We start from the raw sequence: 115343 nt of genomic DNA, 5'->3' as shown, positions 1-115343 counted from the left end.
AGTTGGGCCGCCCGCCCCCCATGGCGACTTCGAGCCCGTCGCCATAAGGAAAGTCGATGAGCTGGCTGGCGATATCGCGGCAACCCAACTCATAGGCGCCGTTGGGAAGATTGACGTCGCGCTCCCAGTCGCGGTCGGGCACATGGGCGTAGGTCGCCGCCGGGGTTGCATGGGTGAGGCGCGCTGTCGAAACAACGCCGGTCGCCATGCCCGCCATTTCCGCCCGCTCGACAAAGGTCGTCGCATGGGCGCCCAAGCTGGCGGCGCAATCGCCGCGCGGGGATTCTTTTGTTACGCCGATAAGGCCGGCGCGAGTTTTAAAGCCGGTGGTCATCGCGGTCATCGTGCCCGCCGAGTCCGGTGTTTGCGCATCGGTGTTGTAGGTCTTCGACATGGCGAGATAGGGGAAGCGTTCGAAAGAGAGGAGATTTTCCTCGCCTTCTTCGCCGCGGGTCTGACCGTCAAAAATGCGCGCGGCGGTGATGGTGGTCGGGTCCATGCCGTCAGCGACAAAGAGAATAACGTTTTTCGCCTTGCCTTTGTTCGCCGTCACCGTTTTGCGCTGGGACAGCGCCGCCTGCGCGCCGTCGAACCAGGCGTCGCCCACAGGCGCCTGCGCGCGGCCGGATTGGGCGAGGTCAGAGGTGCACGCGGCCAGGGGCAGGGCGCATAGCATCAGGGCGAGGCGATATTTCATGAGTGTCGTTCCTGTTGTGGTCTTTAATCGTTACATGCACGAGCTGTTTGACAGTCTTGTGTCAGCAGCCGCCTTCGGGCGAGCAGGCGCCGCCGCCGGGATTGCGGTCATCGGTATATCCATAGATCCAGCCATCGCTGATCATGACCGTCTGCGGGGTCGGATGCCAGTCATAGGGCTCAAGCGTGTGACCTTTCGCCTCCAGCAGACGGATCGTATCGGCGCTGAGGCCGGGTTCGTAGAGGATCCTGTCCGGCAGCCATTGATGATGAATGCGCGGATGGTCGGTGGCGTCGCCGATATTCATCTCCCGGTCGATGACATTGACGATGAGCTGCAGCACCGAGGTAATGATCCGCGCGCCGCCTTGCGCGCCGGTCGCCATGAAGGGCTCGCCATTTTTGAAGACCAGCGTCGGGGTCATTGAGGAGAGCGGTCGTTTGCCGGGCGCGATGGCGTTTTTCTCGCCGCCCACAAGACCGTAATAATTCGGCACGCCCGGCGCGGCGGAGAAATCATCCATCTCATTGTTCATGAGAATCCCCGTGCCGGGAATGACGATGCCGGAACCAAAACTCGCATTCAGCGTATAGGTGTTGGCGACCATATTGCCGTCTTTGTCGATGATCGAATAATGTGTCGTGTCCGGGCTTTCATAAGGGTAGGGATCGCCTGCGCCGATCTCTGCGGATAACATGGCCTTTTTCGGATTGATCTTTGCGGCGAGCGCGCGGGCGTACTCTTTCGAGATCAGCCCTTCGACCGGCACTGACACAAAATCGGGATCGCCCAGATGGACGGCGCGATCCGCATAGGCGAGGCGCATGGTTTCGGCCAGGAAGTGCAGGCTCTCCGCATCGTCGCTCTGACCGGGCGTGGGGTCGCGGGTTTCCAGCATGTTGAGCATTTCGATCACATGCACGCCGCCGGAACTTGGCGGCGGCATGGAGACAATGTCGTAGCCGCGAAATGTGCCGCGCACCGGTTCGCGTTCCACCACCTTGTAAGCATCGAGATCAGCCTGGGTGATCAACCCGCCATGGGCAGGCATTTCCGCGATCAGGGCTTGCGCCACCCGGCCTTTATAGAAGCCGTCTGCGCCTTTTTTCGAGATTTCCTTGAGCGTTCTGGCAAGGTCCGGGCGCTTGAAGGTTTCGCCGGGAAGATAAGCCGAGCCGTCAGGTTTGAAGAACTCCGCAAAGGCGGCGGCGTTGTCGCTCAGCAGCGCCCGCTCGGCTTCGACCATGGCGGTGTTGAAATAGGAGAGGGCGTAGCCTTTTTCCGCCAGCCGGATCGCGGGCGCCATCACATCCTGACGGGATAGCTTGCCGTAATGCTCCTGCGCATAGAGAAGGCCCGCCACGGTGCCGGGCACGCCGGCGCCCTTTAGCGTGCGCAAAATGTCTTCGCCGACAACTTCGCCATCGGCGCCTAGATACATGTCGCGCGACGCACCCATCGGCGCCATTTCACGATAGTCGATCGCCAGCGTTCGATCCTCATCCGCCAGATAGACAAGCATGAAGCCGCCGCCGCCAATATTGCCAGCCGCCGGATAGGTGACCGCCAGCGCGAAAGCCGTCGCGACCGCCGCATCCACTGCGTTGCCGCCCTTGGCCAGCATGGCAGCGCCCGCTTGCGCCGCGCGTTCTTCTTCCGCCGCAACCATGCCGCCTTGTCCCGCATTCGGATGATGCATCGCTGCGGGCAGCGGCGGCACCTGCGCAAAGGCCGGGGCAAACGCGGCGGCGATGGCGGCGCAAAGGGCGGCTATTTTGTGATGCATGTTCTTTCCTTCCGGCATGGGCGTCGCGCGGCGGGCGCAGAGGCTGCGTTATAGGCTGGTTCCGGGGGTGAAAACCATGGCAATATCACGCCTTCCGGCATAAGACCGGATGTCTGATATGGGGCGGATCATGTTGAAATTTCTGCGATTTGGCGCATTGGCCGTGCTCGCTTTGCTGGCGGCGGCGGCGTTATATCTCAGAACACCGGCGCTGACTGAGTTCGATCCCGAGACCGCGATCGCGGCGGCGAAAGACTATGATGCGCGCATCATTCGTGACGCTTACGGCGTGCCGCATATTTATGGCGAGCGCGACGCCGATGTGGCTTTCGGTCTCGCCTACGCCCATGCGGAAGACGACTGGGAAACCATCGAGGAAGTCATTTTATTTTCACGCGGCGATCTTGCGCGACGCGACGGCAAGGATGCGGCGATTACGGACTATCTGATCCGCGCCATGGGATCGGCGGATTCAATCGCGGCACATTATGAAGACAATCTGAGTGAACAAACGCGCGCCGTGGCGGAAGCCTATGCGGTCGGGATCAATTTCTTCTGCGCCGAAGACAAGTCGCGGTGTTTACCCGATGCGCTGCCGGTGACCGGCGAAGATGTGGTCGCGGGCTTTGCATCGCGCACGCCGTTTTTCTACGGCCTCGAAGAACAACTCACCAAACTTTTTGAGGGCGATGTGGTGATGCAGGAGCGCGCCGAAAATGCCCGCGAAGCATTGCTCAATGTGCCGAAGGAATTCGAACTTGGGTCGAACGCGGTCGCCGTGGCGCCCGTGCGCTCCGCCGACGGCCATACCCGCCTTATGGTGAACTCCCATCAGCCCTATACGGGGCCTGTCGCATGGTATGAAGCGCGGGTGAAATCCCGCGAGGGGTGGGACATGATCGGCGGCATCTTTCCCGGCGCGCCGGTGATCCTGCATGGTGCGGGGCCTGATCTCGGCTGGGCTTTCACAGTCAACAAGCCGGATCTGGTGGATATCTACGCGCTTGAGGTCGACAATGCGAAGAAGCCGAAAAGATATCGCTTTGACGGCGGCTGGCGCAATTTCAATGCGAAAAGCGTCAGTTTCCGTGTGCATTTATGGGGGCCGTTCAGCCTGCCGGTGACGCGCCGGGCGCTTTCCTCTGTCCACGGACCGGTTTTTGAAACTGATAAAGGGTGGTTCGCGGTTTCCTATGCAGGCAATGGCGAAATTCGCGTGCTCGAACAATATTACCGCATGAACCGCGCGACCAACTACACCGAATGGCGCTCGGCGATGGAGATGCTGGCGATCCCCAGCCTCAACGCGGTCTATGCGGATGGGGACGGCGTGATCGCCTATTACTACAACGCGGCGATACCTTTGCGCGCTGCGGGACCGGATTGGTCGAAAGTGCAGGACGGGTCCGACCCGGGGCTGGTCTGGCGCGGCAAACGGACATTGAACGACGTGCCGCAAGTGGTGATGCCCCTATCGGGCTATGTGGTGAACGCCAACCATCCGCCCTTCAAGGCGTCCGGAGCGGGCGACAATCCCAAAGTAAAAGACTTTCCGGCCCATTTCGGCATCGACCAGCGCACCACCAATCGCGGCCTGCGCATACAGGCGCTGTATGGCGGCGACAAATCGATCACTGCGAAGGAATTCGTCGCCTATAAATTCGACCACGCTTATGCGCAGGACTCCCGCGTGATGGAGCTTGTGCGCGCGCTGGCGGCGGAGGGCGGCGAGGGGCTTGATGCAGAGCGCGCGGTGCTCGCCGCATGGGATGGGTCGGTCGCCAGGGAAAACCGCTCGGCGGCGCTGGCGATCCTCACCGCGCAAAAGGCTCGGGGCTATCTCCTCAATGATGAAGGCGTGCAAACCGCCGATTATGAGACAGCATTGCGTGAAACGTCCGCTGATTTGACCGCGCGTTTCGGGCGGATCGATCCGGAATGGGGCGAGGCGGTGCGCCTGATGCGCGGTGATTTATCGCTCCCCTTGAATGGCGGGCCGGACACCTTGCGGGCGGTCTATCCGGCGGCTGAGGGCCCGGGCGCGCTCAAATCCGTCGCCGGCGACACCTATATTCTGTATGCGGACTGGGCCGGCGCGGGCGATGTTAAAATCAAAACAATCCATCAATTCGGCGCGTCGACGCTGGATGAAGCGTCACCGCATTACGCGGACCAGGCCCCGGTCTTCGCGGTCGAAGAATGGAAAACGCCGCCGATGACGCTTGACGCGCTGCTGGCCGAAGCGACTGCGGATTATCGTGTCGGGGGTGACTAACCGTTGTTCCGAATTTAATTCAGGCTGGAGTTGTTGTGTCGTCCGCCCATAATCGTCACGAACAACGCACCTACAAGCGCCGTACGGAAAGCCAGAACAAATAGCGACATGATCAGGTTTTTGCGCTGATGCGTCACTTCGGTAAAATTAAACCCCAACTGGACCAGATCGTCATCCTTGGTAAGCAGTTCGGGTGGCATTTCGAAAATGCCGGGAATAGACAAATCGAATACATCAAATAAGTCTCCACCCACAGCCGCGACCACTTCGTCCGAGACATATAGCACTTTTGCCGTTCCGGTCAGATCTGCAGAACTGCGCTGAATGGCGAATGTCTGGCCGGGAAAGCGCTGCTCATGTTCAAGAACGAATGACGTAAAAGTCAGGAACAGCGCAGCCAGCGCCAACAGGCCGTGTCTAGGCGTGACGTCAAGCGCCCGGTTGCCCGTGCGGCCGATCATGATTGTCGATAACGCGCCAACTATTGTACGAGCTGCGCAGCGCGCGCAAAATGTGGCGATATCCTTGAAGAAAATAAACGCCAACGCACCAAAGAGGAACAGGTTCAGGGCTGTGGTTTGATGGGCCGACAGCCAGACGGAGTTCAAAAAGTTGGTCCGCATGATCGCCGGCGAAAGTCCTGGCCAGCCATTTGACCGGCGCGAAATCCGCGATTGGATAGTCCCATAAATGCATCCCGGCAGCTACGATCCCAAGACAAGCGCCAAGCAGTAGCGCGCCGTTTCTTATATCCCTTCGGCTGTTTTTTTTGTTGATAATCTCGTCATCGCCAGGCGAGGTGAAATCCGTAATGAATTTGTCAAAGGAGATATAGGTGGCGAAGATAAATGCGATCAGAAACGGCGCCATGCCCCGGTAAAAGAATATCTTATTTTCGCCGCCGCCGCCGCCGCCGGGGAGCAACGTGATAAGCGCTTTGTCAATCAAGGAATTGAGCACAGACCATATGGAAGGCGCGGAAACTTGCGAAAGTTGAGAGAGTTGATTGCCCGAAACTCCCTGCGACGCTAACCCGTTTGCATCGGATGCGATGCTTTCCAATACGGTTATCCCTGGAAAGAAAATCACAAGGCACAATAAAACAGAGCCTAGAAAAGGCTTGCTCTTGACAAAATCAGCAGCAAGCGCTGGTGCAAGCGCGATGTACCTGGCCACTGCATTGTTCAAGCTCTCAGCGCGGCTGCGAAAAAACCTTGGTTTGTTTCCATCCCAAAAGAAATAGTGACATAGCAGGACGGTCGAAAAGAGGATTGCGCCCAGCCACATGGGCAGTGAAACGTCATAAACGCTCAATGTCGGTCCAAATTCTCCCGCCTTGCGTAGCTGCGGCATCAACGCCCACATAGCGGCGGCCCAGAAAATTGCAGGCGCAACCAAACGAACAAAAAATATACGCAGCCAACGCGTGTCGCCTAGCCGGTCGAAGAATTTATAGACGGGGTTTGCGGCTTCGTCATTTCTGAGTTCGTCGATGGAAACCGCAACAAACGCCAAGCCGTAGAGCACAACGATTCCGCCGACTGGCGAAAAAACCCACGCCCATTGGTTCTGAGATTCCACTGCAGCTTCCATAGCTCTGGACCTTTAAGGCGGCGTCGACACGTAAGCGACTATGCGCCGGTTTCAGTTAGCGCAATAATTTCCGCGCGCACTTGATCCTGCTTGCGCAAGACTTCCTGTATTTCCGCGTTCAGCCGGGCGATGTCCTGATCGGCTGTGTCCACTTTAGCTTTGAGATCGTCGACTTTGGCGATTAGGTCATCCAAATCGCGCTGCAGGTTCGCCGCTCGCTCAGCGCGCCCCGCTTCGAGCGAGGCGGCGTTAGGAATATCGTCGCGCAATTGCTTGATATCGGCGTTCAGTCGGGACAGTTCTCTTTGCTGTTCCGACTTTGTCAGCATCGCAATATCGGTATCGTAGAGGATCGAGCGCTGTTCGGCATCAAGGCGGCTGCGTTCGTCTTCTTGTTGGGCGCGGATCGCGGCCAGCTCATCTTGCCGCGCATTGTAACAATCAGAAGTCAGGCCTGAAAGCGTGCGAGTGTAGCTCGCAACATTCGGGTCGCAGCTAGCCAAGTCTGAACTTGTGGCGCAACCAGCGAGGGTCAGACAAGCGGCCGACAGAACGGACGCGGAAAATCTCTGCATGTTTCCAGCTCCTCGTTTAAACGTAGCGCTGAGCTTCTGTCAGCGCCTGCGTGGCGGCGGCGCGCGTCTCCCGCAGGTTCGAAAGTTGCACATCGCGTTGTTGTTGGAGCACATTCTCAAGCCTCTCCGCTTCCGCGACTTTCTCATTGTTGCGAAGGTATTCCACGATCGCTTCCTGGTTTTTAATATCCGTTTCGGTCTGGTCGATGACCTTGTCGAGCGCGGCGATACGCGCTTTTAGGGCTTTCGATTCAGCAGAGAGCGCATTTCGCTGCGCTTGCGTTGCGTCGACGTCATCACTGATCATTGCAACATCTGCGTTAAGCGCGGCGAGTTGCGATTCCAGTATCGCATTTTCGTTTGCTAGGCTTGCGTTCCGGCTGTCAGCAATTTGGATTTCCTGGTGAGCCATCTCTTCGAGCGTCGCGTATTCTTGCCGGCGTTTTTTAAGATAGGCTCCACTGGCTGCGCCGAGCGCCGCACCTGCGACCGCGCCGATAGCGGCACCCTTTTTTCCGCCGATCAGCGCACCGGTTATTGCGCCGATAGCTGCGCCCCCGGCCGCGCCCTGACCGGTTTCAGACATACAACCGGTCATGACCATGGGAATGGTGGCGACTAGAGCGATGGAGGGGAGGCGGCGTCTGGACGAGATCTTGGTCATAATAAAAGCTCCGTCTATTTTGGATCACTGAAAGGAATGGTCATGTGCGGCTCTCTGGGAGACGCGCCGGTGCGCAGACGCTGGGTTTTACGCCGGCTGGTGGCATCATCTCGCAGGTCGAACGAATAACGAGCGCTTCCGATGGTGCGTTGGCAGCCACGCAATGCAGCTCGAGAAGATCCAGAAAGCTGTCTTTCGCCGCGTTGCTGACATTCAGCCGTGACGGGTTCTCGACTGCGCCGCCTGTCGCGCCGCCATCTTCGGCGGCGTAGCGCGCGGCAAGTACTGAGATAAGATCGGCGCATGACGTGGCGGACCGGTCGCCGCGAAATTTCACCTCCTGCAATTCGCGAACATAGGCCAGCGCATGTTCATCGATGCGCCGCAAAGTCTGTTCTATGGCTAATCGCAATTGTTGAACGGCCTCCAGGTCGCCGCCGACTTCAAGGCGTGCACGTAACGCCGTTTCAAGACCGGCCAGACGTGTCAGCGACAATCGCAACAGCGCAAGACGATTCAGCGCGCGCTCCGCAGCCACTTGCGCGCCAGCTGCATAGTCGCGGTAAAGCCGGTTGATAGCGTTCACGAGGAGCTGCCGGTCGGTGCTCGACAATTCTTCAATGATTTCGGGTTGCAGAAGAAAGCTTGTCAGCAGTTCTTCTTCCCGCTGGCGTTCAGCCAATTTTTCCGGTGCCATGATTGATGCCGGGTCCCGTTGCACTTCCTCAACGCCGGTCCATTCGCGCAAGTTGGAAAGCATGGCCGTGCGAGTGAAATAAATCGCAATGACCGCTACGATCACTACAACAAAAGTTGCGGTTAAGCAGGCGAAGAAAATACCGGGATTGCCCGACTCGCTTGTCGCCACGCCTGTCGCTGCCCTGTCGTCAGCAACACTCCCGACAGCCGCCGAAGCGACTTCGCTGTATTGACGCCCCCGCATCACCATCTCCAGCCCCTGGCGCTGACAAGGTCAGCGCCAGCGAAAGCTTTCAAATACAGAGTGCGGAGTCAACAACAAATATTTAGTACACTTACTAAAGGTGCTAGATTAGAAATACAGATGTGTCACAAAACTGAAGTATCAGGTTTAGGACATTGCCATAAAAACGTTGTATATGCGCAAAACGGTCACGCGATGTTGAATTTCTCCAGCGCCGCTTTGGCAATTGGTTCGCCCCATTCCTGCACGAAGTGACCGGCGTCTTTGACTTCCATCGGTTCGGGGCAGTTTTTGATCATCTTGCGCAGCCCGTGCATGGCGGGCGGGCCGAGGACGGGGTCCTGCATGCCGATCGCCATGAACGCGTCGCCGGTCCAGTCCTGCGACCAGAATTTGCGCGCCGCGAGCGATGTCTCAACGCCTTCCGCCGAAGCGGGCGTCAGCTCCTTGCCTTGCTCCTTCAGCATGACCAGTTCAGGAAAGCGGCGCACGCCGCCCTTGTAGGATTTATCGGGGAAGGGCGCGCTATAGGCGGCCTGTTCGGCGTCGGAGAGGATCGGCGTTGCGCGTTTCATCAGCCCGCCCACATCGAGATCGGGTTGTGAGCGGTTGAAGGCGCGCCACATGGCGAAACCTTCCGGCGCTTCCTCGCCGCCGGGCAAGCCAGTATTCATGACGATAAGGCGCGTATAGCGCTCCGGCGCCGCCAATGGCAGCGTCAGGCCGAGCAGCCCGCCCCAGTCCTGCACGACGAGGCAGACATTTTTGAGGTCTAGCCTTTCAACGAAGGCGAGCAGGGCGTTGCGATGAAAATAATAGGTATACGCATCATCATCGACCGGCTTGTCTGAGCGCCCGAAGCCGAACAGATCGACCGCGACCGCCCGATGACCGGCCCCGGTAAAGACCGGAATCATCTTGCGAAAGAGATAGGCCCATGACGGCTCGCCATGGATGCAGAGGAACGTGACCTCCGCGTCCTTCGGCCCCACATCCACATAATGCATCCGCAGGCCGTCATAGCCCTTGAGGTCTTCCACATAGCGCGGCGCATAGGGCCAGCCGGAAAGCCCCTCAAAACGCGCTTCAGGGGTGCGCAAGGCCTTGATTGTCATGAAATTTCCCTTCCGGTTGTTTTCTTCTCGGGCGGCGTGGCTATAGTCGCGCGCGACAGCAGACCCAGCAAGCGTGAAGGACAGCAAATGGCGGAACATTCGTGTGATCTCGTGGTGATCGGTTCAGGACCGGGGGGCTATGTGGCGGCGATCCGCGCCAGCCAGCTGGGGATGAAAACCGTAATCGTGGAGCGCGACGCGCTGGGCGGGGTTTGCCTCAACTGGGGCTGCATCCCGACCAAGGCGCTGCTCCGGACCGCCGAAGTCTACACCAATATGAAGCACGCCGCCGATTTCGGCCTCAAGGCGGATAATATCGGCTTTGACCTCAAGGCCGTGGTGGAGCGCTCTCGGGGCGTGTCGGCGCGGATGGAAAAGGGCGTCGGCTTCCTGATGAAGAAGAACAAGATCGACGTGGTCTACGGGACCGCGCGGCTGGAGAAGGGAGCCGCCGCGCCTGTCGTCAAGGTCAAGACCGAGAAGGGCGAAGAGGTAATCAAAGCCAAGCATGTCATCGTTGCGACGGGCGCGCGGGCGCGCACCATCCCCGCCGCCGGGCTTGAGGCGGACGGCAAGTTCATATGGACCGCCAAGGAAGCGATGATCCCCGATGTGATGCCGAAGAAGCTGCTGGTCATCGGCTCCGGCGCCATCGGCATCGAGTTTGCGAGTTTCTATAACGCGCTCGGCGCGGAGACGACCGTGGTGGAAATGGTCGACCGCATCCTGCCCGCCGAAGACGAAGAGATTTCCAAATTCGCAGAAAAGCAGTTCAAGAAACAGGGGATGAAAATCCTCACCTCCGCCAGTGTTGAAAAACTCGACAAGGGGGCGAGTTCGGTGAAGGCGACCATCAAGCTCAAAGACGGCAAGACGCAGGAAGTTGAGGCGGACCGCGTCATCCTCGCCATCGGGATTACGGGGAATACGGAAAATCTCGGCCTAGAAGCGCTGGGCGTCAAAATCGACCGCGGCCATGTCATCGTCAATGAATGGTTGGAAACGGGCGTCAAGGGGCTCTATGCGATTGGCGATCTCGTCGGCGCGCCGTGGCTGGCGCATAAGGCGTCGCATGAGGGCGTTCTGTGTGTCGAGAAAATCGCGGGCGTCAAAGGCCTGCATCCGATGGTCACTTCGAATATTCCGGGCTGCACCTATTCAAACCCGCAAGTCGCGAGCGTCGGCCTCACCGAAGCCAAGGCGAAAGCCGCCGGCCACAAGATCAAGGTCGGGCGCTTCCCCTTTGTCGGCAATGGCAAGGCGATCGCGCTGGGCGAGCCGGAAGGCATGGTCAAAACCATCTTTGACGAAAAAACCGGCGAGCTCCTCGGCGCCCATATGATCGGCGCGGAAGTCACCGAGCTGATTCAGGGCTTCGGCCTCGCCCGCTCCATGGAGGGTACCGAGGAAGACCTGATGCACGCCATCTTCCCGCACCCGACGCTGTCGGAAATGATGCATGAAAGCGTGCTGGACGCTTATGGGCGGGTCGTGCATGTTTGATTAGTATTTCTTAAGTTGCCAATAAGAGGAGAAGGATGGCGAAGAAAACGAGATCCTAGTGCTAAGACAGCAAGAAAGAAGGTTTCTCCGCCTGCCAAATACCCACGGCATTCTGCGGAAAAGGCTCTTCGGGTAGCTCAAGCAATTCTTGAACAGAACGCTGGTAAATCCTGCACCGCTCGTGAGGCCGCAAAGTTCGTTGGCGTAGGGTTTAACGGCCCGTTTCAAGTCGAAATAAGCTCTGGGATAAAGTATGGTTTCTTGGATCGGCCTAGTCCTGGTCAGGTTCTAGTTACAGAGAGGGCGAAAAAAGCACTACGTCCTCAGAGTCCTCAAGACAGGATAGCTGCTTTGAGAGAGGCTGTATTAGAAGCCCCTGTAATTTCATCTGTATACGGGCATTATCGGGGGAAAACCTACCTGACCCGCAGTTCTTAAAAAATGCGCTTGTCGATAATTTTAAAGTGCCAGCCGATAAACTTAGTGAATTTCAGGACGTTCTAATTTCATCCCTAAGGGCTGCTGAGCTTATTAGCGAACATGATGGCAAGCTTCGTATTTTAGACATTTCTCATGACAAGCCATCAAGCGAAACTCGGTCGCCTACGCTAAAAAAATTGGAAAAGACAGTAAAAGTTGATTCGACGGATACCTGTTTTGTCATGATGCCTTTCGCAGATCCGCTGGGAGGATACTTTGAAAAAATTTATAAGCCCGCAATAAAGAAGGCTGGGCTCGTGCCTATGCGCGCAGATGCAGATATTTTTGGAACCGGAAAAATAATTGATCAAATTTGGGCCGGAATAAATAATGCGAAAATATTGGTCGCTGAATTGACGTCACGAAATCCAAATGTGTTTTATGAATTAGGTTTGGCCCATGCTTTGGAAAAGCCGGTAGTTTTAGTTTCGTCGAATGAAGGGGATGTGCCGTTCGACTTACAGCATATTCGAGTCATCTACTATGACGTAAGTGACCCATTTTGGGGAAGTAAATTAATCGATAAGGTGGCCGAGAACATTCTCTCAGCAATTGAAAACCCCGAGGAAGCTGTTTTAACGCGCCCGCTCTCTTAGTATTCTTTCCGTAATTCCTCCCGTTTTCTCAGAATACGGCGGTAGTGCCGGCGAAACATCGCCTCTTCATCACCAGCCAAAGGAACGTCTTCCGCTGAATAAGAGGATGCTCGTGTTACGTCTAAGATGCGCATATCCGCTAAATCATAATCGCGAAGCGCCTCTAACATCATCCATAAACCAATTCGAATAGATTCATTTCCCAAGGCGGGCTCTTCAACAAAGTAGGGGTATACAATCCTATTCGATCCATCACCCATTCTTGCAGCAATTGTATTTTCAACTTTTATTGTTACGCCTAAGTCAGCAAAGTCATGCCTTGATTTCGGATTCTCGGCGAAGAGATCAAAAGGTTGATTGCTCCAACGTCTTTTTTCGACCCACCATCGCAAAAAACCGTCCCTAAGAATTGGATAGAGCCGCGCTCGACGCTGATTGCTTTGAATTCTGCTTTCTGTTGCTTCGGTTAAATCAACGGCACCTGAAATATGGTCTTTGGCATCTGTCCAAAATGGAATGTAAAAATCGCCGCCGCCCCCACTATAGCCGCGTTCTTTTGCAATTTCAGTTCGAATATCTTCCCTAAGTTTGGATGCTAACGCAGCGTCAGGAAGATAAAATAGCTGTAGTATTTTTCGTAGATGAATTTTTCGTACAGACATTATTTCTCTTTTCTGACACCCTTGAATGGCTGCTTGGAAGAGGACTTCACATCCATAAAGCGTCCAGTTTTGGTGTTGCGTTTGACGTAGTTGCCGGATGGGGTTTTTGTCTGTGATCTCCCCTTAACGGAACCGTTCCGATGGCCGTCACCGGCTGGTGGATTTGTTGCCATTGTTTAATCTCCTTTGTTGCTTGAAGTCGGACGAGATCAAAACATCAACGAGTGCTTCGTTTCTGAAGGTAATATGGGGGCTGTAAATCAGTATTCAAATGGTTATTAAATGCCTATTATGAGAATACTAAAATCATATTGTAATAGTAAACAGAAAAGTGGTTAACGGGTATCGCTAGCAAGCGTGTACGATGCATTGCCATTCGCTTAATGCACTCTACGGCTCCGCCGACGCCTCGCCACGACTTGATCGTGGCGTCCATCTCCCTCGCGCCCCTCATGAGGCGCGCTTGCGAGTAGGGCGGGTGCTGGACCCCACGGGCAAGCCGTGAGGAGTCGCAAGCTGAGAGGGTTCGCAAATAAACATCTGCACCCATCACTCCACCATCACACCCTCCCGCACCATCACCAGACACACCTCAGCCACCCCATCTTCCCCAAATATCCCGATGGTTTTCGCCGCGCGGCGGGAGAGGTCGATGATCCGCCCCTCGACAAACGGTCCGCGGTCATTGATCCGAACCGTGACGGTTTTCCCGTTGTCCCGGCGGCGCAGGGTGACTTCCGTATCAAAGGGCAGGGAATTATGGGCGGCGGTCAGCGCCTTGGGGGCATAGGTCTCGCCATTGGCGGTGAGGTTGCCCGCCAGGGTGCGGTGATAATAGGAGGCGACGCCGCATTCGGGCTTGAGGCTCGGCGTCGGTGGAATCGCTTGCGGCGCAATCGCATCAGGCCCGCGCGAACAGGCGGCGGCGAGGATAAGCGCTATGGCGGCGGCTGGCTTCACGGGGGCGAGTATAAACGAGTCGCGGGGCGCGATCAGCGCCTGCGGATGTCTCTCCCGCGCCGTTCAGACGCAAAAAAGGCCCCGCGCAAACCGGTACGCGCGCGGGACCTCAATTGCGGCCGGACGGGGAGGGCGTCTTCGCCCGGCCGCTATCAGCGGCGCCCGGCTGTGTTGGGACAGCCAGAGCCGAGACTTAGAAACTGATTTTGTTGTAGTAGAACGCGACTTCCTCCGTGGGCCGATCATCCGCGTCGCCGCTTGTGGACCAGCTTTTCACGAAAACCCGTTCCAGCTTGTATTCGACCGCGCTGCGCCCTTCGCCAAGGGTGAGGGTCAGCGATGGAATTTCTCGTTGCTCGGCTTTAAGGCGCGCGAAACTTTGCGAGAGCATGCCGCGCTTCAGTGTCAGGTTCGCCGTGCCGGGCCTGCCTTTCGCCGGCGGCGCGTCCTTGCCGTTCCACAAAGCGGCGATGATCACCGCCTCTCCGCCCTTGATGGTCTCGCTGCGATTGGCGCCGATTGTCGTGGTCTGGGCGCCGCCGACAGCCGCGCGCTTTGACTCGCCGGCAATGTCGGGAAGTTTCATATATCCCGTATTGCCGGCGCTCGCCGCGCCGCACACACACAATGTTGCGGCAAGGGCGGCGGCCATAAGTTTGATCGGTTTCATGCGGGTCTCCCTGAAATGCTTATCTGGGAGAAACCATAATCCGGCGCGGGTCAGGCGTCTGTGATGGCGGTCACAGAATGGAGACGCTAGCGGGTCAGGGCGCGCCTAAAGGCCGAACGGGTCAACCGCCTCAAGGCCGAAGGACTTTGCGTTGGTCTCGTAATCGCCAGTCAGCACTTCATAATGCAGATGCACGATTGACGAAGCGCCGGACTGGCCGATCGGCCCCAGGGTCTGGCCCTGCTTGACGCTCGCGCCTTCGCGCACGCCGGACCCGAAGCGCGCGAGATGCGCATAGCGGGTGTAAACCCCATTGCCATGATCGATGACGATCATGTTGCCATAGTCGCTGCGTGAGACCGCTTCGACGATTTCGCCGTCTCCCGCCGCGAGCACATCGCCGCCCTGATCGGAATAATAGTCGACGCCCTTATGCAGCTTGCCGCTGCGATAGCCGAAGCCGGAAGAGAGGCAGGCTTTGGTCGCCGGCATGAGCAACAAGCTGGCGCCTCTATAGCGCGCAGTCTCGTCAGCGGCGCCGATGCTCGATCCCGGTGCGCCCTGGCGCGGCTGGTTCGAGATACGCATTTTACACAGGATGATCCCGCCTTCAGGAGTCTGCGTCGGAGTCGCCACTGGTTTGGACGCCGGTTCAACTTTGTCGGCTGTCTCTCCGGGCGCCTGATCCTTTGGTTCGTCTTCAGCTTCCTCGCCGGCTTCTTCTTCCTCGGGTTTCTCCGCTAGGTCCTGGAGCATTTGCTCAACCGTGCCGACCACATACTCGCCGCCTTGCTGCGCAGCGGTCTTCGCGGCTTCACCGCCTTTACGGGCGGCCTCGCCGAGAATAGGCGTCAGGATCGCGCGGCCACGCGACAGAGCGCCATCGACTGCGTTGATGAGGAGGGGCGACGCGCCGTATTTCGCGCCCGCATACCAGCCGGCGCCGACACATAGCGCCGGTACGACAGCCATGATCAAAATCCGCCGCAAAATTCTGAACAAGAACCCCATTGAACGCCCCCGATTTCTCTAGCCGGCATGTAAGCCAGCCACCCCTTGCGTTACGTTATCACGGCATTTCGAATGCGTCACGCACTGGCCGGTGATGCGAAGCAAGGGGCCGTAAAATCAGTGGGTTGCAGCGGTTCTCACGGTTTTCGCCGCAAGCTTCGGCCGGCCTTCACCGCGTCCCGCCCGAATTTTTCGCGGATCGCGTCAATCGCTTTTTCGGTCTTGGCGAGTTTTTCATTGCTGTCGCCGAAAAGGTCCGGCGGCGCGGCGTTTTCACCCGCGAGAGATAGCCCGGAAAAGCCGACGCCAATCAACCGATACGCCTTTCCCGCAGCCGCATCATGCAGCATCGGCTTTGCGGCGGCGAAGGCGATGCGCGCAAGATTGGCCGGAGCGTCCAGCGTGGTGCGCCGCGTGATGGTTTTGAAGTCGGCGCTTTTGAGCTTCAGCGTAACGGTGCGTCCTTCAAAGCCCGACGCTTTCATCCGTGCCGAGACCTTTTCGCAAAGCTCCCAGAGAATGTCCTCCAGCCACTTTACATCGCGCATATCGGAATTGAATGTTGTCTCGGAAGAGACGCTCTTGGTTTCGCGTTCCGGTTTGACGCTCCGCTTGTCTTCGCCCTGAGAAAGCCGCGCCAGTCTAAGCCCGATTTCGCCATAGCGTTTGCCGAGCGCCGCCGCATCCATCTTTTGCAACTGGCCGATCGTCTTGACGCCGTCCTGCTCAAGCTTGGCGGCCATCGCTTTGCCAACACCCCAAATCATCGTGACGGGCTGGCGGGCGAGGAACTCTTTTGTCTCGGCTTTTCCAATCACGGAGAATCCGCGCGGCTTGTCGAGGTCGGAAGCGATCTTGGCGAGGAACTTGTTGTGCGAAAGGCCGATAGAAGCGGTCACGCCCAGTTCCGAGCGAACACGAGCCTGAAGTTTTGCAAGGGTCAATGCCGGCGGGCCGCCATGGATGCGCGCCGTGCCGGTAAGGTCCATAAAGGCCTCATCAATGGACAGCGGTTCGACCATTGGCGTCAGGTCGAGCATCATCTTGCGCACCTGCCGGCCGACATGGGCGTATTTTTCCATATTGGGCTTGATGATCACGGCGTCGGGGCAGGCTTCGCGGGCCTTGAACATCGGCATGGCCGAGCGCACGCCATAGGTCCGCGCCACATAGCAGGCTGTTGAGACGACGCCGCGGACCCCGCCGCCGATGATGACCGGCTTGTCTTCGAGACTTGGGTCGTCGCGTTTTTCAACCGCGGCGTAAAACGCATCGCAGTCCAAATGTGCGATTGAGAGCGAAAACAATTCGCTATGAGAGATAATTCGGGCTGATTCTGCAGGCGGGACAGGTCGCAAACCGGGCGCCTTCCACCGTCAGGACGGGGGCGAAACAATCTCGGCAAAATCCGGAATATCCAGAAAAATCTGACATTTAACAACAGGTTAACGGGGCGGCGCGGTCTAAAATCACGGGCTTGTTCATCAGGATAAACATTCAATTAAGACCTTTAACCCAAAACTTTCTATCGGCGGGGCCGATTCGGTGGTTACCCGCGCGAGACAGGACAAAAAGGCGTACTATGTCAGCTATGGAAAAGCTCGATTATTCAGCCGAGCCGAAAACTGTGCTGATCGTTGAAGACAACGAGCTGAACATGAAGCTGTTCCGCGATCTTCTACAGATTCACGGTTACCAGACGCTGGAAGCGCGCACCGGGCCGGAAGCCCTGGAGCAGCTCGTCGATCATAGGCCAGATCTGATTTTGATGGACATCCAATTGCCCGAAGTATCCGGGCTTGAGGTGACCAAGGAAATAAAAGCCAACTCCGAACTCGCGGAGATTCCGGTGATTGCGGTCACAGCCTTCGCCATGAAGGGCGACGAAGAGCGCATTCGCCAGGGGGATGCGAAGATTACATCGCAAAACCGATCTCCGTGGCCTCTTTTCTTGAGAAAGTGAAAAGATATTTGGACTAGGCTCCAAGCAGCTAACGAAACCCTAACTGTAATAGCCATGGGGGCTCCATGACGGCGCGCGTACTAGTCGTCGACGATCTCGAACCGAACGTCAAACTGCTCGAAGCGAAATTGCGGGCGGAGTATTTTGACGTGCTCGGCGCATATTCAGGTCAGGAGGCGCTGGATCTGGCAGCGCAGGAGAAGCCGGATATCGTGCTTCTCGATGTGATGATGCCCGGCATGGACGGGTTTGAGGCTTGCCGCAAACTCAAGTCAAATCCGGAAACCATGCATATTCCAGTCGTGATGGTGACGGCGCTTGACCAGCAAGCCGACCGGATTGTCGGTCTTGAAGCGGGCGCAGATGATTTTCTGACAAAGCCGGTTGAAGACCTTGCTCTGTTTGCGCGCGTGCGTTCGCTGACACGCCTCAAAATGATGACGGATGAACTGCGCGCCCGCTATGCGACAGGCAAAGACCTGGGCATTGTCGGCAAGATCGATCCGGATGCCGGAACGAACGAAGCGCGGATTTTCCTGATCGACGATAATGAGGAACAAGCAGCGCGCATGATTACCGCGCTCGGCGAGGACTCCCATCAGGTCACTCACGAGACCGATCCGGAAGTGGCGCTCACTCGCGCGCGTCAGGGCGAATTCGACCTTATCCTTGTGAATATGTCGATTGAAGCGATGGACCCGCTGCGTCTTTGCTCCTCCATCCGGTCGTTTGAAGAAACACGATTGACGCCCATCCTGGCCGTGGTGCGCCATGGCGACACGCGCAAGCTGGTGCGGGCGCTTGATATCGGCGTCAACGATTATGTGACGCGGCCGGTGGACAAGAACGAGCTCACGGCGCGCGTTTCAACCCAATTGCGCCGCAAGCGCTATGTGGACCAGTTGCGTTCGTCCTTCCAGGTCAGTCTGGAGATGGCGGTGACCGACCAGCTTACCGGGCTCTATAACCGGCGCTATCTGGCCAGCCATCTGTCAGCCATGTTCGACCGCGCCTATTGGACTGGCCGGCCGCTTTCCGTGATGGTCATCGATATTGACCACTTTAAGGACGTGAACGATCTCGCACGGCCATGATGTCGGCGACCGCGTGCTGAAAGAATTTGCCGAGCGGATCTCGAATTCAATCCGCGGCATCGATCTCGCCTGCCGCTATGGGGGCGAGGAATTCCTCATCGCCATGCCGGACACGGATTTAACCTTCGCATCGGTCGTTGCGGAGCGTTTGCGCCAGGAGATCGCGACCCAGAAATTCCACCTCAATAGCGGCCGTGACGAGCTGAACGTCACGGTTTCGATCGGGCTCGCCTCGACCGAAAACGGACCGGAAGACGACAGCGCCCAGAAGCTGATCAAACGGGCGGACGAGGCGCTTTATGAGGCCAAAAATGGCGGCCGCAACAGGGTCATTCAAAGCGCCGCCTAGCCGCGATCAGCGCGCATGAGAAAACAAAAAAAGCCGCCCAATGGGCGGCCTTTTTTGACTGCGGCGAAGGCTTGAACCTACTTGATCTTGCCTTCTTTGAAATCCACATGCTTGCGCGCAACCGGATCGTACTTTTTCAGGACGAGCTTTTCCGTCATGGTGCGAGTGTTTTTCTTGGCTACATAAAAATAGCCTGTTCCGGCGGAAGAATTGAGCCGAATTTTTACGGTTGTTGGTTTGGCCATTGGAGGCTCCTGCAGACCTATAGATGCGCAAAATGAGCGCGGACCATACTCATGACCGTTTCAGTGTCAAGCCATGCGCTGTCGATTTCAGCCAAGCAGATTCACACATCCGAATTCGGATCGGCGTCCGGTCCGGCGAAGCCATGCATCCGGTTGGCCCATTGAAGTCCGATCATGGCGCCTTTCGAAGCGGGAAGGAGCGCCCAGGCGGCGGCTGTTATGGCCGGCAGCCAGATGGCGAATTGCAGCGGCAAGGGGGGATCGAAAACTTGCTTAACCGCGAGCGCGAGCGGGATCATGACATGCCCGACAATGATGATCGTTATATAGGGCGGGGCGTCGTCAGCCCGGTGGCCGGAGAAATCAACACCGCAGGACGGGCATGTCTCATTGATTTTCACATAGCCCTTGAACAGCCTGCCGCGCCCGCATTGGGGGCAGCGATGGCTGAATCCGCGGGCCATCGCCTGCAGCCAGGAGCGATTGTTCCGGCTCTCACCGAAGGTTTGGACTTGGTTTGTCATGGGGCCTATCTGGCCCTGCGAACCGGCGGAGGCAACGCGCCTAAATAGCGCGGGCAATCACGATCCGAAGACCCGGCGGAAAATCGCGTCCACATTTTTGGTGTGATAGGAGAGGTCAAACAGGCTCTCCAGTTCACTAGCAGACAGGTGCGCCGAAACGTCCTTGTCCGCCTTGAGATTGTCGAGGAACAAGCCTTCGCCGCGCCAGGCCGGCATGGCATTGCGCTGGACCAGGCTATAGGCCTCCTCGCGGGAGGCGCCGGCCTGAGTGAGGGCGAGCAGCACACGCTGCGAGAAAATCAGGCCGCCAAGCTTGTTCATATTATCCAGCATGCGCTCCGGATAGACGACGAGGTTTTCAACGACCCCGGCAAGCCGGTGCAGGGCGAAGTCGAGATGCACGGTGGCGTCAGGCCCGATGCCGCGCTCCACAGAAGAGTGCGAGATGTCGCGCTCATGCCAGAGGGCGACATTTTCCATCGCCGGGATAACGCTCATGCGCACCAGACGGGCGAGGCCGGTCAGGTTTTCCGTCAGCACCGGATTGCGCTTATGGGGCATCGCCGACGAGCCTTTTTGGCCCTTGGAGAAGAACTCTTCTGCCTCGAGGACCTCTGTGCGCTGTAAATGCCGGATTTCAGTCGCGAGCCGCTCCACCGAAGAGGCGATGACGCCAAGGGCGGCGAAGAAAGCGGCATGGCGATCACGGGGAATGACCTGCGTCGAAACCGGCTCCACGCTGAGGCCCAGCTTTTCGGCGACATGTTCTTCCACCGACGGATCGATATTGGCGAAGGTTCCCACTGCGCCGGAGATTGCGCAGACGGCGATCTCTTCACGGGCGGCGACAAGGCGGCGGCGGCCCCGTTCGAATTCTGTGTAAAACCCGGCGAGCTTCACGCCAAAGGTCGTCGGTTCGGCGTGGATGCCGTGGCTGCGACCGACCGTGACCGAGCCTTTATGCTCAAGCGCGCGGGTCTTGAGCGCCGCCAGCACCCTGTCCATGCCCGCAAGCAGAAGATCGGCCGCCCGAGCAAGCTGCACAGACAGGCAAGTGTCGAGCACATCGGAAGAAGTCATGCCCTGATGCACGAAACGGGCGTCATCGCCGACAAACTCGGAAAGGTGGGTGAGGAAAGCGATGACATCATGCTTAACCTCGCGCTCGATCTCATCAATGCGCGCGACATCGAACTCTGCCTTGCCGCCCTTTTCCCAGATGGTCTTGGCGGCGGATTCGGGAATCACCCCGAGCTCGGCCAGCCGATCTGCAGCGTGAGCTTCAATCTCAAACCAAATCCGATATTTCGCCGCATCCGACCAGATTGCCGCCATTTCCGGGCGGGTATAACGCGGGATCATTCATCAACTCCTGTCGGGCGCGAGGTCGCGCCTGAATCATCATCAAGATTGAGGGTGCCCAACGGGGCGTCTTCCATTTTCACCGGCGCAGGAGGCCGGGACCGCTGGCCCCAAATCCAAAAGCCGACGCCAAGCCCCACGCCGAAAGCGGCGAGGAGCAGCGCCCACATATGCACTGCAAGCCAAAGCATGTAGGGCCTCTAATGCGCCGATCGCCTAGCGCTGGTCAATCTGCGTGTAATCGCGCTGCGGCGCGCCTGTGTAGATCTGGCGCGGACGACCGATTTTCTGGTTCGGATCCTCGACCATTTCCGACCATTGCGCGATCCAGCCAACCGTGCGGGCGAGAGCGAACAGAACGGTGAACATCTCGGTCGGGAAACCGAGCGCGCGCAAGGTGATGCCGGAATAGAAATCGATGTTCGGGTAAAGCTTCTTGTCGACGAAATACGGGTCTTCAAGCGCGATGCGCTCAAGCTCCATGGCGACCTTGAGAAGCGGCTCGTCGCGAACGCCGAGCGCATCAAGCACTTCGTGACAGGCCTTGCGCATCACTTTGGCGCGCGGGTCATAGTTCTTGTAGACGCGGTGACCAAAGCCCATCAGGCGGAACGGATCGTTCTTGTCCTTGGCGCGGGCGATATATTCGGGGATTTTCTCAACCGAACCGATCTCTTCAAGCATGTTGAGCGCCGCTTCGTTGGCGCCGCCATGGGCCGGTCCCCAAAGCGAGGCGATGCCCGCCGCGATGCACGCAAAGGGATTGGCGCCCGATGAACCGGCGAGACGAACGGTCGAGGTCGATGCGTTTTGCTCGTGATCCATATGGAGGATGAAAATCTTGTCCAGCGCGCTCGAAAGCACCGGATTGATTTCATATTCCTCAGCCTGAACGGCGAAGCACATGCGCATGAAGTTCGACGTGTAGTCGAGGTCATTGCGCGGAAAGACAAATGCTTGCCCGATTGAATATTTGTAGGCCATGGCTGCGATCGTCGGCATTTTCGCGATCATGCGATGGCTTGCGATCAGGCGCTGCTTGGGATCGGAGATGTCTGTTGAGTCGTGATAAAAAGCGGAAAGCGCGCCGACCACGCCGACCATGATCGCCATTGGATGCGCATCGCGGCGGAAGCCGTTGTAGAAATTCTTCAGTTGCTCGTGAACCATGGTGTGCATGGTGATGGAATGCTGAAAATCCGCGCGCTGCTCGGCGGTCGGCAATTCGCCCTTCAGCAGGAGATAAGCGACTTCGATGAAATTCGATTGTTCTGCAAGCTGGTCGATGGGAAAGCCGCGATAAAGCAGAACGCCTTCGTCGCCATCGATAAAGGTGATTTTGGACTCACAGCTCGCTGTCGAGGTGTAGCCGGGATCGAAGGTAAATGCGCCGCTCTGCTTATAGAGGGTCCGGATATCGACCACATCCGGTCCGTGAGTCGCCTTGAAAATGGGTAGTTCGGCGGACTTGCCGCCAATTGTAAAACTAGCGGTATCCGTTTGTTTTAGTTCACTTTTCATGAATCGTGCCCTTATGTTTCGCGGCGCATCACCGGCATGTTGCGGCGCACACTACCCAGTTTAGTCTGGGGATTCCAGTCCCGGGTCAGGTGGCCTGATCCGCCAGGCGCGCGCGTGATTCTTCGCTGCCCAGCCCGTATAGCACCTCGCCCAGCCCCGGCGAAGGCCGCCCGGCGGTCAACGCCGCCCGGGCCAGCTGTCCGACCGCGCCAAAGCCGAGAGTTCTGGCTTCCGCAAAGGCTTTGAGCGCCTCGTCCAGGCTCGCGGCGGAGGCCCAGACAGCGTCGTCGCTGAGCGCATCATTCAGTTCAAGCAGGATCTCGCGGGCGCCGTCTTTTTTCAGCGGTTTCGCGGATTTGCCTTCGATGGTTAAGGGACGGTTGAGGTACAGGAAGGCGGAAACATCGACAATGTCGGCGAGCGTGGCGCAGCGTGTCTTCAGGAAAGCAGCAGAGCGCTCCAGACGCGCCATCTGCTCTGCGCCCAGATCGACGCCTGCTGCTTCAAGAAAAGGAGCGGCCAGGCGGACGAAATCGGCGTCACTGAGCGCCGCGACGTAATGAGCGTTTACATGATTGAGCTTGTCGAGATCGAGCCGGGCCGGCGCCTTGTTGACGCCTTTCAGGTCAAAGATCTCTTTCGCCCTTTCGTAAGAGATGATTTCTTCATCGCCATGGGACCATCCTAGGCGCAGGAGATAATTGGCGAGCCCTTCCGGCAAGTATCCCATGTCGCGATAGGCCTCGACGCCGAGCGCGCCGTGTCGTTTTGAAAGCTTCGCGCCGTCTTGCCCGTGGATCAACGGAACATGCGCGAAGACCGGGACTGTCCAGCCGAGCGCCTGATAAATTTGCGTTTGCCGCGCGGCGTTGTTGAGATGGTCATCGCCGCGAATGACATGGGTGACGCCCATATCGTGATCATCGACGACAACTGCGAGATTGTAGGTCGGCCCGCCATCGCTCCGTAATATGATCAAATCATCGAGCGCGGCATTGGGAAAGGCGACGCTGCCTTGCACAGCGTCCATGACGGCGGTCTTTCCCTCGCGCGGCGCCTTGAAGCGAATGGCGAAAGGCGCATCGGGCGCCGTCGCCGGATCGGCTTCGCGCCACGGGCTTTCAAACCGGACGCCTTCGGATTTCGCTTTTTCGCGCGCGGCGTTGAGTTCGTCCGGCGTCAGGTAACAGCGATAGGCGTTCCCCTCCGCCAGCAATTGGTTGGCGACCTCTGCATGCCGGGCGCTTTGGGCATATTGCGAAACCGGGTCGCCATCCCAATCGAGACCCAGCCATTCAAGCCCTTCCAGAATGGCGCCCACAGCCGCTTCCGTATGGCGCGCCCGGTCCGTGTCCTCGATCCGCAGCAGGAATTTGCCGCCATGGCCGCGCGCATAGAGCCAGTTAAACAGCGCCGTACGCGCACCGCCAATGTGCAGATAGCCGGTCGGCGAGGGGGCGAAACGGGTGACGACCGGGGTTTGAGGGCTTGTGGGCTCGGTCATGACTTGCTGATCGCGTCCTTTTCAAGTTGCATAGGGGAATGGCTGCGCGCGCGGGATACCATGCGCGGCCGCTGGCGCCTATGCCCCAGCCAGTACGCGCCGCATGGGTCTTTTGACGGACAGGTGAATGGTCGCAGAGCTGATCAAGGCTGGCCCGCAAGGGGAAGAATTCGCCGAGGCGCCGCCTTTGCCGCGCATGGTGTTTCTGACGGCGCGCGCTGTGCGCCGCTGGGCGGCGATGGATATGGCCCGTCTGACACTCTGGACGCCGGCGGCGATCGGGCTTGGCGCGGGCCTTTATTTTGGCGCCGGCGTGGAACCTGACTGGCGCATCGGGGCGGGCGCGCTGGCGATCTTTGCCGGTTTATCCTTTTGGCGCAGTCCGTTTCAAAAAATCGCCGCCGCATTGATGTTCGTCGCGATGGGGTTTGTCGCCGCGGATATGCGCACCGCCAATGTGGATGCGCCGCAATTGACGCGCGAAACCGGCATTGTTGAAACCACAGGGCGGCTGATCTCCCTTGAAGAAAGCGTGCGTGGCCGCCGCTACGTGATGGCGGTTGACGCCATCGTCGGCATTGCGCCGGAAGATTTGCCCGCAAGGGTGCGCATCACCTGGCGCGGTGAAGGCTTTGAGGCGCGCCCCGGTGATCGCATCATGGTGCGCGCCGGACTTTCGCCGCCGCCGCCGCCGGTTGCGCCCGGCGCCTTCGACTTTGCGCGCAACCTTTTCTTTCAACGCATCGGCGCGGTCGGGTTCGCGGTGACGGCGCCGGTTGTCGAGGTGGAATCGGAAAGGCGCATGGTTCACGCGGTCGCCGCCGGAACCGAGGCCATGCGGCTCGGCCTGGCGGCGCGCATTATCGCCGCCGCGCCGGGCGAAGGCGGGGCGATCCTCGCCGCCATCGTCACCGGCAAGCGCGACGCCATCTCTGAACGCTCGCAAGCGGCCTTGCGCGATGCGGGACTGGCGCATTTGCTGGCGATTTCCGGGCTGCATATGGGGCTGGCCACCGGGCTGGTGTTCTTTGCAGTACGGTTTGGGCTCGCTTCGTCGGCATGGATCGCCTTGCGTTTTCCGATCAAGAAATGGGCCGCCGCAGCGGCGCTTGCCTCCGGTTTCTTTTATCTGATTTTATCCGGAGGCGGATGGTCGGCGCGGCGCGCCTTTATCATGGCGGCGATCATGTTCGCTGCGATCCTCGTCGACCGGCGCGCCTTGTCCTTGCGCAATGTGGCGATCGCCGCGACGATCATTTTACTGACAACGCCGGAAGCATTATTCAGCCCCGGCTTTCAAATGTCCTTCGCCGCCGTGACCGCGCTTATTGCAGCCTATGAATGGTGGGAGCGGCGCCCGGGAGAATGGACATCGCAATGGCGGCTGCAAAAACTGCGGCGCTATCTGGTCGCGCTCGCGGTGACGGATAGCGTCTCGGCCCTCGCGACTGCGCCTTATGCGCTTTATCATTTTAACCGCGTGGCGATTTACTCATTGCCGGCGAATATGGCCGCGATGCCGATCATGGGTTTTTGCATCGTGCCGTTTGCGGTGATTGCCCTGGTGCTGACGCCATTCGGTCTTGATGGCTGGGCATGGGCGGTCGCGGCCTGGTGGATGGATGTGGTGCTGGCCATCGCGCGCGGGGTCTCCGGTCTCGACGGGGCGGTGTCGATTACGGCGCAATGGCCGCAATCGGCGATGCTGGCGCTGACGCTCGGCGGCTTGTGGCTGTGCCTGTCGCGGGCGCCGTGGCGGCTCGCGGGACTTGCCGCCATTCCGCTCGCTGTCTTGCTCACTGGCAGCATCCGGCCGCCGGTGTTGTTTGTTTCGCCGACGGGCCTCAATGCAGGCGTGATCGCCACAGGCGAAGAGGGCGCGGCGCTTTATGTTCATTCGACACGGCGCGAGAAATTCGCCGCACAATTATGGGAAGAGGCGGCGGGCTTTGATCCGGAAGCGGCGCGGCCAAAACATCTGTCCGATATTTTCGCTTGTGACAGATCCGGTTGCAGAGGCGAGGCGATAGACAAGACAGCCATCACCACCGCCTTCACCGATGACCCGATGAGCCTTGCGGAAGATTGTCAGCGTGCGGAGCTTGTTGTGGCGCTGTTTCCCGTGGGCGACGATCACAGGCGCCGATGCCGCGCAACGCTCATTGACCGGCGAGCGGCCTGGAAGGAAGGCGCCCATGCGGCATGGGTGGAGCGCGACGGCATCTTGCGCGTCAAAACCTCAAAAGAGGTGCGCGGCGAACGGCCCTGGACCCGCAGCGGCTAGCGCGCGGCGGCTAGTTATAGCGCCGCATCAGTCCAACGAGCTTGCCCTGCACGGCGACCCGGTCGGGCCCATAAATGCGCGTCTCGAAAGCGGGGTTCGCCGCCTCGAGCGCGATGGAGGCGCCCTTGCGGCGCAGGCGTTTCAGGGTCGCCTCTTCGTCATCGACAAGCGCGACGACAATCGCGCCGTTCTCCGCGTCGCCGCAGCGCTTGATGACCACATAGTCGCCATCTTGAATCCCGGCATTGATCATCGACTCGCCCTGCACCTCGAGAATGTAGTGATCGCCTTTGCCGAGAAAGGCTTCCGGCGCGGCGAAGCGGTCGACCTCGTGCTGGATCGCCTCGATCGGCGTACCGGCGGCGATGCGGCCAAGCACCGGCAGATCGACGGTGCCGGCGGGCGGGGCGGCCGGCCGGGCCGCAACGCGCGCCCGGGGATTTTGTTTGAAATTCGCATCCACCACGGCGGGGCGGAACCCGCCTCTGGCGGGCGCCTGAACCGGCGCCGCCTCGGGCTTGGCGCTTTCCGGCAGGCGCAGCACTTCGAGCGCCCGGGCGCGATGGGGCAGGCGGCGGATAAAGCCGCGCTCTTCCAGGGCGGTGATCAGGCGATGGATGCCGGATTTCGAGCGCAGATCCAGCGCTTCCTTCATTTCGTCAAATGACGGGGAGACGCCGGTCTCGCTCAACCGGTCATTGATGAATATCAGCAGCTCATGTTGCTTCTTGGTGAGCATTTTCCGCCCTCTTTTCTGTGCTCCGGCCCGGGCTTCGCCTCAGACGCGGGTAGATTGCCGCTCTTTCAACGCAAGGCTGTTTGCATGCCCGAAACGACAAAAGAACAAAACGACAACGATGTTCTATTGATGTTCTAATGGGCCGTCAATGGGCGGCGGCAATTCAGCTAATGGAAACAGGGCCGAGGAGGGTTTTCGTTGCGGCCCTTACGTCCTCCTGGCGCATCAGGGCCTCGCCAACGAGGAACGCTTTTGCGCCATATCCCGCCAATTCTCGCAGATCTTCATGGCTGGAAATGCCGCTTTCGCTGACCAGCAGGGCGGATGCGGGGGCGAGCGCGGCAAGGCGCGCCGTGGTCTGAAGCGAGGTCTCGAAAGTCGCCAGATTCCGGTTGTTTACCCCGATAAGGTCCGAACCGAGTCGAGATCGCGCGCTCCATTTCGCTCTCATCATGGGTTTCCACCAGCACGTCGAGGTTCCATTCGGCCGCCGCCGCCTTCAGCTCCCCGGCCTGATCGTCGGAGAGGCAGGCCATGATCAGCAAGATGCAGTCCGCGTCCCAGGCCCGCGCCTCGGCGACCTGATAGGGATCGATCATGAAGTCCTTGCGCAGGGCCGGCAGCGCCGTGGCCTGACGTGCGGCGGACAGGAAATCCGGCGCGCCCTGAAAGCTTGGCTTGTCGGTCAGCACGGAAAGGCACGCCGCGCCGCCGTCTTCATAGGCTTTGGCGATCAGCGCCGGATCGAAATCGGCGCGGATCAGCCCTTTGGAGGGGCTGGCCTTTTTCACTTCAGCGATCAGCGCATAGCCGTTTGCCGCTTTACGCTCCAGCGCGCGGCGAAATCCGCGCACCGGGCCTGCATTTTTCGCCAGCGCTTCGACGGCGGTGAACGGAACGCTCGCCCGCGCGGCGGCGACTTCGGTTTTCTTGTAAGCGATGATGTCGTCGAGAATGGTCATGGGCGCCCGTTCGAACAGTCTACCAGTTTTTCAAGCGCGGCCTTTGCGCCGCCGCTATCGATGGCGCTTTCGGCGAGCCGTGCAGCGGGCTCGAGCGCATCCGCCTTTCCGGCGACAATGAGAGCCGCAGCGGCGTTGAGCACGGCGATGTCGCGATAGGCGGATTTCTCTCCCTCGAGCAGACGCCACAGGGCCGCGGCGTTTTCCGATGGATCGCCGCCCGACAGGTCTTCGGCGCGGGCGCGGGGCAGGCCGGCATCTTCCGGCGTGACTTCGAATTCGCTGACGGCGCCGCCCTCAAGCGAGGCGACATAGCTCGGGCCTGTGGTTGTCAGTTCGTCGAGACCGTCGCTTCCATGCACGACCCATGCACGCTCCACGCCGAGATGCGGCATGACTTCAGCGATGGGGCGCACCAGATCGCGCGCGAAGACGCCCATGAGTTGGCGCGTCGCGCCGGCGGGATTGGACAGCGGGCCGAGCACATTAAACAGCGTGCGCACGCCCAGCCCTTTGCGCGCGGCGGCGACATGGGCCACCGCCTTGTGGTGCAGGGCGGCGAACATGAAGCCGACATTGGCGTCTTCTATACAACGGGTGATTTGCGCCGGATTGATGTCGAGCCGGACGCCAAGCGCTTCGAGCACTTCCGAGGAGCCGGACTTGGAAGTCGCGGCCTTGTTGCCGTGCTTGGCGACGCGAACGCCGCAGCCCGCCGCGATCAACGCCGAGGCTGTGGAAATATTATAGGTCCCCGCGCCGTCGCCGCCGGTGCCGCATGTGTCGATCACATCGCCCGGCGCATCGACCTTCAGCGCCAGATCGCGCATGGCCTGCGCCGCGGCGGCGATTTCCGTCACGGTCTCGCCGCGCGCCCTCAGCGCCGCCAGGAAACCGGCGATTTCAATATCGCTGGCCTCGCCGGAAAACAGCATGTCCATGGCCGCGCGCATTTCCGCAGAGCTAAGCGGCGCGCCGGAGACCGCCCGGGCGAGATGGGGGTAAAGGCGCTCATGACCGGGCGCGCGCTCCCGTTTTGCGGGTGTTTCGGCAGGGCAAAACACCCAAGATTTCGATCAACAGCATCATTGTCCAGAAGAATCAGTAATATTGCTCAGTTCGATCATTGGTTTAACGCCGTCGGCCAAAGGCGCAAGCACCCGATAGGCGGCAAAGAAACGGCACTCAGGCGCGAGCATGTTGCGACTCCGCAAAATCAGGACGGCCAAGCCCCGGCTTATGTCGCGACGGGCGGGCAATGCGGGGCTCATTGCGACCGTGGGCATCGCCTTTGCCGGCGTCGCCGTCGGCGCGATTTCGGCCTATATGGGCGAGCGCGGGGCCACCGCCGCCGCCTTGAATGCGCGTGAGCCGGCCGCCGCGATTGAAGCGCCCGAAGATGTCGCCGTGATCGAGCGCGACCGCATTGTCGCGGAAATTCTTTCCGACGCGGCTCCCGAGCGGCTTTCTCCGCCATCCGGAACGCCGCCGGCCTATCAGCGCAGCTTTGAAGCGAAATCCGCCATCCGGCCAAAGGTCGTGATCATTCTCGATGATATGGGCATTGACCGCAAAGCGAGCGCGCAGGCGATTGCGCTGCCCGGTCCGTTGACCTTCTCGTTCCTTCCCTATGCGCGCAATGTGAATGAAACCGCCGCCGCGGCCCGCGCCGCCGGGGGCGAGCTCATGCTGCATTTGCCGATGGAGCCGGAGGGGGATGAAGATCCCGGCCCCCATGCGCTCAACTCGCGCATGACAGGCGGGGATTTCCTGAACGCCCTCGATTGGAACCTGGCGCGCTTTGACGGCTATGTGGGCGTCAACAATCACATGGGCTCGAAACTCACCACCGACATGGCGTCGATGAAAACCTTGCTCGGCTATCTCGACCATCAAGGCGTGTTCTTTCTCGACTCGGTCACGACATCCGACAGCGCGGTGCGCAATGCGGCCCGCCAACTCGGGGTTGAGGTGTTTTCCCGCGACGTGTTTCTCGACGCCGAGACGGGCAGCGAAGCCGCCGTCAGAGCGCAGCTCGCCGTTGCCGAACGCATCGCGCGGGAAACCGGCTATGTGGTTGCGATCGGCCATCCGCATAAAGAAACCCTCGCTGTGTTGGGGCCCTGGCTGACATCAGCCCCAGCCCGTGGCTTCGACCTCGTTTATGTGAGCGCGCTAAAAGACATTCATCACGCCGCCAAACAGCAAGCCGTCGCGGCCGCGCCGTCCTTGCGGCTTTAAGCTGCGCGGCTCCGCTTCTGCTGCATGTGAATCTGTTTTGCAGATCCAGCATGAAGCCATCTTAAGGCAGCTTGCGATGTGGGGGATAACTACGCACCGAATGCGGGATTCAGTGAAGAATTCATCACATAGGATGTATTTTCGCGACGGTGTTTCCCGTTATTGGGGCGCCGTCGCGAAAAGGGATGCGTGCCGCGAAAGAATGGCCCGGGCGAAGATCGCCTAGAGGCCATCCGAGAAAATAGCGTCGATCTGCGCCTGGTTGACCTTCACGCCGTAATCTTCGCGAACGGACAAGACGAAGGCTTCAATCAGTTCCTGATCGAGCTGCTGGCCAACCAGCGCCGAGAGTTGCTCCTGCGCGGCGGGCGGAATGGAGTTGCGCAGGAAACCGACTTCCCGGATTTCCGCAATCACCTGGGCGCCGCCGGCGCCGACGCTTTGCGCCACGATCCCGTCAGGCGCCGCGAAGAAAATCTTTTCGTTGAATTCCTTGTTGATCACGTCGTCTTCAAAGCGCCGGTCGATTGTCTTTTCGATGGGCGCGCGGTCATAGTCGCCCGCAACCTCGTCAAAACTTCTGCCGCCTTCGACTTCGGCGCGAATGGCGGCGACAGTCTCGGCAATGCGTGCACGGCGTTCGCGGTCGCGCCAGCGTTGCTCGACTTCCTCTTCCACATATTCATAGGGCTTGAGCGCCGGTGGCGTGATCTCGCGCAGGGAGACAAAGAAATATCCGTCCTCGACGGACAGGCGCAAGGCCTCGCTCTGCTCGCCCTCGTCAAGCGCGAAGGCTTCCGCAAGCGCTTCGCCCGGCACCTTGTCGATAATGGCGCCGCCCGGCGCAAAGCTTACGCGGTCAACCGGTCCGATGGTCTCGATTGTAAAGCCGCCTTCCTCTGCGGCTTCGGACAATTCCGCGCCGGTATCGCGCACTTCTTCAATCGTATCGACGGCGTCCTGCAATCGTTTGCGCATGTCATTGTCGAGGAAAGACTTCTCCAATTCGGGCCGGACGTCTTCGAATGACTGGGATTCGCCCGGCGTGATATCGGCGACCTGCACGACGGTCCAGCCAAACAGGCTGCGCACCGGCTCAACCGCCGCGCCGGCTTCAACGCTTTCAGCGAAGGCGGCGTCCGCAACCGCCGGGTCCAGCAAGTCGCGTTTTTGCGCATTGGGGAAGGTCGCCGCGTCGAGCGTCATGCCTTTGGCGATGGCGAGTTCTTCAAACGGCTTGCCCTGCTTGAGGTCGGCGACAGCGGCGAGCGCCTCTGCTTCTGATTGGTAGGTAAGCTGATAGACCGTGCGCCGTTCCGGCGTGTTGTAAAGACGGTCCTTGCCCAGATCATAGAGGCGGCGCATTTCTTCTTCCGGCGCTTCAAGGCCCTCGCGGAAATCATCGGCGCGCAGGACGAGCAGATCGAAGGTGCGATATTCCGGGGCGGTGAAGAGCGCCTGGTTCTCGTCATAAAATGTCTTGAGGTCTTCCGGCGTCGGTTCAGCCGCGACGCCCGCCATCTCGTCGGTCACCGTGATATAGGCGATGCGGCGGCGCTCTGTTTCGCGCAACAGCATGGCGTTCATGAAGCCGCGCGGGGCCGGCGTGCGGGCGGCGAGCGTTTCGATGAGTTGCATGCGGATCAAATCTTCTTTGACGATTTGCTCAAAGGAACTCACCGTCAAGCCGTTCTGCTGAAGAATGGCGGTTACGGTCTGACGGTCGACTTCGCCGGTCGCCGGGTTTTTGAAAATTTCATTTTCCTGAATGTATTCAGCAATGGCGGAGCGCGGCAAAGCGAGATTCATTTTCTCGGCATATTGCGCCAGCACCGATTGCGTGACGATGCGGTCGATCACCTGTTGCGGCATGCCGCTGGCGACCGCTTCCTCGCGGGTGTAGCCGCCGCCGGATTCGCGCACCGCCCGCTGGAAGGTCTGATCGAACTCGCTGCTCACATAGGTCCGCGAATAGGCGTCGCCGCCGATCTTGATCGCCGGGTTGGAAATCAATTGCGAGGCGCTCGGCACGCCAAATAGCGCAAAAGCTGCGATCAAAAGGATGACAACGACCCAGGCGACCGCACCTTTGAGCGCGCCGCGAACCTGACTAAGCATTTATACCGCCTCGATTTTCAGGGGCCGGAGCTGGTTCCCGGCCCGGGAATTGAAATTGGCGCGTAACCTAGTGGGGCCCATGCGGATCGGCAAGGCCGGAGAGGGCGCCGCTGGCTGGACAGGTCCGCCCGCATCGCTTACCCCCGGCGGCGAATTTGCTTGAATGAACAAAGGGGAGGCCCGGTCCATGAAACCGCTGATCGCCGGCAACTGGAAAATGAACGGCCTTGGCGCCGCGAGCGCTGAAATCGAGGCCCTGATCGGTCTCATGGGGGGATCGGCCCCGGATGACCGTGAAGTCCTGATTTGCCCGCCGGCGACGCTGGTCGCAGCTTTTGCGGCGAGTTATTCCGACGAGGGGATCCAGATTGGCGGCCAGGACTGCCATCAAAACGCCAGCGGCGCCCATACGGGCGATATCAGCGCGGAAATGCTGGCGGATGCCGGCGCCGCCTATGTCATTGTCGGCCACTCTGAACGGCGGGCCGATCACGGCGAAACCGATGCGGTGGTAAGGGCCAAGGCCGAAGCGGTTTTCCGCGCCGGACTGACGCCGATCATTTGCGTGGGCGAAACCCGTGAGGAGCGCGAGGCCGGCAAAGCGCTGGAAGTTGTCGGCGCGCAATTGGCGGGATCATTGCCGGAAAGCGGCGAGGCGTTTGTCGTCGCTTATGAACCGGTCTGGGCGATCGGCACCGGTCTGACGCCGACCATCGCCGATATTGAAGAGATGCACGGCTTCATCCGCACCAACACGCCGGTGGCGACGCGCCTGCTTTACGGCGGTTCGGTCAAGCCGGGGAACGCATCGGAGATTCTTGCGGTGACCAACGTCAATGGCGCGCTGGTCGGCGGCGCGAGCCTCAAGGCGGCGGACTTCCATCCGATCATCGCCGCCGCGAATAGCGGGAGCTAAAGGCGGAATGCGTATGACGCTGGTGATCGCTTTTGCGCTGCTGGCTGCGTTGCTCGGGGTTTCCGGCTGCGCCAGCTGGACGGCGGAAAAGCGCGCCCCGGCGATTGGCCGGATGATCGATATCGAAGGCCAGCGGCTGCATGTGCTCGACATGGGCCCGCGCGACAGCGCCGAACCGCCAGTGCTGCTGATCCATGGCGCCAGCGTGAATATGCGCGACATGAAACTGGCGCTCGCTGACGCGCTGGCGGAGGATCGCCGGGTCATTCTGATCGACCGGCCGGGACGCGGATATTCTTCGCGCCCGGAAGACGGATATCACCTCGCCGTGCAGGCGCGCCTGATCAAGGCGGCGGCGGACGCGCTTGATGTTGAAAAGCCGGTGGTGGTCGGACAGAGCCTTGGCGGCGCGGTGGCGCTGCGTTACGCGCTCGAAAATCAGGAAGAGATGAGCGGTCTGGTGCTGCTCGCAGCCGTGAGCCACGAATGGCCGGGCGGCGTCGCCTGGTACAATAATGTCTCCCAATGGCCGCTTGCAGGCATGCTCCTGCGCCGGCTGGTCATTCCCGTCTATGGCCAGCTTTCAGCGGAATCCGGCATTGCGAAATCCTTCGCGCCGAATACGCCGCCGGACGATTATTACGAAGCGTCCGGCCTTGCGCTGGTGTTCCGCGCCCATGATTTCAAAGCCAACGCCGCCGATCTCGCACATCTCAAATCCGAGATCACCAGCCAGCAAAAACGCTATAGCGAGTTGACGCTGCCGGTCGCCATTGTGACCGGGACCGAGGATACGACCGTTAGCCCGGAGTTGCATTCCAAGCAGCTCGCAAAGGAAGTTGACGGCGCGAGCCTGACCTTGCTGCCCGGCGCCGGTCATGCGCTCCATCATGCGGAGCGGGAGACGATCCTGGCGATCATCCGTAACCTGACGGCGCCGCAATCATGACCGACGACATCGCCATCCGCCGCAAGCGACTGCTTTATCTCGCCACCTATCGCGGTTTCAAGGAAGCCGACCTGCTGATCGGCGGTTTCGCAAAAGCCCATCTCGCGGATATGCAGGAAGCAGAACTCGACCAGTTCGAAGCGCTGCTGAAGGAAAATGATCGTGAGCTTTATGCCTGGGCGACGGAAAAGGCCCCGGCGCCGGCGGCGCTTGAAGGCTCGGTGCTTGAAAAGCTGAGAGGCTTTGAAATCCCGCGCGGCTGAGCATTTCTCCCTCGCAAGGTTTTGTTAATGTCTGACAGGCGCGGACGCGTTCATCCGCATACCCGCCTTGTGCAGCCAGTCATGGCCGCCTGATTCATGCGCAAATGCTGGCTTTTTTTGCATTTTTAACCATGCAAACCGGAAAATCGCTTCGATTCCTAACTGTGCGTTACGAATTTCGCGTTATCGGGGAAAAGGGGGCCATGTCGAAGCAGTCAGACAAAAAGTCAGGTTAGCGTGCAAGCGGAAGCATATTTTCAATTTCTGAGTCCGCTCGTGTTCTTGTTGTTCGCAGGCGGGTTCTTCTTCATCAACGCCATTCGCCCCTCGGCGGCGGTGCTGCTTTTGGCGATTTCCTATCTTTTCGGGGCGCTCGCTTTCACCCTCGATATCTTCGATCAAGCCGGCGTTGAACTCGTGGGCGCGATCCCGGTCGCCGGCGTATATGCGATTACCGCTGTCCTCGCCTCCGGCGCATTGTCCATGCGCTATTGCGGCTGGGCGCCGTGGTTTTTTTACGCGGCGATTTTTTCCGCGCATATGTCGGTCTACAGCGCTGTCTACATCAATCTCGGCGCAAGCTGGGCGAGCTCGTTTGCGGCGAATTATGGATGCGGCATTATTCTTTCAATGGGCCTGTTTGCAATTCGCAACGACCTTGTGAGGACCATCGACAAGGTGGTGTTCTGGCTGTTCGCCGTCAGTTGCCTGCAATGTTTCGTAAGACCGCTCGTCATGGTGTATGTCGCCGGCGGCGAGATGAGCGCCGAAACCTTTAACGTCTCGATCTTCATCATGGTGCTGCTCTTCGTGGTGGGCGCCTGCGCGCTTGTGCTCGGCATGGCGCTGCTCATCGCCTTTTCAAGCGAGATCGTTGCGGATCTGGAGCGCCGGTCGATTACCGACCGGCTGTCCGGTCTTTTGAACCGCCGCGGATTTGAAGAGGCGGCGGAACGCACGCTCGCCGTGAGTGGGGCTGCAGAAGTGCAGGTCTCTGTTGTTCTGGCCGATATCGATTATTTCAAACGGGTGAACGACACCAAGGGGCACGCATTTGGCGACATGGTGATCGCCGAAATGGGCGCCTTGTTCACGCAATATGCAGAAGGCGAGCGTTTCGCCGGACGCGTGGGCGGTGAAGAGTTCGCGATGGTGCTTATCGGCGAACCGCTGCAATCAGCCCGCGATGTCGCCGAGGCGATGCGCCGGGACTTCGCCGCATTGCGCATCGATAGCGGCGAGGAGGGCGCGGACGGATTTTCCTTTACCGCGAGTTTCGGCGTCGCCACGCGCCATGCGGGCGAGACTTATCTCTCGATGCTGTCGCGCGCCGATGAGGCGCTTTATCTCGCGAAATCCCGCGGACGCAATTTCGTCGTTTGCGAAACCGATGTCATGGTCAGCAAGCTGCGCTCCCTGCGCGGCGGCGATATGTCGGAAGACGTGCAAACCGAAAGACGCAAATTTCGCGAGGCGTCGGTGTTCAACGCACGGGGCTGACCCCCGCCGGGCGGCGCATCAGCGCCCCGACCGGCATTTATGATCCGCCCCATATTGCGACAGCCCAAAGCGGTTGCCCGATTTGGCTTTACCCCCTACATCCCTTGGCAAACGCGACCGCTGAATCCAGCGGCCGCGCATTTTGCGTTGAGGGATTTGTTTGAAAATGGCTGGTGCTGACGGCGGCAAGACGATGGTTTCGGGCGTGGCGAACATAAGCGCGGAAACCGCCTGGAAGACCGAAGGCCGCCTTGATGTCTATGGCGCGCCCGAAGGCGCGGATGCGATGGCCGTCGCAGCGGCGGCGCGCGCGGCCAACGGACTGGTGATGCATATCGCCCGCGACGGTGCCCGCGCGGCGACCATGGCGCAGTCATTGAAATTCTTCGCCCCGGACATTCCGGTGCTTGAATATCCGGCCTGGGATTGTCTTCCCTATGACCGCGTTTCGCCGTCGCCTGCCGTATCCTCAAAACGCATGGCGAGCCTTGCGGCGCTGCTTCGGCGCGGGGAAGGGCCGTTTATCGTTGTCGCCCCGTTAAACGCGGCGGTGCAGAAAACCCCGCCGAAAGAAATTATCGAAAATGCGGCCATGTCGCTGGCGCCGGGCGCGGTGATGGCGATGGATACGCTCACCCACTATCTGAGCGCCAATGGCTATGCGCGCTCCTCAACGGTTCGCGAACCGGGCGAGTTCGCCGTGCGCGGCGGCCTGGTTGATATTTTCCCGCCGGGCGCAGACGAGCCCGTGCGTCTCGATTTCTTTGGCGACAGTCTGGAAAGCGTGCGCGCCTTCGATGCGGAAACCCAACGCACGACGCGCCAGCTCACCGGCTTTTCCCTCGCCGCCGCCAGCGAGATTTTGTTGTCGGACGAAACCATCCTTCGTTTCCGCAAGGGCTATGTGGCGACTTTCGGCCCGGCGGGCGACGACCCGCTCTATGAGGCGGTGAGCGCCGGGCGGATCCATGCGGGCGCCGAACACTGGCTGCCGCTGTTTTACGAACGCATGGACACGCTGTTCGATTTTGTCGGCGACGCTTTGATCTTCACCGACCATCTCGCCGATGAGGCGGCGGAAGAACGGCTCGCCTCGATCAATGATCATTATGAAGCGCGCGCGGAAGATGCGGAAACCCGCAAGCCGCGCAATAATGATTTCGCTGCGCCCGCTTATCGTCCGCTCAAGCCTGATGCGCTCTATCTGAGCGAAGACGAGTGGAAGGAGCGGATGTTCACCACCAATCTGCGTCCGCTCTCGCCCTTCGCGCCGGCGGAAAATGCGCGCGCCTTTAATTTCGGCGCAAAAGTCGGGCGCAGCTTCGCCGCCGAACGCGCCGCGGAAACCCTCAATGTTTTCGACGCCGTAAACGCCCATGCGAAAACCCTGATCGCTGCGAAAAAGAAAGTCGTCATCGCCTGCTGGTCCGACGGCTCCGCCGACCGCATGCAAACGGTGCTCGCCGATCATGGCGTCAAAAATATCGAGGTTGTTGCGGACTGGAAGGGCGTTCAGAAATCCGCATCGCCGATCACCACGGCGGTGCTGGGCCTTGAAACCGGGTTTGAAACACCGGACGCCGCCTTCATTTCCGAACAGGATATTCTCGGCGACCGTCTGGTGCGCCGCGGCCGCAAGAAACGGGCGGAAAACTTCCTCTCCGAAGCCTCAAGCCTGTCGATAGGCGATCTGGTTGTGCATGTGGAGCACGGCGTCGCGCGATATCTCGGCCTGAAAACGCTGGAAGTGATGGGCGCGCCCCATGACTGTCTGAATCTCGAATATCATGGCGGCGACAAGCTGTTCCTGCCGGTTGAAAATATCGAGCTGTTGTCGCGCTTCGGGTCCGATGATGCGGGCGTGCAGCTCGACAAGCTGGGCGGCGCCGCGTGGCAGGGCCGCAAAGCGAAGATGCGCGCGCGCATCAAGATGCTGGCCGAACAGTTGATCGCGATCGCGGCGAAACGCGCCATGCGTCATGCGGATGCGGTCAGTCCGGCGACCGGCACCTATGACGAATTCTGCGCGCGGTTCCCCTATGCGGAAACCGAAGATCAGGAAAACGCCATCGCGGATGTGATTGAAGACTTCGCCAAGGGCCAGCCAATGGATCGTCTGGTCTGCGGCGATGTGGGCTTCGGCAAAACGGAAGTCGCGCTGCGCGCAGCCTTCATCATGGCGATGACCGGAAGACAGGTGGCGGTGATCACGCCGACGACCTTGCTCGCGCGTCAGCACTACAAGAATTTCGCCGAACGGTTCAAAGGCTTCCCCGTCAAGATCGCGCAACTGTCGCGCATGGTCTCCGCCGCTGACGCCAAGGCCGCGAAAGACGGCATCACCAGCGGCGATGTGGACATCATCATCGGCACCCATGCCTTGCTGCAAAAGACCATCAAGTTCCGCGATGTGGGTCTGGTCATTGTCGACGAGGAGCAGCATTTCGGCGTTAAACACAAAGAACGCCTGAAAGAGTTTCGCGCCGATACCCATGTGCTGACGCTGACCGCGACGCCGATCCCGCGCACCCTGCAACTCGCCATGAGCGGCATTCGTGATCTGTCGCTGATCGCCACGCCGCCGGTCGACCGCCTTGCGGTGCGCACCACCGTTGGTCCGTTCGATCCGGTGGTGGCGCGCGAAACGCTGTTGCGCGAACATTATCGCGGCGGACAGAGCTTCTATGTGGCGCCGCGTATTTCCGATCTCGACGACATTGCTGAGTTTCTCCGCGAGGACTTGCCGGAGCTCAAGTTCAAGATCGCCAACGGCCAAATGAGCGCGGGCGAACTCGAAGACATCATGACCGCTTTTTACGAAGGCAAATTCGATGTGCTGGTCGCGACCACCATCATCGAATCCGGGCTCGATATTCCGACCGCCAACACGATCCTTATCCACCGGGCGGATATGTTTGGTCTCGGCCAGCTCTATCAGCTGCGCGGCCGGGTCGGGCGCTCGAAACAGCGCGCCTATGCCTATCTCACCACCAGCGCGCGCAAGAAAATGACCGACGCCGCCGAACGCCGCCTTAAAGTCATGCAGTCGCTGGATACGCTGGGCGCGGGTTTCACGCTGGCGAGCCACGATCTCGATATTCGCGGCGCCGGCAACCTCTTGGGCGAGGAACAGTCGGGTCACGTCAAAGAAGTCGGCGTCGAACTTTACCAGCACATGCTCGAAGAGGCGGTCGCGGAATTGCGCGAAGGCGGGCATGCAGGCGAAGACCAGTGGTCGCCGCAGATCAATCTCGGCGCCGCCGTGCTGATCCCGGAAGACTATGTCACTGATCTTGATGTGCGTATGGCGCTATACCGCCGCCTTGGCGATGTGACGGCGCCGGAGGAAATCGACGGCTTCGCCGCCGAACTCGTGGACCGCTTCGGCAAGATGCCGCGCGAGGTGGAGCAATTGCTGGAAATCGTCGCCATCAAGGCGGTGTGCCGTAAAGCGGGCATCGCCAAGATCGATGCCGGCCCGAAAGGCGCCGTCATTTCTTTCCGCCATGATCAGTTCGAAAATGTCGCCGGGCTGGTGCAGTATATGTCTACATCGCCGCTCGACGTGAAACTTCGCCCCGACCAGAAAGTCGTGTTCCGTCAGGAATGGGCGGATGACAAAGCGCGCTTGCGCGGCGCCAAAAAAATCGCCGGGATTATAGCGGAGATCGCTGCGAAACCTGCTTAGGGGATTTGTCGTCCCGCAAGACCGCCAGCGCCAGCGCAATGCTTTCTTCGACACACATGCCCTCCGGGCGCTCGCAGGCGGCGGCCTCTACATGCACGCCGTATAGCTGCTGGTCGTCATTTGAGCGGAAGACGGTGTTTTCAAGCACGCCCTGAATGCGCATCGCCGCGCGCGCTGCATTGGTTTCGGTTGTCGCAGGGGCGAGCACAAGAAACGTATCCGTAGAAACCCGCGCCACCGTGTCTTCAGCGCGCGTCACCCGGTTGATGAGCCGGGCCGCCTGATGCAAGGCGCGACGCCCGGGTTCGGCCTCGCCGGTTTCTTTCGCTTCCATCTCGATACGCAAGGCGATCATCGCCATCACACGGCCGCTTTGATCGGCCCGCGCGCAAAGCCGCGCCCCATGCTCGGTGAGAAAGGCGCCAGTGAAGGCGCCTGATCCCAGATCGCGCACGCCGTCGCCTTCGCAAGCCATCAGGAACCTGCGCATGGATTTCAAAAGCCGCGCGCGTCTCGCGGCGATTTGCGCCTTTTGTCCAAGATCCGCCGCCACATGACCCGTGAGAATGAAATCCGACGCGCCGCGCTTTGCATAATCCGTGGCGAGGTCCGGATCATTGAGCGGAAAAATGATCGGCATGCTTGAATGTTTGGGATGACGGCGAAGCGAGCGCGCAAGGCCCATCAGCGGATCATTGTCGCGCGCGGCGAGAAACACCGCCGCATCGAAACGCGCATTTTCAACCGCACGCAACGCCTGTCCCGCCGAGAACACGCAGATGCATTGTTCGGTGATGGGTTTCAGCGCATTGACCGCGGCGAGGGCGGTCGGTCCGGCTTCGCCCGCAATCAGCACGCGCATCGGCGTTGACGGCGCGGCAATCGGCGGAAACTCATTGAGGCGGCTCAGCGTAGCAAGCGACTTCAGTCTTTCGCCGGCTTCCTCGGCGATGTTGCGTAAGCGCAGGACCTGACGGCAGCGCTCGATCAATCCTTCAGGACGGGTCAGCATCACCACCAATTCGCCATGGCGGCGCAGCGCCTTGCGCGCCGTCTCGTCGATATAGGGATCGACGATGATAAGGATGGATGATTCCGGAGAGGACTTTCGCAACAGCCCGGCGATCGATTGCGCCTTGCGGCTCGACACATGGCGGCCGCGCAAATCGATCAGGCCGATATCGCAGCGGTTCCGCTCATGCGATGCGGGGTATTCATGGGAAATAAGCGAATAGCCGGCATCGGCGAAGCTCACGGTTAACGCGTCGCGCGCGTCATCCGGGCCGCCAACATAAACGATCCGTGCTTTCGGCGTCTGGCCGATCTCTGTCTGCATGAAGGCGCCCTGGCAGGCGGCGTTCGCCGCTCGTGAAACTTCAGCGCGGCGAGGCCGCTGCTGGCAATTTATTCAAGATACGGGCCGTTCTCGCATCTTCTTGTGCAGGTTGCACGAGGGTGTCCTCGCTCGCCGCGAGGGTGATTTCCGGCTTGCCCGAAAGGCATATGTCTTCCTCGCCAATCGCCGGGAAAACGCCATTGGCGGCGCGCTCCTGATAACAGGGCAGGGCGGCGAGAAATTCCTGCGGTTTCTGGTGCGGTCCCGCTTCGCGATAAAGCTGCGCCGTGGAGACGCCCACATAGCGCCAGTGCCACGGCTCATAGCTGTCTTCACCGGGCAAATAATCGTTGCCCGGGGGATAAGACAGGATGAACCCGAAGCGATAGGCGTTTTCCTCAAAGCATTGATAGGACCGGTCCGATGGCCGCATGAACCGGCCGTCCACATTGATGTCGGCGGCGAGACCGGTCTGGTGCTCCGACATGCCCGGCGGGGTTACGGTGCCTTTCGAACCGATATTGGCGAACAGGACTTTTTGCGTCGCATAGGAACGATAGCCGGAGCGCAGGGACAGCCGCTCGCCAGCCTCTGACCGGCATAGCGAAATAAGCTGGGCGAGACGCGCCGGAAGGTTCGCCTCGCGCGGGTCTTCATCCTGATCGCCGGCAAGGCGTAATTTCATTTCGTCGATATTCGGGGACTTCGCGGTCGGAATTGAATATTCCGCCGCCGACACCAGATCGACCGGCGCATATGCCGACTCCAGCACGAAAAGTTGCGACACCGGGCGGTTGATGTCTTCGCGCCGGTCGCGTTCGCGATTGGCGGCGTAGCGCTGCGCCCCGAATGCATCGCGGAAGAGATTACGCATATGCTCTTGCAGGGCTTGCGCTTCGGTAAAGCGCCCCTGCTTTTCGTAAATGCCGGTGAGCAGTTTGATATAGAGGCTCAGATCCGGGCTGTTCGCGCCTTTCAGCTGTTCCTGCGTATGAAAGGCGTCAAGATAAAGCTTTTCCGCATCATCGAGCCGGCCCATCGCAGCGTAGACCGGACCGAGCACCAATGTCAGTTGCACCGTATCGGGATGATCGGCGCTGAGCAGTTTGGTGCGGATGAAATAGGCGGAAGATAATAGCCCCGCGGCGGCATAGGCGCTGTCGTCGCGCATGGCGTAAAACACGCCAAGCGAGGCCATGTTGCCGGCGGCGGCGAGTTGCGCTTCGCGGCCCCCCGGACTGGTTCATAAGGGCGCGCGTGATTGAGCGCGCCGGTAAAAAGCGGCGCCGCCTTGTCGACGCTTTCCGCGTAATAGGCGCTCATCGTGTTTGAATCTTCGCCGTTCATCCGCGCTGCATCATCGCCGGCGAGTTCAAGGAACGATGCGTAAATCGCCACGCCGGATTCAATATCGCCGGACAGGATCGACGACCTTGCGAGCTTGTCTTCATATTCCGCGCGCTCGCGCTCTGTGAGGCTCTGGGAAGCGTTGGTCGCCAATGTTTCGCGCAAGAGTTCGGCGACGCGGGCGTGACGCTCTCGCGTCAATTGCGCATTGGCGACGCGCAGCATCAGGGGCGACAGGCTCTCGCTGGTTTCGCCCTCGCGGCGCAGCAAAGTCAGCGCCCGCTCGCCATGAATAGCGGCCCGCGATTGCGCGCCGATGCCGGTCAGCTGGTCAAAACGGAAGAGGGCCGCGCTTGCGTCAACCCGCACAGCGACGTTGAAATACAGCAAGAACGAAATCGCCAGGAATAGAAACGCCCCGGCAAGATATGTTGGCGAACGCAACGCCATCGCCCCACAGAACCCCTCAGCAACGTTACGGCCTTTGCAGGCCCCACGCCCCCCTCGAGCTGATACGTTATCACTCGACTGCGTGCGAGGCGAGCCATTGACACGGATTTTCGGCAGGGATTTTTCGCGCCGAAGACATGCAGCAGGCTTGCTGGCGTCGCGGGCGGGATTTCGCTATGCCCGCTTTATCGACAACAGATGAAATAGGACGGACTTCATGAAAGGCGCAGGCAGGCGGCGGATTTATCTGATGCGGCACGGACATGTGGACTATTTCGCGCCGGATCTGACCGACCCGCGAATGGTGCCGCTCACCGATGAAGGCCGCATGCAGGCGGAGGCCGCCCGTGATGCGCTGAAGCACGCTCATTTCGATATCGCAGTCTATTCCGGCTTGCCGCGCACCAGAGAAACTGCGGAAATCGTGCTCGCGGGCAATGACGCGCCGCCGGATCTCGTCGCCCATGAGGGGCTGGAGGAAATCAAGGCCGGCTGGATCAAAGCAGCCACGCGGGAAGAACTCGCGGCGCGCCTCGCCTACAGCTTTGACGATGCGGAGAAGCCGGGGGCGGCGTTCCTGCCCGATGGGGAGACCTTCGATTATGCGGAGGGGCGCATAAAAGCAGCGCTTACTGAGTTGATTCTCAACCAGGAGTGGCGCTCGGCGCTAATAGTCGCCCATGAGGGCGTCAACCGGATCGCGCTCGGATGGGCTTGCGGCGGCGGGCTCTCGACCATCGCCGCTTTCGAGCAGGATCTCGCCTGCATCAATCTTCTCGATGTGGACGTCACGCCGGCGGAAAGCGGCGAGGGGCTGCAAATAGAGCGCATCGCGATCAAAGCGCTGAACGTCACCGCCTATGACTTTGTCAAAAAAGGACTTTCCCGCTCCAGCCTCGAACATTTGTTTGACGTGGATTTCGGCGGGTTGCGGCCGCGCCGCAGCGATGAGGGCTGACCGCAACCGGCGCGGAAAGACCGGGCAAGAGCGAAACTGCCTTAAACCTTTTGCAAATTTGTGGTTAACTCTCCTCTCATGGGGAATTCGTGAGGGAGTAAACTAATGCCGTATGGTGTGAAGCAGGGCGTAAAAGCGCCCGGCAATTTTACGATGGGGGATATTGTCGGGCTGGCGCTTTCAGGCTCCGCCGGCATTATCGCAGCGCTAGTGACGGATTATCAGCAATCCGGCGAGGGCTCGGCGCTTTTCACCGTCAATCAGTGGGTCGCGCAACTTGGCTCCATTCTCGGTTTCACCGACATCCCGCTTTGGATGGTCGTCGTGCTGATGACTTTTGTCGGCGCCGGCTCGGTTTTCTATTTCCAGCCAATCACCCGTCAGGGCGCTTTTGCGCAAGGCTTTGGTCTGCTGGCGGTGATTATGACGGCGATCCCTTCCAACCTTGCAGGCGGCCTTGAGAGCATCAACGATTCACTTCCCGGACTTCAGCCTGCATCGACCCGCGACGCGTCTGTTGAAGGCCGCATCTATCAGGCCAGCCTTAAAACCAGCGCAGAATACACTGAGATTCAGGCGCAGCGCGGTCCGGCGAAATATGACGTACACCTCACTATCAACTTTCCCGAAGGCTTGCCGGAAGATGTTGATACGATGATCCGCAGGGGCTCCCTGCGCGGACGCCTCCATAACGAGGACACTGGCGAAACCTTCAACATGTTCCGCAGCGCCGGCGGTTCGGTGCGCCAGGACGGCAATTCGCTGGTCATCCATGCGGGCGTTCCCGCACGATCTGAGACCGGGAAACTATGGGTTCGGGTGGAAGCGCAAGGTTACGCAATCCAGGTGGAATCCTATCAGGCGCGACTGAATGAGAGCGTGGACTGGAACATTGAAATGGTTCCGTCCTCCATGCCGTTATTCATGCAGCGCCTGAACAAGAGCTACTGGTTCTAACGAATTTCTGTAGCCGACTTACATTCCTGTAAGAACAAACGCGCCGCGTCATCCGTCGAAAGACCGATGGCGCGGTCATAGGATTCACCTGCTCGTTCATCACCGAGACGCTTCAGAACATGGGCGCGGACCGCCCAATAGGGTTGGTAGGAAGCGGTTCGCCCTGGGTCCATGCGCTCAAGGGCAAGCAACGCATCTGTGTCGCGGCCAGCATTTGACAACGCCGCCGCATAGCCTGTTTCCGCTCCCGTCGACGGCGCTCGGTCCAAAAGCGCTTCATATAACGCCACCACATCGTTTCTGACTTCATGTCCGTACAGCCGCGCCGCCGCGTGCGCAGACTGGATTGCCGCTTCAAGCTGAAAGCGGCCCGGTCGATGCAGGCGCGAGGCCTGTGAGAGGGCATGTTCAGCCATAGAGATCAGGTCGTGACGCCAACACTCAACGTCTTGTTCCATAAGCGGCACATACCGGCCGTCCTTGCGCCTGGCTTCGCGCCGCGCCTCTGCATGCAGCATCAGCGAGAGCAGTCCCCAAGCTTCCGCATCTTCCGGCATAAGCACAGTGACGAGCTTGACCAGAAATATTGCTTCTGAGGTGAGGTCGCTCATTCGCTCCGCCCCGTCCACCTCATTCCAGCCGGCGCCGAATGCTGCATAAATAGCGTCCAACACGGCTTCGACCCGTTCAGGCAGAAGCTCAGCAGGCGGCACGACAAAGGGAACGCCTGCTGATTTGATCTTGCGTTTCGCGCGGACCAGCCGCCCGCTCATCGCGGCGGGCGACGTCAGAAAGGCGGATGCGATGCGTGTTGCATCGAGGCCAAGCACCGTTTGCAACATCAAGGGCGCGCGCAGCCCGGCATCGATAGCGGGGTGCGCGCAGATGAACATCAGCTTTAGTCGTTCATCCGGGAAGGGGCTATCGCTGCTGGCTCGCGCCTCGGCTTCTTCTGCAGCAAGCAGCAATGCTTGCGCCGCCTCGTTGCGGGTTGTGTCCCTGCGCGAGGCGTCGATCAACTTTCGCCGCGCCGCAGTCATGATCCAAGCTTCCGGCGAGTCTGGCGCGCCGGTTCGCGGCCAGTGCTCTACTGCCGCGCGAAAAGCTTCGGCGAGCGCGTCTTCAGCGGCGGCCACATCACCTGTTCGCGCGCTTAGCCAGGCCAGCAAGCGGCCATATGATGCGCGCGCGGTTTCTTCAGCAATTGAGCGCGCATCACTCATGCTTATGCGCCGACATTCCAGACGGGCCGCACTTCAACATGCCCTATGCTGGCGCAAGGGCATCGCGCCGCCCAGTCCAGGGCCTCGTCAAGATTGGCGACATCAACAAGAAAATATCCGCCAAGCGTTTCTTTGCCGTCCGTAAAAGGACCATCTTCAACGGAAGTCCGGCGTATGCGTTTTCCGGTATTTGAATGCTCCAATGGATCACCGGCGATATGCGCGCCGGCTTGGCGCAGAGCATCGGAATAAGCGACATAGGAGCCGAAGATTGCGTTCCGCTTCTCTTCGTCCATCGCCGCCCACGCATCTTCATTGTCATAGAGCAGGAAAAGATACTTCATGTTCATTCCCTCCTATTCGCTTTCAGCGTAATCGGGGATCACGCGAACATCGACAAATCCGTTTTTCGCCGCCGGACATTTCATCGCCCATTGCGCTGCTGCGCCGATATCTGGCGCGTCTATGACGAAAAATCCGCCGAGTTGTTCTTTCGTATCGGGGAAGGGGCCGTCTTCAACCTTGCGTTTGCCGTCGCGCACGGACACGACGGTGGCCGTCGAAGGTTCCTCGAGCGCGGCAGCGCTGAGATACGCGCCCGCATTCCGCAATGCCTCGCTATATGCCATCCACTCGCCCATATAGGGTTCGCGGTCCGCTTTGTTTTCGCGATATGCAAAATCGTCTGGCGTTTCATTCGCCAGGAGCATGATTTTCATTTTGGTTCTCCTGATTTTATTCGCCCGTTGTGGCGTTGACAGGACATTGACGGGGCGGCGGCGGCGAAATCGACATTCGTCACCGATTTAATCGCCGAAGCTGCGCAGCAGATTGTTTCGCACATTCATCAGCCGGTTATAGACCGCAAGCGGCGCGCCTGCCTGTTTGAGATCCGCAAGGGAGGATTCCAGTTCGAACAGCAGGGCGCGGTGTTCGCTTGAGCGAATGCGGCTCTTGACCCAGCCGAAGCATGCGACGCGCGCGCCGGCGGTGACGGCCTCGACCCGGTGCACGGATGAAGAAGGATAGAGCACCAGACTGCCCAGCGGTCCCCGGATCGCGTCTTCATGACCCGCATTGTCGATCACCAGGGCGCCGCCCTGATAGTCTTCAGGGCTCGACAGAAACAGCGTGAAAGACAGATCGGTTCGGATGTTGTTGATATAAGGCGCATCCACATGATCGCCGTAAGCCATGCCGCCTTCATAGCGGTTGAGCGCCATTCTGGCGAAGGCTTCGGGCTGGGCCGCCGCGGAGAACACCGGATGGGCGGTGAGGGCGGCCTCGATCTTGGCGAGCGCGCCTTTGACCGGCGGCGCAGATGGGTCGGCCTGCTGGTTTTCCTTCACCGACCGGGCTTCGCCCTTGGCGGTCGCCTTGCCGTCTCGCCAGAGCGCCGGATCGGCCGTCGCCTCGAGGATAGCCCGGCAGTCGTCAGCCGTCAGAACCTTGTCGATATGCAGGAGCATCCCGCCTCCAGTTAAGAATCATTTGCATCTTAATTGCAATTGATTATCATGCTCGCAAATCCACTGGAGGAGCAAGATGACGCGTCGCGTAAAACTAATGACTGGCCTTTCAACTCTGGCGGCGGTGAGCGCTATGGCGCTTTCCGGCTGCGGCGGCGAAGGAGAGAACGCGGAAGGCGAAGCGGACCTTTCTGCGATTTCCGGCGAGGCCGAGTCTGAAGGCGAGGGCGACGTATCGACCGCCGCCCAGGGTGAAAGCGAAGGCGCAGCATCGGTCGGCGACCCGGCGACAGAGGATGTCGCCTATATCAAGCTTCTGGGCGAAGTGCGCGGGCATCTGATCGCGTTCTATGAACTCTATCAAAATGGATCGCGCCCGATGGCGCTGATGCATGTGAAACATCCCGAAAGCGAGCTTTACGCGGCGCTGGTGCCGGCCTTTTCCGCGCGCGGCCAAACCGGCTTTGCTGAGGAATTGAATGCGCTCGCCGCGGCGGCGAATGCGGATGGCGATGTGGACGACGCCTATAGCGCGGTTGTTGAAGCCATCGCGGCCCATACTCCAAAGGCCGACGTGTCAGAGCAATTGCTCGCGATTTCGCGTCTGGTGCGGACGGCGGCGGATGAGTTCGATATCGGCGTCGAAGATGACGGCTCTATTTCCAACGCCCATGAATATCAGGACGCCTATGGGTTTCTGGTCGCCTCACGGGACATTCTCGCCGGCATCGACACGGACGACATGAACGAGACCGACGCGATCAGCCTGGCCCATGAGCAACTCGAGCTGGCGCTTACGGCGTTTGACGGCCTTACGGCGGGGTCGACGGAGGGGCGCGCCTCGACGCTTTATGGCGCATCGTCGCGGATTGAAATCGCGGCGCGCGGCTTGATGTAGGCGTTGGTAGTGTCCCTACTTTGAATTTTCGCTCTTCTGAAATCTGCGCCGCCCAGCTTCCCTCAACTTATTCAACTCGGAAATAAGAAGGGAAATCTGGTCGTCCAGCTCTCCGAACGATACGCAGTCACTGGTGAGGTACGGCATTCCGCCCGCATCAGAAGAGTAGGAGTCTAATATTATCCGGGCATGAAGTGGACCCCATTCGCCAGCTCTAATGTCCAGTTTAACAGTCGCCATAAATCACCTCGTTTTATGATCTGCCACAAATAGTGGTTCTTACGGCATCCGCCACTGAGTTAATAAGCGGGACACCTAGGACGGCATAGAATCGCCGCTTCGCGCTGCCGCCGATGGACAGGCGAGAATAAATGTTCTACATTTGTTCTCATGAGCGCCACCAATCCGGATAGCACGACTGGCCCGGCCGTTTCGCCTGACGGCGAGCGGCCGCTCGCCTATTTGTTCATCGATTTCAACGCCTATTTCGCCAGCGTCGAGCAGCACGACCACCCGGAGCTTAAGGGGCGGCCAGTGATCGTCACTCCGCTCGCCTCGGAATATACCGGCGCAATTGCGGTGAGCTATGAGGCGCGCGCCTATGGGATCCGGCGCGGGACAATGGTGCGCGAGGCGCGGCAATTATGCCCCGGCATCGCTGTCATGCCGGCGCGTCACGATCGCTATGTGGTTGTGCACCGGCAACTGATGAAAGAGATCGAGCGCCACCTTCCGCTGGATAAGGTCTATTCGGTTGATGAGGCGGCGTTCCGGCTGTCGCGCTCCGAACGCGACCCGGCGCGGGCGGTGGAAACCGCGCGGCGGGTCAAGGCGGGGATTGCGGAAAATATCGGCCCGGCCCTGCGCGCGTCTATCGGCCTCGCGCCGAGCAGGCTTCTGGCGAAGCTCGCTGCGGAGCGCATAAAGCCGGATGGCCTGACGGTGCTCTGCGCCAGCGACCTGCCGCATAGTCTCGCCGATATGACGCTTACGGACATTCCGGGCGTCGGGTCCGGCATCGCGAAACGGCTGGCGAGAGCCGGCGTCCATGACTTCATGTCCTTGTGGAACCTGCAGCCGAAACAGGCGCGCGCGATCTGGAACTCGGTGATGGGCGAGCGCTTCTGGTACGGGCTGCATGGCTTTGAGACCGTGGAAGAGCCCACAAAGAAATCCATGATTGGCCACAGCCGTGTGCTCACCCGCGACCATGAAACGCCGGACAAGGCGCGCATTGTCGCCCGGGCTCTGTTGCTGAAGGCGGCGTCGCGCTTGCGCCATTATGGCTTGTTCGCCAGCACCCTCAGCCTGTCGGTGCGCCTGCGCCCCGAAGGCGGATGGGAGAGGGCCTGTCGCTTTCCCCATTCCCAGGACAGTTTCGTCTTTCTGAAATCCCTTGATGAGATGTGGGCGGCGTTTGCAACGCGCCAAAACCGCGATGGGCTGGCCTCGCGCTTCGGCGGCGTCACTGTTTATCTGCACGGCCTTGCCAAACCGGGAGAGACAGCCATTGATCAGCTTGATCTGTTCGCCGAGCCGGCCCGCATGGCGATGGATAATCGCCGCGCCGGACTCTGGAAAGCGATCGACGCCATCAATGCCGATGCCGATGCAAAATTTAGCCGGCTTGGCGCGCCGTCACCCGCAGGCGGTGGAAAACGCCATATCACTCTCGCCAGCCAGTCCGGCCTCGCACTCAATTATCTCGGGGTGAAAATCGCCTTCTCCCGGGTGCCGGAAGATGCGGAATTTATGTTTTGACGGGGGCGGACTATTCGCCGCGACGCCAGATCGGTTTGCGCTTTTGCTCTCTGGCGGAATGGCCTTGCAGTTCTTTCGGATTCCACGGGCCGTAGCTAAAGCTGCGCGCTCCGGGCTGCGGCTGGTAGCCCGTAAGGGAGACCTTGTGGCTCGAAACCGCGTCGGCGTTTTGCGCCGGTTGCTCATCGAGATATTTAACGCTCTTGGTGCGGCGCAGGGTGTCCGGGAAGAGCGCCATCATCTCCATAATTTCTTTCGGCATGTCATTGGAGACATTGAGGCCGAGTTCGCGGGCTTCGCCATAAGCGATCGGATAATCATGGGTCCAACGGCCGGAGGATAACTGTTCCGCGACCGCGATGGCGGCGTTTTCCGATACGGTGCCGGTCAGCAATTCGCGGGCGATCTTTTGCAGCTGGTTGATCGCCATGGCGCCCACATCGGCGAGCACAAGCGTATAATCATCCGTGTTCTGAATAGGTTTTTCACTGGCGACGCGCACGACAGAGGCGGCGGGAAGGCCGCCGATCTGCGGGTCGATGGGGCCCAGCACCGCATGCTCGCTCAACACGATCTCATCGGCGGCGAGCGCGATCAGCGTGCCGCCCGACATAGCGTAATGCGGCACGAAAACGGTTTTCTTGCCCGGATGGGCCTTGATCGCGCGGGCGATCTGCACGGCGGGAAGAACCAGACCGCCCGGCGTGTGCAAGATGAATTCCAGCGGCTTGTTGGGCGGCGTGTTGCGGATGGCTTCGAGCACATCCTCTGCGTCATTCAGGTCGATATAACGCAGCATCGGGATGCCAAGCATGCCCATGGGCTCTTGCCGGTGCACAATGGCGATGATCCGGCTTTTGCGCTTTTTCTGGATTTTCGTGAATTTGCTGACCAGTTCCGCATGCCGCTGCTTATTGGCGACGCTCCGCGAAAACAGGAACGCCAACAGCAACAGGAACGGCAACAAGCCGAATAACGCTTCCATGCCCCAAAATCCCCTCTACACACTACAGCCCCGCAAAGCTTAGGGATTTTTTGAAAGGCTGGGAAGGGCGGATGGCTCAGCCGTGATTTCGCCAGTGCGAGATGAGCAGATCTGCGAGCGTTCCCGGCGCGTCATAGGATATCCAGTGGCTCGCCCCGTTGATCCGCTCATAGCGCCAGGGCGCGTCGACAAATTCCGCCGAACTGATCATTTGCGCTTCCGTCAGATAGGCCTCGCCGTCGCTCCATATGCCGAGCGTCGGGATGCGCACAATCTCCTCGCCAAAGGCGCCCATCGCCGGAAACCTGACCATGCGGGCAAGCGAGGTGTTTGAGCGATACCAGTTGAGACCGGCCGTGAGGCGCCCCGGACGCGACAATAGCCGGATCGTTTCTTCGATATCGCCATGGGCGGACCAGTGATCGCGCAATAGCGCCCAGTCATTTGCCTTGTACGCCGCCTCGCAGACGCCGTTGAATTGATGAAACAGCATATAGAGGCTGCGCCATTTCTGTTTCCATCCGGCTTTCAGAAAAGCGCGCATGTGACCGACAGAAAGCGCGGACAATGTTTTGAACCGCTCGGGGTGCTGCGCCGCCAGCGCCCAGGCGACCGGCGCGCCGAAATCATGACCGACAATATGCGCCTGATCGACATTGAGCGCATCCATGATCGCAAGCACGTCTTTGAAGGCGCCGTTGAAAATGTCGTAATCGGCGACGCGCGGCGCCATGTCGGTTTCACCAAAGCCGCGCAAATCCGGCGCGATGACGCGGTAGCCCGCTTCGGCGAGCATCGGCGTCACCTTGCTCCAGACCGCAGAGCTGTCGGGAAAGCCATGCAAAAGAATTGCGACGGGCGCCTTCGCGCCGCCGCTGTCGCGCACGAAATGGGTCAGACCATTGGCGGAGATGCGATGTGTTTCGGTCCGCATAGGCCTCAACTTTTGCGCCGCTCAGACATCAGGGGTGCCGCTGCACGATTTCATTCAGGCGCCGTCGCGTCTCTTACATTCAGGCGCCGTCGCGCCGGGCCAGAAACGCCAGCCGCTCGAACAGATGCACATCCTGCTCGTTCTTCAAAAGCGCGCCATGCAGCGGCGGGATGGCCTTGCGCGGATCGCGTTCGGCGAGCACCTGCTCCGGCAGGTCTTCCGTCATTAACAGCTTCAGCCAGTCCAGCAATTCAGAAGTCGACGGCTTTTTCTTGAGACCCGGAACCTCGCGAATGTCGTAAAAGATTTTCATCGCATCGGCGACCAGGCGTTTCTTGATGCCGGGGAAATGCACATCAACGATTTGCGCCATCGTGTCGGCGTCGGGAAATTTAATGTAGTGAAAGAAACAACGGCGCAGGAATGCGTCCGGCAGTTCTTTTTCGTTGTTTGACGTGATGATCACGATGGGGCGCTGCACCGCCTTCACCGTTTCATTGGTTTCATAGACAAAGAACTCCATGCGATCGAGTTCCTGCAGCAAGTCGTTGGGAAACTCGATATCGGCCTTGTCGATCTCGTCGATGAGGAGGACAGGGCGCTCGGGCGCCGTAAAGGCTTCCCAGAGCTTGCCGCGCTTGATGTAGTTCTTGACGTCTTTGGCGCGCTCTTCGCCGAGCTGGCCGTCGCGCAACCGCGCCACGGCGTCATATTCGTAAAGTCCCTGATGCGCTTTGGTCGTGGACTTGATATGCCATTCGAGCAGCGGCGCGCCGAGCGCCTTGGCCACTTCGACCGCCAGCACGGTCTTGCCGGTGCCGGGTTCGCCCTTAACGAGGAGCGGGCGCTCTAGCGTCACGGCGGCGTTGACCGCGACTTTCAAATCTTCGGTTGCGACGTAATTGCTGGTGCCGGTAAACTTCACGAAACGCTCTCTTTTGCTGGATTGACGGTTAACTATAGGGACGCGCTGGCGAGAGGCAATTGCCTGATGCAGCGGTGAAATTTCAATTTTGCAATTGGCTGGAAAATCCTGCAGCCTCTTCCGGCCGGTGATCAGCCTGTACTAAACAAAGCCCGTACCAAGCAAAGGACGTCTCATGCGTGTCGCGATCGTTTTATTCGCCGTTTTCTTCTTTGCCGCCTGCGCTCGCGATGGCGGGCAGAGCGAGGCGCCGGAGGCTTCCACACCAGCGACTGCGGCGACGCATGAACAAACGGAAGACCAGGAGACCGGCGCGACGGCATCCGCATGGGTTGATGACAGCGTCAAGGACTTCACCCGCAAGGACGGCTTCCTAACCCTCTTCGCCGATGAAAAAGGCGGCAAGGTCTATGCGGTGTTTCCGCCCGCCAATGAGGAAGGGGTTTCACTGCGCGCGATCTATGGCGGCGGCCTGACCTCCGGTCTTGGCTCCAACCCTGTCGGGCTTGATCGCGGCCTGTTTGATGAGGGCTCGCTGCTCGCCTTTCGCCGGGTCGGCGACAAAATAATTGCAGAGCAGGAGAACTGGAATTACCGCGCAAGCTCCGACAATGCGCTCGAACAAAGAGCGGTGCGGGAATCCTTTGCGCGCTCCTTTGTCTGGTCGGGCGAAGTGACCGCGACCGGTCCCGCAGGCGAAAGCCTTGTGGACATTTCCAGTTTTCTAACGCGTGACTCCCTCGGAGTCGTGCAGGCGCTTGCGCGCCACCCAAATGGCGGGACTTTCACCGTCGCCGCCGACCGAACATTTCCGGACGCGGCGAATGCGATGGCCTTTCCCGACAATGTGGAATTCGACGCCTATCTGACGCTGACCAGCGACAGCCCCGGCAGTGAAGTGCGCGCCACCGCCGCTGATGGCCGCGCCATCACCATGATCATGCACCATTCGCTGGTCCGGCTTCCCGATGACGGCTTTACGCCGCGCCCCGGCGATGTGCGTTCCGGCGCGATCGAAATCCCGTTTTATGATTTTTCTTCGCCACTTTCCGCGCCGATCATGCACTCGGTTGCGCGGCGTTACCGGTTAGAGCGCGTCGACCCCGCCGCCGCATCAGGCCCGGTGAAAAAACCAATCATATTCTATGTGGATGCCGGCGCGCCGCCGCAAATCCGCGACGCGCTGATCGAAGGCGCCTCCTGGTGGGCGGACGCATTCGCCGCCGCCGGATTTGAAGATGCATTCCGCGTAGAGCCCTTGCCGGAAGGCGCGCATCCGCGCGACATCCGCTACAATGTCATTTCATGGACGCACCGCCAGACCCGCGGCTGGTCTTATGGCGGCGGGGTCTATGATCCGCGCACCGGTGAAATGATCAAGGGCAGCGTCATTCTCGGCAGCCAGCGCGTGCGCCAGGACCGGATGATCTTTGAAGGCCTTGCAGGCGCCGCCAATTCCGGAACGGGAAGCGCGGACGATCCGGTTGAACTTTCGCTGGCGCGCATTCGTCAATTATCCGCGCATGAAGTCGGCCATTCCCTGGGCTTTGAACATAATTTCGCCGCGTCATCGAATGATCGCGCATCGGTGATGGATTATCCTGCGCCGCTGGTGACGGCAGGCGCCGACGGTTCGCTCGATTTCAGTCAGGCCTATGGCGTCGGCATTGGCGACTGGGACAAAGTGGCCGCCACCTGGCTCTATGCGCAATTCGCGCCGGGCACGGATGAAAAAGCCGCGCTCGATAAAATTCTCGAAGATGCGTTTGCATCGGGCTTGCGTTATGTGGCCGATGGCGACGGACGCAGCGTCGCCACCGCAAATCCTTATGGCAGTGTCTGGGACAATGGCGAAGACGCCGTCGCGGGCTTGCGCGATGCCATGGCGGTGCGCGCTGTCGCGCTGGAAAGTTTCGGCGCGCGATCCATTTCCGCCGGACAGCCCATGTCGAAACTGCGCGAGGTTCTCGTGCCGGTCTATCTGTATCATCGCTATCAGGTCGCGGCGGCGGCGAAGCTCGTCGGCGGTTATGACTTCGCCTACAAAACCAAGGGGGATGGGCTTTCAGCGGGCGCGCCCGTGTCGGATGAACGCCAAAGAGCGGCGCTCGCGGCGCTGGTGGACACGCTTGATCCCGATGCGCTCGACTTGCCGGCGGCGTTGGTCGACCAGATGACGCCGGTGATGGGCGGGTTTGGCGGCGGCGGCGGGCTTGAGATATTTGCAAGCGAAACCGGTCCGCTGTTCGACACCGTCGCCGCAGCCGATACGGCGGCGTCGCTGACCATGGGCGCGCTCTTGCATCCCGACCGGGCGGCGCGGCTTGCGGCGTTTTCCGCACGCGATCCGGCGCGGCTTTCCTTTCCGGAAGTCTTGCAGGCGATTGAACGGAAAATCTTTGCTGCGCAGGAAACGCCTGCCCGCGAAGCCATCGCCCAGCGGCTACAGGCGCGGTTCATCTCAACCCTGATCAGCCTCAGCGCCGGGGCCGGCGCCAGCGGCGAAGCGCAAGCCGCCGCTATCGGCCTTTCTTCAGGCGGCGGCGAAATGGCGCCGCCGCGCATGCAGGCGAGCATCGATCTCTATCTCAAGGGCTTGCGCACGCGCATCGCGCCGGGGCTGCTTGAAGGCCAGACCCAGGGGCGGGCCCACCGCGAATGGCTGATCGCCCGCATCGAGCGGCATTTGAACAGGCCCGCTTCAGCGGCGGTGATTGTCACGCCTGCGCCAGATGCGCCGCCGGGCAGCCCGATCGGGTCGGGCATGATGGAGACTTGCTGGCATTGTGAAGGTTTGAACTAGAGCGCTTTCTTCATGGTGATGCGCGGCATGCCGTTGTAACCCGAGGCGGCCTCTTCGGTCTGAATGGCAGCGAGTTCCGTTTCGCCGGCGCCGGGCGTGAAATCCTCATAACCGAGCGCGCGGTAAAAAGGCGCGTTCCACGCGATGTCGCGAAAGGTGGTGAGGCTGACCGCATCGAAACCGGCGCTGCGCGCCCAGTCTTCACCCGCTGTAATCAACGCCCGGCCGACGCCGCGCCGTTGAAACTGTTCCGCGACCGAGACTTCGGTGATGTGGGCGTGTCCGTCCACCGGCCACAGCATGATGAAACCGGCGGCGGCGCCGTCAATTTCCGCGAGCAAGGTCACGCCGTCGCGCAAGCCGCGTTGATGTTCGCCATCGTCGCGCACCGGTCCGTCGGCGCAGAAATCATAACCCACCGCGCGAAACGCCTGCGCCGCATCTCGTTCCAGCGCTTGCATGAGAGGAATGTCGGCCGGCGTCGCGGGCCGTATCGTCAGGCTCATCCCGCCAGCCCGATTTCCTTCAGCCGCTGCTTTAAGAATGCGTCCGCCGTGATGTCGGGATATTTCGCGCCATCGCCACGGCAGCTATCGAGACAGGACAGCATGGCTTTTGAATGGGGGTGCATGAAGAACGGGATCGAATAGCGCGACACATTCGGGCCGCCTTCCGGATTGACGACGCGATGGGTTGTCGCCGGAATGACGTCATTGCAGACCCGCGCCAACATGTCGCCCGCATCGACGATCAGATTATCGCGGTCTGTGTCCACCGCCAGCCAGTTGCCCTCGCGATCAAGCAATTGCAGACCGGCGCCATTCGCTGCGACCAGAATGGTGATCAGGTTGATGTCCTCATGCGCCGCCGCGCGGATCGGTCCGCGCTCCACGCCTTCAGGCACCGGCGGATAATGCAGCAGGCGCAGAATCGAATTGCCGTCCGTCGCCATCTCGCGGAAAAAATTGCGCGGCACATCGAGCGAGGGCGCCAAAGCTTCGAGCATGATCAGGCCGGACTCTTCCAGCGCATCATAAAGCTCCAGGAATGTGTCGCGGAAACTTTCCGGTTTGGCGGGCCATTCATTCGGCGGGTAAATTTCGGCAAGCGGGGAATCGCTCTCGAACTCGCGGCCCACATGCCAGAATTCCTTCAAGTCCGGATATTTTGAATCCTTCGCATGCTCACGCCCGAAAGGCGTGTAGCCGCGCTGTCCGTCCTTGTGGAAATAGGGGGTCTTGTCGGCCTCGGGCAGGGCGAAAAACTCTGCGCTCTTGTCATAGGCGCGCTGCAGCAGATCCCGGCTGACATTGTGGTCTTTCAAGATGATGAAGCCGAAATATTTGAACCCTTCATAGAGGGCCTCTTCGAATTCACGCTTTTCGCCGGCGCTGCCCTGCGTATAGGCCTTGAGGCTGAGTTCCGGCACGCGGTCATATTTACGGGTCATTGGTGAGATTTCTCCCGTGGAAATGGGTGTTTGTCCTTGGCTTTACGACGCCAGACCGACCGGCGCAATGCGCCGAACGACGCGGCGTGCAGGGGGCTGCCAAGATGCGGGCTGGGTGCGGGCGGTATTTGACGCGGTTCGGCGGCGCACGCCATATGAGCCCATGACAGACCCCAACATGGCGACCGACAAGATCGAGCACAGTCACAGCCCCGGCGCCATCGCCGAGCGGCTGAAAGACGGGCCTAAGGTCAGCTATTTGCGTGACTGGGTGCTGGGCGGCATAGACGGCGCGGTCACCACGTTTGCGGTCGTCGCCGGGGTCGCCGGCGCGCAGCTCTCGCCGACAATCATCTTAATACTAGGCGGCGCCAATTTGATCGCAGACGGGTTCTCCATGGCGGCGGGAAATTATTCCGGCGTCAAAGCGGAGCGCGATGACTATAAGCGCCTCCGCGAGATCGAGTTGCGGCATATCAAACTGGCGCCGGAGGGCGAGCGCGAGGAGATCCGGCAGATATTCGCAGGCAAGGGGTTCGCAGGCGACGACCTTGAGCAAGCCGTGGAGATTGTAAGCTCCTATCCCGAGCGATGGATAGAAATCATGCTGGCGGAAGAATATGGCGCGCCGAAAGTCGATCGCTCGCCCGTCATGTCCGGCGCCGCGACATTCGCGGCCTTTGTCATTTGCGGCGCAGTGCCATTGCTGCCGTTTGTTTTCGGCTTTGGCGATAACGCGCTGGCGACGGCTGTGGTCATGACCGCCATGGTGTTTTTCGGTATCGGCGCCTTGAAATCGAAATGGTCGACCGCACGCTGGTGGGCCTCCGCGCTAGAAACGCTGGTAATCGGAATGGGCGCCGCTGGCCTTGCTTATGTGGTCGGCGCCTTGCTGAAAGGGTTGGCGGGCGTATAGCCCCCCGCGCATTGGAGTAACGCTATCATGAATATTTCCGACCTGATGGACCGCCTTGGCGTGGAAGATCGCCTCTATACACGCGGCGACCTCGCGGTGACGACGCCGATAGATGGTTCGGAAATCGCCCGCGTCGCTATTGACGACGCCGCGGCCGTCACCGCGAAAATAGAGTTCGCGCATAAAGCCTTTCTGAGTTGGCGCAATATTCCGGCGCCGCGGCGCGGAGAACTCGTGCGCCTGCTTGGCGAGGAGCTGCGCACCCATAAAGACGCGCTCGGCCGGCTGGTGACCATAGAATGCGGCAAGATCCTCTCCGAGGGCCTCGGCGAAGTGCAGGAGATGATCGACATTTGCGATTTCGCGGTCGGTCTGTCGCGTCAGCTCTATGGACTGACCATCGCTTCGGAACGGCCCGGCCATCATATGCGCGAAAGCTGGCAGCCTTTGGGCCCGGTCGCCGTGATATCGGCGTTTAATTTTCCCGTCGCTGTATGGTCCTGGAATACAGCGCTCGCTCTGGTGTGCGGCGACAGCGTGGTCTGGAAGCCGTCCGAGAAAACACCGCTTACGGCGCTCGCCGTGCAATCCCTGTTCGAGCGCGCCGCGCAAAAATTCGGCGCGGATGCCCCTGAAGGACTTTGCAGCGTCATCATCGGCGAACGTGAAGCGGGCGAACAGCTTGTGGACGATGCGCGGATCGCGCTTGTCTCCGCCACCGGGTCGACGCGGATGGGCCGCGAGGTAGGCCCGCGTGTTGCTAAACGCTTCGGCCGCGTCCTCCTCGAACTTGGCGGAAACAATGCAGGCATTGTGGCGCCGTCCGCTGATCTGGATCTCGCCTTGCGCGCGGTTTGCTTCGCCGCCGCAGGCACCGCAGGGCAGCGTTGCACAAGTCTCCGCCGATTATTTGTGCATGACAGCATCTATGACGAATTCCTGCCGCGTCTTAAATCCGCATATAAGTCATTGCCCGTCGGCGATCCGCTCGCAGCGGGCACGCTTGTCGGTCCGCTCATCGACAAAGGCGCGCTGGAGCGCATGTCTTACGCACTGGATCGCGCAAAGGCGCAAGGCGGCGCCATTACCGGCGGTGAGCACCTCGAAGGAAGCGGGAGTTATGTCCGCCCGGCGATCGCGGAACTCTCAAAACATGAAGGCATCATCTGCGACGAAACCTTCGCGCCAATTCTTTATGTGTTGCGCTACGCCTCGCTGGACGACGCCATCGCCCTGCAAAATGCTGTGGCGCAGGGACTTTCGTCCTGCATTTTTACACGCGACGTTTACGAAGCTGAACGCTTCCTTTCCGCCTCCGGATCCGACTGCGGCATCGCCAATGTAAATATTGGACCGTCCGGTGCAGAAATTGGCGGCGCCTTTGGCGGGGAAAAAGAAACCGGCGGCGGGCGTGAAAGCGGCTCGGACGCCTGGAAAACTTATATGCGCCGGCAGACTCAGACCGTGAACTACTCCGCTGCATTGCCGCTCGCTCAAGGTGTGAAATTCGACATTTGATCGTTTGTGCAAGCACACGATACGTCAGGCGAAGCGCATCGCCTCGATCATAGTGCTTATAATACCATGATAGATTATTCTAAGATTTTTATTAATCTGTATAACAACAGATTACGTTGCCGATTGGCAACATTGGCCATTTCAAATTGAATTTTTGGCGAATTTAAACGTTTCCAGCGCACCACTTATGTTACGCATGGCGAAAAGAAATCGCAGTCAAGACGATTCGAAATGCGTTGCTCATGGGAGGAATATAGAATGACCACGCGTAAATCACTTACGAAAAATATCGCACGCACGGGCGTGTCGATGATGGCATTGGCGGGAGGCTCCGGACTATTCGGCGCCGCACTCGCGCAGACTGACCAGATTGTTGTCACCGCGCAGTTCCGTGAACAAAATCTGCAGGACGCGCCGCTCGCGATTACGGCTGTCACTGGCGACATGCTTGAGCGCCGCAGCCAAACCGACCTTTCTGAAATCGCCAAACAAGCGCCGAACGTGACGCTCGCTGCGCAGAACCAGGAATATGGTTCCGCAATGATCGCCTATATTCGCGGCATCGGCCAAAACGACCCGAACTTCGCGGTCGAACCGGGCGTCGGCATCTATATCGACGACGTCTATCTGCCAACGCTGACAGGCTCGCTGCTCGACCTGATGGATGTTGACCGGGTGGAAGTGCTGCGCGGACCGCAGGGCACGCTCGCCGGCAAGAACTCCATCGGCGGCTCGATCAAGATGTATTCCGTGAAGCCGCGCGGTGACAATTCGGGTTCGTTCCAACTGACCTACGGTTCCTATGACCGGATCGACATCCGCGGCATCTATGATGTTGCCCTGACGGATACGCTCGCCATGCGCGTGTCGGGCGTCAGCAAGAACGAGACAGGCTACATCACACGGCTCGACTATGCACTGACCCATCCGGGCACCAACGTGCCAACGCAAGCCCGCAGCACTGACCCGGTACTCGGCCATGATGGCGGTGTTGCGATCGCTGGCGGCAAGGTCGCTTTGCGCTGGCAGCCGAATGACCGGCTCGATGTCAACCTGACGGGCGATTACACCCGTGAGCGCAACGAGGCGGGCGTCGCCACGCTGCTCTACGCCAACGCAGAAGGGTATATGAACGGCGATCCGACCCGGCCATGGCTCACTGGCACGGATGGCAACGCCATTCCCTATAACTGCATGTTTGTGGCGTCTGGCCCGAACAGTTGTGACACGCTGACCGGCTATGACGGCCGCTACGTCTCTTATGCGACATTCAGCGATCTTTATCCCGGCGACTCGCAACAACCGTACAAGCCCTTTGTGCTCGATCCGCACCGGGACATGGACAACTACGGCACGGCGCTCACGATCGATTATGAGCTGAGCGACACACTGTCGGTGTACTCGATCACGTCCTATCGGAAATATGAAACCGACTGGTCTTATGACGTTGACGGCTCGCCGCTCGCGCCCAACATCCTCAACCAGACCCAGAGCAACGAGCAGATCAGCCAGGAACTGCGCCTGAACGGCACGCTCGGTGACGGCTTCGCCGACTTCACGGTCGGCGGCTTCTATTTCGACACCGATGGCTTTTATACGGGTCAGATCGATATTCCCTATGGTGGGCTCGACTTCATTCACGGACCTGACCCGACGCCTTCAACAAACAAGGCCGTGTTCGCCAACGTGACGCTGAACCTGACCGAGGATTTCCATATCACAGGCGGCCTGCGCCAATCCTGGGACAAGAAGAACTACGAATATTTCCGGCGCAATCCGGACGGCACGGATATCGAAGGACCGTGCAACCTCTTCACGGGTGCTGCGCCTATAACCCCTCCATTCAGCCCCGTCGCGATCGGCAACCAGCCAAACTGCCTGCTGTTCGGGATCAACGGCACAACCGCCGAGTTCAAGGACGACCGTCTTGATTGGCGTGTTGCAGCCGATTATCGCTTCAACGATGCGCTTATGGTCTATGGCCAGGTTGCAACCGGCTATCGCGCCGGCGGCTTCAACGCACGACCCTATTTCCCGAGCCAGGCGACGGCGCACATTCCGGAAACGATCACGTCCTATGAACTCGGCTTCAAGTCAGACCTCTTCGATAACAGGTTGCGGCTGAACGTCGCCGGTTTCTATTTCCCCTATAACGACATTGTGTTGCTCTCGACCTATTGCGCAGATTTGACAGACGTGAATGGGCAAGACCAGTCGTCTCCGTGCCTGCGTCCAAGCAATGTCGGTTCGGCCAAAGTGAAGGGCTTTGAGGCTGAGGCGTTCTTCTACCCGACCGAGAATTTCAGCATCGACGCATCGCTCAGCTATCTCGACTTCCAGTACAAGGAGATCGACGAAGAGGCAGGCACCGGCGTAGCTCTCGGCGATGTGACGCCCTACACGCCGGAATGGCAGTACAGCTTCGGCGTACAATATGATGTCCAGAATGTACTGGGCGGTGATCTGAGCTTCCGGATTGACGGCTCTTACCAGTCGGAGATCTTTACGGAAGCAGGAAACGTTCGTGAACTGATCGTTCCGAGCGACGTCGTGGCGGATTCAGCCGGTTTTGAAGAGTTTGGCCTGAACGGCGGCGGCGGCCCGATCGCTAACCTCGTGGCCGACAACTTGATCGAGGGATACTTCCTCGCCAACGCACGGGTTAACTGGAACTCGGATGATGGCGACTGGGGCGTCGCTTTCGAAGTCAAAAACCTAGCCGACAAATACTATCTCGGCACCAAGGTGAACGACGCTTACTCTGTGGGCCATGTCTATGGTTCCCCGGGCAAGCCGCGCACCTGGGCGGTTACGCTGAAGCGCAACTTCTAGTCGCGTTTCCGACCTCAAAAATTACGCCGCACCGGAAACGGTGCGGCGTTTTTTTATGCGCTCCATTTCGGTGTTGAATGGCCTTTGCGCGCCGTGATGCATATCGACTAGATTGCCGCCTATGCGCGTGAATGAGGAGGGGCCTTTGCTGGAGCTGTATCACCACGGATCGTCCGCCTGTGCGGCGAAGGTGCGGTTCGCACTCGCCGAGAAGGGCCTCGACTGGACGAGCTGCTATGTGGACATCTTGAAAGGCGAACAGTTCGAGCCGGCCTTTCTTGCGATCAATCCGAAAGCGGTTGTGCCGGTGCTGGTGCATGACGGCGCGCTGATCACTGAATCCACCGTCATTTGCGAATATCTCGAAGAAGCGTTTCCGGACGCCGCCCGGATATATCCGCGCGCGCCATTGGCCCGGACAAAAGTTCGCCTCTGGACCAAAGCGGTCGATGAAGAATTGCACCCTGCCTGCTCGGCGCTCACCTATGTGCTCTCGCATCGCCATACGATTCTACGAAACGGCGCGGGCTCCTTTGATGATTTTCTAAAAGGCGCAGGCGCGGACGGGATTACCGCACGCACGCTTAAATGGCAGTGGATTCAGCAAGGGCTGGATGCCCCGGGCGCAAGCGACAAGATCAGGCTCTATGACGGTTACCTGCAAAAGATGGAGGAAGCGCTTGGCGACAGCGAGTGGCTCGCGGGCGATGCTTTCACCATGGCGGATATTGCGCTCGCGCCTTATCTCAACCGGCTCGCCATGCTCGATTGCTGCGGCATGTGGCGGGACGGGCGCATGCCGCGCGTCGAGGCGTGGTTCGCACGGGTGAAATCCCGGCCGACTTTCCAGCCCGCCTTCTTCAAATGGATGCCGGATGAATTGATCGCGGAAATGCAGGCCAATGGCGCGCAATCATGGCCTGCCGTGAAGGCGCTGCTGGAAATCTGAGGCTACATTTCGCCGGTGTGTCCGGCAAATCACCGCTGATCGCGCAGATTTTCCGACATCCACCAGGCGACGAAGCTGCAATATGACGGCCAGCGATTAAGGCCGATCCGCGCCCGGCTGACAGCGGCTTCCGGATTGTCCCAGTCGTCGCGCTCGACGGCGTAGATTTGTTTGTCGCGCTTCCAGAAGACATACCAGGACCCTTGCGGATCTCCGTAGTCCGATCTTTCTTCGCTGCCCGCGATCGCGATGAAATCAGGATGCAGGCCGAAATCGTCAGCCAGGATTTTCGTCCATTGCGCCAGTTTTATGGTTGCGCCATTGACCGGATCGCACAGAAAAATATGCGTGCGGCTATTCCATATGCAGTCCATCCGGTAGGCGCGCATCAGGTCCAGACTCGCCGGGTCGTCCGTCCACCCCATATCCTTTAGTACCCGGGCGACCTTGCCTTGTTCTTTGGCGGGCCGCGTCGCGTCAAGCGGTGCGCCCTCGTCGTCTTTCTGATCCGGCACATGGAGATCAATGAATCGCCGGGCGGCCTGCGCATCCTCGATGATCCCGGTATTGGCGTCGGGAAGGGGCTCCGGCGCCGCGATAACGCCGAGATGGCGATCAGGGCGCCGTGTCGTTTCAGATGCAGCACCAACGCCGGCCGTATTCGGCCAGCTATGCCGGTATGTGCCTTCCCAACCAATGCGCTTGAGGATTGCTGCAAAGATATAATCGATGATCAGCTCGTTATCGTCATATCCATCCAGCAGACCGGAATCGGGGTTTCGTTTCGCCCGTCCGAGAAACATTTTTTCATGTGCGGCGAGCATATCTTCGGCTGACGCATACTGTCCGGTAAGCGCCTTTATATAAACGGAAAATTCCTCAAGGCGGTATTTCGGGTGCCTCTTGCTTACCCATTCGTCTGCGCTCGCCTGCCAGGCCTGCATGTCGAAATCGCTCGATCCGAGACAGGCGCTGAGCAGCGCATCCTTGAACCATGGCTCGTAACACGGCTCGAAATCTTCTGCTCGCGTCAGGTCTTCAAGTTCGACGCCGAGCAGGCAGGCGGCGCATTTTGCGCAATCGAGCCCGTGATATGACCGTCGCGGCCGGCCGTGTGCTGCGCATGCCTCAACCAGCCTTTGATGGCGTTCCAGCGTCGTGCGCAGATAGTCCTCCGCCCGGGCCAGGTCGCCTTGGCCCCAATAGAGATTGGCGATTTCGAAACTGTATTTCACCTGAGCGGCGATATTCATGATCGCCAGATCGACTTCTCCCTCTGCAAGCTGAGTTTCGACGAGTTGCCGAAAATTCCCGCCGCCATAGGCCTTGGTCGGCCCCTCAAGGAATTCGTGCTGAATGTGCAGCAGATATTCGATCCGGCTCTGCTTCGGCGCATTGGCCGCATTGCGCTTTTTGCGCTTGAAGATGTCGAGAAGATTCATCGCCAAAACGTAATCGAGCAAAATGAAACCCGCAATCTCCGGGCGGGCTCATTCCGTCTGGGCGTCTTTCATTTGCAGGTTGGCGCGAGATAAAAACTGGCGGAGGGGGTGGGATTCGAACCCACGGAACGCTTGCACGCTCAACGGTTTTCAAGACCGCCGCATTCGACCACTCTGCCACCCCTCCGGGCGCACTGAGAGCCGCGCGGCGCTCAGCACAAATGCGAAGGGCGAGAAATAACGCGCCCGCCGGAAATCGCAAGAGACGATACAGGGTTAATGAGCCGTTAATATTCGCCGCTTATTGCCGATAGCGCTTGTGTCCCGTTTAATCGCATCGCGCCGCGTGAAGCCGCGTCGCACAGAGTTCAGGCGCGCCCTTTCCATGAGCCATTTCTCGACCGTTTTTGTTAGATTTTCCGCGCTTTTGCTGATGGTTCTCGCCGCCGCCTGCGCCAGCGCGCCCCGCAGCAGCAGCAGCGGCGGAGGGGGCTCCCCCATTACAAGGTCGGCAAGCCCTATAAGGTGGCCGGCAAATGGTACAAGCCGGAAGAAGACCCGAATTATTCCAAAGTCGGCGTCGCCTCCTGGTATGGCTCGCAATTCCATGGCCGGCTGACGGCGAATGGGGAAATCTTCGACATGAACCGGATTTCGGCGGCGCATACGACATTGCCGCTGCCATCCATGGTCGAGGTCACCAATCTCGAAAATGGCCGCTCGCTGGTCGTCCGGGTCAATGATCGCGGGCCCTTCGTCAATGACCGGATCATCGATATGTCGCGGGAAGCGGCGCGCCGGCTCGGCTTTGAGCAACAGGGCACGGCGCGGGTGAGGGTGCGCTATGCGGGCCCTGCGCCGCTCAATGGTGCTGCGCCGAAATATGTGGCGCGCCCGCCGGAACGGGTCGCGAGAGCTGCGCCGGTGCGCCAGGAGACGATTGCACCAGGCAAGGAGCCCGTCTGCGACGGCGTGTCGGAATTGCTGACCAGCATGGAGGCGGCCCCCGCCTTGACGCGCGGCGCGGAAGAAGCCGCCATCGCCGAGGCCGAAGCTTGCGCCCCCGGGGAGGCCGAAATCCCCGCGACGGATATTTCCACAGCCGCCCCCGGCGATACGCGCATGGTGCATACGGCGGCGCCGGCCGGCGCGCCTGTCGAAGCGCTTTATCTTATCCGCGTCGCGGCGCTTTCGCGGCTCGATAATGTGGATGCGCTGCGCGCCCAGCTTGGGGAACTTGGCGTTTTACGCATGTCGCGCGTTGAAACAGAGACCGGAAGCGTGTTCTACCGGGTCAATCTCGGGCCGTTTTCCTCGATTGAAACCGCAGCGGAAACCTTGGAAGCGGTGCGCAGAGCAGGCTATGCTGATGCTTCGCTGGTCACGCTGACGCCATAGGCTCGCCCTTATTGCGCGCTGAATAAAGAGAGTTTGCGCCGTATTTTCGTGGGGCGCTTTGTGTATCGAAGGAGACGCGTCTTGCAGTTTTCGATTTTCCGAACCTTGGTTTTGGCGATGTCGGCGGTGATGCTGGCCGGCGCGGCGCAAGCGCAGCCGCTGACGACGCCCGCTGAATACGCCGTGATTATGGACTACCGAACCGGCGAGGTTCTTTACGAAAAGAATGCGCGCATCCCGACCGCGCCGGCGTCAATGTCGAAATTGATGACCGTCGCGATTGTTTTCGACCGCCTCAAAGAAGGCTCCCTGAAACTCACCGACGAGTTCGAAGTCAGTAAAAAAGCCTGGCAGGAGCGTGAAGGCTCTTCCATGTGGGTGCGGGTCGACACCAAGATTCCAGTGCTGGATTTGTTGCGCGGCATTATCGTGCAATCCGGCAATGACGCCTGCATCGTCGTCGCGGAAAACATTTCCGGCTCTGAAGACGCCTTCGTTGAGCTGATGAATCGCAAGGCGCATGAATGGGGCCTTGACGATTCCACTTTCGCCAACCCCCACGGCATGCCCGACGCAAAGCAGAAAATGAGCATGCGCGATCTGGCCTTGCTGACGCGCAAGATCATTTCCGATTACCCGGAATATTATGCGCTGTTCGCAGAGCGCGAATTCACCTGGGAGAAAATCCGCCAGTCCAACAGAAACCCTATTCTCGATATGGTCGAGGGCGCGGACGGACTGAAAACCGGTCATACGGAAGAGTCCGGCTATGGCCTTGTGGGCTCGGCTATACAAAATGGCGAGCGGCGCATCGTCGTGGTCAACGGCCTGACCTCCGAGCGTGAACGCGCGACGGAGTCTGCGCGCCTGATCCGCGTCGCCTTCAGCGATTTTTCGACAAAAACCTTTTACGAGCCCGGCGATATTGTCGGCGAGGCCGAGGTCTTCAAAGGCAAGGCCGCAAGCGTGCCGTTGATCGCCCGAGAGCCGGTAAAGCTGATCCTGCATCGCTCTCTGCTCGATGGCGCATCGGCGAAGATCGTTTATCAAGGACCTGTCGCCGCGCCGATAAAAGAAAACCAGCAAATCGGTTTCCTGCGCGTTGAAGCGCCCGGCGGCGGCGCCCGCGAATACGCGCTCTATGCGGGTCAGGCGGTGAAAGAAGCGAGCATCTGGGGCAAGATCGGTCTTGCTGCGAAAAAGCTGCTGGCCAAGCCGCATGATGATGCGGGCGAACCGGAAGCTGATTCTGGGGTAAATTAACCCTGTGTTATCAAGTGGTTATGAGGTTTTTTGCACAATCCTGTTGAAAATTACTAAATCAAAATGTGTGCATTTTCATTGCGACGCCAAATTAGAATCGCACAACGATAGACTCAACAGGAGTCATATACAGTGTTTATTTCAATTGACGGCATCGACGGTGTTGGAAAAACGACGCTTGCGAAGAATCTTGCCAGTTGGTTTGAATCTTCAGAAAAGCGAGAAGTGTTTCTAACGAAAGAGCCCACATCAGAGTCTCCGTGGGCAAAGAAATTGCGTCACGCCGCATTGACCGAACGCTTACCAATAGACGTTGAACTGGACTATTTTCATAAAGATCGTTTGTGGCATCTCAACAACCTTATTCTGCCTGCATTGCGGTCAGGAAAGGTTGTAATTTGTGATCGATATGTAGACTCGACACTCGCCTATCAGGCTAAGTCTCGTCGCTCGGCAGATTCAATGTATAAGAAAATGAAGAGAGAAATACTAATTCCAGATCTCACATTTATACTTTATTGCGATGTTGATACTTGTTTGGCGCGTATAAAAAATAGAGGTGAAGTACAAACTTCATTTGAAAAAAAGCAGACGCTTTCACTAGCCAACGATATTTTTAAAAGTCGCAAAGGTCAGCACTACCGCCTGATAGAAAGCTGTGAAACTTCTGAGCAAACATATGCAGCAGCTTTAAAGGCTATAAAGAGCCTCGGAGCTAGGGCAAAAAAGCGTTCGACTTTGGAAATTAATTTGAAATCCGTTGTTGCGCCAGAAGCATCACAGTTTGCATGTGCGTAACATCGGGTATTTCGCTAATAGTTTCCTGCTAGTTCTATAGATCACGCTTCCCTTCCAAACGCCGCATAAAACGCTTAGACCCATGCCATGGAAGAGGACCTGATCCCGCCGCGCGCGAGGGCTCGCCAAATTGGCCAGCAGCCCCTCGAAAAGCGCCTGCGCGCCGCCATGGACGGCGGCACCTTCAGTCATGGCTGGATCATCTCCGGCCCGGAAGGGGCCGGCAAAGCAACGCTCGCCTATCGCATCGCGCGCGCCGTACTGGACCCGGCGGCGCTGTCGGATGCTGAAACCCTCGACATGCCCGAGACCGGGCGTGGCTTTCGCCAGATCGCCGCCAACGCCCATCCCGACCTTTTTGTCGCCGAGCGGCTATGGGATGAGAAAAAAGGCAAGCATCAGTCTGAAATTACTGTCGAAACCATTCGCAAGCTGACGGCGTTCCTGAACCGCACCGCGTCTGGCGGCGGCGCGCGCGTCGCGATCGTCGACACCGCCGATGACATGAACCGCAACGCGGCGAACGCACTTTTGAAGGCGTTGGAAGAGCCGCCGGCGGGGGCGCTGCTCCTGCTTCTTGCGGCGACGCCGGGAAGACTGCTCCCTACAATCCGGTCGCGCTGCCGCCGCATCGAACTGCCGCCGCTGAGCCAGAAAGAAGTAGAAGCCTTTTTGACCGCCGAAGGCGTCAGTGAAAATGACGCCCGCAATATCGCCGATCACGCGCGCGGCCGTCCGGGCTATGCCTTGTCTCTGGCCGCGGGCGAGGGGGCTGACGCCATCCGCCTGGGCCAGCAATTCCTGACCATAGCGCAAAAGGGCGGCGACCTTTCAAAGGTCATCGCCGGCGTCACCGGAAAGGCTGGCGAGGCGCGCTGGCCGGTGTTTCTCGATACAGTAGTGACCGGGCTTTCCGATGCGGCGCGCATGGCGGCGACAAGCGGAGAGGCGCAGGGTTTTGGCGGCGCCGATGCGGCTTCCTTGCTGGGCGCATGGCAAGCGGTGACGCAGCTCTCCGGGCGCGGCGAAGCGCTGAATCTTGACCGTGCGCAATTGCTGCAAGCCATGGCGTTTGATTTGCGGGCGGCGCTCAGCGCCAGGGCAGCCTAAGCAGATGTCAAAACCTATGCTTGTCGACAGCCATGTGAATTTGCATTCGGAAAAATACGCCGAGGATCTCGACGAGATTTTGCAGCGCGCGCGCGAAGCCGGCGTGACGGCCATGCTGACGATTTCCGACCAGCTTTCCAGCATCGAGGCGATCACGGCGATTGCCGCGCGTGATCCGTATATCTGGCGCAGCGTCGGCGTGCATCCGCATTTCGCAAAAGACTATCCGGGCTTGTCCGCGCAGAAGCTTGTCGACCTGGCGGCGGACGAAAAAGTTGTCGGGATCGGCGAATGCGGGCTGGATTTCTATTACGAATATTCAGATCGCGCAGCGCAGGAAGCCGTGTTTCGCGCCCATATCGAAGCGTCGCGTGAAACCCAGTTGCCGCTGATCATTCACACCCGCGACGCCGATGACATCATGCAGGCCATGCTGGAGGAAGGTCACAGGGAAGGGGGCTTCACGCCCCTGCTCCATTGCTATACGGGCGGGCCGAAACTCGCAGACGCCGTATTGGGCCTCGGCGGATATGTATCATTTTCCGGCATCATCACCTTCAAAAACGCCGCCGATGTGCGCGCCATTGTCGAGGCGACGCCGCTCGACCGGATCATCATCGAGACCGACTGCCCCTATCTCGCGCCGGTCCCGATGCGGGGGCGGCGCAACGAACCGGCCTATGTGACCCATGTGGCGGAAAAGCTCGCCGAGATAAAAGGGGTCAGCCTAGAGGAGGCTGCGCGCGAGACGACGGAGAATTTCTTCCGCCTTTTCGCAAGAGCGACGGCGCCGGGTGACGGATCATGACCGGCCGCTTACGCGCGATCATTCTGGGCTCGGGATCGTCCGGCGGGGTGCCGCGTTTCGGCGGCGCTGACGGAGCGGGCGACTGGGGCGACTGCGACCCCACGGAGCCAAAAAACCGCCGCACACGCTGCTCGATCCTCGTGCAACGCGAACATCCGGAATTCGGCTTCGCCCATGACAAGGTGACGTCGGTGCTGGTCGACACGTCGCCGGATATGCGCGCGCAGCTTTTGGCGGCGCAATGCTCGCGTCTCGATGCGGTGCTGTTCACTCATGACCATGCGGACCAGACCCATGGCATAGACGATCTGCGCGTTTTCGCCTTGCAAATGCGCCGCCGCATTCCTGTGTATATTGATGACGCAACCGCCGGTGTTCTGCTGGACCGGTTCCGCTATTGTTTCGAACAGGCGCCGGGCAGTCTTTATCCGGCGATCCTGGAGAAAGTCGACATGCCCGCATGCGGCGAAGACTTCTCCGTAGACGGACCAAGCGGACCGATTCCGGTGAGGGCGTTTTTACAGTTTCACGGCAATGTAAATTCGCTTGGCTTCCGGTTTGGCGATATCGCCTATTCAAGCGATGTTGTCGGACTGCCGGAAGAAAGCTTTGACGCGTTGTCAGGCGTGAAAAGCTGGATCGTCGACGCCCTGCAATATAAACCGCACAAAACCCACGCGCATCTCGACATGGCGCTGGCTTGGCTGGAACGGCTCGCTCCGGACCGTGGCATTCTGACTAACCTGCATGTCCATATGGACTACCAGACCCTAAGATCCATACTGCCAAAAGGCGTTGAGCCTGCATATGATGGCTTGACGGTTGCGGGAAATGCTGAATAACAAAGAATAGTATTTTGCGGCTTCGGGGGAAGTCTAAAATTGAATATTTTCAGTGATCTATTGCTCAGCTTGATCTTTATTGGCGCCGCGTCTCGCGGCGCTGAAACTGCGTCGGATCAGGCATGAGAAACGACATGACGGCCGGCATCTTAGTTTCGCCGCAAAACCGACGATTTGACGCGGTAACACCGCCATTGTTGGGACAGCAAGGGCGAGGCGATCATGCTTGAGTATCATATGCCGCGGATAGATCTGCGAGAGTATGTCCGCGCATATTATTATTTCTCTACGGACGTTCACGCTTTTCAGCCGATCTACGCGGAGATGGGAAACATCCGCGTCATCTTGAATGGCTCCGGCACGCTGCACACGCCGGACGGCGCAAGACACCATCTCAATTCAGCCTTCCTGCTTGGTCCGACAATGGGATCATACTGCATGGAAGCGGAAGCGGGCGCACGCGTCTTCGGCATCGGGATCAGACCCAAAGGCTGGATGGTTTTATGCGGGATGAGCGCGGAGGAAGCGACCGACCGGGTGATTGATCTCACATCCTTCGCCGGCGGACTCGCGCGTTCGACCATCGATGAAATGCGCAATGCACGCAGCATCAACGATATGGCTCTGGCTGCGGACAGATTTTTCGCCCAGATCCTGGCGCGCAAAGCCGCCCGGCGTTCGCAAGTCTATCCCGAAGCATTGGCGCAATGGCTGCTCAATCCGCTTGATCTCGCGATCGACGAATTGATCGACAGCATGGATGTTTCACGGCGCCAGACGGACCGGCTTGCGAAGCTGTATTTCGGCGCTTCGCCGAAATATCTGCAGCGGAAATATCGCGCATTGCGGGCGGCGGATCGGATCCGTGCGGGCGAAACGGACTGGCTGGCCGCGGCTGGCGGCGGGTTTTACGATCAGTCGCATTTTATCAAGGAATTCAAGACATTCGTGGGCGTTACGCCAAAGCAGTTTATCGGTAATCAGGCCTTGCTGATCACTGAAATCCAGGCCCAGCGCCGGGCGCAGGCATTAGCGCTGCCATTGGCAAGCTTCTAAAATTTTCAAATTACTCATCGATATGGCCAATATTTCCTATAGCGACGGCAAACCACACGGTAAGCTGCTGACATTGTAGGGAGAATACCGCTACCAGAGCCGAACAAAGCCGGAAGGGAGAGACCGGTTGGGGGAACGCTCTGGGTATCACGGGAACGCACAAGCGCCGCCGCCGCGATGTTTGTGCGTTCCCGGTGTATTCGCAGCTGGCAATACTTGTGCAAGCGCTTTCCGCGAGATTCCAGCGGAGGGCGCTTTTTTTGTATTTTCTGCATTTCAGCCCACTTAAGTCAGAGAGCTTGCTTTTACAAAATTTATGGTTATGGGGGTTTTCAGGATTGGGAGAAGATGAGCGTGGATGTAAAAGCGAAGCAGGCGGCCGTTGCACGAGTGTCGCGTTGGCATCATTCAATTGACCTCGGCGACGGCGTAGTAACGCCGGGAAAAATGTCTTTGCAACGTATGCAAAGGAAATTCGATAGTTTCCAGCTTCCTGATCTCACTGGCTTATCACTAATCGATATTGGCGCTTGGGACGGCTTCAATGCATTTGAAGCTGAGAAGCGCGGTGCGGCTCGCGTTGTCGCCATGGATCGTCATGTCTGGTCGTTCGATATCCACAATCCGGAATTTGCGAAGCGCTTCCGTCCGGTCGTGCCGACGCTTTACCGCGTGCCAAACTATTACAAGCCCGGAGAATTACCCGGTAAGATCGGTTTTGAGACCGCACATATGTGCCTGCAATCGAATGTGCAGCAATACCTTGGCGACATCGAGACGGTCGATCTTTATGATCTTGGCGTCTTCGACATCGCTCTGTGCATCGGCGTACTCTACCATATGCAAGACCCTATGGGCATGATGCGCAAGCTCGCCATCCTGACCAAGAAGATTGCTGTTATCGAAACTGAAGGTATCGACATTCCAGAATTCCGCCATTCCGCTTATGCAGAGTTTTATGGCGACAGCGGTCTTAATAATGACCCGTCAAACTGGTGGGCGCCCAATGAAAAAGCCCTTATCGAAATGGCGAAGGCTGCCGGCTTTCGAGACGCAGAGATTATCGCTAAGGCGCCAGGACAGCTTTCCAAAATTGCGGGCAAGCCCGACAATGTGCGTTTGACCCTTCAAGCGACACATTAGCTGCTGAACTATTAGAGTTTGTACGAGCACTTCACGCTTTGGGCGCACCCGGCGAAGTGCCGGCCGCACTTTTGCAACCCGACACGCCGTCTATCGCATAGCTGGCGCGCGCCGCCGGCCTCAAAATCCCCCTAGCAACAGCCACACAATTTGCGACAATATAAATTGTGCAACTTATTCTATAGGATGGACAGACGGCTGATTCACAGCATTTTCGCTGGGTTTCACGGCTATTTGGCGATCATCCCGCGAGGACTACCTGGGCCCCTGCACGGCGCGCACTGTGTTCCGCGCCCGCCTGAGCTTGCCAAACCGCCAAAAAATGCGAGACTTTGGTTAACGGGGTGAATGGTTGCAAGGGGCGTTTGGGGTGCAGGAAATCATACTTATTGGAGCCGCTGCGGCGGTCGCCGGCATTGTGCTCGGCGCACTGCTCGGCGCATGGATTGCTGACAGAAAACTGCGCCGTCATTACGAAGAAGTTCGCAGCGAAATCTTCCAGTTGCGCGCGGTCGCGGAAGAAAAGCTTTCTGGCGACGATCCGAATATCGATGAGTTGCTGGAGAATCTTCACTCGGCCGTGAACGGCGCCTATGGCGCTATCCAGGCGATGGAGACTCAAGCGGCGATCACCCGGCGTAAAAGCGAAGGCAGCAAAGAACTCATCACCGCTTCGCGCCACATCATTCGGATGATCGACGAATATGCAGGCATCGAAACAGAGCCGCATGTCGTAGAAAAGAAAAAAGCCGCGCCAACCATCACGGCAAAGCCTGCGGAAAAGGCTGACCAGCAACCTATTCAAAAAGCGCTGGCCAAGAAAAAATCCGCCGAGCGCAGCAAAGAATAAGTTCGCCAAACTTTGCTCGCTTGCTTTGCTGGGTTTGTGTTTTCCACAGGCAAAGTTTCGCCGCATAATCATCGGTTGTATTTTGGCAACGCTCGCGCACCGCGTGCGGCGCTTGTGTACTTTTACTGACACAAACTTGCAGATACCGTTTAGTCTTCCATTCCCGAAGCGCCCCTTTTGAGGCGAGTATTTGAAAACAACTTTCGGGATCATCAACCATGAAATCATCAGGACTTTCGGCGCGCGCCGCGCTTGCTGCTGGCGCATCGGCAGTCGCCTTGAGTGTGGCTCCGGCGGCGTTTGCGCAAGGTGAAGGCCTCGACGTCATCATTGTCACAACGCAAAAACGCGAAGAGAACCAACAAGAAGTGCCGGTTTCCGTCGAGACGCTCTCCGGTGACCGGTTTGCCGGCCTTCAAGCCGCCGGGGAAGATATTCTCGCCCTCGCCGCCCGTATTCCCAGCCTTTACGCAGAGTCTTCAAACGGGCGCACCGCACCTCGCTTTTACCTGCGCGGTCTGGGCAATGTCGATTTTGACGTCGCCGCCTCGCAGCCGGTCTCCATCGTGATGGATGATGTGGTGCAGGAAAATGTCGTGCTCAAAAGCGCGCCCTTGTTCGACCTTCAACAAGTCGAAGTTTCACGCGGTCCGCAAGGCACCTTGTTCGGCCGCAACACGCCCGCCGGGGTCGTGAAATTCACAACGGTGAAACCAACGGACGAAGTCGACGCATTCGGACAGGTTGCTTATGGCACCTATGACACTGTCACGGCGCAATTGGGTCTTGGCGGGCCGATCATGCAGGACGTCCTGTCTTTGCGCATTTCCGGCCTCTATCAGCGCCGCGGCGATTGGGTCGACAATTCCTATACCGGTGAAGACGATGTGATGGGCGGCTATGAAGAGATGGCTGGCCGCGTCCAGCTTCTCTTTACGCCGACCGAAGCCCTGAGCGTGCTGTTGAATGTTCATGGCCGCGATTATGAGGGCACATCCGCCCTCTTCCGCGCCAACATCATTCAACAGGGCGGCGGCTTTGATGAAAACAATTTCGACCGGGACACGGTCGCGTATGATGGCGGCTCAAACAATCCGCAAAAGGCCGATGGCTGGGGCGGGTCGGCGAAAGTTGATTTCGATTTCGGCGGCGCGGTCCTGACATCAATCACCGCCTTTGAAAACGCATCGAGCAGCAGTCTCGGCGATATTGACGGCGGATTTGTCGGCGCGAACTCGTTCTTCGACCCGATGAACCCGCCAGCGGCGCCGTTTTTCCCCGACACGATCGCCTTTCCTTCCGAGACCCAGGATTCCATCGACGATCTTGATCAGTTCACACAGGAAGTCCGCCTCGCCTCAAGCGGCGATAATGTCTTCGACTGGCAGATCGGCTTTTTCTACTTCGACTCCGACGCGCTGGTGTCGACTGTCGGACCAGGCTTCCCGCCGCTCACGACACTGCGCCACCAGAATGACAGCTGGGCGGTGTTCGGTCAGGCGAGCTATGATTTGACCAACGCCCTCACCATCACCGGCGGTGTTCGGTATACTGAGGATAATCGCGACTTCGAAGCCGTGGTGTTGCCGCCGGCGGTGACGGTCAACCCGACATCGGTGTCCGACGACAACGTCAGCTGGGACGCAAGCGCGCTCTATCGCGTGTCCGATGGTTTCAATATCTATGCACGCGTCGCCAGAGGCTTCCGCGGTCCGACAATCCAGGGCCGCGACGTCGCTTTTGCAGCCTTTTCGGGCGCGATCGATCCGCAGACGGTTGCGACATCGGAAACCATCCTGTCATTTGAAGGCGGTTTCAAATCCGAATTGCTCGACAATCGGGCGCGCCTCAACGCAAACGTCTATTATTACACGGTCAACGATCAGCAGTTCTCGATCATTGGCGGCGCCGGCAATATCAACCAGGTAATTAACGCCGACAAAGGCGTTGGCTGGGGCTTTGAAGCCGATGCGGAATTCCTGCTGACCGAGAACTTCTTTGTCAGCACGGGCTTCAGCTACAACAACACCGAGATCAAGGATGAGACGCTGGCGTCGGCGACATGCGGCTCCGGTCTTTGCACGGTGCTCGATCCGCTCAACGGGTTCGGTCAGGCCTTGCTTGACGGCAACCCCTTCCCCAACGCGCCTGGGCTGATCTTCAACGCGTTTGCAGAATACACCATTCCGTTCCGCGAAGGCGGCGAGCTGTTCGCCAATACGGATTGGGCGGTACAGGGCGAGACCAACTTCCTGCTTTATGAGTCGGCTGAGTTCCGCTCGAGCGGCAATACGGAAGGCGGCGTCCGGGTTGGCTATCGCGGCGGCGACGGGCGGTATGAAGGCGCTTTCTTTGCGCGCAATGTTCTCGACGCCAAGAACCTGAAAGGCGGCATCGACTTCAACAACCTGACGGGCTTTGTCAACGAACCGCGCATTTTCGGCTTCCAGCTGACCTTGCGCAACTAGTCCGGCATCGGAACGTAACGCTGGCGACAACTCGCCCCGGCGCTTCATGCGTCGGGGCTTTGTTTTGCCCGGCGCAGCGGATGTGCGAGATTGGCATCTCGGACGGGCGCGCCTAGAATTTCGCATGCCATTCAGCGCCCATAGAAAACGGAGCGGCTTTTAATGCTTGCACGGATCGCGACTACGCTGGCCGGAGCGATCCTGGTGATCTATGGCGTCATCGCCGCCCTGTCGCCGCTTCCGTTGGGCATTCCGCTGGTGGCGCTCGGGCTGATCATGATTGCTGCTGCAAATCCTGCGGCGAGGCCGCTCATTCTCGCCATGCGACGGCGCTGGCGCTGGTTCGACAAAATCGTCCGGCTCGCCGCGCATCGGTCTCCGCCGCGTTTTCACGAAACATTCGCGGACACCGATCCGAAGACCCACCCCGCCCCTGCGGAGCCCCCGGAGACGGAAAAGCCGGACCGGGATGCTTAACCGGCGATGGAATGAAAATTGCTGATTTACTAGCCCAACCCTTATCGAATGCGCGGCAATGCTATCAGCATGCATCTTTGCGAGGAATGAAGAGCGTCTATTGCCGCAATGCATAGGCTCGCTGGACCGCGCCGGTCTTAGCGTCGATGACGAAATCCACATTTTGGTTAATGGCTCCATCGACCAGACGCTTCACGTCGCCCGCATTTTGGCCGCCGCAGATCGGCGCATCCGCATTCACGAAATGCCGGTCGGCGACAAGGCCAATGCGTGGAACGAATATGTCCATCGGCTGGCGCCGGCCTCAGCGGACGCGCATGTCTTTCTCGATGGCGACATTCGCGCGAGCGCGAGCGCCCTCACCGCGCTGAAAGACGGATTGGCCGCCGCGCCGCAAAGCTACGCCGCCGCCGCCCTGCCCGCGTCAGGGCGCAGCCGCCGCGCCTGGGCGCGCAGTCTGTTGCTGCACAAACATCTGAGCGGCAATCTCTATGGGCTGTCATCCGCCGCGATCAAAGCATTCCGTGAACGGAGATTGCGGTTGCCATTTGGCGCAAAAGGAGAGGACGGCCTTCTCGCTTATCTGCTGCTCACCGATTTGAAGGGCGGCAGGGATGACAGTCACCACGAACGGATCGTGACGGCTGAACAAGCAACCTTCGAGTTTGAGCCCTTGCAGGCGAATATGCGCGATCTCAGGCTCTATCGCCGCCGCCTGTTGCGCTATTCAGAGCGGCATTTCCAGAAGCAAATCCTCTATCGCATTCTAAAGGCCGAGGGCGTACGCGCCATGCCCGATGCGATCAGCGATATCTATACGCAAAGCGCCTGCGCGAGCTTGCGCCCGCGCATGGATCCGGTGAATTTCTGGTTTGATCTGGCCACCCTGCGCCGCCTGCGTGACAATGCGGCGACGCTTGCGCCCGCCCGTTAGGACGCTTTTTCGACCTGCGTGAATTCGAGTTCCACCGGCGTCGCGCGTCCAAAGATCGACACAGCGACCTTGACCCGTTCGGTTTCCTCGTCGACTTCCTCGACAACGCCCGAGAACGACGCAAAGGGGCCGTCCGTGACGCGAACGCTTTCGCCGATCTCGAAGGTGATCGTTGAACGCGGGCGGGCTTCGCCTTCTTCGATGACGCCGCGAATGCGGTCGACTTCTTTTTGCGGCACCGGCATCGGCTTATTGCCGGAGCCCAGAAAGCCGGTGACCTTCGGCGTGTCTTTGATCAAATGGTAGGTGTCGTCATTGAGCGTCATTTTGACCAGCACATAGCCCGGAAAAAACCGGCGCTCGGTGTTGATCTTGCGGCCGCGGCGCACTTCCGTGACTTCTTCGGTCGGCACAAAAAGCTCTTCAATAAATTGATCGAGGTTTTTGTCTTTTGCGGATGTCATAATCGACTCCGCGACCTTTTTTCAAAGTTCGAATATGCGTGGACGATGTACCAGTTGCTCGCCATGACGGTGTTCCGTTCTCAAATTTCTAGTTGTTCGATCCGACGCAATCGATCGGCAGGACGTTGCAAACTGCAAAGCGCAAGCCCTGATCGACGCCGAAGAAAAACAGCGACATGATCGCCACCATAATCAGCACCATGATGGTCGAGATGACGGTTTCATTTCGCGTGGTCCAGGTGACTTTCGCCGCCTCATTGCGAACCTGCTGCAGGAACTCAAACGGGCTGGTGCGCTTCTTCTTTTTGACCTCGGCTGCTTTGCCTTCGATCACTGTGGCGTCACCGCCGGATTTTTTGTTCTTCGCCATTCGACGCCGCCTTCAAGATACAGTTTCTCGTGCGCGGGTTCCGCGCGGCCGATCTTCAGAGGTTTTCGGAAGATTGACCCTAGGTATACCTTTTCTCTGCGCCGTCAAGGAGGCGCTGCGGCGAAAATAGAGGCGCGAGGGGGCCGTCATCGCGGCTCCGCCAGCGCCGCCCCGGCGGGCAAAGGCCGCAAATAGGGCTCCCAGCTCTGCCGATAGGGGTTTTCGTCGCCGGGCAGGCCTTCTGACCAGGGCTGCCGGCGCGGGCCTGCCAGGAGGTAATTGGAGAGGATGACGCCCGGATGCGCCGCCGCGAGCGCGTCATTAACCGCCTTGTTGACCCGCCCGGCGGCCTCTCCCCACATAAATGCGCCATAAAACGCCTCAGACACGCCCTCCGGGCGGGTCAGGTGGGATCCGCCCTCATACGCGCCGATAAATCGGACGCCCTCAGCGGCCGCAGCGTCGGCGTGAGCGCTCCAGGCCCTGAGGACCATGGCTTTGGAGCCGATCTGGTTCGCAGAGCCCGTCAGCAGGTAGGATTCGGCTGCAACCGCGAAATCCGCCGGATCGACGGAATCGGCGATTTTGTCCCTGGCGTCGCCGCCGCCCCAATAGGAGGAAACGGAAACCCCGAATTCGGGGGCGTGGTCGGCCCAATCCTCCCCCTGCTCCTCAAGCCAGCGCCGCGCCCCGCCAAGCGCCCAGGCCGTTGTCGGCGCCCAGCCTTGCAGCCCCTCAAGCACATAGACGACCTTTTGCTGGCGCCCGGCGCGGGTGAGCGCGGCCTCAAGGGAGAGCTTCCAGCGCGCGCTCAGCACGCCGTATCCCATCCGCACATCGCCGGCGGGCTTGCCCATCCCGAAACCAGCGCCCTGCCCGATGCCGGCGGCGTAGGCCGTCGCGGGCGCATATTGCGGCGAGGTGTTCCAGACTTCGTTTTCGATGGTGACATAGAGCGTGCGGTCTTGCGGGTAGCCGCTGGCGATCAGCGCCGCGACGAAGCTGTCCGCGTAACGATCCCATTCGGGACTTGCGAGAATGTCGGCGGCGGCGCCGCGCGCCTTGCGTTTATAATTCTCCACCCACCTGCCAGGCTTATCGTCCTTGATCGACGGATCGCGAAAATCCAGCGGATTGCCCAGCGCAATCGGAATGCTGGCCCAGAGCGAGGTGTTGGATTCAACCGCCAGCGCCATCATCGCTTCGATTGGCGCGGAGCGAAAAGCGTGGCGTTCGTCACTCGTGACCATCCATGTCTTGTTGCCCCAAAAGGGCGTTTGCATGTCTGGCAATTCATCGACGGACCGGACAAGCGCCGTGCCCGCGCCCTGAAGATCCGTAGTCCGCACAATATCATAGCGCGAAATGGCGGAAGCAAATTTCGGATTCAGCACCTTGCCGGCGCGAAGCAGCGCTTCATTTTCCTTGCGGTACAGCCGCAATGCGGTGATCGGCGTTTTCACCTTGCGCACTTCGATGACGGCAGGACGGGTTTTCCCGCGCTTCATATCCATGGTGAAATCGATGCGGTTTGGGGTGCTGCGCCATTGCAGTTCATTCGGCACGCCCTTGATGCGCAGAATGGCGTCCCCTTCCCATTCAAGCACCCATTCGCCATCCCAGAGCAGCGCCGCCTCTGTGGTGGCGGCGACGAAATAGGCTTTGCTGGAAAGCCATTTGCCGTCAGGCAACCGGGTCGGCAATCCGTTTTTCGGATCGATGACGCCTTCATCATAGAGCGCCTTAGTCGTCTTGCCTTGCGCGCCCCAACTCACTGCGCTGGCGTGGATGATGTCGAGATAAGGCTCTTCGATATTATAGGGCGCCGGATACCACGGATTAATCTGCATCAAGGGGCGCTGCGCCTCCTGCGCTTGCGCCGAAACGATAAGCGCCAGCACGCAGACTATGGCGAGCATGAAGATCGCTGCGCCGCGCGATGCAAACCCGGCCGAATGGCTTGCCATGGAAACCTCCCCGAGACTTGGCGGAAGTGTCGCGCATCGCGACTTGCGAGATCCAGCATTGCCGCCGATACCCGCGCAATGTGAGCTTTAACCGATGTCTTTGGAAATGGCAGGGGCGGAGGGACTCGAACCCACGACCCTCGGTTTTGGAGACCGATGCTCTACCAACTGAGCTACACCCCTAGGCCAGCCCCTGCATTAAGGCCCGTTTGAACAGCTTTCAATAGGCCAGACGGTTTTTCCCGCATCTGGCCTGCAACTTATGGTTAGCGCCTAGTGACCGCCCTGGCGGCCCAGCCAGCCAAGGATCGCTTTGGCGGCCGCATCGCCGGGCGCGCCCTGCCCCGTGAGCGTGCTCACCACCCCCGGAAAGGCCGCGAGCTGGCGGCGGCGTTCCGGGCTGTCGCGCAACAGGGGCGCCAAAGCGCCCGCGAGATTTTCCGCCGTGCAATCGCGCTGCAGGAATTCCGGCGCGACCAGTTCGCCGGCGGCGATGTTCACCAGTGAAACATGCGGCGTGGTCAATACCGAACGCACCCATAGCTCAGACAGGAAATCGATTATGTAGGCGACCGCCATCGGCGTGTTCAGCATGGCGAGTTCTGCAGCAGCGGTCCCGGAAGCAACGAGCGCCGCATCCGCCGCCGCGCAGGCGTCGAAGCGTTCCTCGCCCTCAACGACAAAAGCCTCCCCCGGCCAGCCTTCGACAAAGGCGCGTGCCGCTTCACCCGCGCCCGGCGCAGCGGTCACCACAAGGCGCAGATCCGGAAAGTCCGGCAGGAGTTGTTCGACCGCGCCGCGAAACGGCGCCCCATGCCGTTTTAGTTCCGCAGGCCTGCTGCCCGGCAATACAGCGAGCAGGGGCGCATCGCCGAGATCATATTTCGACCGGAAGACCGACGGGTCTGAGCTGCGTTCCGCCAGCGCCTGAAACCCCGGATGGCCAACCCATTGCGTGACGGCGCCCGCTTCTTCGAAATAATGAGTTTCAGATCCGAACAGGCACAACACGCCGTCAAAGAGCTGCGCCGCTGTCGCTGCGCGTTGCGGACGCGACGCCCACACTTGCGGCGCGACATATTTGAAAATCTTCATGTCCGGCGCCGCCTTGCGCAAGCGTTTCGCCGCGAGTTTCGAAAACGACCAGCTATCGATCAGGATCGCCGCTTGCGGTTTTTCTTTCGCCGCCTGCGCAGCCAATTGATCTATCGCTTTCAGCGCGGCGGGCAGCGCCATCAGGGCGCTGGTCGGGCCCATCACCGAAAACCGGTCCACCGGGAACAGGCTGGAAAGACCCTGCGCCGCCATCTGCGCGCCGCCGCATCCGGTAAACGCCGCCGCCGGACAGGACTCGCGCAAGGACGCCATCAACCCCGCGCCGAGCGCGTCCGCGGACGGCTCAAGCGCGCAGAGCATGAAGTTTTCAGACGCGGCGCTCACCGATCGCCCGCAAGGTCTTGCAGGGAAAATCCGTAGACGAATAAACCGAGCTCATCCGCCAGCGCCGCGGTCTCGGCCCGGTCGATAATGATCGCGCGTCCCGCTTCCACTGCGATGCCGGCAAGCTTCGCCTCCGCCGCGCGCCGCACCGTCTCGGCGCCGATCACCGGCAAATCGATCCGCAATTCCTGACCGGGCTTGGGACGCTTGACCAATACGCCGCCGCCGCTGACGCCATTGGCAAGCTGGGCGCAGCGCGCCAGCATGGCGTCTGTGCCTTCCGCCGCCTCGACCGCGATGACAAATCCATTGGCCACAACGGCGCCCTGGCCCACATCGAATGGGCCTATCGCCTGAACCAGCGCAGCGGCCTTGCGAATGTCAGCCAGATTTGCCGCAGTCGGCTGCACCGCGCCGATGGCGCCTTCTTCGCAGGCGGTGTCTTCAACGATTTCATCAGCGCCGATGACAAGCAATCCTTCCGCCTCTAGCGTTTCGACCAGCACGTTGAGAATGGCGCCGTCGCCGCGCGCCGCAGCGGCGATTATTTTCGGCAGCAGCGCCGCGCCGCGCCAATCGACTTTGAGACTCTTGAAGTCCGGCCGCTTCACCATGCCGGCGTAAACGACCGCATCGCATTCTTGCTGCTTCAGTGCGCGGATGATCTTGCCGGCCTCGCCGATGGCGCAATCTTCGCCCGGATATTCATCCAGCGCCGCATCTGCGCTTCCTGAAAGGCGAACAAGGAAAAGCTCTTTGCCAGCGGCCCTGCAGCGTTCCGCAACACGCACCGGAAGCGCGCCGCCGCCGGCGATGACGCCGAGCTTGCGCCAGCGCGCCATCAATCGGACCGGGCCGCCGTCATTAACGGCCTGGACACGCTGGCGTCGACAAAGGCGATAATGCGCAGAACCTCAGGGCTATGGGCGAATTGCGTCCGCACCTGTTCGACCCGCGCTTTGAAGATATCGTCGCCGAAAAACAAAATCCGATAGGCGGCGCGCAGATCATGCAGCGTTGCATGGCTGAAGCCGCGGCGCTTCAAGCCGACAATGTTGAGGCCGACCAATTGCGCGTGATTTCCGACAGCCGATGCAAAAGGAATGATGTCCGTGGTCACCGCCGCGCAGCCGCCGACAAAGGCGTGCTCCCCAATGCGGCAATGCTGGTGCACGGCGCACAAGCCGCCAAAGAAAGCATGGTCGCCAACGCTCACATGTCCGCCAATGGAGGCGTTGTTTGCAAAGATCACACGGTCGCCGACCTTGCAGTCATGGGCCACATGCGAACCGGTCATGAAGAATCCATGATCGCCGACGCGGGTTTCGCCGCCGCCGGCAATCGTTCCCCGATGCATGGTCACATGTTCGCGGATGATGTTGTTGGCGCCGATGACCAGACGCGCGCCCTCGCCCTTGCAGCCGGAATGTTGCGGCGGGCCGCCCAGCACAGCAAATGGCGACACGCGCGTATTCGCACCGACTTCCGTCAGGTTCTGGATGACCACATGGCTTTCCAAAACAACACCGTCATGCAGTTTTGCTTCTGCGCCGATATGGCAATAGGGGCCAATCACCGCATCCGCGATTTCAGCGCCGTCTTCAATTATCGCCGTCGGATGGATACGCATGCGAAACCGAGTCAGATCGTTTGTGCGAGCATTGCGGAGAACTGCGCTTCCGTGGCGCGCTTACCGTCAACCGTTGCAATGCCCTCAAAGCGCCAGACCGGCGGGCGCCGCTGGATGGTGCGAACCGCGATGCGCAACTGATCGCCGGGCACAACCGGGCGGCGGAAGCGCGCCTTGTCAACGCCCATAAAGAGCACGACCTTTCCTTCCGTATCCAAATTCTCCGTATACGACGTAAAGGCCGCAGCCGACTGCGCCATCGCCTCGATAATCATGACGCCGGGCATGACGGGCTTTTGGGGGAAGTGCCCCTGAAAAAACTGCTCGCCATAGGAAACATTCTTGATGCCGACGGCCCCTTCCCCCGGCACAATGTCGACCAGGCGGTCGACCAGCAACAGGGGGTAACGGTGCGGCAGGAGCAACATCAGCTCCTCAATTCCAAGAACGCTCTTTCCGGGTTCAACCTTTGACATCGGCCTAACCATTCCTTTTTTCGTCAGTTTCGCCAGCATGGCGGTTTCCCGCAACCAGTCTTTTATCGGACGACCCGGCCGGCCGCCCCATTTCTCTCCAGCAGGAACATCCCGCATTAATCCCGCGCCCGCAGCGATCTGCACGCCATCGCCAATAGTGAGATGATCGGCCAAGCCTACCTGCCCGCCCATCATGACGCCATCGCCGATAATACAGCTTCCCGAAATACCGGTTTGCGCTGCAATAACGCAATTGCGGCCGATCCGGGCGTTGTGACCGATTTGGACAAGATTGTCGATCTTTGCGCCCGTCCCAATTTGGGTGTCGCCAAGGGCGCCGCGATCGATCGTCGTATTGGCGCCTATTTCCACATTGTCCCCGATCAGGACCCGTCCCAATTGCGGGACTTTGACGAGCCCGTGCGGCCCTTCGACAAAGCCGAAGCCGGATTGCCCGATGCGCGCGCCCGGCAGGATGCGCACCCCCTCGCCGATCAGCGCATGGGAAATTATCGTTCCCGCGCCGATATGGCCGCCTGCGCCGATGACCACGCCGGGTCCGATAACCACATTCGGTCCGACGACGACATCTGCGGCGATCTCGGCGCTTTCATCGATGATTGCGCTGGCGTGAATGTTCACCCCCGCGCCTTTTGACGGAGCCGGCGCGCCTGATTTGCGGGAGCTGTGCAACAGCGCCGCGACAGTCGCAAAAGCAAGACGAGGATTTGGGGTGATCGCAAATGCGCCGCTTGCTTCGCCTGGTTTGGCTTTGGTGAAGCACAGACCAAATTTCTTGTCGTTCATCTTGCCGAGCGCGGCTGCGCCGTCGCAATAGACCAAAGCGGTTTCGTCGCTTGCATCCTCTGCGCTGGCCACATGCGTGATGGTTGCGCCCGCCTCGCCGGAGACCAGTTCAGCCCCTGCGATCTCCACGATCTTTGCGATCGTCAAGGGCGCTAGCCTGTCAAAAAAACGGCTATCCGGCATTGAAATCCCCGCTTTACTCCTGGTCCGACCCTAAGGTCATAAAATGCGTCCCCGCGTTAATCCATAGGCCAGACACCAACGCCGGCCTGCAGTCGCCCGGGCGCGCAAGGCCGATCGGAAGCTGTGCGAAAGAAAAGGCCGGCGGTGCGCCCGCCGGCCTTTGGATCTCAGTCGTAAACGCCAAGCCTACTTCTTCTTGGCGTCTTTTTGCGCTTTCGCCTGTGCTTCCTTGAGCTGCTTCTCAAGCTGGCTGAGCGAGATTTTCTCGACTTCGACAGCCGGCAGCTTTTTGTCGAGCGCGGCGATCACTTCCTGCGTCACGTCCGTTTCCGGCGCCGCATACATGACTGCCGAACGGTCGAGCAGGATAGTCGCGCCGCGTTTGTCGACGATCTCTTTGAGGATCGGCTGGCTCTCGACCAGAATTTGCGCTTGCGCGGTTTGGACCGCAGCGGAGAACGCCTGCTCCATGATCTGCACGCGTTGCGGCAGGCCATACTGGTATTTTCCAGCGAGCTCTTGTTCTTTCTTGGTGCGGACTTCATCCGACATCAAAGACTGGTTCTTCTGGAAATCTTCGATTTCCTTTTTCAGCTTGTCGGCTTCAGCTTCGAGTTCTTTCTCGACGCTTGCTTTCACCGTTTCCGCCTGACCGGGGATGGTTTTGCCAGCCTTGGTCTGCGAAATCAGTTGCGCCCGGTCGACGATCAAAATGACCGGCGCCTTCTGGGCTGACTGGGCTTCCGCACTATTGATCAATGCGCCGCCCGCAATGCCTGAAACTGCAAGCACAGCCGCTCCGGCGATCGCGTAAAACTGTTTAGTCATGTGGTACACCTCTACCTTAAAAGCTCGTCCCAGCGCTAAATCGGAAACCTTCGGTCCGATCATAATCTTCCTTCATCAGGATTTTTGCAAAATCAAATCGGACCGGGCCAAATGGCAGATCCCAACTCACCGTGAAACCGGCAGTCAGGCGCAAGGCCAAGTCGTCCTGAATCGGCGCCAGATCGACTATGCCGTCGCCATCCGTATCCAACCAATAGCTCAGATCGTCATTAAGAGCTTTGGTCGAGTCATCCACGGTGCCGACCGTGCCGAAATCACTAAAAGCAGCCACTCGAATGCCATATTGGTCCGGCAATGGCAATGGGATCAGGATTTCCGCCGTGCCGATGGCGTACATCTTGGCGCCGATGGACTGGCCGAAGATTTTCTGGTCGCGGTCCAGACTAGGCACCCGAACGCCGTTAACGCCGACAGCGCCCTGAATATAGCGCGGCCCGACGCCCGCCACTTCAAAGCCCCGGAAGGTGGAGGCGCCCTCGAAGAAGCGGTCGGACAGGCGAACATTGTCGCCGCCATAGCCGTTAATATAGCCGGCGCGGCCTTTGATCGAACCGATGAAATTGCCAATGATCGGGTGATACCAGGCGGCGTTCACTTCCGATTGGTAATAGTTAACGTCGCCGCCGACGCCCGCGACGCCGATGGAGCCGCCGGCGCGCCAGCCGCGACGCGGCGTAATCGGATCATCCCGTTTGTCGAATGACAGGCTGACGCCGACGAGCGAGGTCAAAAACTTGCCGCGGGATTCGCAGGTCGGGGTCAGCGAGTAAACCACGAAATCACAGAATTGCGCTCTCACGACCTGACCGACAATGTCTCCATCTTCATTCGTATTCGGGAAAACATTTGTCGGCATGGCCCCGGGATTAAGGATCGATAGCGGATCAAGACCGAGGGCGAGGAGTTCGTTCTGCTCCCGATCGATGAGAACGCTGTCGCGCGTCAGCAGGTAGTTGACCCCGCCCCGGCCATATTCGGAAATCTGGAAGCCGGCGTTCAGGCCAAGACCAATCCGGTCACGGACAAAACCCGCTTCTTCATAGTCTGTGCGCTGGTTGAAGATCGACCCGCCCGCCGCAAGGTTGCGGTCGAGGAAGTATGGCTGCGTAAATCGAATATCGACCTGACGCGTGCGCGAGCTGGCCTGCACGCGGAAGCGCAGATACTGGCCGCGCCCGAGCAGGTTTCGTTCTTCGACGGAAAGATCGACAATGAAGTTCTCCGTCGAGGAGATGCCGACGCCGACGCTGAGCGAACCGGTGGACTGTTCCTCGACTGAAACGTCTAGCTCTGTCCGGTCCGGTGCGGAGCCGGGTTTCTCGTCAATCGTGACTTCCTTGAAATAGCCAAGCGAGCGCACCCGCGCGCGCGAACGATCCACCAGCACGCGGTTAAACGCGTCGCCTTCGGCAAGCCGGATCTCGCGGCGGATGATTTTGTCGAGCGTGCGCGTGTTGCCCTTTATGTTGATGCGGTCGACGTAAACGCGCGGCCCTTCATTGACGATGAAGGAGACGTCGATTGTGTTGGACTCCGGGTGACGCGTCATCTGTTCGTTGACGTCGACAAATGCGTAGCCGACCGTGCCGGTGGCGAAGGTCAGCGCCTCAACGGCTCTTTCAAGCTTGCTTGAATCATAAGTCTGGCCGGTGCGCATGGGCACGTAGTTGACCAGAACATCGCCGCTGAGCTTGGCGAGCGTCGTCTTCACGCGAACATCGCCGATCGTGTATTTCGGGCCTTCGTCAACCGTAAAGGTGATGAAGAAGTCTTTGCGGTCCGGCGTCAGTTCCGCGACAGCAGAAACCACCTGGAAGTCAGCATAGCCGTTCTGGCCATAATGCTCGCGCAGGAGCTGGCGTTCATATTCGAGCCGGTCCGGATCGTAATTGTCGTAATTGGTGAAGAACCGCCACCAGCGGCTTTCCTTGGTCAGGATGACGCCGCGCAATTCGTTGTCGGTAAAGACGTCATTGCCGATGAAATTGACTTTCGCGATGCCGGTCTTGGGGCCTTCGTCGATTTCAAAAATAACGTCGATACGGTTTTGCTCGAGCGGCGTGACCTTCGGCGTCACGGTCGCGGCAAAGCGACCCTTTGCGCGATACAGCTCGATAATCTTTTGAACGTCGGACTGAACCTTGGCGCGGGTATAGACCGTACGCGCGGAAAGCTGAATTTCGTCCGTGATCTTGTCGTCCTTGACGCGACGATTGCCTTCAAAGATCACACGGTTGACGATCGGGTTTTCTGCGACCTCGATCAGCAGCACGCCATTGGGCTGCATCGAAAGTTTGACGTCGGAGAACAAACCGGTCCGGAAAAGCGTCTTCAGCGACAGATCGAGGAGTTCTTCCTCCCCCGGCATGCCGGGCTGGACCGGCAGGTAGGAGCCGACGGTGTCTGCTTCGATGCGCTGGTTGCCGCGAACCACAATGCCCTGAATGATCGGAGCCGGTTCTTCGTAAAACAGATTATCGGTCAGTGAAGGCTGCGGCTGCGCATTCTGGCTTATCTGCGCGAGCGCGCCTGTTGCGGTTGCGAAGATCGTCGCCGCAAACGCCAGCCCTGCGCGTATAACGCCGCCCCCCGACTTGTACAAACTCATGCCGTCGCCCTAACTGATTGATGAAAGCAGATTATTGATGTCGTTCCAGGTCACAAAGATCATAAGCGACGCCAGCATGACGAAGCCCACTCGGAAGCCGATAGCCTGCGCCCGCGCCCCCAGCGGTTTGCCTGCGACAGCTTCGTATGCGTAATACAATAGATGCCCGCCGTCGAGAACCGGTATCGGCAATAGATTCAGGAATCCGATGGAAACCGATACAACCGCAGCGAGTGAAATGAAGCTGACAAGGCTCGCTCTGAGTTTGAGCATCAAGCCCGGCGGCTCCCTGTAGGACGAGATCATCGAAGCCAGACATCACGGTTTGTCCGGCATATTGAGCCATCTTTATCGGTCCGCCCAACTGGCTCGCATCTTCCTTGCCCAGGATGATCTTGCCGAGGAAGCGGACCGTCAGTGTCAAGATTCTGTCGTAATTCGTGAAACCCTTCGGCCACGGCGGCGACCGGTCCGTATTTCTTGAAGGAATAAAATTCACTGCCCGGCGGTGCGATGCCCAATTGCCAGCGTTCGATTTTGTTGCCGTAGCGGTCATTGTCGTTGACGCGCTGCGGCGTCGCGGCGATCGCCGTGACGGCGCCATCGCGAATCACTTCGAAACGCATTTGCGAGCCGCCGCTGACCAGCACCGCGTCATAGAGGTCGCCGAATTCCGCAACCTGTGCGCCATCAACCGAAATGATCCGGTCGCCGGCTTGAAAGCCTGCGCTCGCCGCAGGCGATTCCGGCGCCACCCCGCCGACAACGGGTTCTAAAATTCCGCGGCCGAGCGTCATGAAGAGGACGCTGAATATTGCAACTGCGAGAACAAAATTCGCGATCGGTCCCGCCGCAACGATCGCTGCGCGACGCCATGCGGGTTTGAAATGAAAGCAGACCTTGCGATCTTCCGCCGACATGGTGGAGGCGACTTTCTCTGCGTCGCCGCGTTTCGGGAATTGCGTGGTCACGGGCTGCTGCGCTGCGTCAGCCGGACCTTGCGAGGCGGCATTCAAGTCGCCGAAAAACTTTACATAGCCGCCAAGCGGCAACCAAGAGATCCGCCACTCCGTGCCCCAGCGGTCCGTCCAGCGGACAATCGGTTTGCCGAATCCGATGGAGAAGGTGTCGACCCGCACGCCAAGGAAGCGCGCGACGGAAAAGTGTCCGTATTCGTGAAAGAAAACGATCAGCGTCAGGAGGACGATGAACGCCGCAATATAGACCGGCAAAAATAGCAAGGTCTCAAGCAGATTCGCAGCGAGAGGCATCAACAGCGTTCCGTTCTCATCATAAGTTCCGACTAGTTACGCCGCCGCTTTCGCAGCAACGTATTCCTCCGCCATGCGCCGCGCCTGCCCATCCGCATCCATGGCTTCTTCCAGCGTCGTAAGGCGCGCTGGGCCGTTGAGTCGTCCCGCCTGCTCAAGTACCTGCTCGGAAATTGCGGCGATATCAAGAAATTTGAGCCCGCCCGCCAGAAACGCCGCGACCGCCACCTCATTGGCTGCGTTCAGCACCGCCGGCATGACGCCCCCTGCACGGATCGCCTCGCGTGCGAGACGAAGCGCCGGAAACCTAAGTAAATCAGGGTCTTCGAACGTAAGAGTGGCGACTTTGGCGAAGTTAAGCTGGGCGCTGGGGCTCGGCGTTCTTTTCGGCCAGGCCAGCGTCGTTGCAATCGGGGTCCGCATATCCGGGGTGCCGAGCTGCGCCAGCACCGACCCGTCCACATATTCAACCATGGAATGAATCACCGACTGCGGATGAACGAGGATTTCGATCTTTTCGTGGTTGATCGGGAAGATATGCGCCGCCTCGATCAGTTCGAGACCTTTGTTCATCATGGTCGCGGAATCGACAGAGATTTTCGCGCCCATAGACCAGTTCGGATGCGCGACCGCCTGCGCCGGCGTCGCCGTCGTCATTTGCTCATGCGACCAAGTGCGGAAAGGTCCGCCGGACGCCGTCAGGATAAGCCGCGAGACCCGCTCCGGCTGATCAAAGTCAAAGACCTGGAAAATCGCGTTATGTTCGCTGTCGACCGGCAGCAGCGCGCCGCCGCCTTCGCGGATGGCCTTGGTGACAACCTCACCGGCGCATACGAGGCATTCCTTGTTGGCGAGCGCAATATCGGCGCCGCGATGGGCGGCCTTGAGCGTCGGCCTCAATCCGGCCGCGCCGACAATCGCCGCCATCACCCAATCAGCATCGCGGCAGGCGGCCTCTTCAACCGCGCTGGCGCCGGCGCCGCATTCGATGCCCGTTCCCGCGAGCGCGGCGCGCAATTCATCGCCGAGACTTTCATCCGCCAGCGCGACAAATTTCGGTTTGAATTTGCGCGCCTGCTCGACAATTTTTTCGACATTGCGGTTGGCGGTCAGCGCTTCAATCTCAAAATCAGCTTCGCCAAGGCTCTCCGCATGCTCAAGCACGCTCAAGGTCGATTCGCCGATCGAGCCGGTGGAGCCTAAAATCGTTATCCGCCGCCGGGGCGCTTGTTCCCGTGCGTTCAACTTCCCCATTGTCACCCCTGAACCTTTTCCGCCAGCATATAGAGGAGAAGCCCGCCCGTCATCGCCGAAGTGGCGAAAATCATGCCGTCCAGCCGGTCCAGCGCACCACCATGACCGGGAATCAGACCGGAAATGTCCTTCAGCCCGAAATTCCGCTTGAAGGCCGATTCGACGAGATCCCCGACGACGGAAGCCGCCCCCAGCCCGCCGCCGATAAACAGATACAACACCGCGCCCTCGACGCCGAGCAGGATCCAGCCGGTGATCGCGCCGATGACGCAGCCGCCGAAGATGCCGCCGCCGATCCCCGCCCAGGTTTTGGAGGGCGACAAGGCGTGGCTGATTTTCGGCCCGCCGATGAATTTGCCGAAAAAGAAGGCGCCGGAATCCGCCGCCCAGACGACGCCGAAAAGCAGGAATGAAAGCGCCCGCCCTGACGGCGCATCGAGGCGCAGCCAGATCAGCGCGAGACAAGGCAAGATGATGTAGACGGCGCCCAGCGCCGACCAGCCGCCAATCTTGCCATCGCGGTGGGCGAAAAAGGCGGCGACGACTCCGCTTATTGCGGCGAAGGCAATCGCAGCGGCGTAATAACCGCCCGCCCCTAAAAACATCGCGGCGGCGGCGCCGGCCAGCAATGCATAAAAGGCGCGACTGAAAGACCGTCGCTCCACCATGCGCGACCATTCGAACAGCATGAGGACGCAAGCGAAAGCGATCATCGCCGCAAAGCCCGGTCCGCCCGTCCACACAACCGCAATCACGATCGGGATCAGGATGAATGCGGAAATCAAACGCTTGGCGAGCGCGCTCATCGGCGCGGCGGCGGCGCGCTCTGGCTTGTCACTTGAAGGCGTCGTGCGATTTGACACTAGACGGCGCAGACGCCGCCATAGCGGCGCTCGCGTCGAAGATATTCGTCAATAGCGCCCGCCAGCACCTCTTCGGTAAAGTCCGGCCATAGAACATCGAGAAACACATATTCGGCGTAAGCGGCCTGCCATAACAGATAATTTGAAACGCGCTTTTCACCGCTCGTGCGGATGACAAGATCCGGGTCCGGAACATCGGTGGTGTCCAGATATCCTTCAATCGTTTTCTCGGTGATGTCTTTCGGATCGAGCGTCCCGGCTTTGACGGCCGTTGCGGCGGCGCGCGCCGCCCGGGCCAGCTCATCGCGGCCGCCATAATTGAAGGCGATCACCAGCACGAATTCTTTGTTGTTGCGGGTTTCATGCTCCGCGCGGTTCACCAATGCTTTCAAATCAAGGGACAGGTTTTCACGATCGCCGATAATGCGAACCTTGCAGCCCTCTGATTTGAGGCGCGGCAAGTCGTCGATGATGAACTGCCGTAGCAGACCCATCAGGTCGCGCACCTCGCCAGCCGGGCGGCGCCAGTTCTCGGTCGAAAACGAATATAGGGTGAGATGCGTCAGACCCAGCTTGCGCCCGGCCTCAACAGCGCGCCGCGCAGCCTCAACGCCTTCCTTGTGGCCTTCGGTCCGCGTCAAGCCACGGGCCTTCGCCCAACGGCCATTGCCGTCCATGATAATGGCGACATGTTTCGGCGTGCGCGGGCCGCCGTTTTCCGGCTCGGCGGTCGGTGCGGGCGATGCGGTCACTTGGACGCTCCCCCATCACTGCGATCCGGCCCTGCATTGTCGCGTTCAACTGTCACTCGTATTGTCCCGGCTGAGGCGCTGATCATCAATGATCAGACCTGCATGATCTCGACTTCCTTGTGGGCGAAGGTCTCGTCGACCTTTTTCACCATCTCGTCGGTCAACTTCTGTACTTCTTCCGAAAGTTTTTTCTGCTGGTCTTCGCCGCCCTCAGCGGACTTCACCGCTTCCATGCCTTCACGGCGAACATTGCGCACTGCCACCTTCGCTTGCTCGGCATATTTGGCCGCAACCTTCACCAGTTCTTTCCGGCGCTCTTCCGTCAACGGAGGAATGGGAATACGAACATTTTGTCCGTCGACAACGGGGTTAAGACCGATGCCGGCGTCGCGAATTGCTTTTTCAACCGCGCCGACGAGACCCTTGTCCCAGACGTTGATGGAGATCATGCGCGGCTCGGGCACGGTGATGGTGCCGACCTGCGTCATGGGCATTTTGGAGCCATAGGCGTCCACATCGATAGGCTCAACCAGCGTGGCGCTGGCCCGACCGGTGCGAAGACCGGAAAATTCGTTCTTCAGCGATGCCAGCGCGCCGTCCATGCGTTTGCGCAGTTCTTTGATTATGTCGCTGCTCATTGTTTTTCCTGTTCCTTATATTCTTGTCGTCTGATTTTACGTTGAAATTCAGGTCGTGTCTTGTCCGGATTAGGGCGTTTCATCGCTGATGACGGTGCACGCCCCCTGGCCGGTCAAGGCGCCCACAACGCCGCCGCTCTCGCCAATCGGGAAGACCACAATCGGGATGCCGCTTTCGCGCGTCAGCGAAATCGCCGCCTGATCCATGACCTTCAGATCGCGCATCAGCACTTCATGATAGCTCAACTGTTCGAATCGCTCGGCGTTGGGGTCTTTCTTCGGGTCGGCGGAGTAAACGCCGTCAACCTGCGTGCCTTTCAGCAGCGCGTCGCAACCCATCTCAGCCGCGCGCAACGCCGCCGCCGTGTCGGTTGTGAAAAACGGATTGCCGGTGCCGCCGGCGAAAATCACGATCCGGCCTTTTTCCATATGGCGCAGCGCGCGGCGGCGGATATAGGGCTCGCAAACCTGGGTCATTTCGATGGCGGACAATACGCGCGTATAGAGGCCGACATTCTCAAGCGCGTTCTGCACCGCCAGCGCATTCATCACCGTCGCCAGCATGCCCATATAATCTGCGCTGGCGCGTTCCATGCCCTGAGCCGCCGGGGAAACGCCGCGGAAGATATTGCCGCCGCCAATGACGAGGCTGATTTCGGCGCCGAGTTCCTTGGCGTCTTTGATCTCGCCAGCGATCCGCTTAACCGTTTCATTGTCGATGCCGTAATGGCCCGGCCCCATCAGCGCTTCGCCGCTGACTTTGAGAAGCACCCTGCGATAACGCAGCGGCGCGCCGCCTGTTTTCGGGCCTGAATTCGCAGATGTCTGGGACATGGCTCGACTTTCCTGAACGCTTGGGGATGACGGACGCCACCCTACTCCGCTGCGCCGCCGATTGGCAGCCCTTGAAGCTGCTTAAACCTAGCAAAAACGCCGCGGAGGGCTTGCCCCCACGCGGCGCTTTTGAAGCTTTTGCGCGCCGGCGTCAAACGCCGGCGCCGGCAAATCAGTCTTCGTCCTCGTTTTTCTGGACGCCGTCGCCCAGTTCGAGGCGGACAAAGCCGACCAGCTCGACTGGCGCGCCAACATCCTTGGCCGCATTTTCGAGAACCTTGCGGACCGGCGTTTCGCCGTCGATGACGAAAATCTGCTCAAGCAGAACTGATTCTTCGTAGAATTTCCGAAGACGGCCTTCGACCATCTTCTCAATGATGTTTTCCGGTTTGCCGGAAGCGCGCGCCTGATCCGCGAGGACTTCTTTCTCGCGGTTGACGACGTCCTGATCGAGGTCTTCCACTTTGGCCGACAGCGGACGGGCTGCTGCGACATGCATGGAAATCTGTTTGCCGAGCGCTTCGAGCTTGGCCTTGTCGCCAGCCGATTTAAGGCCGACGAGAACGCCGATCTTGCCGGCGCCGTCAGTCACCGGACCGTGCACGTAAGAAGCGACAACGCCCTGATCCACAGAGATGCCCTGTGCGCGGCGCAGGCCGATATTTTCACCAATCTGACCGACCATCTCGGCGACATGCTCGTCAACCGATTTGCCGGCGCCGGGGAACGGCGCAGCGCGAAGCTTTTCCAGGTCGCCGGAAACGGAGATCGCCGTGTTGGCGATGTCGCGCACCATGTTCTGGAAGATATCGTTGCGCGCAACGAAGTCGGTTTCGGAATTAACTTCAACCACGACGCCGGTTGCGCCGGGTGCGTTGGGTTCAACGGCGATCGCGACGAGACCTTCTGAAGCGGTGCGCCCGGCTTTCTTGGCGGCCTTGGACAGACCCTTCTTGCGCAGCCAGTCGACAGCGGCGTCCATGTCGCCATTGGTTTCGGTAAGGGCGGTTTTGCAATCCATCATGCCCGCACCGGTCATTTCGCGCAGTTGCTTAACGGTCGCAGCGGTAATGCCAGACATTGGTTTCTCCTTTGGTTCTACGATGCGCTGTGAAAGGCGCAGTAATCCTGTTTCTTAGCCAAACGATGACAGGCGGGCCGTTTGATGCGCGCCCCGCCTGATAACCGCTTAAAAAAGCGAAGGGGCTTAGGCTGACGCCTGCTCCGATGACGCCGCGTCCTCTGCGAGCGCAGGTTCGCTTGGGGCGTCTTCAAGAGCGCCGAGATCAACGCCGAGCGCCGCGCTGCTTTCGCCGATGCCGTCAATCACCGCATCTGAAACCAGGTTGCAGAACAGCGAAATGGCGCGCGATGCGTCGTCATTGCCCGGAATGACATAGTCGATCTTGTCCGGGTCGCAATTGGTGTCGACGACGGCGATGACCGGAATGCCAAGCTTCTTGGCTTCCTGAATGGCGATCGCTTCCTTTTTGACGTCGATGACGAACATCAGGTCAGGCAGGCCGCCCATTTCGCGGATGCCGCCCAGCGATGCTTCAAGCCGGTCGCGTTCGCGCTGCAGCTGCAGTTGTTCTTTTTTCGTAAGACCCGATGCAGCGCCGCCTGCGAGACGCTCTTCCATTTCTTTCAAACGACGAATGGAAGCGGAGATTGTTTCCCAGTTGGTCAGCGTGCCGCCGAGCCAGCGCACGTTCATGTAGTATTGTGCGCAGCGTGCTGCAGCTTCCGCGACAGGGCCTTGCGCCTGACGCTTGGTGCCGACGAAGAGCACGCGGCCGCCGCCTGACACCACATCGCGCACTTTGACGAGCGCCTGGTGCAACAGGGGAACGGTTTGCGAAAGATCGAGAATGTGAATGCCGTTGCGATCGCCGAAGATGTAGCTCTTCATCTTCGGGTTCCAGCGGTGGGTCTGGTGACCGAAATGCACGCCAGCTTCGAGAAGCTGACGCATAGAAAATTCTGGCAGCGCCATGATATGTGTTCCTTCAGTTTTTACCGCCGCGGCGCGCTGAAAATCCGGAAAGCTCGAAAGCCGCCGGATCACCGAAGATCACGCCGCGTGAGAGATGGCGCGCGCTATACGCCCTCTTTGCCGCTGGCGCAAGGCGCGCAGTAGCTGAAAATGGCGCAAATCAACGGTTTTTGCCTATTTGGAAGAGAGCTTGGCCATAGCCGCCTAGCGGCGGCGCAGGAGGCCTCGCAGAATGGCGGATTTTGCGCCGCCTGCCGGGCGGGGTTCTTCCGTCTCGCCCAGGCTCTGGCGATCAGCGGCCTCCCGGCCCTCTTCCTTGGGCGGCAGCGGGTCATAGCGGCGTTCAATCGGGCCGGAACCGGAAACCGCCACTGGCGCGGGCGTCGCCTCTTCGGAGAGGGATTTTTGGGTAGAAGCCTGAAATTCCTGAATTTCGGCCTGTCTGCCCGCCAGATCACTCGCAGTGCGCTCCAGATCCCCGGCAAGCGCCCGCAACTCAGCCGTCTGGCTCTCAATCGAGGCAAGGACGCCTTGCGCCTCGCCTCGGGCGCGGCGGGCGGAATTGGCGGCTCTCGCGGACATAATCGCCAGCGCCAGCGAGCAGGCGAAGAAAAACGCCATGCCCGCAAAAATCGCCAGTTCAAAAAGCGAGAATCCGCCTGAGAACAAGCCGCTCGCCCCGATCGCTGCGAATGTGTCTTCAACCGCCATTACATACCCCTCCACAACGGCTCAACGCCGCCTTCCCTGTGACTGTATAACAGGCTACCGGCTTATTCCCCCACGGTCCAGCTTCTGGCAGTTATTCCCCATGTCATCGCGCCCCGTCCTTGTCTGGTTCCGCCAGGATCTCCGCCTTTCCGACAATCCCGCTCTCGCCGCAGCGCGAAAAACCGGCGCGCCTGTCATCCCGGTCTTTGTGCTGGATGAAGGCGGCGATCATGCGCCAGGCGCCGCATCGCGCTGGTGGCTTCATCACAGCCTGAAGGCGCTGTCTGAGGATCTCGAAAAGGCCGGCGCCCCGCTTGTCCTGAAACGCGGTGCGGCGGCGACGCTCATTCCGGAAATCGCAGCGAACGCTGGCGCAGCCCAGATTTTCTGGAACCGGCGCTATTATCCCGGCGATATCGAAACCGACAAACAGTTGAAAAGCGAGTTGTCGGATTCCGGCATCAAGGTTGAAACATTCAACGGCTCGTTGCTGCGCGAACCGTGGGAATTGAAAACCGGTTCCGGCGGGCCGTATCGGGTTTTCACGCCCTTCTGGAAATCACTGAAGCAGGCAGGTCCCGCACGCGCGCAACCGGAAGCGCGCCCGCGCAACCTGGCCTCCGCAAAATGCGGACTTCAATCTGACAATCTGAATGATTGGGACCTGCTTCCCGTACGGCCGAACTGGGCGAAAGAATTCGGCCCGGTTTGGACGCCGGGCGAAACCGGCGCGCGCAACCGCCTCAATGATTTTCTGGATAACGCCATCCAGTCGTACCAGAACGGGCGGGATCGTCCGGATAAGGAATATACCTCGCGCCTGTCGCCGCATCTGGCGTTCGGCGAAATCAGCCCGCTGCAAATCTGGCGCGCAACCCATGCCAAAATGTCAGAAGGCGTAATCAGCGACAGCGGCGGCGAAAAGTTTTTATCGGAGATCGCGTGGCGCGAATTTTCCTATTCGCTGCTTTATCACAACAAGTCCCTGCCCGAAGAACCGCTGCGCGCAGAATTTGCTGATTACCCGTGGCGCAAGGACGCAAAAGGCTTCAAGGCATGGCGCGAAGGACAGACCGGTTTCCCGATCGTTGACGCCGGCATGCGCCAGCTATGGCGAACAGGCTGGATGCACAACCGGGTCCGGATGATCGTCGCGAGTTTCCTGATCAAGGATCTGCTTCTTCCCTGGCAGCAAGGCGAAGCGTGGTTCTGGGATACGCTGGTGGACGCCGATCTCGCCAATAACGCAGCAAGCTGGCAATGGGTCGCCGGCTGCGGCGCGGACGCATCGCCCTATTTCCGGATTTTCAACCCCATCACCCAGGGCGAAAAATTCGACCCGAATGGCGATTATGTCCGCGAATTTGTCCCGGAATTGCTGGCGATGCCCGCGAAACACATCCATACGCCCTGGAAAGCGCCAGACGACGTGCTTGACAAGGCCGGCGTCAGCCTTGGAAAATCCTATCCGCTACCCATATTAGACCATGCCGCTGCGCGTAAACGCGCGCTTGACGGGTACGGACGAATAAAGCGCGCATAAGTTCTGAGTTGTGACCAGCGGCGGGAGGAAACCGCAAGCAAGAGGTCATGCAACATGACGATGCACATCGAGTCGCGGGGAGAGACGCTTCAGGCCGCCCCGGGAACAACTAACCAGTCTGCGTTGCAGATGGATCATTTGCCTTTTTTCTTCCGGCAAATCATCAAAATCGCATCGCATATGCATTATGGCGCGCTCACTTTTGAGCTTCCCGACGGGCGTACGCTGACGCTGAAAGGCAAAGAAGAAATCGACGCTAAAGGCGTTATCCTTGTGCGGCGATGGCGGTTTGCGCGGCGCGCGGTTTTTGGCGGCGATATCGGGTTTTTCGAAAGCTTCGCCGATGGCGACTGGGACACGCCGGACCTCGCCGCCCTGCTTTATGTTTTTGCGCGCAATGCCGACCATTTACAGCGCGTCTTCGCCGCCCTGCCCTTCGTCGAATGGCTGAACGGATTGCGGCGCAATGCCCGGAAAAACACCAAGGCCGGATCGAAGCGCAACATTGTCGCCCATTATGATCTCGGCAACAGCTTCTATGAAAAATGGCTCGATCCGAGCATGACCTATTCGTCTGCGCGTTTTTCATCGCTGTCAGACAGCCTCGAAGCGGCGCAGCTCAACAAATATGAAAGCCTCGCGCGGATGATCGATCTGCAGCCGGGTGATCGCGTGCTGGAGATCGGCTCCGGCTGGGGCGGCTTCGCTGAATACGCCGCCGGCAAATACGGCGCGCATGTCACCGGCGTCACCTTGTCGCCGTCGCAACTCGCTTATGCGCGCGAACGCATCAAACGCGCCGGCCTGGAAGACAAGGCGGAATTCCGGCTGCAGGATTATCGCGATGTGACGGAAAAATTCGACAAGGTCGCCTCCATCGAAATGTTTGAAGCGGTGGGCAAGGAATATTGGCCGACTTACTTTGAAAAACTAAAGGACGTTCTGAAACCCGGCGGACGAGCCGGCCTGCAAATCATCACCATCGCCGATCGCTTTTTTGACCGGTATTCGAAATCAACCGACTTTATTCAGCGTTACGTGTTTCCCGGCGGCATCCTGCCCAGCACGTCGATTCTGTCGAAGCTGACGGATCAGGCGGGACTGAAGCTGCGCGATGTCCAGGAATTCGGACAAGATTATGCGCGCACCTTGCATGAGTGGAGCGACCGGTTTCTCGGCTCATGGGACGAAATCCGAACAATGGGTTTTGACGAACGCTTCTCGAAATTATGGCGCTTTTATCTGGCCTATTGCGAAGCGGGCTTTCGCGCCGGCACGACGAATGTCCGGCAAATTCTGGTCACGCCTGCTTAAGCGGGTTCCTTGCGGACTTCGACCAGCCTTTGCTCGCGGATCACAAAGACGCGGTCCATGCGTTTGGCGAGCCGTTGGTCATGAGTTGCGATCAAGGCGGAAAGCCCCTCGCCGCGCACCAGCTTCAACAACGCGTCGAAAACCACATCGGATGTTTTCGGATCGAGATTGCCGGTGGGTTCATCCGCCAACAGGATCTTTGGATTATTGGCGAGCGCGCGCGCGATGGCGGTGCGTTGCTGTTCGCCGCCGGATAGCTGGCCCGGCTGATGCGTCATGCGTTCGCCGAGCCCCATCAGGGTCAACAGACGCGCGGCTTCAGCTTCGGCCTTTTTCTTTTTGACGCCTGCAATCAACTGCGGAAGGGCGACATTGCCGAGCGCCGTGAACTCCGGAAGCAGATGATGGAACTGATACACAAAGCCGAGTGTAGCGCGGCGGATATGGGTGCGTTCTGAATCGCTGAGTTTTGACGTCGCGCGGCCCATAATGTGGACTTCGCCGGCGGACGCCTGTTCGAGCAGACCGGCGATATGCAACAGCGACGACTTGCCGGAACCCGACGGCCCAAGCAGCGCAGCGGTTTCACCAGCACGAAGCGTGAAGTCGATATGTTCGACCACGACCAGATCGCCATAATGGCGCGCCACATCTTCAAGGCGCAGCGCAGGCGGCATGGCTTGTGCGTCCTTACTCATAGCGCAGCGCCTCCACCGGATCGAGGCGCGCGGCGCGCCAGGCGGGATAGATCGTCGTGAAGAATGACATGAAGAGCGAGAAACCGGCGATGAGGAAGACCTCATTCATTTCCAGTTTCGCCGGCACGCCGTCGAGATAATAAACTTCCGCCGGGAACAGATCGGTGCCGAACATGGCGGACAAGCCGCCCTCAATGGCGTCGATATTGAGAACGAACAGAGAGCCCAGCAATATTCCCGCCAGCGTGCCGAGCAGACCGATCATTGTGCCGGAAAGCAAAAAGATGCGCAGGACCGAGCCTTGCGTCGCGCCCATGGTGCGCAGGACGGCAATATCGCCGGTCTTGTCTTTCACCAGCATGATCAACCCGGTGACGATGTTGAGCGTCGCCACGATGATGATCAGGAACAAAACCAGCCGCATGGCGAACCGCTCGACCTGTAGCGCGTTGAAGTAACTCTGAAAGCGTTGTTGCCAGTCAACAACGTAAAGCCCCTCTCCAACGCTGGTGAGGGCGTCGCGGTAAGACCTGATTTCTTCGGGGTCGTCCACATTGACCTCGATGTTCTGCACGCTGTCGCCAAAACCGAAAAACAACTGCGCCTGTTCCAGCGGCATGAAGCCATAGATGGCGTCATATTCCGCATTGCCCACATGAAAGATCGCGCCGACCGTATAGACCTTGCTGCGCGGCGTGCGGCCAAAGGCGGTTTCCGGCCCCTGCCCGGTCAGCAAACGCACTTTATCGCCTGCATTGACCCCGAGCTGGCTTGCTACCCGGCTGCCAAGGACGACTTCATCGCCGCCCTTTTCCCCGACACCGAAATTTTCAACCGAGCCGTCGACAATATGGCCCGGTCCGGTGATGTAGTCATTGCTCAGCAGTTCTTCGCGATGGACCCCGCGGACCACCATGCCGGTCTCTCCGTCTGCGCTGGCGAAGACGGGCATCTCGATCAAGGGCGTCGCCTGTTTGACGCCGGGAATTTCGGCGAGCTTCAAGGCGAGGTTTTCATAGTCGCTGAGCGGCGTTTCGGCCTGCACATGGGCGTGGCCATTGGTGCCGAGCAATTGATCAAGCAGCGTCAGGCGAAAGCCCTGCATGATCGACATGACAGAGATCAGCGCCGCGACCGCGAGCATGATCCCGCCAAAGGCGATCATTGAAATCAGCGACACGCCCTTGCCCGAGCGAGTGGCGCCGAGATAGCGCCGGGCGACCATCCATTCGAAATAGGAAAAAGGCGTTGTCTTTTTCGCAGCCGCCATTGTCTGTCTTTCAACTCACTTGCAGATTGCTTCTTACGCGTATTCGAGTTCGGCCTTAACCTTTTTTGCGATCTCTTGCGCGGCTTGCTCGATCTTCAGCGATGATTTTTCACCATCGGCGCGGCATTTGATTTCCGCTTCGCCGGCTTCAAGCCCGCGCGGACCGATTGTGATCTGATAAGGCAGGCCGATCAGGTCCATGCGCGCGAATTTCTCGCCGCCGCGCGCCGGCGTGTCGTCATAGAGCACCTCGACGCCCGCTGCTTCCAGCTCGGCGTAGATTTTTTCGCATGCCGCGTCGCAAGCCTCGTCGCCGCTGCGCATATTGATCAGCCCCACATGGAAAGGCGCGACGGCGATCGGCCATTTGCAGCCCGCATCATCATGATGGGCCTCAATCAGCGCGCCCAGCAACCGCGACACGCCAACGCCGTAAGACCCCATCTGGACATTCAACTCGCCGCCATCAGGACCGGCGACAACCGCCTTCATGGGCTTTGAGTATTTCTCGCCAAAGAAAAAGATATGCCCGACTTCGATGCCGCGCGCGGAAATGCGTTTGTCGGCGGGCACCTGTTTGTCGAACTCGCCCTCATCATGCATTTCGTCGGTCGCTGCATAAAGCGAGGTGAACTGATCAATGACGGGTTGAAGGTCGCCGTCGAAGTCTATGGTTTTTGACGGCGTCTCCAGCTCAACCAGGCCGCGATCACAGAACACGGCGCTCTCGCCTGTATCGGCGAGCACAATGAATTCGTGAGAGAGGTCGCCGCCGATGGGGCCGGTGTCCGCACGCATCGGAATCGATTTCAAACCCATCCTTGCGAAAGTGCGCAAATAGGCGACGAACATTCTGTTATAGCTGCGCCGGGCGCTCGCATCGTCGATGTCGAACGAATAGGCGTCCTTCATCAGGAACTCGCGGCCGCGCATAATGCCGAAACGCGGACGGATCTCGTCGCGAAACTTCCATTGAATATGGTAGAGCATTTTCGGCAGGTCTTTGTAGGACCGCACGCCGGCGCGAAAGATCTCGGTGATCATCTCTTCATTGGTGGGCCCGTAAAGCATTTCACGGTCCGCCCGGTCGGTGATGCGCAGCATCTCCTTGCCATAGGCGTCATAGCGACCGCTTTCACGCCACAAATCGGCGGGCTGAATGGTCGGCATCAGCATCTCGACAGCGCCGGCGCGGTCTTGCTCCTCGCGAACGATCTGTTCGATCTTCTTCAACACCCGAAAACCAAGCGGCAGCCAGGCGTAAATGCCTGCGCCTTCCTGCCGGATCATGCCGGCGCGCAACATCAGGCGGTGCGACACAATCTGGGCGTCGGACGGGGTTTCTTTCAAAAGGGGCAGATAAAATCGGGAAAGACGCATGGGGGACCGGAAAAAGGCTGCTACGGGAGAGCCTTCTAGAGCGTTTTCCGGCGCAGGGGAAACCCCGCGTCAGGGGGCGATGTTCAGCGCGTGCAGTGGCCCTGGTCACCGGCATCCGCCGCAGCCATCTGCACGAGCTGGAAACCGCCATTTGGCTCGCCGGTTTCGCCAGCCTCGCCCGCCTCCGCGCTGTGGTTCGCGCCGATGGAGGTGATGTTTGCAAGCTCCGGGCAAGGCTCCACGCCCGCAAGACGGGTCTGTGCGTAACTCGACATGGCCCAGTAAAGAACCCCGATGGAAATGACGAAGGCGAGCATTTTCATTGCGTACCCCTGCAGAACTGGCCTGAATTGATGATGGTTGCGCCCATCTCATCGAGACGGAGGTCGAAACGCTGAAGCAGCCGCTTGCTCGCCCAGCCGTGGCGTTCTTGCTGGCGGTAGACGATCACGCCTTCCTCCTCCGCTTCGACGCGGATCAAGGCGGCGCTATTGCTGGCGAGGAGATAGGTTTCCTGTGCGGCGCAGGGGCCGGGGCGCGTAAACACGACATCGCCAACCGCGCCGAGCCCGGCGACGGCGAAGGAAATCCCGGCGATGATGATGCGTCCTGCCTCCATGGGCCGGGCGTTGCATCCTTCGCGCCAGATTAAGGATTTTCACGGATTTCGCGGGAACGCCGCGTCCTATGGGGCGCGGGACGAATGAATCGGGGTGCTTTTGGTTAACTGCGCAGCTGCAGCAGTCCAATATCGACTTCCTGGCCCTGCCCGCGAGAGAACATGGCGCCGCCATCGGGGCCCGCGCCGAGCCATGAGGCATCTACCGGCAAGTCAGAAACCATGCGCGCCGGCCCCTCCCATGGGTGCAGCCACATTGTCGGGGCGCGGTCATACAAGCCGCGAATGACGAAAATTCCAGCCCCGCCAACCGTCCATAGATCGGCTTCTTCAAGTTCGGCATGGGGGAGCGGCTCACCGTCCATGGCATCGATCACCAGCGCGTTGTTGCGCAGTGTGAAAAGCCTGCCGTCCGGCCCGCCGCGCAGCGCCCGTACGTTCTCGCCGCCCTGAACCGGCGCCGGTGCGGCAAGGTCGTCGAGACTGACTTGCATCAGGCGTTGCCCGGTTGGTCCGCGCTCAACATAGAACACCGTATCCCCGGAGGGCGAAAAGACGGGGTCTATCTTGTCGATGCCGTCAGAAGTGACGGCGCGCAATTGCGAGCCGTCGCGGGCGACCACATAGAGTTCGGCGCGGCGATCACGGATCGCGGTGAAAGCAATGTAGCGGCTGTCTCGCGACCAGACGCAACTCGTGATGTAGCTCGCGCCGAAATCGGTCAGCCTGACCGAAGGGCCGCCATTCTCGATGAGCCACATTTCCGGCGAGCCGCTTCGCGTCGACATAAAGGCGATAGATCCATCCGGCGCCGCCTGCCCGCCCCAGTCATAGCCGCTGCCTTCGGTATAATCCGTCAGAACGCCGTCGCCGGTCATCGCGGCGAGATTGACGCCGCCCCGCGGCGCCTCGATGGCGAGCCGGTTATTCTGGTCGATAGACATATGCGTGAAGGTGAAGGCGCCGAGACCGAGGCTCACTCTTTGCGGCGCGCCGGGGCGACGGGCGTTGATCGACCACAGGCCAAACCCGCCATCGCGGTTAGACGAAAAGAACACATGCTCGCCATCTGCCGACCAGACATAGCCCTGCGTCTTCCAGCCGTCTTCGACCAGCGCACGTTGTTCTCCCGTCTTGAGATCGAGCAGGATCAGATCATCGCCGCCGGGCATGTAGGTCCGACGGAAAACAATCAAGTCGCCATCGCGCGAGGCCTGCGGATTAAAATCTCCAAATGTGCCGGGAACAGGCGTCGTCAGATCGCGCAGCGCCCCTGTTTCGATATCCACGGCGCGAAGGCGGGGCAGCTCGTCAGGCCCCGGACTATCTGAAATCGCCAAGGTGCGCTGGTCGAGCCATGTAACGGCGGTGGAGCCGACATACTCGCATCGCGCAACGATGCGCTCCGCACCGCCGGGGATCGGCGTAACAATGATGGCGCAAGGCTCCTGGCCGGATTTGCGGATAAAGGCGATGCGGTCGCCTGACTGCGACCATGCGGCGGCGTGATCGTTTCCGGGACCTGAGGTCAGGCGCACCGGAACGCCGCCCGAAACCGCGCGCAAAAAGAGATCGCCGCCGGCGCCGGGCTCGGCCTGCGCCGTATAGACGATGCGCGCGCCATCAGGCGAAATCGCTGGAAAGGTTTCGATGTCGCGCGTCGTCGTCAGCGGCCGATAATCGACAGCAGCCCAGTCAACCGCGGGCGGTGTGCGCATGCTGAGCACCAACGCCGCCGCAACGATCACCAGGAAGCCCGCGCACAGTGCAAAAACGCCTCTGCTGATTGTAATTTTTCTGGAGGGCGCAGCGGCGGCGGCTTCGCCTTCCGCGCGATGCGCCTGCGCCTCCATCGCCTTCAACCGGTATCCGACCTTCGGAATGGTTTCGAGCGTGACGCCGGAAGCGCCGTTCAACGCTTTGCGCAATTGCGAAACGCATCTGTTCAGCGCGCTTTCGGTGACAATCCGCCCGCCCCAGCATTGCGCGATCAACGCATCGCGAGACAGGGGCGCGCCGCCAGCGCGATGCAATGCAACAAGCACCTTCATCACTCTGGGTTCCAGCGAATGCGAGGCGCCGCCATATTCGATTTCAAGGGCGGCGGGATGCACCCGCGTCGCGCCAGCGGTAAACGGCGTCTCGCTGCCGAGATCGATCTCTTCCGCCTCGATTAAGCGAGCCTTCTCACTCATGTCGTTCACAGTGACTCCGCCGGAGCCGCGCGCGACCGGTCGCGTGCGACTCCGGTAGTGTCCAATGAATTCATCCGGTTGAAAAGGCCTCACTCGAAGCTCAATCACTGTTCATAAGCGTTACGGCGATAACGAACTGGTTACTTGGCGGCGTATTTGACGGATTTGTTGTGCAGCTGCGTGACCAGAACAGCATCCAGCCGCTCAACCGCCGCCTCTATTGCGTTCTGGCGGCAGTGCTCGAATGTCTCGCGCGTCAGTTTGGGCATGAGATCGTAACTGCGATGCCGTCTTGGGTCCCCGCCGCAGGCTTTATAGGCGGCGGCTTCAACACGGCTAAGCAATTCGCGGGCCCCCGCTTCGGTGTCGAGGTCGATATCGGAATAGGAGACTTCGACATCGCGAATGTAGTCCGCCTTTGCGGGGCCGGCGGCGCTGGGGCTGACCGTCACGGGAAGAATGGCGGCGGCGAAAATCAGAGCTTTGAGGTAGTGCATGGCGTGTCTCCTGGTTGCGAAACGGATTGAACGAACCAGGCGGATTTCGCGGAGGATGACGGCTGATGTCGCGCCCGCCGCCATGATGAAAAAGTGATGATTTCCGGAGGAAGCCCCGAATTGCGCCATTCTCCGCCGAAAACACACACATAAGCGCGACCTCCGCTATGCGGCGGGGTCGTCATGGCCTTTTGAGGCGTGAGGGCTGGTTTAGAGATGTAAGGGGCCGATGCGGGCCCAAAGCTGGCGAGAAAATGGTGCGGTCGAGAAGACTCGAACTTCCACGGGTTGCCCCACAGCGACCTCAACGCTGCGCGTCTACCAATTCCGCCACGACCGCACGTCCCGGCAGGGAGGGCGCGACATAGCAAAAGCCTTTGGCCCTGTGAAGCCCAAATAGCGACGATAAACACCGCTTTTGCGCGTTTCCCGGCGGATTGCGCCTCCCCGCCGGAAAGCCGGGCGCGCCGCCCTCTCCCGCCGCGCCCCTTGCCCTCGGGCGCCCCAGACCGCATATCGCCAGCGTTACCGAGGTCCGAAAGACGAAATGGCATCTGACAGACTAAATGCGCCCGGCGCGGCGTCCCTCGACAAGCTCTACCGGGACCGCCCGGTGGAATGGGCCGTGTCGCCCGGCCGCGTCGATTATGATCGCGCCGTCGCCTTCATGGAAACGCGCGCGGCGGCCATTCGCGCCGGCGAGGCGGACGAGCTTGTCTGGCTGCTGGAGCATGAGCCGCTCTATACGGGCGGGACCAGCGCCAAGCCGCAGGACCTGCTGAATGCAGACCGCTTTCCCGTGCATCAATCGTCACGGGGCGGACAATACACCTATCACGGGCCCGGCCAGCGCGTTGCCTATTTGATGCTCGATCTTGAACAACGCGGCAAGGATGTGCGCAGCTATGTGCATGGTCTTGAGCGCTGGATTATCGAGACGCTCGACGCCTTCAATGTGAAGGGCGAACCGCGCCCGGACCGGGTCGGCGTTTGGGTTGACCGGACAGAGCCAGGCGAGGCGCATCGGGAAGACAAAATCGCCGCCATCGGCGTTCGCATCCGGCGCTGGGTGAGCTTCCATGGCGTCGCCTTGAATGTGGAGCCTGACCTCGCCCATTTCGCAGGCATCACCCCATGCGGCGTGAGCGAACCGGGGCTTGGCGTCACGAGCCTTGTGGACCTCGGACTGCCGGTGACCATGGACGATGCGGATGACGCATTGAAACGCGCGTTTCATCAGGTTTTCGGGCCGACTCTCGACGCCGCATCGCCTTCATGGTGAAATAGCTGTCCTAACGAACTGATTCCCTTAGGGAGGCAGGTCATGGCGGACAAGATACTTGTTACGGGCGTCAGCGGCTTTGTCGCCAAGCACGCCGCGCTTCAACTCCTGCAAAAAGGTTATGAAGTGCGCGGGACCATCCGCGCCCTGAACAAGGCGTTTCAAGTCAAAAAATCACTTGAAGAAGCCGGCTGCGATATCAGCCGCCTGTCCTTTGTGGCGGCCGATTTGCTGTCCGATGAAGGGTGGGATGACGCCGCCAGGGAGTGTGACGGCGTCCTGCATATCGCATCGCCCTTGCCCACCTCGCAGCCGCGCGATCGCAATGCGCTGACCCCGGCGGCGCGCGGTGGCGCGCTGCGGGTTTTAGCGGCCGCAAAAAAGCCGGCCGCATCGTCATGACCTCGTCCATTGCGGCGATGATGTATGGCCCGGATCGCCCTTCGGACATGACGGTCGGCGAGAATGACTGGACGGATCTTAAATGGCGCGCCTTGTCGCCCTATGTCGTATCGAAAACCGAAGCGGAACGCGCCGCCTGGGACGCCGCAGTGATTGGCGGGTTCAAGCACCGGCTGACAACGATCAATCCGTCTCTGGTGCTCGGGCCGCCGCTGGACGATGACATTGGCGCCTCACTTGATTTGATCAAGCTATTGATGACCGGCGCCTACCCGGCGCTGCCGCCCGCATCCTTTCCGATTGTCGATGTTCGCGATGTGGCCGCGTTGCATGTGGCGGCGCTGGAAGAGCCCGCCGCCGGCGGGCGGCGCCTGATTGCATCCGCAGATACGCTCGCCCTGAAAGAGGTCGCCGATATTCTTCGCGAAGCGTTTCCGGAGCGGGCGAAAAAATTCCGTCAGCGGTGATGCCGACCTGGCTGGTGCGAATGCTGGCGTTGGTCGACCGCAATCTTGCGTCGGTCACGCCGGACCTCAATGCGTCCCCGCAAGCGGACACGGCCTACGTCACTGAGTTAACGAATGTGCGTTTCAGGCCTGCAAAAGAAGCAGTGCTTGCAGCGGCGGCGGCTTTGCAGCGCCTTAAGATGATTTAATATTTTAATTTGTTGCGAAACCTTTTGGATTTCCAGACCTTTTACCGGTTATGATGAACATCCGGCTGAGCAATTCAGGGAGTATTTTGATGGCGAAATTCCGGTTCGAAATCACAGTATCCAGCCTGTTGGCGTTAGGGTTGAGCGCGGCGATCGCCGCCGCCCCGGCGCATGCTCTGCAAGATGATGAAAGCGCCCAAACGCCGGTCGCCGTCAGCCTTGATCCGGCTTTGGATGAAACTGCGACGGATGGCGTTACAGCGCCCGAGGCTGAAATCGATCCGGATGCGATGGCTGACTCTTTGAATTCCAGCCAGCAATTGAAACAGACTTTCACCCTGCGCCGGAGCGTCGACGGCAAAGTCATCGAAACCGAAAAACGCACAGTCACCTTCGACCGCAACGCGCCCTACCGGGAGACTGAGGCAGGCGTAACCACAGTGCAGCGCCTTAAGGAATCCTTCGACGGCGAAGCACTGACGCGCACCGAAGCGTTCGAAGAAGCCAAGCTTGATTTTGTGATCGCGGATGTAAATCGCGACGACAAAATGACCTCATCGGAATTTGCCGGTCTCGTAGAAAGCTGGCGTAAAAATGATGCGCGTCAGGCCATGGCGCCGAACAAAGAGATCGCCCGGCAGCGCGAATATGACGCCTTTCTCGAAGAGATCGATCCGAATGCTGCAAGCGTGCAAACGGAAGCTTTTGCGATGAAAAAATTCGCGTTCATGGCCGGCGCCGCGGGCAGTTTGAGCCTGCAGGAATATATCCGCGAATATCTGCTCGATTTCGATTCCATGGACGCCGATAAGGACACGATCCTGACCGATGAGGAATTAATGCGGTTCCGGGCGATTAATCGCGGCGAAACGCTGGAAAACTAGTCTGCGCGCAGCAGCGCCAGGAATTCGGCGGCTTTCAGGAAATCCGTGCGCAGGCGTTCCTCGCGCGCTTTGGCCTCTTCATCGACGCCCCAGCTTTCTTCCTGAAACCATTCATCGACGCGCGACGCCGCAAACAGTGTTTCCGCCGCCTCCGCATTGTTCCAAAGCGCCAAAGCCAGCACCGCCGAACCGGAGATCGCGGTTGCAACCATCATCGCAAACAACGTTTCCGGCGTCTCCTTGGAAAGCCTGCTGCGCACCGCGACAATAGACGCGTCCGGTTGAGAAACGGCCACTACGCCCGATGTCGTGACCAAAATGGCGCCGAATTCACGCCGCATAAATTCAATAAACGGGTCCCAGACTTCCGCTTGCCGGGAAACCAGTTTCTCCGGTCCGTCAGCGCGGTAGCAAATGAGATCCGAGCCCAGATAGTTGAGCACCTCGTCGCGCCATTCTTTCGCTTCGCTGACGCCGCCATCGAGGGCGGCGGACAACATACCGGTAAGCGGCATTGTATTGCGGTCGATATGCTCGCCTTGCCCGGCCCATTCGCCAGCGACAGAGTCCGCGAGCGCTTGCGTCGGAGCCGACAACACATGACGGCCCAGCGTTTTGGCCTTGCGGCCGTCAAGCGCGATGGCGTAACGCCCCTCATGGGGGGTGACGGTTACGTCCTTGTAAAACCTTTTCGGGCGCGCCGGCTCGGTCACTTCCGCAAATCCTCCGGCCATTCCGCATCAGCATTTTTGTCGAAGGCGAAAAACTTCCACGTATCGAGCATATGTCCTTGCAAGGGCGCCGATAAGGTCATGCGCCGCCCGGTTTTTGGATGCGGGAATGTCATCGAACGGCAGAACAGGTGAAGCTTCGGCGACACGCCTTCGATATGCGCTTTCTCGCCGCCATATTTTCCATCGCCGACGACCGGGCATTCGATTGCAGCCGCGTGGACGCGCAGCTGATGGGTGCGGCCGGTGACCGGACGCATTGCAAGGAAGGAGACCGTCCCGGCTTCTTCGATAATCTGATAGTCGGTGACGGCGCGTTTTGCGTCTTCGCCGTCAGCCGGAACCATGCGTTCTTCTTCGCCTTCGCCGATGCGGACCATTTTCTTGGCGATCGCCAGATTGATGGTTCCCTGACGCGGACGCGGCGCGCCGGCGACCAGCGCCCAGTACGTCTTGTCGACATCGTGCCCCTTGAACGCATCGCCGAGGCGCTGGGCCGACTGGCGGGTCTTCGCCACCAGCAATAGCCCGCCCGTATCCTTGTCGAGGCGATGCACCAGGCGCGGACGCTCGCCGTCTTTTTCAAGCGCGCCCAGCATGCCGTCAATATGCTGCTTCACGCCCGGCCCGCCCTGTACCGCCAGCCCAAAGGGTTTGTTCAGCGCGATAAAGGCGTCGTCTTCAAAAACGATCAGACGCCGGATGGCTTCCGCATCGGCGGGATTGTGCTGGCGCGCAACCGGCGTCGGCGTATCCGACAAGGGCGGAATTCGAATTTCTTCGCCAATTTCCAGACGCCGGCTCGCCTTCACGCGCCCGCCGGCGACACGCACCTGACCCTTGCGCAGATATTTTTCCAACTCACCATGACGGACTTGCGGAAAATGCGCCTTGAACCAGCGATCGAGGCGCATGCCTTCTTCGTCAGACTTAACTTTTCGTGTTTGCACGCCGCTCATGTCAGTTGCCGCCCTAGCGCCAGTCCGGCGAGAAGACCGCCCACGGACAAAATGAAAGATGCGATGAGGTATGACGCGGCGATCATCATCGTCCGATCTTTATACAGCGTCACCACATCGAGAGAGAAGGTTGAGAAAGTCGTAAAGGCGCCCAGCAACCCAACGGTCAGAAAGGCGCGCAGCGCCGGGCTGGCCGGTTCGCGCTGCGACAGCCAGACAATGATCAGCCCCATGGCGAATGACCCCGCTATGTTCACGGTCAGCGTGCCCCAGGGAAAATTCGGACCCAGAAGATGCATCGCGGAGCGCGACACCGCATGGCGCGCCATCGCGCCGATAGCGCCGCCGGCCGCAACCGCCAGCCAGATTGTGCTGCTCATTATCCGTTCCTCATGAATGGCGTCAGGATTAACCGCAAAAGCGGTTTATCTTCAATGGATTCAAGACCGATTTTCATCTCCGGCGTCCGCTCGGTGCGGCTGCGGGAGGCGAAAAGCCGGTCCCAGAGGCTGAAGATCGCTCCGTAATTTGAATGTGTGTCCGCCATCACCGCGTGATGATGCACCCAATGGATTGAGGGAGTCACCATGATCCGCGACAGGCCCCGTTCAAAACCGGCCGGCAAGCGCAGATTGGAATGATGAAAAATCACCGCACAGAGAAACACCGCCTCAAACAACACTACATGGGCAAGCGGTATGGCGAGCAGCATGATCGGGATCAGGCGCAGCGCGGCGGAGATCGCCACTTCGCCAAGATGAAAACGGAAGGCGCTTGTTGTGTCCAGAAACTCATCGAAATGATGCACCTTGTGAAAACGCCACATCAACGGAACACGGTGCCAGGCGCGGTGAACCCAGTAAGTCCACAGATCGAGAAGAATTATATCCACCAGGAGCAAGGTGAGGCCGCCCGGCAAATCCTCCGGACGCGTCCAGATCAGGTGGTTCGCTCCAAAGGCGGTGATTGGCGCCACGATCAAGGGCGACATGGCGAATACGATCACCCACAGGCCGAAATTGCGGATCAGGCGGGCTCTCGAGTTTGGCGCGGGCGCCGCCGCCAACAGGCGTTCGCCGACAAACAGCGCACAAAACACCGGCGCCGCGACAAGCACTTTGGCTCCGGCAGGGGACGCCAAAAGGGATTGAAAAGACATTTCCATCAGGCGCCGGATTTTTCCCGGCGCTTTCTGTCCCAATAGTCAAGACGTTTGGCGATTTCCTTGTCGAAGCCAAATTGCGAGGGCTGGTAAAACTTGTGACGCTCCATGCCGTCGGGAAAGTAGTTCAGCCCTGCAAAGCCGTCATCCGCGTCATGGTCATATTCGTAGCCCTTGTGATAACCGAGCTGCTTCATCATCTTGGTCGGGGCGTTGACCGCATGCATGGGCGGCATCAGCGAACCGGTTTCGCGCGCAACCGCCTTGGCGTTGTGAAAAGCGACATAGGCGCGGTTCGACTTCGGCGCGGTCGCAAGATAGGCGACAAGCTGGCCGATAGCGATTTCGCCTTCCGGTTGACCGAGAAATTCATAGGCTTGCTTGGCGGCGATAGCGAGCGACAGCGCCTGCGGGTCGGCATTACCCACATCCTCTGACGCGACCACGACAAGACGGCGCAGGATGAATTTCGGATCTTCGCCACCCGCCAGCATGCGCGCCGCCCAATAGAGCGCTGCATCCACATCGGAGCCGCGAATGGATTTCTGCAACGCGCTGGCGAGATTGTAGTGGGACTCCTGCCCCTTGTCGTAAACCGGCGCGCGTCTCTGTACGATTTCGCCGAGTTCATTCGGCTCGATCAGGGCGCGGTCATGCGGCTCCAGAAAAATCTCTTCGGCGAGGTTGAGCATGAAGCGCCCGTCGCCATCAGCCATATTGCGCATTAATGCACGCGCATCATCCGTCAACGGAAGGTCGCGGCTCTCCGCCTTCTCGGCGCGCTTCAGCAGCAGCTCCAGCGCGTCATCATCAAGCCGGTTCAGGGTAAAGACCTGCGCCCGGGACAACAGCGCTGCGTTGAGTTCAAAGGATGGATTTTCTGTCGTCGCGCCGACCAGCGTAATCACGCCAGCCTCCACATGAGGCAAAAACCCGTCTTGCTGCGCCTTGTTGAAACGATGGATCTCGTCAACGAAAAGCAGCGTTCCCCTCCCCGCCGCGCGTCGCGCCTTTGCGCGCTCGAAGACTTTGCGCAGATCGGCGACGCCGGAAAAAATCGCGGAAATCTGTTCGTATTCCAGCTTGGCGTCCTCTGCGAGGAGCCGCGCTATTGTTGTTTTGCCAACGCCGGGCGGGCCCCAGAGAATGATCGAGGACAAGCGCCCCGCATCAAGCATGCGCCGCAAGGCGGCGCCTTTGGCCAGCAAATGATCCTGCCCGACCACTTCACCAAGCGTTGTCGGACGCAACCGATCCGCCAGCGGCCGCGGCGCGTCATTTTCAAGTCCCGCCGCGTTGAAGAGGTCATTCATATCGCGCCTAGCGCCCCACCCGCCAGGGCACAATGCGTCCGCCCGTGTCGACCTCAAGCACCCAGCTTGTCGCCGTTTTTCTTGATCTCGCGATCCAGCTCTGCTGCTGTCGCAACATCCTTTCCGTTTACGGAGATAATCTTGTGCCCGGGTTTCAGACCGCGGCGCGCCGCAAAAGAGCGCGGCTCCACCTGGCTAACCACGACGCCTTTTGACAACGGGTCGAGCCCGAGTTCTTCGCTGAAGCGCGGTGAAAGATTGTCGACCGTCACACCATTTAAAGGATGATTGCCCGACAGCGCGCGGGTGTCGCGAACCGGCGTCTCAGGCGGCAAGGAGAGTTTCACTTTGGCGTTGCGGGTTTTGCCGTTGCGCACATAAACCACATCTGCGTCATCGCCGTCATTATTGACGCCGATCCGGTATTGCAGGGTTTGCTCGTCATAGACCGGCTGGCCATCGACTTCGATGATGACATCGCCGGGGGCGATGCCGGCAAGGTCCGCCGGACCCTTTGTCCAGACATCATCGATGATCGCCCCGGCGGGACGGTCGAGTTTCAACGCTTTGGCGAGATCGGCGGTGACAGTGCTGGTGGAAGCGCCGATCCAGGGGCGAACCAGCGCCGTGCCGGAAATCGCGGATTTGATCACCTGTTGCACAAGCCGCGACGGGATCGCAAAGCCAATGCCGTTGGAACCGCCGGAGCGCGAATAGATCGCGGAGTTGACGCCGACCAGGCGCCCGTCAACATCGATCAACGCGCCGCCGGAATTGCCCGGATTGATGGCGGCGTCGGTCTGGATGAAGAATTGATAATCGGAAATCGAAACGGCGGTGCGCGCCAGCGCCGAGATGATGCCGTTGGTCACGGTCTGTCCGACCCCGAACGGATTGCCGATCGCGAGCACGATGTCGCCCACATGGATGGAATCGGAATTGGCGAAGGTCAGGTAGGGCAATGGCTCGCCCGCTGTAATGCGCAACACCGCGAGATCGGTCTGCGCGTCGGCCATCACCAGTTCCGCCTCGAATTCGCGGCGGTCGCTGAGCACGACCTTGATCTCGGTCATGCCTTCGATGACATGGTTGTTAGTGACGATGACGCCGTCCGGGCTGACAATAACGCCGGAGCCGAGCGAATTCTGTTCGCGCGGGCCGCCGCCGCCAAAGAAGCGTTCAAAGAACGGGTCGCCGGCAAAGGGGCTGCGCTGCTGCACCACGCGCTTGGTGTAGACATTCACGACCGCAGGCGCCGCGCGCTCAACAATCGG

The 115343-nt window shown here is 59.6% G+C and carries 102 protein-coding genes, 3 tRNA genes and 5 pseudogenes (2 of these 110 only partly in view); 38 read left to right on the top strand and 72 right to left on the bottom strand.

Annotated elements, in window-relative coordinates:
* Nucleotides 1-697: the 5' portion of an alkaline phosphatase family protein gene (locus AC0L8G_RS12430; protein ID WP_473384506.1), read on the bottom strand. It extends 845 nt beyond the left edge of the window; 697 of the gene's 1542 nt are visible here — the first part of the coding sequence; its start codon is at nt 695-697; its stop codon lies off the left edge, out of view.
* Between the two features lie 61 nt (nt 698-758).
* Nucleotides 759-2483, bottom strand: coding sequence for a gamma-glutamyltransferase (gene ggt, locus AC0L8G_RS12425; protein ID WP_473384505.1), 1725 nt, complete (start codon nt 2481-2483; stop codon nt 759-761).
* Between the two features lie 130 nt (nt 2484-2613).
* Between ggt and AC0L8G_RS12420 the strand changes: the two genes are divergently transcribed.
* Nucleotides 2614-4758: a penicillin acylase family protein gene (locus tag AC0L8G_RS12420; RefSeq protein ID WP_473384504.1), complete on the top strand. Its 2145-nt coding sequence runs from the start codon at nt 2614-2616 to the stop codon at nt 4756-4758.
* A gap of 14 nt (nt 4759-4772) precedes the next feature.
* Here the strand turns inward: AC0L8G_RS12420 and AC0L8G_RS12415 are convergent, their stop codons facing one another.
* The 6 genes from AC0L8G_RS12415 to AC0L8G_RS12390 form a co-directional block, all read right to left on the bottom strand.
* The gene (locus AC0L8G_RS12415) at nt 4773-5219 is read right to left on the bottom strand and encodes a hypothetical protein (RefSeq protein ID WP_473384503.1); all 447 of its coding nucleotides are present in this window, start codon (nt 5217-5219) and stop codon (nt 4773-4775) included.
* Nucleotides 5188-6351, bottom strand: a complete 1164-nt coding sequence (locus AC0L8G_RS12410) for a hypothetical protein (protein WP_473384502.1) — start codon at nt 6349-6351, stop codon at nt 5188-5190. The genes AC0L8G_RS12415 and AC0L8G_RS12410 overlap by 32 nt, the downstream gene beginning before the upstream one ends.
* Before the next feature lie 38 nt (nt 6352-6389).
* Nucleotides 6390-6926, bottom strand: coding sequence for a hypothetical protein (locus AC0L8G_RS12405; RefSeq protein ID WP_473384501.1), 537 nt, complete (start codon nt 6924-6926; stop codon nt 6390-6392).
* Nucleotides 6927-6942: 16 nt separating this feature from the next.
* Complete coding sequence (locus AC0L8G_RS12400) at nt 6943-7590, bottom strand: YMGG-like glycine zipper-containing protein (protein WP_473384500.1); 648 nt, start codon at nt 7588-7590, stop codon at nt 6943-6945.
* Between the two features lie 40 nt (nt 7591-7630).
* Nucleotides 7631-8539, bottom strand: coding sequence for a hypothetical protein (locus tag AC0L8G_RS12395; RefSeq protein WP_473384499.1), 909 nt, complete (start codon nt 8537-8539; stop codon nt 7631-7633).
* Nucleotides 8540-8721: 182 nt separating this feature from the next.
* Nucleotides 8722-9648, bottom strand: a complete 927-nt coding sequence (locus AC0L8G_RS12390) for a haloalkane dehalogenase (protein ID WP_473384498.1) — start codon at nt 9646-9648, stop codon at nt 8722-8724.
* An 87-nt stretch (nt 9649-9735) separates the two neighbouring features.
* Between AC0L8G_RS12390 and lpdA the strand changes: the two genes are divergently transcribed.
* On the top strand, nt 9736-11151 hold the full coding sequence (gene lpdA, locus AC0L8G_RS12385; protein WP_473384497.1) for a dihydrolipoyl dehydrogenase: 1416 nt from the start codon (nt 9736-9738) through the stop codon (nt 11149-11151).
* 464 nt (nt 11152-11615) lie between these two features.
* Nucleotides 11616-12227, top strand: a complete 612-nt coding sequence (locus AC0L8G_RS12380; RefSeq protein WP_473384496.1) for a hypothetical protein — start codon at nt 11616-11618, stop codon at nt 12225-12227.
* On the opposite strand, the gene AC0L8G_RS12375 is transcribed toward AC0L8G_RS12380, so the two are convergent.
* The 5 genes from AC0L8G_RS12375 to AC0L8G_RS12355 form a co-directional block, all read right to left on the bottom strand.
* Entirely contained in the window at nt 12224-12889 is a 666-nt protein-coding gene (locus AC0L8G_RS12375; RefSeq protein ID WP_473384495.1) for a hypothetical protein, read from the bottom strand. The two genes, AC0L8G_RS12380 and AC0L8G_RS12375, sit on opposite strands and share 4 nt — an antisense overlap.
* 549 nt (nt 12890-13438) lie before the next feature.
* Complete coding sequence (locus AC0L8G_RS12370) at nt 13439-13849, bottom strand: septal ring lytic transglycosylase RlpA family protein (protein WP_473384494.1); 411 nt, start codon at nt 13847-13849, stop codon at nt 13439-13441.
* A gap of 193 nt (nt 13850-14042) precedes the next feature.
* Nucleotides 14043-14519 (bottom strand): Hcp family type VI secretion system effector, encoded by a 477-nt coding sequence (locus tag AC0L8G_RS12365; protein WP_473384493.1) that lies wholly within the window; start codon nt 14517-14519, stop codon nt 14043-14045.
* Nucleotides 14520-14624: 105 nt separating this feature from the next.
* Nucleotides 14625-15491, bottom strand: a complete 867-nt coding sequence (locus AC0L8G_RS12360; protein WP_473384492.1) for a M23 family metallopeptidase — start codon at nt 15489-15491, stop codon at nt 14625-14627.
* 176 nt (nt 15492-15667) lie between these two features.
* Entirely contained in the window at nt 15668-16837 is a 1170-nt protein-coding gene (locus AC0L8G_RS12355) for a DNA polymerase IV (protein WP_473384491.1), read from the bottom strand.
* A 284-nt stretch (nt 16838-17121) separates the two neighbouring features.
* Here AC0L8G_RS12355 and AC0L8G_RS12350 point away from each other — a divergent pair.
* Both AC0L8G_RS12350 and AC0L8G_RS12345 read left to right on the top strand, forming a co-directional pair.
* Nucleotides 17122-17510 (top strand): annotated as a pseudogene (locus AC0L8G_RS12350) (response regulator).
* Nucleotides 17511-17558: 48 nt separating this feature from the next.
* Nucleotides 17559-18936 (top strand): annotated as a pseudogene (locus AC0L8G_RS12345) (PleD family two-component system response regulator).
* A 77-nt stretch (nt 18937-19013) separates the two neighbouring features.
* Here the strand turns inward: AC0L8G_RS12345 and rpmG are convergent.
* The 6 genes from rpmG to gltX all read right to left on the bottom strand — a co-directional run bounded on the left by rpmG (nt 19014) and on the right by gltX (nt 24092).
* On the bottom strand, nt 19014-19181 hold the full coding sequence (rpmG, locus tag AC0L8G_RS12340) for a 50S ribosomal protein L33 (RefSeq protein ID WP_473384490.1): 168 nt from the start codon (nt 19179-19181) through the stop codon (nt 19014-19016).
* A gap of 101 nt (nt 19182-19282) precedes the next feature.
* The gene (locus AC0L8G_RS12335) at nt 19283-19705 is read right to left on the bottom strand and encodes a DUF983 domain-containing protein (protein WP_473384489.1); all 423 of its coding nucleotides are present in this window, start codon (nt 19703-19705) and stop codon (nt 19283-19285) included.
* Between the two features lie 57 nt (nt 19706-19762).
* Nucleotides 19763-21067 carry an adenylosuccinate lyase gene (gene purB / locus AC0L8G_RS12330; protein WP_473384488.1) on the bottom strand — a complete coding sequence of 435 codons (1305 nt, stop codon included), beginning with the start codon at nt 21065-21067 and terminating at the stop codon, nt 19763-19765.
* The gene (locus tag AC0L8G_RS12325) at nt 21064-21258 is read right to left on the bottom strand and encodes a hypothetical protein (RefSeq protein WP_473384487.1); all 195 of its coding nucleotides are present in this window, start codon (nt 21256-21258) and stop codon (nt 21064-21066) included. The genes purB and AC0L8G_RS12325 overlap by 4 nt, the downstream gene beginning before the upstream one ends.
* A 25-nt stretch (nt 21259-21283) precedes the next feature.
* Entirely contained in the window at nt 21284-22588 is a 1305-nt protein-coding gene (gene gltA / locus AC0L8G_RS12320; RefSeq protein WP_473384486.1) for a citrate synthase, read from the bottom strand.
* An 85-nt stretch (nt 22589-22673) separates the two neighbouring features.
* Complete coding sequence (gene gltX / locus AC0L8G_RS12315) at nt 22674-24092, bottom strand: glutamate--tRNA ligase (RefSeq protein WP_473384485.1); 1419 nt, start codon at nt 24090-24092, stop codon at nt 22674-22676.
* Nucleotides 24093-24219: 127 nt separating this feature from the next.
* Between gltX and AC0L8G_RS12310 the strand changes: the two genes are divergently transcribed.
* Complete coding sequence (locus AC0L8G_RS12310; protein ID WP_473384484.1) at nt 24220-26376, top strand: ComEC/Rec2 family competence protein; 2157 nt, start codon at nt 24220-24222, stop codon at nt 26374-26376.
* A gap of 10 nt (nt 26377-26386) precedes the next feature.
* Here AC0L8G_RS12310 and lexA read toward each other — a convergent pair whose 3' ends face one another.
* The 3 genes and pseudogenes from lexA to trpD all read right to left on the bottom strand — a co-directional run bounded on the left by lexA (nt 26387) and on the right by trpD (nt 29141).
* A complete protein-coding gene (gene lexA / locus AC0L8G_RS12305; protein ID WP_473384483.1) occupies nt 26387-27115 on the bottom strand; it encodes a transcriptional repressor LexA in 729 nt (242 codons plus the stop codon).
* A gap of 163 nt (nt 27116-27278) precedes the next feature.
* Nucleotides 27279-28077 (bottom strand): annotated as a pseudogene (gene trpC, locus AC0L8G_RS12300) (indole-3-glycerol phosphate synthase TrpC).
* The gene (trpD, locus tag AC0L8G_RS12295) at nt 28074-29141 is read right to left on the bottom strand and encodes an anthranilate phosphoribosyltransferase (RefSeq protein WP_473384482.1); all 1068 of its coding nucleotides are present in this window, start codon (nt 29139-29141) and stop codon (nt 28074-28076) included. Before trpD ends, trpC begins: the two are co-directional and overlap by 4 nt.
* 133 nt (nt 29142-29274) lie before the next feature.
* Here trpD and AC0L8G_RS12290 point away from each other — a divergent pair, with 133 nt between their 5' ends.
* Nucleotides 29275-30318: a divergent polysaccharide deacetylase family protein gene (locus tag AC0L8G_RS12290; RefSeq protein WP_473384481.1), complete on the top strand. Its 1044-nt coding sequence runs from the start codon at nt 29275-29277 to the stop codon at nt 30316-30318.
* Nucleotides 30319-30540: 222 nt separating this feature from the next.
* On the opposite strand, the gene AC0L8G_RS12285 is transcribed toward AC0L8G_RS12290, so the two are convergent.
* Nucleotides 30541-32436, bottom strand: coding sequence for a peptidylprolyl isomerase (locus AC0L8G_RS12285; protein ID WP_473384480.1), 1896 nt, complete (start codon nt 32434-32436; stop codon nt 30541-30543).
* A gap of 187 nt (nt 32437-32623) precedes the next feature.
* Between AC0L8G_RS12285 and tpiA the strand changes: the two genes are divergently transcribed.
* From tpiA to mfd, 5 genes are all read left to right on the top strand, one after another.
* Nucleotides 32624-33352: a triose-phosphate isomerase gene (gene tpiA / locus AC0L8G_RS12280; RefSeq protein WP_473384479.1), complete on the top strand. Its 729-nt coding sequence runs from the start codon at nt 32624-32626 to the stop codon at nt 33350-33352.
* Between the two features lie 7 nt (nt 33353-33359).
* Entirely contained in the window at nt 33360-34301 is a 942-nt protein-coding gene (locus AC0L8G_RS12275; protein ID WP_473384478.1) for an alpha/beta fold hydrolase, read from the top strand.
* Complete coding sequence (locus tag AC0L8G_RS12270; RefSeq protein WP_473384477.1) at nt 34298-34564, top strand: FAD assembly factor SdhE; 267 nt, start codon at nt 34298-34300, stop codon at nt 34562-34564. Before AC0L8G_RS12275 ends, AC0L8G_RS12270 begins: the two co-directional genes overlap by 4 nt.
* A gap of 276 nt (nt 34565-34840) precedes the next feature.
* Entirely contained in the window at nt 34841-36064 is a 1224-nt protein-coding gene (locus AC0L8G_RS12265; RefSeq protein WP_473384476.1) for a GGDEF domain-containing protein, read from the top strand.
* 166 nt (nt 36065-36230) lie between these two features.
* Nucleotides 36231-39752 carry a transcription-repair coupling factor gene (gene mfd / locus AC0L8G_RS12260; RefSeq protein ID WP_473384475.1) on the top strand — a complete coding sequence of 1174 codons (3522 nt, stop codon included), beginning with the start codon at nt 36231-36233 and terminating at the stop codon, nt 39750-39752.
* Here the strand turns inward: mfd and AC0L8G_RS12255 are convergent.
* The 3 genes from AC0L8G_RS12255 to AC0L8G_RS12245 are packed head-to-tail and all read right to left on the bottom strand — an operon-like array spanning nt 39721 to nt 42879.
* Nucleotides 39721-41088, bottom strand: a complete 1368-nt coding sequence (locus AC0L8G_RS12255) for a GGDEF domain-containing protein (RefSeq protein WP_473384474.1) — start codon at nt 41086-41088, stop codon at nt 39721-39723. The two genes, mfd and AC0L8G_RS12255, sit on opposite strands and share 32 nt — an antisense overlap.
* Before the next feature lie 40 nt (nt 41089-41128).
* Nucleotides 41129-42127, bottom strand: a complete 999-nt coding sequence (locus tag AC0L8G_RS12250; protein ID WP_473388863.1) for a D-alanyl-D-alanine carboxypeptidase family protein — start codon at nt 42125-42127, stop codon at nt 41129-41131.
* A 29-nt stretch (nt 42128-42156) separates the two neighbouring features.
* On the bottom strand, nt 42157-42879 hold the full coding sequence (locus AC0L8G_RS12245; protein ID WP_473384473.1) for a hypothetical protein: 723 nt from the start codon (nt 42877-42879) through the stop codon (nt 42157-42159).
* A gap of 223 nt (nt 42880-43102) precedes the next feature.
* Here AC0L8G_RS12245 and AC0L8G_RS12240 point away from each other — a divergent pair, with 223 nt between their 5' ends.
* Complete coding sequence (locus tag AC0L8G_RS12240; RefSeq protein ID WP_473384472.1) at nt 43103-43843, top strand: histidine phosphatase family protein; 741 nt, start codon at nt 43103-43105, stop codon at nt 43841-43843.
* 105 nt (nt 43844-43948) lie between these two features.
* Nucleotides 43949-44800 carry a hypothetical protein gene (locus AC0L8G_RS12235; protein ID WP_473384471.1) on the top strand — a complete coding sequence of 284 codons (852 nt, stop codon included), beginning with the start codon at nt 43949-43951 and terminating at the stop codon, nt 44798-44800.
* Here the strand turns inward: AC0L8G_RS12235 and AC0L8G_RS12230 are convergent.
* The 4 genes from AC0L8G_RS12230 to AC0L8G_RS12215 all read right to left on the bottom strand — a co-directional run bounded on the left by AC0L8G_RS12230 (nt 44797) and on the right by AC0L8G_RS12215 (nt 47492).
* Entirely contained in the window at nt 44797-46023 is a 1227-nt protein-coding gene (locus AC0L8G_RS12230; protein WP_473384470.1) for an RNA polymerase sigma factor, read from the bottom strand. The genes AC0L8G_RS12235 and AC0L8G_RS12230 overlap by 4 nt on opposite strands.
* A gap of 2 nt (nt 46024-46025) precedes the next feature.
* Entirely contained in the window at nt 46026-46367 is a 342-nt protein-coding gene (locus AC0L8G_RS12225) for a YciI family protein (RefSeq protein WP_473384469.1), read from the bottom strand.
* A gap of 12 nt (nt 46368-46379) precedes the next feature.
* Complete coding sequence (locus tag AC0L8G_RS12220; RefSeq protein WP_473384468.1) at nt 46380-46742, bottom strand: YciI family protein; 363 nt, start codon at nt 46740-46742, stop codon at nt 46380-46382.
* Between the two features lie 87 nt (nt 46743-46829).
* Nucleotides 46830-47492, bottom strand: a complete 663-nt coding sequence (locus tag AC0L8G_RS12215) for a Fe2+-dependent dioxygenase (RefSeq protein WP_473384467.1) — start codon at nt 47490-47492, stop codon at nt 46830-46832.
* A gap of 76 nt (nt 47493-47568) precedes the next feature.
* Between AC0L8G_RS12215 and AC0L8G_RS12210 the strand changes: the two genes are divergently transcribed.
* On the top strand, nt 47569-48390 hold the full coding sequence (locus tag AC0L8G_RS12210; RefSeq protein WP_473384466.1) for a hypothetical protein: 822 nt from the start codon (nt 47569-47571) through the stop codon (nt 48388-48390).
* Between the two features lie 390 nt (nt 48391-48780).
* Nucleotides 48781-50151 carry a Y-family DNA polymerase gene (locus tag AC0L8G_RS12205; protein ID WP_473384465.1) on the top strand — a complete coding sequence of 457 codons (1371 nt, stop codon included), beginning with the start codon at nt 48781-48783 and terminating at the stop codon, nt 50149-50151.
* 10 nt (nt 50152-50161) lie between these two features.
* Here the strand turns inward: AC0L8G_RS12205 and AC0L8G_RS12200 are convergent, their stop codons facing one another.
* From AC0L8G_RS12200 to AC0L8G_RS12190, 3 genes are all read right to left on the bottom strand, one after another.
* Nucleotides 50162-51136, bottom strand: a complete 975-nt coding sequence (locus AC0L8G_RS12200) for an SDH family Clp fold serine proteinase (RefSeq protein WP_473384464.1) — start codon at nt 51134-51136, stop codon at nt 50162-50164.
* 76 nt (nt 51137-51212) lie between these two features.
* Nucleotides 51213-52070 (bottom strand): alpha/beta fold hydrolase, encoded by an 858-nt coding sequence (locus AC0L8G_RS12195; protein WP_473384463.1) that lies wholly within the window; start codon nt 52068-52070, stop codon nt 51213-51215.
* Nucleotides 52071-52149: 79 nt separating this feature from the next.
* Entirely contained in the window at nt 52150-52995 is an 846-nt protein-coding gene (locus tag AC0L8G_RS12190; RefSeq protein WP_473384462.1) for an AAA family ATPase, read from the bottom strand.
* Between the two features lie 175 nt (nt 52996-53170).
* On the opposite strand from AC0L8G_RS12190, the gene AC0L8G_RS12185 reads away from it, so the two are divergent.
* Nucleotides 53171-55798, top strand: coding sequence for a zinc-dependent metalloprotease (locus AC0L8G_RS12185; protein ID WP_473384461.1), 2628 nt, complete (start codon nt 53171-53173; stop codon nt 55796-55798).
* On the opposite strand, the gene AC0L8G_RS12180 is transcribed toward AC0L8G_RS12185, so the two are convergent.
* Nucleotides 55795-56304, bottom strand: coding sequence for a GNAT family N-acetyltransferase (locus tag AC0L8G_RS12180; RefSeq protein ID WP_473384460.1), 510 nt, complete (start codon nt 56302-56304; stop codon nt 55795-55797). The genes AC0L8G_RS12185 and AC0L8G_RS12180 overlap by 4 nt on opposite strands.
* A complete protein-coding gene (locus AC0L8G_RS12175) occupies nt 56301-57248 on the bottom strand; it encodes an isopenicillin N synthase family dioxygenase (RefSeq protein ID WP_473384459.1) in 948 nt (315 codons plus the stop codon). The genes AC0L8G_RS12180 and AC0L8G_RS12175 overlap by 4 nt, the downstream gene beginning before the upstream one ends.
* Before the next feature lie 163 nt (nt 57249-57411).
* Between AC0L8G_RS12175 and AC0L8G_RS12170 the strand changes: the two genes are divergently transcribed.
* From AC0L8G_RS12170 to AC0L8G_RS12155, 4 genes are all read left to right on the top strand, one after another.
* Complete coding sequence (locus tag AC0L8G_RS12170) at nt 57412-58164, top strand: VIT1/CCC1 transporter family protein (protein ID WP_473384458.1); 753 nt, start codon at nt 57412-57414, stop codon at nt 58162-58164.
* Between the two features lie 27 nt (nt 58165-58191).
* The gene (gene amaB, locus AC0L8G_RS12165) at nt 58192-59682 is read left to right on the top strand and encodes an L-piperidine-6-carboxylate dehydrogenase (RefSeq protein WP_473384457.1); all 1491 of its coding nucleotides are present in this window, start codon (nt 58192-58194) and stop codon (nt 59680-59682) included.
* A gap of 258 nt (nt 59683-59940) precedes the next feature.
* Nucleotides 59941-62514 (top strand): TonB-dependent receptor, encoded by a 2574-nt coding sequence (locus AC0L8G_RS12160; RefSeq protein WP_473384456.1) that lies wholly within the window; start codon nt 59941-59943, stop codon nt 62512-62514.
* A 121-nt stretch (nt 62515-62635) separates the two neighbouring features.
* Complete coding sequence (locus AC0L8G_RS12155) at nt 62636-63463, top strand: glutathione S-transferase family protein (protein ID WP_473384455.1); 828 nt, start codon at nt 62636-62638, stop codon at nt 63461-63463.
* 29 nt (nt 63464-63492) lie between these two features.
* Here the strand turns inward: AC0L8G_RS12155 and AC0L8G_RS12150 are convergent, their stop codons facing one another.
* Nucleotides 63493-64926, bottom strand: coding sequence for a tetratricopeptide repeat protein (locus AC0L8G_RS12150; RefSeq protein ID WP_473384454.1), 1434 nt, complete (start codon nt 64924-64926; stop codon nt 63493-63495).
* 76 nt (nt 64927-65002) lie between these two features.
* A tRNA-Ser gene (locus AC0L8G_RS12145) sits at nt 65003-65092 on the bottom strand.
* Between the two features lie 338 nt (nt 65093-65430).
* Between AC0L8G_RS12145 and AC0L8G_RS12140 the strand changes: the two genes are divergently transcribed.
* From AC0L8G_RS12140 to AC0L8G_RS12105, 8 genes are all read left to right on the top strand, one after another.
* A complete protein-coding gene (locus AC0L8G_RS12140; RefSeq protein WP_473384453.1) occupies nt 65431-66303 on the top strand; it encodes a septal ring lytic transglycosylase RlpA family protein in 873 nt (290 codons plus the stop codon).
* Between the two features lie 81 nt (nt 66304-66384).
* A complete protein-coding gene (locus tag AC0L8G_RS12135; RefSeq protein WP_473384452.1) occupies nt 66385-67566 on the top strand; it encodes a D-alanyl-D-alanine carboxypeptidase family protein in 1182 nt (393 codons plus the stop codon).
* Nucleotides 67567-67698: 132 nt separating this feature from the next.
* On the top strand, nt 67699-68364 hold the full coding sequence (gene tmk, locus AC0L8G_RS12130; protein ID WP_473384451.1) for a dTMP kinase: 666 nt from the start codon (nt 67699-67701) through the stop codon (nt 68362-68364).
* Nucleotides 68365-68451: 87 nt separating this feature from the next.
* Nucleotides 68452-69474, top strand: coding sequence for a DNA polymerase III subunit delta' (locus AC0L8G_RS12125; RefSeq protein WP_473384450.1), 1023 nt, complete (start codon nt 68452-68454; stop codon nt 69472-69474).
* A 4-nt stretch (nt 69475-69478) separates the two neighbouring features.
* Entirely contained in the window at nt 69479-70282 is an 804-nt protein-coding gene (locus tag AC0L8G_RS12120; RefSeq protein WP_473384449.1) for a TatD family hydrolase, read from the top strand.
* A complete protein-coding gene (locus tag AC0L8G_RS12115; protein WP_473384448.1) occupies nt 70279-71124 on the top strand; it encodes an MBL fold metallo-hydrolase in 846 nt (281 codons plus the stop codon). The genes AC0L8G_RS12120 and AC0L8G_RS12115 overlap by 4 nt, the downstream gene beginning before the upstream one ends.
* Nucleotides 71125-71346: 222 nt before the next feature.
* On the top strand, nt 71347-72180 hold the full coding sequence (locus AC0L8G_RS12110) for a helix-turn-helix domain-containing protein (protein WP_473384447.1): 834 nt from the start codon (nt 71347-71349) through the stop codon (nt 72178-72180).
* A gap of 348 nt (nt 72181-72528) precedes the next feature.
* On the top strand, nt 72529-73323 hold the full coding sequence (locus AC0L8G_RS12105; protein WP_473384446.1) for a class I SAM-dependent methyltransferase: 795 nt from the start codon (nt 72529-72531) through the stop codon (nt 73321-73323).
* A gap of 241 nt (nt 73324-73564) precedes the next feature.
* Here AC0L8G_RS12105 and AC0L8G_RS12100 read toward each other — a convergent pair whose 3' ends face one another.
* Nucleotides 73565-74440: a hypothetical protein gene (locus AC0L8G_RS12100; protein WP_473384445.1), complete on the bottom strand. Its 876-nt coding sequence runs from the start codon at nt 74438-74440 to the stop codon at nt 73565-73567.
* On the opposite strand from AC0L8G_RS12100, the gene AC0L8G_RS12095 reads away from it, so the two are divergent.
* The 3 genes from AC0L8G_RS12095 to AC0L8G_RS12085 all read left to right on the top strand — a co-directional run bounded on the left by AC0L8G_RS12095 (nt 74392) and on the right by AC0L8G_RS12085 (nt 78052).
* Nucleotides 74392-76641, top strand: coding sequence for a TonB-dependent receptor (locus AC0L8G_RS12095; protein WP_473384444.1), 2250 nt, complete (start codon nt 74392-74394; stop codon nt 76639-76641). The two genes, AC0L8G_RS12100 and AC0L8G_RS12095, sit on opposite strands and share 49 nt — an antisense overlap.
* A gap of 162 nt (nt 76642-76803) precedes the next feature.
* Entirely contained in the window at nt 76804-77118 is a 315-nt protein-coding gene (locus tag AC0L8G_RS12090) for a hypothetical protein (protein WP_473384443.1), read from the top strand.
* Nucleotides 77119-77176: 58 nt separating this feature from the next.
* Entirely contained in the window at nt 77177-78052 is an 876-nt protein-coding gene (locus AC0L8G_RS12085) for a glycosyltransferase family 2 protein (RefSeq protein WP_473384442.1), read from the top strand.
* Here the strand turns inward: AC0L8G_RS12085 and nusG are convergent.
* The 20 genes and pseudogenes from nusG to AC0L8G_RS11985 all read right to left on the bottom strand — a co-directional run bounded on the left by nusG (nt 78049) and on the right by AC0L8G_RS11985 (nt 97165).
* Nucleotides 78049-78581, bottom strand: a pseudogene (gene nusG, locus AC0L8G_RS12080) (transcription termination/antitermination protein NusG). The gene AC0L8G_RS12085 and the pseudogene nusG sit on opposite strands and share 4 nt — an antisense overlap.
* Before the next feature lie 23 nt (nt 78582-78604).
* Nucleotides 78605-78886: a preprotein translocase subunit SecE gene (gene secE, locus AC0L8G_RS12075; RefSeq protein ID WP_473384441.1), complete on the bottom strand. Its 282-nt coding sequence runs from the start codon at nt 78884-78886 to the stop codon at nt 78605-78607.
* Between the two features lie 146 nt (nt 78887-79032).
* Entirely contained in the window at nt 79033-80853 is a 1821-nt protein-coding gene (locus tag AC0L8G_RS12070; protein ID WP_473384440.1) for a hypothetical protein, read from the bottom strand.
* Between the two features lie 107 nt (nt 80854-80960).
* Nucleotides 80961-81036, bottom strand: a tRNA-Trp gene (locus AC0L8G_RS12065).
* 90 nt (nt 81037-81126) lie between these two features.
* Nucleotides 81127-82293, bottom strand: a complete 1167-nt coding sequence (lpxB, locus tag AC0L8G_RS12060) for a lipid-A-disaccharide synthase (protein WP_473384439.1) — start codon at nt 82291-82293, stop codon at nt 81127-81129.
* Complete coding sequence (locus AC0L8G_RS12055) at nt 82290-83135, bottom strand: LpxI family protein (RefSeq protein WP_473384438.1); 846 nt, start codon at nt 83133-83135, stop codon at nt 82290-82292. Before AC0L8G_RS12055 ends, lpxB begins: the two co-directional genes overlap by 4 nt.
* Nucleotides 83135-83923, bottom strand: coding sequence for an acyl-ACP--UDP-N-acetylglucosamine O-acyltransferase (gene lpxA / locus AC0L8G_RS12050; protein ID WP_473384437.1), 789 nt, complete (start codon nt 83921-83923; stop codon nt 83135-83137). The genes AC0L8G_RS12055 and lpxA overlap by 1 nt, the downstream gene beginning before the upstream one ends.
* 11 nt (nt 83924-83934) lie before the next feature.
* Nucleotides 83935-85353, bottom strand: coding sequence for a UDP-3-O-(3-hydroxymyristoyl)glucosamine N-acyltransferase (gene lpxD / locus AC0L8G_RS12045; RefSeq protein WP_473384436.1), 1419 nt, complete (start codon nt 85351-85353; stop codon nt 83935-83937).
* Between the two features lie 222 nt (nt 85354-85575).
* The gene (locus AC0L8G_RS12040; protein WP_473384435.1) at nt 85576-86217 is read right to left on the bottom strand and encodes an OmpH/Skp family outer membrane protein; all 642 of its coding nucleotides are present in this window, start codon (nt 86215-86217) and stop codon (nt 85576-85578) included.
* A gap of 16 nt (nt 86218-86233) precedes the next feature.
* Nucleotides 86234-88846 (bottom strand): outer membrane protein assembly factor BamA, encoded by a 2613-nt coding sequence (bamA, locus tag AC0L8G_RS12035; RefSeq protein ID WP_473384434.1) that lies wholly within the window; start codon nt 88844-88846, stop codon nt 86234-86236.
* A 9-nt stretch (nt 88847-88855) separates the two neighbouring features.
* Complete coding sequence (locus tag AC0L8G_RS12030; protein ID WP_473384433.1) at nt 88856-89119, bottom strand: site-2 protease family protein; 264 nt, start codon at nt 89117-89119, stop codon at nt 88856-88858.
* Nucleotides 89120-89148: 29 nt separating this feature from the next.
* Nucleotides 89149-90117: a M50 family metallopeptidase gene (locus AC0L8G_RS12025; protein ID WP_473384432.1), complete on the bottom strand. Its 969-nt coding sequence runs from the start codon at nt 90115-90117 to the stop codon at nt 89149-89151.
* A 36-nt stretch (nt 90118-90153) separates the two neighbouring features.
* Nucleotides 90154-91371 carry a 1-deoxy-D-xylulose-5-phosphate reductoisomerase gene (locus AC0L8G_RS12020; RefSeq protein WP_473384431.1) on the bottom strand — a complete coding sequence of 406 codons (1218 nt, stop codon included), beginning with the start codon at nt 91369-91371 and terminating at the stop codon, nt 90154-90156.
* A 2-nt stretch (nt 91372-91373) separates the two neighbouring features.
* Nucleotides 91374-92234, bottom strand: coding sequence for a phosphatidate cytidylyltransferase (locus AC0L8G_RS12015; protein WP_473384430.1), 861 nt, complete (start codon nt 92232-92234; stop codon nt 91374-91376).
* Nucleotides 92234-92911, bottom strand: coding sequence for a polyprenyl diphosphate synthase (gene uppS / locus AC0L8G_RS12010; protein ID WP_473388862.1), 678 nt, complete (start codon nt 92909-92911; stop codon nt 92234-92236). Before uppS ends, AC0L8G_RS12015 begins: the two co-directional genes overlap by 1 nt.
* 167 nt (nt 92912-93078) lie before the next feature.
* Nucleotides 93079-93624, bottom strand: a complete 546-nt coding sequence (gene frr / locus AC0L8G_RS12005) for a ribosome recycling factor (protein WP_473384429.1) — start codon at nt 93622-93624, stop codon at nt 93079-93081.
* Between the two features lie 69 nt (nt 93625-93693).
* Nucleotides 93694-94458 carry a UMP kinase gene (gene pyrH, locus AC0L8G_RS12000; RefSeq protein ID WP_473384428.1) on the bottom strand — a complete coding sequence of 255 codons (765 nt, stop codon included), beginning with the start codon at nt 94456-94458 and terminating at the stop codon, nt 93694-93696.
* A 172-nt stretch (nt 94459-94630) separates the two neighbouring features.
* Entirely contained in the window at nt 94631-95539 is a 909-nt protein-coding gene (gene tsf / locus AC0L8G_RS11995; protein ID WP_473384427.1) for a translation elongation factor Ts, read from the bottom strand.
* A 126-nt stretch (nt 95540-95665) separates the two neighbouring features.
* On the bottom strand, nt 95666-96454 hold the full coding sequence (gene rpsB / locus AC0L8G_RS11990) for a 30S ribosomal protein S2 (RefSeq protein ID WP_473384426.1): 789 nt from the start codon (nt 96452-96454) through the stop codon (nt 95666-95668).
* Nucleotides 96455-96658: 204 nt separating this feature from the next.
* Complete coding sequence (locus tag AC0L8G_RS11985) at nt 96659-97165, bottom strand: hypothetical protein (RefSeq protein WP_473384425.1); 507 nt, start codon at nt 97163-97165, stop codon at nt 96659-96661.
* A gap of 100 nt (nt 97166-97265) precedes the next feature.
* Here AC0L8G_RS11985 and AC0L8G_RS11980 point away from each other — a divergent pair, with 100 nt between their 5' ends.
* Nucleotides 97266-98708, top strand: coding sequence for a cryptochrome/photolyase family protein (locus AC0L8G_RS11980; protein WP_473384424.1), 1443 nt, complete (start codon nt 97266-97268; stop codon nt 98706-98708).
* A gap of 54 nt (nt 98709-98762) precedes the next feature.
* Nucleotides 98763-100022: a class I SAM-dependent methyltransferase gene (locus AC0L8G_RS11975; RefSeq protein ID WP_473384423.1), complete on the top strand. Its 1260-nt coding sequence runs from the start codon at nt 98763-98765 to the stop codon at nt 100020-100022.
* On the opposite strand, the gene AC0L8G_RS11970 is transcribed toward AC0L8G_RS11975, so the two are convergent.
* From AC0L8G_RS11970 to AC0L8G_RS11935, 8 genes are all read right to left on the bottom strand, one after another.
* A complete protein-coding gene (locus AC0L8G_RS11970; RefSeq protein ID WP_473384422.1) occupies nt 100019-100720 on the bottom strand; it encodes an ABC transporter ATP-binding protein in 702 nt (233 codons plus the stop codon). The two genes, AC0L8G_RS11975 and AC0L8G_RS11970, sit on opposite strands and share 4 nt — an antisense overlap.
* Nucleotides 100713-101990 (bottom strand): lipoprotein-releasing ABC transporter permease subunit, encoded by a 1278-nt coding sequence (locus AC0L8G_RS11965; protein WP_473384421.1) that lies wholly within the window; start codon nt 101988-101990, stop codon nt 100713-100715. Before AC0L8G_RS11965 ends, AC0L8G_RS11970 begins: the two co-directional genes overlap by 8 nt.
* A gap of 33 nt (nt 101991-102023) precedes the next feature.
* Nucleotides 102024-103370, bottom strand: a complete 1347-nt coding sequence (proS, locus tag AC0L8G_RS11960; RefSeq protein WP_473384420.1) for a proline--tRNA ligase — start codon at nt 103368-103370, stop codon at nt 102024-102026.
* A gap of 83 nt (nt 103371-103453) precedes the next feature.
* Entirely contained in the window at nt 103454-103693 is a 240-nt protein-coding gene (locus AC0L8G_RS11955) for a hypothetical protein (RefSeq protein WP_473384419.1), read from the bottom strand.
* A complete protein-coding gene (locus tag AC0L8G_RS11950; RefSeq protein WP_473384418.1) occupies nt 103690-103989 on the bottom strand; it encodes a hypothetical protein in 300 nt (99 codons plus the stop codon). Before AC0L8G_RS11950 ends, AC0L8G_RS11955 begins: the two co-directional genes overlap by 4 nt.
* 104 nt (nt 103990-104093) lie before the next feature.
* The gene (locus AC0L8G_RS11945; protein ID WP_473384417.1) at nt 104094-106184 is read right to left on the bottom strand and encodes a winged helix-turn-helix domain-containing protein; all 2091 of its coding nucleotides are present in this window, start codon (nt 106182-106184) and stop codon (nt 104094-104096) included.
* A gap of 140 nt (nt 106185-106324) precedes the next feature.
* Nucleotides 106325-106681, bottom strand: coding sequence for a UrcA family protein (locus AC0L8G_RS11940; protein ID WP_473384416.1), 357 nt, complete (start codon nt 106679-106681; stop codon nt 106325-106327).
* A gap of 255 nt (nt 106682-106936) precedes the next feature.
* A tRNA-Leu gene (locus tag AC0L8G_RS11935) sits at nt 106937-107021 on the bottom strand.
* A gap of 207 nt (nt 107022-107228) precedes the next feature.
* Here AC0L8G_RS11935 and lipB point away from each other — a divergent pair.
* The 4 genes and pseudogenes from lipB to AC0L8G_RS11915 all read left to right on the top strand — a co-directional run bounded on the left by lipB (nt 107229) and on the right by AC0L8G_RS11915 (nt 109904).
* A complete protein-coding gene (lipB, locus tag AC0L8G_RS11930) occupies nt 107229-107963 on the top strand; it encodes a lipoyl(octanoyl) transferase LipB (RefSeq protein ID WP_473384415.1) in 735 nt (244 codons plus the stop codon).
* A 42-nt stretch (nt 107964-108005) separates the two neighbouring features.
* A pseudogene (locus tag AC0L8G_RS11925) lies at nt 108006-108832 on the top strand (NAD-dependent epimerase/dehydratase family protein).
* Complete coding sequence (locus AC0L8G_RS11920) at nt 108832-109020, top strand: hypothetical protein (RefSeq protein ID WP_473384414.1); 189 nt, start codon at nt 108832-108834, stop codon at nt 109018-109020. The pseudogene AC0L8G_RS11925 and the gene AC0L8G_RS11920 overlap by 1 nt, the downstream one beginning before the upstream one ends.
* 89 nt (nt 109021-109109) lie before the next feature.
* A complete protein-coding gene (locus AC0L8G_RS11915) occupies nt 109110-109904 on the top strand; it encodes a hypothetical protein (RefSeq protein WP_473384413.1) in 795 nt (264 codons plus the stop codon).
* On the opposite strand, the gene AC0L8G_RS11910 is transcribed toward AC0L8G_RS11915, so the two are convergent.
* The 6 genes in view from AC0L8G_RS11910 to AC0L8G_RS11885 are tightly spaced (at most 53 nt apart) and all read right to left on the bottom strand, a layout consistent with a single transcriptional unit that may run on beyond the window.
* Nucleotides 109901-110638 (bottom strand): ATP12 family chaperone protein, encoded by a 738-nt coding sequence (locus AC0L8G_RS11910; RefSeq protein ID WP_473384412.1) that lies wholly within the window; start codon nt 110636-110638, stop codon nt 109901-109903. The two genes, AC0L8G_RS11915 and AC0L8G_RS11910, sit on opposite strands and share 4 nt — an antisense overlap.
* Nucleotides 110614-111594 (bottom strand): RluA family pseudouridine synthase, encoded by a 981-nt coding sequence (locus tag AC0L8G_RS11905; protein ID WP_473384411.1) that lies wholly within the window; start codon nt 111592-111594, stop codon nt 110614-110616. The genes AC0L8G_RS11910 and AC0L8G_RS11905 overlap by 25 nt, the downstream gene beginning before the upstream one ends.
* Nucleotides 111591-111974 (bottom strand): fluoride efflux transporter CrcB, encoded by a 384-nt coding sequence (crcB, locus tag AC0L8G_RS11900; RefSeq protein WP_473384410.1) that lies wholly within the window; start codon nt 111972-111974, stop codon nt 111591-111593. The genes AC0L8G_RS11905 and crcB overlap by 4 nt, the downstream gene beginning before the upstream one ends.
* On the bottom strand, nt 111974-112753 hold the full coding sequence (locus AC0L8G_RS11895; RefSeq protein ID WP_473384409.1) for a sterol desaturase family protein: 780 nt from the start codon (nt 112751-112753) through the stop codon (nt 111974-111976). Before AC0L8G_RS11895 ends, crcB begins: the two co-directional genes overlap by 1 nt.
* A 5-nt stretch (nt 112754-112758) precedes the next feature.
* Nucleotides 112759-114069: a replication-associated recombination protein A gene (locus AC0L8G_RS11890; RefSeq protein ID WP_473384408.1), complete on the bottom strand. Its 1311-nt coding sequence runs from the start codon at nt 114067-114069 to the stop codon at nt 112759-112761.
* A 53-nt stretch (nt 114070-114122) separates the two neighbouring features.
* Nucleotides 114123-115343, bottom strand: the 3' portion of a protein-coding gene (locus AC0L8G_RS11885; protein WP_473384407.1) for a Do family serine endopeptidase. The gene runs 213 nt beyond the window's last position; only the last 1221 of its 1434 coding nucleotides appear in the window; its start codon lies beyond the right edge, outside the window; the stop codon is at nt 114123-114125.

The sequence above is a fragment of the Hyphococcus sp. D3-15 genome (assembly GCF_055809375.1).
This window is presented reverse-complemented; position numbering and strand designations above follow the sequence as displayed.

Bases quoted from the DNA above. Each gene is read 5' to 3' on its own strand.
- AC0L8G_RS12275 (WP_473384478.1), top strand. From the start codon at position 33,360: ATGCGTATGACGCTGGTGATCGCTTTTGCGCTGCTGGCTGCGTTGCTC.
- AC0L8G_RS12415 (WP_473384503.1), bottom strand. From the start codon at position 5,219: ATGATCGGCCGCACGGGCAACCGGGCGCTTGACGTCACGCCTAGACAC.
- gltX (WP_473384485.1), bottom strand. From the start codon at position 24,092: ATGACCGAGCCCACAAGCCCTCAAACCCCGGTCGTCACCCGTTTCGCC.
- AC0L8G_RS12200 (WP_473384464.1), bottom strand. From the start codon at position 51,136: ATGGAAGCGTTATTCGGCTTGTTGCCGTTCCTGTTGCTGTTGGCGTTC.
- AC0L8G_RS12040 (WP_473384435.1), bottom strand. From the start codon at position 86,217: ATGACTAAACAGTTTTACGCGATCGCCGGAGCGGCTGTGCTTGCAGTT.
- AC0L8G_RS12180 (WP_473384460.1), bottom strand. From the start codon at position 56,304: ATGAGCCTGACGATACGGCCCGCGACGCCGGCCGACATTCCTCTCATG.
- AC0L8G_RS12210 (WP_473384466.1), top strand. From the start codon at position 47,569: ATGACGCGTCGCGTAAAACTAATGACTGGCCTTTCAACTCTGGCGGCG.
- AC0L8G_RS11910 (WP_473384412.1), bottom strand. From the start codon at position 110,638: ATGGCCGGAGGATTTGCGGAAGTGACCGAGCCGGCGCGCCCGAAAAGG.
- mfd (WP_473384475.1), top strand. From the start codon at position 36,231: ATGGCTGGTGCTGACGGCGGCAAGACGATGGTTTCGGGCGTGGCGAAC.
- purB (WP_473384488.1), bottom strand. From the start codon at position 21,067: ATGATCCCGCGTTATACCCGCCCGGAAATGGCGGCAATCTGGTCGGAT.
- AC0L8G_RS12270 (WP_473384477.1), top strand. From the start codon at position 34,298: ATGACCGACGACATCGCCATCCGCCGCAAGCGACTGCTTTATCTCGCC.
- AC0L8G_RS12420 (WP_473384504.1), top strand. From the start codon at position 2,614: ATGTTGAAATTTCTGCGATTTGGCGCATTGGCCGTGCTCGCTTTGCTG.
- AC0L8G_RS11980 (WP_473384424.1), top strand. From the start codon at position 97,266: ATGTCATCGCGCCCCGTCCTTGTCTGGTTCCGCCAGGATCTCCGCCTT.
- AC0L8G_RS11905 (WP_473384411.1), bottom strand. From the start codon at position 111,594: ATGAGCGGCGTGCAAACACGAAAAGTTAAGTCTGACGAAGAAGGCATG.
- AC0L8G_RS12070 (WP_473384440.1), bottom strand. From the start codon at position 80,853: ATGGCAAGCCATTCGGCCGGGTTTGCATCGCGCGGCGCAGCGATCTTC.
- AC0L8G_RS11965 (WP_473384421.1), bottom strand. From the start codon at position 101,990: ATGGCGGCTGCGAAAAAGACAACGCCTTTTTCCTATTTCGAATGGATG.
- AC0L8G_RS11940 (WP_473384416.1), bottom strand. From the start codon at position 106,681: ATGCACTACCTCAAAGCTCTGATTTTCGCCGCCGCCATTCTTCCCGTG.
- AC0L8G_RS11945 (WP_473384417.1), bottom strand. From the start codon at position 106,184: ATGAGTGAGAAGGCTCGCTTAATCGAGGCGGAAGAGATCGATCTCGGC.
- AC0L8G_RS11985 (WP_473384425.1), bottom strand. From the start codon at position 97,165: ATGGCGGTTGAAGACACATTCGCAGCGATCGGGGCGAGCGGCTTGTTC.
- pyrH (WP_473384428.1), bottom strand. From the start codon at position 94,458: ATGTCCCAGACATCTGCGAATTCAGGCCCGAAAACAGGCGGCGCGCCG.
- AC0L8G_RS12125 (WP_473384450.1), top strand. From the start codon at position 68,452: ATGGAAGAGGACCTGATCCCGCCGCGCGCGAGGGCTCGCCAAATTGGC.
- AC0L8G_RS12090 (WP_473384443.1), top strand. From the start codon at position 76,804: ATGCTTGCACGGATCGCGACTACGCTGGCCGGAGCGATCCTGGTGATC.
- AC0L8G_RS12400 (WP_473384500.1), bottom strand. From the start codon at position 7,590: ATGACCAAGATCTCGTCCAGACGCCGCCTCCCCTCCATCGCTCTAGTC.
- lipB (WP_473384415.1), top strand. From the start codon at position 107,229: ATGGCATCTGACAGACTAAATGCGCCCGGCGCGGCGTCCCTCGACAAG.
- AC0L8G_RS12235 (WP_473384471.1), top strand. From the start codon at position 43,949: ATGCCGTATGGTGTGAAGCAGGGCGTAAAAGCGCCCGGCAATTTTACG.
- AC0L8G_RS12215 (WP_473384467.1), bottom strand. From the start codon at position 47,492: ATGCTCCTGCATATCGACAAGGTTCTGACGGCTGACGACTGCCGGGCT.
- AC0L8G_RS12160 (WP_473384456.1), top strand. From the start codon at position 59,941: ATGACCACGCGTAAATCACTTACGAAAAATATCGCACGCACGGGCGTG.
- AC0L8G_RS12205 (WP_473384465.1), top strand. From the start codon at position 48,781: ATGAGCGCCACCAATCCGGATAGCACGACTGGCCCGGCCGTTTCGCCT.
- crcB (WP_473384410.1), bottom strand. From the start codon at position 111,974: ATGAGCAGCACAATCTGGCTGGCGGTTGCGGCCGGCGGCGCTATCGGC.
- rpsB (WP_473384426.1), bottom strand. From the start codon at position 96,454: ATGGCGCTGCCAGAATTTTCTATGCGTCAGCTTCTCGAAGCTGGCGTG.
- AC0L8G_RS12055 (WP_473384438.1), bottom strand. From the start codon at position 83,135: ATGGCGCGCTGGCGCAAGCTCGGCGTCATCGCCGGCGGCGGCGCGCTT.
- AC0L8G_RS12100 (WP_473384445.1), bottom strand. From the start codon at position 74,440: ATGCGCCAGCAGCAAGCGCGGCGCGCGCCGAAAGTCCTGATGATTTCA.
- AC0L8G_RS12335 (WP_473384489.1), bottom strand. From the start codon at position 19,705: ATGACAAACCAAGTCCAAACCTTCGGTGAGAGCCGGAACAATCGCTCC.
- gltA (WP_473384486.1), bottom strand. From the start codon at position 22,588: ATGAAAAGTGAACTAAAACAAACGGATACCGCTAGTTTTACAATTGGC.
- AC0L8G_RS12225 (WP_473384469.1), bottom strand. From the start codon at position 46,367: ATGAAGTATCTTTTCCTGCTCTATGACAATGAAGATGCGTGGGCGGCG.
- AC0L8G_RS11970 (WP_473384422.1), bottom strand. From the start codon at position 100,720: ATGAGTAAGGACGCACAAGCCATGCCGCCTGCGCTGCGCCTTGAAGAT.
- bamA (WP_473384434.1), bottom strand. From the start codon at position 88,846: ATGAGTTTGTACAAGTCGGGGGGCGGCGTTATACGCGCAGGGCTGGCG.
- AC0L8G_RS12255 (WP_473384474.1), bottom strand. From the start codon at position 41,088: ATGCAGACAGAGATCGGCCAGACGCCGAAAGCACGGATCGTTTATGTT.
- secE (WP_473384441.1), bottom strand. From the start codon at position 78,886: ATGGCGAAGAACAAAAAATCCGGCGGTGACGCCACAGTGATCGAAGGC.
- AC0L8G_RS12155 (WP_473384455.1), top strand. From the start codon at position 62,636: ATGCGCGTGAATGAGGAGGGGCCTTTGCTGGAGCTGTATCACCACGGA.
- AC0L8G_RS12175 (WP_473384459.1), bottom strand. From the start codon at position 57,248: ATGACCCGTAAATATGACCGCGTGCCGGAACTCAGCCTCAAGGCCTAT.
- AC0L8G_RS12240 (WP_473384472.1), top strand. From the start codon at position 43,103: ATGAAAGGCGCAGGCAGGCGGCGGATTTATCTGATGCGGCACGGACAT.
- AC0L8G_RS12120 (WP_473384449.1), top strand. From the start codon at position 69,479: ATGTCAAAACCTATGCTTGTCGACAGCCATGTGAATTTGCATTCGGAA.
- lpdA (WP_473384497.1), top strand. From the start codon at position 9,736: ATGGCGGAACATTCGTGTGATCTCGTGGTGATCGGTTCAGGACCGGGG.
- AC0L8G_RS12375 (WP_473384495.1), bottom strand. From the start codon at position 12,889: ATGTCTGTACGAAAAATTCATCTACGAAAAATACTACAGCTATTTTAT.
- AC0L8G_RS12105 (WP_473384446.1), top strand. From the start codon at position 72,529: ATGAGCGTGGATGTAAAAGCGAAGCAGGCGGCCGTTGCACGAGTGTCG.
- tpiA (WP_473384479.1), top strand. From the start codon at position 32,624: ATGAAACCGCTGATCGCCGGCAACTGGAAAATGAACGGCCTTGGCGCC.
- AC0L8G_RS11950 (WP_473384418.1), bottom strand. From the start codon at position 103,989: ATGGAGGCAGGACGCATCATCATCGCCGGGATTTCCTTCGCCGTCGCC.
- tsf (WP_473384427.1), bottom strand. From the start codon at position 95,539: ATGTCTGGCATTACCGCTGCGACCGTTAAGCAACTGCGCGAAATGACC.
- AC0L8G_RS12250 (WP_473388863.1), bottom strand. From the start codon at position 42,127: ATGGGCCGGCTCGATGATGCGGAAAAGCTTTATCTTGACGCCTTTCAT.
- AC0L8G_RS12185 (WP_473384461.1), top strand. From the start codon at position 53,171: ATGCGTGTCGCGATCGTTTTATTCGCCGTTTTCTTCTTTGCCGCCTGC.
- lexA (WP_473384483.1), bottom strand. From the start codon at position 27,115: ATGCTCACCAAGAAGCAACATGAGCTGCTGATATTCATCAATGACCGG.
- AC0L8G_RS12095 (WP_473384444.1), top strand. From the start codon at position 74,392: ATGAAATCATCAGGACTTTCGGCGCGCGCCGCGCTTGCTGCTGGCGCA.
- AC0L8G_RS12110 (WP_473384447.1), top strand. From the start codon at position 71,347: ATGCTTGAGTATCATATGCCGCGGATAGATCTGCGAGAGTATGTCCGC.
- proS (WP_473384420.1), bottom strand. From the start codon at position 103,370: ATGCGTCTTTCCCGATTTTATCTGCCCCTTTTGAAAGAAACCCCGTCC.
- AC0L8G_RS12325 (WP_473384487.1), bottom strand. From the start codon at position 21,258: ATGCTTTGGCTTGCAGTGCATATGTGGGCGCTGCTCCTCGCCGCTTTC.
- AC0L8G_RS12170 (WP_473384458.1), top strand. From the start codon at position 57,412: ATGACAGACCCCAACATGGCGACCGACAAGATCGAGCACAGTCACAGC.
- AC0L8G_RS12390 (WP_473384498.1), bottom strand. From the start codon at position 9,648: ATGACAATCAAGGCCTTGCGCACCCCTGAAGCGCGTTTTGAGGGGCTT.
- AC0L8G_RS12395 (WP_473384499.1), bottom strand. From the start codon at position 8,539: ATGGTGATGCGGGGGCGTCAATACAGCGAAGTCGCTTCGGCGGCTGTC.
- AC0L8G_RS12025 (WP_473384432.1), bottom strand. From the start codon at position 90,117: ATGCCTCTCGCTGCGAATCTGCTTGAGACCTTGCTATTTTTGCCGGTC.
- AC0L8G_RS11890 (WP_473384408.1), bottom strand. From the start codon at position 114,069: ATGAATGACCTCTTCAACGCGGCGGGACTTGAAAATGACGCGCCGCGG.
- AC0L8G_RS12115 (WP_473384448.1), top strand. From the start codon at position 70,279: ATGACCGGCCGCTTACGCGCGATCATTCTGGGCTCGGGATCGTCCGGC.
- lpxA (WP_473384437.1), bottom strand. From the start codon at position 83,923: ATGCGTATCCATCCGACGGCGATAATTGAAGACGGCGCTGAAATCGCG.
- AC0L8G_RS12195 (WP_473384463.1), bottom strand. From the start codon at position 52,070: ATGCGGACCGAAACACATCGCATCTCCGCCAATGGTCTGACCCATTTC.
- frr (WP_473384429.1), bottom strand. From the start codon at position 93,624: ATGAGCAGCGACATAATCAAAGAACTGCGCAAACGCATGGACGGCGCG.
- AC0L8G_RS12290 (WP_473384481.1), top strand. From the start codon at position 29,275: ATGTTGCGACTCCGCAAAATCAGGACGGCCAAGCCCCGGCTTATGTCG.
- AC0L8G_RS11955 (WP_473384419.1), bottom strand. From the start codon at position 103,693: ATGAAAATGCTCGCCTTCGTCATTTCCATCGGGGTTCTTTACTGGGCC.
- AC0L8G_RS11920 (WP_473384414.1), top strand. From the start codon at position 108,832: ATGCCGACCTGGCTGGTGCGAATGCTGGCGTTGGTCGACCGCAATCTT.
- AC0L8G_RS12405 (WP_473384501.1), bottom strand. From the start codon at position 6,926: ATGCAGAGATTTTCCGCGTCCGTTCTGTCGGCCGCTTGTCTGACCCTC.
- AC0L8G_RS11895 (WP_473384409.1), bottom strand. From the start codon at position 112,753: ATGTCTTTTCAATCCCTTTTGGCGTCCCCTGCCGGAGCCAAAGTGCTT.
- AC0L8G_RS12410 (WP_473384502.1), bottom strand. From the start codon at position 6,351: ATGGAAGCTGCAGTGGAATCTCAGAACCAATGGGCGTGGGTTTTTTCG.
- amaB (WP_473384457.1), top strand. From the start codon at position 58,192: ATGAATATTTCCGACCTGATGGACCGCCTTGGCGTGGAAGATCGCCTC.
- AC0L8G_RS12230 (WP_473384470.1), bottom strand. From the start codon at position 46,023: ATGAGTGATGCGCGCTCAATTGCTGAAGAAACCGCGCGCGCATCATAT.
- AC0L8G_RS12020 (WP_473384431.1), bottom strand. From the start codon at position 91,371: ATGGGGAAGTTGAACGCACGGGAACAAGCGCCCCGGCGGCGGATAACG.
- AC0L8G_RS12030 (WP_473384433.1), bottom strand. From the start codon at position 89,119: ATGCTCAAACTCAGAGCGAGCCTTGTCAGCTTCATTTCACTCGCTGCG.
- AC0L8G_RS12220 (WP_473384468.1), bottom strand. From the start codon at position 46,742: ATGAAAATCATGCTCCTGGCGAATGAAACGCCAGACGATTTTGCATAT.
- AC0L8G_RS12285 (WP_473384480.1), bottom strand. From the start codon at position 32,436: ATGCTTAGTCAGGTTCGCGGCGCGCTCAAAGGTGCGGTCGCCTGGGTC.
- AC0L8G_RS11915 (WP_473384413.1), top strand. From the start codon at position 109,110: ATGGCGAAATTCCGGTTCGAAATCACAGTATCCAGCCTGTTGGCGTTA.
- AC0L8G_RS11975 (WP_473384423.1), top strand. From the start codon at position 98,763: ATGACGATGCACATCGAGTCGCGGGGAGAGACGCTTCAGGCCGCCCCG.
- AC0L8G_RS12310 (WP_473384484.1), top strand. From the start codon at position 24,220: ATGGTCGCAGAGCTGATCAAGGCTGGCCCGCAAGGGGAAGAATTCGCC.
- AC0L8G_RS12085 (WP_473384442.1), top strand. From the start codon at position 77,177: ATGCTATCAGCATGCATCTTTGCGAGGAATGAAGAGCGTCTATTGCCG.
- rpmG (WP_473384490.1), bottom strand. From the start codon at position 19,181: ATGGCCAAACCAACAACCGTAAAAATTCGGCTCAATTCTTCCGCCGGA.
- uppS (WP_473388862.1), bottom strand. From the start codon at position 92,911: ATGGACGGCAATGGCCGTTGGGCGAAGGCCCGTGGCTTGACGCGGACC.
- ggt (WP_473384505.1), bottom strand. From the start codon at position 2,483: ATGCATCACAAAATAGCCGCCCTTTGCGCCGCCATCGCCGCCGCGTTT.
- AC0L8G_RS12365 (WP_473384493.1), bottom strand. From the start codon at position 14,519: ATGAAACCGATCAAACTTATGGCCGCCGCCCTTGCCGCAACATTGTGT.
- AC0L8G_RS12360 (WP_473384492.1), bottom strand. From the start codon at position 15,491: ATGGCTGTCGTACCGGCGCTATGTGTCGGCGCCGGCTGGTATGCGGGC.